The 115343-nt window shown below is 34.2% G+C and carries 98 protein-coding genes, 1 pseudogene and 1 riboswitch (2 of these 100 cut by a window edge); of the genes and pseudogenes, 48 read left to right on the top strand and 51 right to left on the bottom strand.

Annotation, left to right across the window (positions count from 1 at the left end; all coding sequences use genetic code 11):
• From M0M44_RS07805 to M0M44_RS07815, 3 genes are all read left to right on the top strand, one after another.
• Positions 1-176 carry the end of an outer membrane beta-barrel protein gene (locus M0M44_RS07805; protein WP_248729256.1) on the top strand. It extends 412 nt beyond the left edge of the window, so the window shows 176 of its 588 coding nt (coding positions 413-588); the start codon falls outside the window, past its left edge; it ends in the stop codon at positions 174-176.
• Between the two features lie 247 nt (positions 177-423).
• Entirely contained in the window at positions 424-591 is a 168-nt protein-coding gene (locus M0M44_RS07810; RefSeq protein ID WP_420842778.1) for an Lrp/AsnC ligand binding domain-containing protein, read from the top strand.
• A 98-nt stretch (positions 592-689) separates the two neighbouring features.
• Positions 690-2036, top strand: a complete 1347-nt coding sequence (locus M0M44_RS07815; RefSeq protein ID WP_248729993.1) for a deoxyguanosinetriphosphate triphosphohydrolase — start codon at positions 690-692, stop codon at positions 2034-2036.
• Between the two features lie 69 nt (positions 2037-2105).
• Here the strand turns inward: M0M44_RS07815 and M0M44_RS07820 are convergent, their stop codons facing one another.
• The 5 genes from M0M44_RS07820 to M0M44_RS07840 all read right to left on the bottom strand — a co-directional run bounded on the left by M0M44_RS07820 (position 2106) and on the right by M0M44_RS07840 (position 7482).
• Entirely contained in the window at positions 2106-3107 is a 1002-nt protein-coding gene (locus M0M44_RS07820; protein ID WP_248729258.1) for a DUF3078 domain-containing protein, read from the bottom strand.
• Positions 3108-3141: 34 nt separating this feature from the next.
• Positions 3142-4929, bottom strand: a complete 1788-nt coding sequence (locus tag M0M44_RS07825; protein ID WP_248729259.1) for a 1-deoxy-D-xylulose-5-phosphate synthase — start codon at positions 4927-4929, stop codon at positions 3142-3144.
• A gap of 51 nt (positions 4930-4980) precedes the next feature.
• Positions 4981-5619 (bottom strand): hypothetical protein, encoded by a 639-nt coding sequence (locus M0M44_RS07830; RefSeq protein ID WP_248729260.1) that lies wholly within the window; start codon positions 5617-5619, stop codon positions 4981-4983.
• Positions 5619-6437: an energy transducer TonB gene (locus tag M0M44_RS07835; RefSeq protein ID WP_248729261.1), complete on the bottom strand. Its 819-nt coding sequence runs from the start codon at positions 6435-6437 to the stop codon at positions 5619-5621. Before M0M44_RS07835 ends, M0M44_RS07830 begins: the two co-directional genes overlap by 1 nt.
• Positions 6438-6516: 79 nt before the next feature.
• A complete protein-coding gene (locus M0M44_RS07840; protein ID WP_248729262.1) occupies positions 6517-7482 on the bottom strand; it encodes an energy transducer TonB in 966 nt (321 codons plus the stop codon).
• Between the two features lie 60 nt (positions 7483-7542).
• Here M0M44_RS07840 and M0M44_RS07845 point away from each other — a divergent pair, with 60 nt between their 5' ends.
• From M0M44_RS07845 to pbpC, 4 genes are all read left to right on the top strand, one after another.
• The gene (locus tag M0M44_RS07845; RefSeq protein WP_057117555.1) at positions 7543-7986 is read left to right on the top strand and encodes a nucleoside deaminase; all 444 of its coding nucleotides are present in this window, start codon (positions 7543-7545) and stop codon (positions 7984-7986) included.
• An 11-nt stretch (positions 7987-7997) separates the two neighbouring features.
• Positions 7998-8630 (top strand): hypothetical protein, encoded by a 633-nt coding sequence (locus M0M44_RS07850; protein WP_248729263.1) that lies wholly within the window; start codon positions 7998-8000, stop codon positions 8628-8630.
• A 175-nt stretch (positions 8631-8805) separates the two neighbouring features.
• Positions 8806-14493 carry an alpha-2-macroglobulin family protein gene (locus M0M44_RS07855; RefSeq protein WP_248729264.1) on the top strand — a complete coding sequence of 1896 codons (5688 nt, stop codon included), beginning with the start codon at positions 8806-8808 and terminating at the stop codon, positions 14491-14493.
• A 237-nt stretch (positions 14494-14730) separates the two neighbouring features.
• Entirely contained in the window at positions 14731-17106 is a 2376-nt protein-coding gene (pbpC, locus tag M0M44_RS07860; protein ID WP_248729265.1) for a penicillin-binding protein 1C, read from the top strand.
• A gap of 1 nt (position 17107) precedes the next feature.
• Here pbpC and M0M44_RS07865 read toward each other — a convergent pair whose 3' ends face one another.
• The 4 genes from M0M44_RS07865 to M0M44_RS07880 all read right to left on the bottom strand — a co-directional run bounded on the left by M0M44_RS07865 (position 17108) and on the right by M0M44_RS07880 (position 19991).
• Positions 17108-17617, bottom strand: coding sequence for a hypothetical protein (locus M0M44_RS07865; protein ID WP_248729266.1), 510 nt, complete (start codon positions 17615-17617; stop codon positions 17108-17110).
• 148 nt (positions 17618-17765) lie between these two features.
• Positions 17766-19310: an Rne/Rng family ribonuclease gene (locus M0M44_RS07870; protein WP_248729267.1), complete on the bottom strand. Its 1545-nt coding sequence runs from the start codon at positions 19308-19310 to the stop codon at positions 17766-17768.
• Positions 19303-19533: a hypothetical protein gene (locus M0M44_RS07875; RefSeq protein ID WP_248729268.1), complete on the bottom strand. Its 231-nt coding sequence runs from the start codon at positions 19531-19533 to the stop codon at positions 19303-19305. The genes M0M44_RS07870 and M0M44_RS07875 overlap by 8 nt, the downstream gene beginning before the upstream one ends.
• Before the next feature lie 167 nt (positions 19534-19700).
• On the bottom strand, positions 19701-19991 hold the full coding sequence (locus M0M44_RS07880; RefSeq protein WP_007805026.1) for an HU family DNA-binding protein: 291 nt from the start codon (positions 19989-19991) through the stop codon (positions 19701-19703).
• A gap of 140 nt (positions 19992-20131) precedes the next feature.
• Here M0M44_RS07880 and mutY point away from each other — a divergent pair, with 140 nt between their 5' ends.
• Genes mutY through gldD form a run of 4 tightly spaced genes read left to right on the top strand, consistent with a single transcriptional unit; the run spans position 20132 to position 23535 of the window.
• Positions 20132-21178, top strand: a complete 1047-nt coding sequence (gene mutY, locus M0M44_RS07885; protein ID WP_248729269.1) for an A/G-specific adenine glycosylase — start codon at positions 20132-20134, stop codon at positions 21176-21178.
• A 35-nt stretch (positions 21179-21213) separates the two neighbouring features.
• Positions 21214-21651 (top strand): single-stranded DNA-binding protein, encoded by a 438-nt coding sequence (locus tag M0M44_RS07890; RefSeq protein WP_095928033.1) that lies wholly within the window; start codon positions 21214-21216, stop codon positions 21649-21651.
• A gap of 26 nt (positions 21652-21677) precedes the next feature.
• A complete protein-coding gene (locus M0M44_RS07895) occupies positions 21678-22982 on the top strand; it encodes a gliding motility-associated protein GldE (protein WP_248729270.1) in 1305 nt (434 codons plus the stop codon).
• Positions 22975-23535, top strand: coding sequence for a gliding motility lipoprotein GldD (gene gldD, locus M0M44_RS07900; protein ID WP_248729271.1), 561 nt, complete (start codon positions 22975-22977; stop codon positions 23533-23535). The genes M0M44_RS07895 and gldD overlap by 8 nt, the downstream gene beginning before the upstream one ends.
• A 57-nt stretch (positions 23536-23592) precedes the next feature.
• Here the strand turns inward: gldD and M0M44_RS07905 are convergent, their stop codons facing one another.
• Positions 23593-23988: a heavy-metal-associated domain-containing protein gene (locus M0M44_RS07905; protein ID WP_248729272.1), complete on the bottom strand. Its 396-nt coding sequence runs from the start codon at positions 23986-23988 to the stop codon at positions 23593-23595.
• A 100-nt stretch (positions 23989-24088) separates the two neighbouring features.
• On the opposite strand from M0M44_RS07905, the gene M0M44_RS07910 reads away from it, so the two are divergent.
• Positions 24089-24955: a DMT family transporter gene (locus M0M44_RS07910; protein WP_248729273.1), complete on the top strand. Its 867-nt coding sequence runs from the start codon at positions 24089-24091 to the stop codon at positions 24953-24955.
• A 117-nt stretch (positions 24956-25072) separates the two neighbouring features.
• Here M0M44_RS07910 and M0M44_RS07915 read toward each other — a convergent pair whose 3' ends face one another.
• The gene (locus M0M44_RS07915; protein WP_248729274.1) at positions 25073-27121 is read right to left on the bottom strand and encodes a M16 family metallopeptidase; all 2049 of its coding nucleotides are present in this window, start codon (positions 27119-27121) and stop codon (positions 25073-25075) included.
• Between the two features lie 12 nt (positions 27122-27133).
• A complete protein-coding gene (locus M0M44_RS07920; protein ID WP_248729275.1) occupies positions 27134-28456 on the bottom strand; it encodes a M16 family metallopeptidase in 1323 nt (440 codons plus the stop codon).
• A gap of 274 nt (positions 28457-28730) precedes the next feature.
• On the opposite strand from M0M44_RS07920, the gene rplU reads away from it, so the two are divergent.
• From rplU to M0M44_RS07935, 3 genes are all read left to right on the top strand, one after another.
• Entirely contained in the window at positions 28731-29168 is a 438-nt protein-coding gene (gene rplU, locus M0M44_RS07925; RefSeq protein WP_073412831.1) for a 50S ribosomal protein L21, read from the top strand.
• A gap of 24 nt (positions 29169-29192) precedes the next feature.
• On the top strand, positions 29193-29453 hold the full coding sequence (rpmA, locus tag M0M44_RS07930; protein ID WP_012023622.1) for a 50S ribosomal protein L27: 261 nt from the start codon (positions 29193-29195) through the stop codon (positions 29451-29453).
• A 121-nt stretch (positions 29454-29574) separates the two neighbouring features.
• Positions 29575-30870: a hypothetical protein gene (locus tag M0M44_RS07935; RefSeq protein WP_248729276.1), complete on the top strand. Its 1296-nt coding sequence runs from the start codon at positions 29575-29577 to the stop codon at positions 30868-30870.
• Positions 30871-30970: 100 nt separating this feature from the next.
• Here M0M44_RS07935 and M0M44_RS07940 read toward each other — a convergent pair whose 3' ends face one another.
• Complete coding sequence (locus M0M44_RS07940; protein WP_248729277.1) at positions 30971-33733, bottom strand: AsmA family protein; 2763 nt, start codon at positions 33731-33733, stop codon at positions 30971-30973.
• Positions 33734-33785: 52 nt separating this feature from the next.
• A complete protein-coding gene (locus M0M44_RS07945) occupies positions 33786-34367 on the bottom strand; it encodes a MiaE family protein (protein ID WP_248729278.1) in 582 nt (193 codons plus the stop codon).
• A gap of 113 nt (positions 34368-34480) precedes the next feature.
• On the opposite strand from M0M44_RS07945, the gene M0M44_RS07950 reads away from it, so the two are divergent.
• Positions 34481-35722: a glycosyltransferase gene (locus M0M44_RS07950; protein ID WP_248729279.1), complete on the top strand. Its 1242-nt coding sequence runs from the start codon at positions 34481-34483 to the stop codon at positions 35720-35722.
• 59 nt (positions 35723-35781) lie between these two features.
• On the opposite strand, the gene M0M44_RS07955 is transcribed toward M0M44_RS07950, so the two are convergent.
• The 9 genes from M0M44_RS07955 to porU form a co-directional block, all read right to left on the bottom strand.
• Complete coding sequence (locus M0M44_RS07955; protein WP_248729280.1) at positions 35782-36369, bottom strand: helix-turn-helix domain-containing protein; 588 nt, start codon at positions 36367-36369, stop codon at positions 35782-35784.
• A 16-nt stretch (positions 36370-36385) separates the two neighbouring features.
• The gene (locus M0M44_RS07960) at positions 36386-36661 is read right to left on the bottom strand and encodes a hypothetical protein (RefSeq protein WP_248729281.1); all 276 of its coding nucleotides are present in this window, start codon (positions 36659-36661) and stop codon (positions 36386-36388) included.
• A 97-nt stretch (positions 36662-36758) separates the two neighbouring features.
• Entirely contained in the window at positions 36759-37289 is a 531-nt protein-coding gene (locus tag M0M44_RS07965; protein WP_248729282.1) for a carboxymuconolactone decarboxylase family protein, read from the bottom strand.
• A gap of 235 nt (positions 37290-37524) precedes the next feature.
• A complete protein-coding gene (locus M0M44_RS07970) occupies positions 37525-39372 on the bottom strand; it encodes a hydrolase/aminopeptidase (protein ID WP_248729283.1) in 1848 nt (615 codons plus the stop codon).
• Between the two features lie 91 nt (positions 39373-39463).
• Entirely contained in the window at positions 39464-41104 is a 1641-nt protein-coding gene (locus M0M44_RS07975; RefSeq protein ID WP_248729284.1) for a pyruvate dehydrogenase complex dihydrolipoamide acetyltransferase, read from the bottom strand.
• A gap of 4 nt (positions 41105-41108) precedes the next feature.
• Complete coding sequence (pdhA, locus tag M0M44_RS07980; protein ID WP_012023629.1) at positions 41109-42107, bottom strand: pyruvate dehydrogenase (acetyl-transferring) E1 component subunit alpha; 999 nt, start codon at positions 42105-42107, stop codon at positions 41109-41111.
• A gap of 158 nt (positions 42108-42265) precedes the next feature.
• Positions 42266-42748, bottom strand: a complete 483-nt coding sequence (gene cdd, locus M0M44_RS07985; RefSeq protein WP_095928017.1) for a cytidine deaminase — start codon at positions 42746-42748, stop codon at positions 42266-42268.
• 79 nt (positions 42749-42827) lie between these two features.
• A complete protein-coding gene (porV, locus tag M0M44_RS07990) occupies positions 42828-44033 on the bottom strand; it encodes a type IX secretion system outer membrane channel protein PorV (protein ID WP_248729285.1) in 1206 nt (401 codons plus the stop codon).
• A gap of 41 nt (positions 44034-44074) precedes the next feature.
• The gene (gene porU / locus M0M44_RS07995) at positions 44075-47911 is read right to left on the bottom strand and encodes a type IX secretion system sortase PorU (RefSeq protein ID WP_248729286.1); all 3837 of its coding nucleotides are present in this window, start codon (positions 47909-47911) and stop codon (positions 44075-44077) included.
• A 212-nt stretch (positions 47912-48123) separates the two neighbouring features.
• Here porU and gldJ point away from each other — a divergent pair, with 212 nt between their 5' ends.
• Together gldJ and M0M44_RS08005 are read left to right on the top strand one after the other, a co-directional pair.
• On the top strand, positions 48124-49809 hold the full coding sequence (gene gldJ / locus M0M44_RS08000; RefSeq protein WP_248729287.1) for a gliding motility lipoprotein GldJ: 1686 nt from the start codon (positions 48124-48126) through the stop codon (positions 49807-49809).
• 117 nt (positions 49810-49926) lie between these two features.
• Positions 49927-51210: a UDP-N-acetylmuramoyl-tripeptide--D-alanyl-D-alanine ligase gene (locus M0M44_RS08005; RefSeq protein WP_248729288.1), complete on the top strand. Its 1284-nt coding sequence runs from the start codon at positions 49927-49929 to the stop codon at positions 51208-51210.
• Positions 51211-51248: 38 nt separating this feature from the next.
• On the opposite strand, the gene M0M44_RS08010 is transcribed toward M0M44_RS08005, so the two are convergent.
• Positions 51249-54128: a helix-turn-helix and ligand-binding sensor domain-containing protein gene (locus M0M44_RS08010; protein WP_248729289.1), complete on the bottom strand. Its 2880-nt coding sequence runs from the start codon at positions 54126-54128 to the stop codon at positions 51249-51251.
• Between the two features lie 344 nt (positions 54129-54472).
• Between M0M44_RS08010 and M0M44_RS08015 the strand changes: the two genes are divergently transcribed.
• The 15 genes and pseudogenes from M0M44_RS08015 (at position 54473) to bglX (ending at position 78932) form a co-directional block, all read left to right on the top strand.
• Complete coding sequence (locus tag M0M44_RS08015) at positions 54473-57703, top strand: SusC/RagA family TonB-linked outer membrane protein (RefSeq protein WP_248729290.1); 3231 nt, start codon at positions 54473-54475, stop codon at positions 57701-57703.
• Between the two features lie 16 nt (positions 57704-57719).
• Positions 57720-58853, top strand: coding sequence for a RagB/SusD family nutrient uptake outer membrane protein (locus M0M44_RS08020; RefSeq protein WP_248729291.1), 1134 nt, complete (start codon positions 57720-57722; stop codon positions 58851-58853).
• A 15-nt stretch (positions 58854-58868) separates the two neighbouring features.
• Positions 58869-59429 (top strand): annotated as a pseudogene (locus tag M0M44_RS08025) (RagB/SusD family nutrient uptake outer membrane protein); the annotation flags it as partial.
• Between the two features lie 28 nt (positions 59430-59457).
• Positions 59458-60261: a lipocalin family protein gene (locus M0M44_RS08030; protein ID WP_248729293.1), complete on the top strand. Its 804-nt coding sequence runs from the start codon at positions 59458-59460 to the stop codon at positions 60259-60261.
• A gap of 1013 nt (positions 60262-61274) precedes the next feature.
• Positions 61275-64385 (top strand): SusC/RagA family TonB-linked outer membrane protein, encoded by a 3111-nt coding sequence (locus M0M44_RS08035; RefSeq protein WP_248729294.1) that lies wholly within the window; start codon positions 61275-61277, stop codon positions 64383-64385.
• Positions 64386-64398: 13 nt separating this feature from the next.
• Positions 64399-65907 carry a RagB/SusD family nutrient uptake outer membrane protein gene (locus tag M0M44_RS08040; RefSeq protein WP_248729295.1) on the top strand — a complete coding sequence of 503 codons (1509 nt, stop codon included), beginning with the start codon at positions 64399-64401 and terminating at the stop codon, positions 65905-65907.
• Between the two features lie 28 nt (positions 65908-65935).
• Entirely contained in the window at positions 65936-66811 is an 876-nt protein-coding gene (locus M0M44_RS08045; RefSeq protein ID WP_248729296.1) for a hypothetical protein, read from the top strand.
• Positions 66812-66957: 146 nt separating this feature from the next.
• Entirely contained in the window at positions 66958-68412 is a 1455-nt protein-coding gene (locus M0M44_RS08050) for a glycoside hydrolase family 30 protein (protein WP_248729297.1), read from the top strand.
• 91 nt (positions 68413-68503) lie between these two features.
• Positions 68504-69955: a glycoside hydrolase family 30 protein gene (locus tag M0M44_RS08055; protein WP_248729298.1), complete on the top strand. Its 1452-nt coding sequence runs from the start codon at positions 68504-68506 to the stop codon at positions 69953-69955.
• Between the two features lie 28 nt (positions 69956-69983).
• Entirely contained in the window at positions 69984-71456 is a 1473-nt protein-coding gene (locus tag M0M44_RS08060; RefSeq protein ID WP_248729299.1) for a glycoside hydrolase family 30 protein, read from the top strand.
• 18 nt (positions 71457-71474) lie between these two features.
• The gene (locus M0M44_RS08065) at positions 71475-73217 is read left to right on the top strand and encodes a cellulase family glycosylhydrolase (protein ID WP_248729300.1); all 1743 of its coding nucleotides are present in this window, start codon (positions 71475-71477) and stop codon (positions 73215-73217) included.
• 66 nt (positions 73218-73283) lie between these two features.
• Positions 73284-74351, top strand: a complete 1068-nt coding sequence (locus M0M44_RS08070) for a glycoside hydrolase family 16 protein (protein ID WP_248729301.1) — start codon at positions 73284-73286, stop codon at positions 74349-74351.
• A gap of 72 nt (positions 74352-74423) precedes the next feature.
• Positions 74424-75263 (top strand): endonuclease/exonuclease/phosphatase family protein, encoded by an 840-nt coding sequence (locus M0M44_RS08075; RefSeq protein ID WP_248729302.1) that lies wholly within the window; start codon positions 74424-74426, stop codon positions 75261-75263.
• A gap of 2 nt (positions 75264-75265) precedes the next feature.
• Positions 75266-76690, top strand: a complete 1425-nt coding sequence (locus tag M0M44_RS08080; protein WP_248729303.1) for a glycoside hydrolase family 30 protein — start codon at positions 75266-75268, stop codon at positions 76688-76690.
• A 13-nt stretch (positions 76691-76703) separates the two neighbouring features.
• The gene (gene bglX / locus M0M44_RS08085) at positions 76704-78932 is read left to right on the top strand and encodes a beta-glucosidase BglX (protein WP_248729304.1); all 2229 of its coding nucleotides are present in this window, start codon (positions 76704-76706) and stop codon (positions 78930-78932) included.
• 47 nt (positions 78933-78979) lie between these two features.
• Here the strand turns inward: bglX and M0M44_RS08090 are convergent, their stop codons facing one another.
• Both M0M44_RS08090 and M0M44_RS08095 read right to left on the bottom strand, forming a co-directional pair.
• Positions 78980-81001 (bottom strand): hypothetical protein, encoded by a 2022-nt coding sequence (locus tag M0M44_RS08090; protein WP_248729305.1) that lies wholly within the window; start codon positions 80999-81001, stop codon positions 78980-78982.
• Between the two features lie 148 nt (positions 81002-81149).
• Positions 81150-81407 (bottom strand): hypothetical protein, encoded by a 258-nt coding sequence (locus tag M0M44_RS08095; protein WP_095927997.1) that lies wholly within the window; start codon positions 81405-81407, stop codon positions 81150-81152.
• Positions 81408-81691: 284 nt separating this feature from the next.
• On the opposite strand from M0M44_RS08095, the gene M0M44_RS08100 reads away from it, so the two are divergent.
• From M0M44_RS08100 to M0M44_RS08110, 3 genes are read left to right on the top strand one after another with little or no spacing between them, the layout of a single operon-like run.
• A complete protein-coding gene (locus M0M44_RS08100) occupies positions 81692-82447 on the top strand; it encodes an NUDIX hydrolase (protein WP_248729306.1) in 756 nt (251 codons plus the stop codon).
• A gap of 31 nt (positions 82448-82478) precedes the next feature.
• Positions 82479-82799, top strand: coding sequence for an MmcQ/YjbR family DNA-binding protein (locus M0M44_RS08105; protein ID WP_248729307.1), 321 nt, complete (start codon positions 82479-82481; stop codon positions 82797-82799).
• Positions 82800-82854: 55 nt separating this feature from the next.
• Positions 82855-83379, top strand: a complete 525-nt coding sequence (locus M0M44_RS08110) for a GrpB family protein (RefSeq protein ID WP_248729308.1) — start codon at positions 82855-82857, stop codon at positions 83377-83379.
• 6 nt (positions 83380-83385) lie between these two features.
• On the opposite strand, the gene M0M44_RS08115 is transcribed toward M0M44_RS08110, so the two are convergent.
• From M0M44_RS08115 to ahcY, 9 genes are all read right to left on the bottom strand, one after another.
• On the bottom strand, positions 83386-83994 hold the full coding sequence (locus tag M0M44_RS08115; protein WP_248729309.1) for an alpha-ketoglutarate-dependent dioxygenase AlkB family protein: 609 nt from the start codon (positions 83992-83994) through the stop codon (positions 83386-83388).
• Complete coding sequence (locus M0M44_RS08120; RefSeq protein ID WP_248729310.1) at positions 83981-84226, bottom strand: Ada metal-binding domain-containing protein; 246 nt, start codon at positions 84224-84226, stop codon at positions 83981-83983. The genes M0M44_RS08115 and M0M44_RS08120 overlap by 14 nt, the downstream gene beginning before the upstream one ends.
• Positions 84227-84289: 63 nt before the next feature.
• Positions 84290-85003 (bottom strand): 2OG-Fe(II) oxygenase, encoded by a 714-nt coding sequence (locus M0M44_RS08125; RefSeq protein ID WP_248729311.1) that lies wholly within the window; start codon positions 85001-85003, stop codon positions 84290-84292.
• A gap of 82 nt (positions 85004-85085) precedes the next feature.
• Positions 85086-85928 (bottom strand): bifunctional helix-turn-helix domain-containing protein/methylated-DNA--[protein]-cysteine S-methyltransferase, encoded by an 843-nt coding sequence (locus tag M0M44_RS08130; protein WP_248729312.1) that lies wholly within the window; start codon positions 85926-85928, stop codon positions 85086-85088.
• A 131-nt stretch (positions 85929-86059) separates the two neighbouring features.
• A complete protein-coding gene (locus M0M44_RS08135; protein ID WP_248729313.1) occupies positions 86060-86392 on the bottom strand; it encodes a DMT family transporter in 333 nt (110 codons plus the stop codon).
• Between the two features lie 39 nt (positions 86393-86431).
• A complete protein-coding gene (locus tag M0M44_RS08140; RefSeq protein ID WP_248729314.1) occupies positions 86432-87511 on the bottom strand; it encodes a WG repeat-containing protein in 1080 nt (359 codons plus the stop codon).
• A 10-nt stretch (positions 87512-87521) separates the two neighbouring features.
• Positions 87522-87806: a hypothetical protein gene (locus M0M44_RS08145; RefSeq protein WP_248729315.1), complete on the bottom strand. Its 285-nt coding sequence runs from the start codon at positions 87804-87806 to the stop codon at positions 87522-87524.
• 234 nt (positions 87807-88040) lie between these two features.
• Positions 88041-90359: a patatin-like phospholipase family protein gene (locus M0M44_RS08150; RefSeq protein WP_248729316.1), complete on the bottom strand. Its 2319-nt coding sequence runs from the start codon at positions 90357-90359 to the stop codon at positions 88041-88043.
• Between the two features lie 199 nt (positions 90360-90558).
• Entirely contained in the window at positions 90559-91875 is a 1317-nt protein-coding gene (ahcY, locus tag M0M44_RS08155; RefSeq protein WP_248729317.1) for an adenosylhomocysteinase, read from the bottom strand.
• Positions 91876-92188: 313 nt separating this feature from the next.
• Between ahcY and M0M44_RS08160 the strand changes: the two genes are divergently transcribed.
• On the top strand, positions 92189-92839 hold the full coding sequence (locus M0M44_RS08160; protein WP_248729318.1) for a 4'-phosphopantetheinyl transferase family protein: 651 nt from the start codon (positions 92189-92191) through the stop codon (positions 92837-92839).
• Between the two features lie 28 nt (positions 92840-92867).
• Here the strand turns inward: M0M44_RS08160 and M0M44_RS08165 are convergent, their stop codons facing one another.
• From M0M44_RS08165 to M0M44_RS08175, 3 genes are all read right to left on the bottom strand, one after another.
• On the bottom strand, positions 92868-93266 hold the full coding sequence (locus tag M0M44_RS08165; protein WP_248729319.1) for a group III truncated hemoglobin: 399 nt from the start codon (positions 93264-93266) through the stop codon (positions 92868-92870).
• Entirely contained in the window at positions 93263-93550 is a 288-nt protein-coding gene (locus tag M0M44_RS08170) for a hypothetical protein (RefSeq protein WP_248729320.1), read from the bottom strand. The genes M0M44_RS08165 and M0M44_RS08170 overlap by 4 nt, the downstream gene beginning before the upstream one ends.
• Before the next feature lie 82 nt (positions 93551-93632).
• Positions 93633-94229 (bottom strand): Crp/Fnr family transcriptional regulator, encoded by a 597-nt coding sequence (locus M0M44_RS08175; protein ID WP_248729321.1) that lies wholly within the window; start codon positions 94227-94229, stop codon positions 93633-93635.
• Positions 94230-94323: 94 nt separating this feature from the next.
• On the opposite strand from M0M44_RS08175, the gene M0M44_RS08180 reads away from it, so the two are divergent.
• The 5 genes from M0M44_RS08180 to M0M44_RS08200 all read left to right on the top strand — a co-directional run bounded on the left by M0M44_RS08180 (position 94324) and on the right by M0M44_RS08200 (position 100628).
• Positions 94324-95052: a phosphoglycerol geranylgeranyltransferase gene (locus tag M0M44_RS08180; RefSeq protein ID WP_248729322.1), complete on the top strand. Its 729-nt coding sequence runs from the start codon at positions 94324-94326 to the stop codon at positions 95050-95052.
• A gap of 21 nt (positions 95053-95073) precedes the next feature.
• Positions 95074-95697 (top strand): nicotinamide riboside transporter PnuC, encoded by a 624-nt coding sequence (pnuC, locus tag M0M44_RS08185; protein ID WP_248729323.1) that lies wholly within the window; start codon positions 95074-95076, stop codon positions 95695-95697.
• Positions 95658-97772, top strand: a complete 2115-nt coding sequence (locus tag M0M44_RS08190) for a DUF4301 family protein (RefSeq protein WP_248729324.1) — start codon at positions 95658-95660, stop codon at positions 97770-97772. The genes pnuC and M0M44_RS08190 overlap by 40 nt, the downstream gene beginning before the upstream one ends.
• A 1-nt stretch (position 97773) precedes the next feature.
• Entirely contained in the window at positions 97774-98178 is a 405-nt protein-coding gene (gene arfB, locus M0M44_RS08195; RefSeq protein WP_248729325.1) for an alternative ribosome rescue aminoacyl-tRNA hydrolase ArfB, read from the top strand.
• Positions 98179-98465: 287 nt separating this feature from the next.
• Entirely contained in the window at positions 98466-100628 is a 2163-nt protein-coding gene (locus M0M44_RS08200) for a TonB-dependent receptor (RefSeq protein WP_248729326.1), read from the top strand.
• A 51-nt stretch (positions 100629-100679) separates the two neighbouring features.
• Here M0M44_RS08200 and M0M44_RS08205 read toward each other — a convergent pair whose 3' ends face one another.
• Positions 100680-101096, bottom strand: coding sequence for a Rieske (2Fe-2S) protein (locus M0M44_RS08205; RefSeq protein WP_095927976.1), 417 nt, complete (start codon positions 101094-101096; stop codon positions 100680-100682).
• 157 nt (positions 101097-101253) lie between these two features.
• Here M0M44_RS08205 and greA point away from each other — a divergent pair, with 157 nt between their 5' ends.
• Both greA and M0M44_RS08215 read left to right on the top strand, forming a co-directional pair.
• Positions 101254-101730, top strand: coding sequence for a transcription elongation factor GreA (greA, locus tag M0M44_RS08210; RefSeq protein WP_111288069.1), 477 nt, complete (start codon positions 101254-101256; stop codon positions 101728-101730).
• 100 nt (positions 101731-101830) lie between these two features.
• The gene (locus M0M44_RS08215) at positions 101831-102220 is read left to right on the top strand and encodes an HIT family protein (RefSeq protein ID WP_160780920.1); all 390 of its coding nucleotides are present in this window, start codon (positions 101831-101833) and stop codon (positions 102218-102220) included.
• Between the two features lie 55 nt (positions 102221-102275).
• Here M0M44_RS08215 and M0M44_RS08220 read toward each other — a convergent pair whose 3' ends face one another.
• Complete coding sequence (locus M0M44_RS08220; protein WP_248729327.1) at positions 102276-103427, bottom strand: sensor histidine kinase; 1152 nt, start codon at positions 103425-103427, stop codon at positions 102276-102278.
• A 160-nt stretch (positions 103428-103587) separates the two neighbouring features.
• Here M0M44_RS08220 and M0M44_RS08225 point away from each other — a divergent pair, with 160 nt between their 5' ends.
• The 4 genes from M0M44_RS08225 to M0M44_RS08240 all read left to right on the top strand — a co-directional run bounded on the left by M0M44_RS08225 (position 103588) and on the right by M0M44_RS08240 (position 106516).
• Positions 103588-104463 (top strand): flavin reductase family protein, encoded by an 876-nt coding sequence (locus tag M0M44_RS08225; RefSeq protein ID WP_248729328.1) that lies wholly within the window; start codon positions 103588-103590, stop codon positions 104461-104463.
• Between the two features lie 33 nt (positions 104464-104496).
• Positions 104497-104868: a DUF3127 domain-containing protein gene (locus M0M44_RS08230; protein WP_095927972.1), complete on the top strand. Its 372-nt coding sequence runs from the start codon at positions 104497-104499 to the stop codon at positions 104866-104868.
• A gap of 210 nt (positions 104869-105078) precedes the next feature.
• Positions 105079-105717, top strand: coding sequence for a leucyl/phenylalanyl-tRNA--protein transferase (gene aat, locus M0M44_RS08235; RefSeq protein WP_248729329.1), 639 nt, complete (start codon positions 105079-105081; stop codon positions 105715-105717).
• Positions 105718-105721: 4 nt separating this feature from the next.
• Positions 105722-106516: an MOSC domain-containing protein gene (locus tag M0M44_RS08240; RefSeq protein WP_248729330.1), complete on the top strand. Its 795-nt coding sequence runs from the start codon at positions 105722-105724 to the stop codon at positions 106514-106516.
• Here M0M44_RS08240 and M0M44_RS08245 read toward each other — a convergent pair.
• From M0M44_RS08245 to M0M44_RS08295, 11 genes are all read right to left on the bottom strand, one after another.
• Positions 106513-107223, bottom strand: a complete 711-nt coding sequence (locus tag M0M44_RS08245; protein WP_248729331.1) for a HesA/MoeB/ThiF family protein — start codon at positions 107221-107223, stop codon at positions 106513-106515. The genes M0M44_RS08240 and M0M44_RS08245 overlap by 4 nt on opposite strands.
• An 81-nt stretch (positions 107224-107304) precedes the next feature.
• The gene (gene thiH, locus M0M44_RS08250; protein ID WP_248729332.1) at positions 107305-108441 is read right to left on the bottom strand and encodes a 2-iminoacetate synthase ThiH; all 1137 of its coding nucleotides are present in this window, start codon (positions 108439-108441) and stop codon (positions 107305-107307) included.
• 153 nt (positions 108442-108594) lie between these two features.
• Positions 108595-109371: a thiazole synthase gene (locus M0M44_RS08255; protein ID WP_275981822.1), complete on the bottom strand. Its 777-nt coding sequence runs from the start codon at positions 109369-109371 to the stop codon at positions 108595-108597.
• A complete protein-coding gene (locus tag M0M44_RS08260) occupies positions 109352-109990 on the bottom strand; it encodes a thiamine phosphate synthase (protein ID WP_248729333.1) in 639 nt (212 codons plus the stop codon). Before M0M44_RS08260 ends, M0M44_RS08255 begins: the two co-directional genes overlap by 20 nt.
• Positions 109983-110723, bottom strand: a complete 741-nt coding sequence (locus M0M44_RS08265) for a hydroxymethylpyrimidine/phosphomethylpyrimidine kinase (RefSeq protein ID WP_248729334.1) — start codon at positions 110721-110723, stop codon at positions 109983-109985. The genes M0M44_RS08260 and M0M44_RS08265 overlap by 8 nt, the downstream gene beginning before the upstream one ends.
• Positions 110696-111289, bottom strand: a complete 594-nt coding sequence (locus M0M44_RS08270; protein WP_248729335.1) for a thiamine phosphate synthase — start codon at positions 111287-111289, stop codon at positions 110696-110698. Before M0M44_RS08270 ends, M0M44_RS08265 begins: the two co-directional genes overlap by 28 nt.
• A 72-nt stretch (positions 111290-111361) precedes the next feature.
• The gene (thiC, locus tag M0M44_RS08275; protein WP_248729336.1) at positions 111362-113185 is read right to left on the bottom strand and encodes a phosphomethylpyrimidine synthase ThiC; all 1824 of its coding nucleotides are present in this window, start codon (positions 113183-113185) and stop codon (positions 111362-111364) included.
• 141 nt (positions 113186-113326) lie between these two features.
• Positions 113327-113533: a sulfur carrier protein ThiS gene (gene thiS / locus M0M44_RS08280; RefSeq protein ID WP_248729337.1), complete on the bottom strand. Its 207-nt coding sequence runs from the start codon at positions 113531-113533 to the stop codon at positions 113327-113329.
• Positions 113534-113599: 66 nt separating this feature from the next.
• Positions 113600-113697: riboswitch (TPP riboswitch) on the bottom strand.
• An 85-nt stretch (positions 113698-113782) separates the two neighbouring features.
• Positions 113783-114346 carry a DNA-3-methyladenine glycosylase I gene (locus M0M44_RS08285; protein ID WP_248729338.1) on the bottom strand — a complete coding sequence of 188 codons (564 nt, stop codon included), beginning with the start codon at positions 114344-114346 and terminating at the stop codon, positions 113783-113785.
• A 72-nt stretch (positions 114347-114418) separates the two neighbouring features.
• On the bottom strand, positions 114419-114844 hold the full coding sequence (locus tag M0M44_RS08290) for a lipocalin-like domain-containing protein (protein ID WP_248729339.1): 426 nt from the start codon (positions 114842-114844) through the stop codon (positions 114419-114421).
• Between the two features lie 166 nt (positions 114845-115010).
• Positions 115011-115343 carry the end of a hypothetical protein gene (locus tag M0M44_RS08295; protein ID WP_248729340.1) on the bottom strand. The gene runs 348 nt beyond the window's last position, so 333 of the gene's 681 nt are visible here — the last part of the coding sequence; its start codon lies off the right edge, out of view; it ends in the stop codon at positions 115011-115013.

Below are 115343 nucleotides of genomic sequence, written 5' to 3' on the forward strand. Positions count from 1 at the left end.
GCATCACTCCGGCTCTTTTTATTAATATGAAAAAAGGTTTTGGTTTAAACTTTAGTATTGGCGGATTAGGATATGAAACCTTAAACTATGATATAAGTGGCAGTGATGTTGATTACAGTAAATTTTTCGTCAATTTTGGTCAAACATTTAACATTGGAATTTCTAAAAACTTTTAGTTTTGACTTTTATGTAAATAGAAAAGCGCTTCAATTTGGAGCGCTTTTTTTATTAAAAGTTGTGATAAAAATCTTCTGCTTCTAAAAAACAATGCCAGTAGGTGAAGTCGAAACAAATCATAACTTCAAGATTTTCGACTTCACCTACTGGCATTGAAACAAAAATATAATCTAAATAAATAGTATTAACTCACTAGGTTTTCAACTGAGGCTCTCATTTCTTGAGCAGCGGAAACCATTTCGATTAATCGCTGTAAATAGCGATTACGACTTTATGCTTAAAATTTTGGTTCAGGATATGACTATTTATCAGGGTTTTGTAATGAATAAGCTGTCAACGATTGAAAACATTGGAAACACTAACAGTATTTTTGTAATGGGAGAAATCAAACACAGCACCGCTTTAGAATTTTAAAGCAGAAGAAAATCCTAAAATAAAACGTATTTTTGAAATCTAAAATCAGCAATTTAGATCAAAAATCTAAAATCGTTAATCTACAATCTAAAATTAAAATGAACTGGGAACAACTTTTATCATTAAAACGTCAGGGAGATACAAGCAAAAGATTACGTGTAGAACAAGATGATACTCGTTTAGGATTTGAAGTCGATTATGACCGAATTATATTCTCTGCCGCTTTTAGAAGTTTGCAAGATAAGACACAAGTTATTCCGCTTTCTAAAACCGATTTCGTGCACACGCGTTTAACGCATAGTTTGGAAGTTTCTGTTGTAGGGCGTTCGCTTGGGCGTTTGGTTGGAAAGAAAATCATTGAAAAATACCCTTATTTAAAAGAAGTTCATGGTTATCATATGAATGATTTTGGAGCTATTGTGGCAGCAGCTTCATTAGCGCACGATATCGGGAACCCGCCTTTTGGGCATTCTGGAGAAAAAGCGATTGGAGAGTATTTCTCTATCGGAAATGGTCTGAAATATAGAAATCAGCTAACAGATAAACAATGGCAAGATTTAATTGATTTTGAAGGAAATGCCAATGGTTTTTCGGTTCTTACGGCAAGCCGTCCAGGAATTGAAGGCGGACTTCGTATTTCGTATGCTACTTTGGGAGCTTTTATGAAATATCCGAAAGAGAGTCTTCCGAAAAAGCCAACCCATAATATCGCCGATAAGAAATACGGTTTCTTTCAAACAGATAAATTATTCTTTGAAGAAGTTGCCAAAGATATGGGAATGATTGCCAATAAATCTGGAGATGATATTGGTTTTGAAAGACATCCTTTGGCGTATTTAGTTGAAGCTGCAGATGATATTTGTTATACGATTATTGATTTTGAAGACGGAATCAATTTAGGTTTGGTTTCTGAAGATTTTGCTTTAGAATATTTAATTAATTTGGTAAAAGACAATATAGGAGTTTCTAAATACAAATCATTAACTACAAAAGAAGACCGTATTAGTTATTTAAGAGCTTTGGCAATCGGAACTTTAATTAATGATGCTGTAAATGTTTTTGTTGAAAATGAAGAAGCAATTCTTGCTGGAAACTTTCCGTATGCTTTAACAGATAAAAGCAAATACAAAGCACAGATGAATGATATTATCAAACTGAGTGTCGAAAAAATCTACCAGAGCAGAGAAGTAATTGAAAAAGAAATTGTAGGTTATCAAATTATTCAAACGCTGTTGGATAAATTTATTACAGCGTTTAATAATAAATACGATGGAACTGCCTCAAACTACGATAAGTTGATTTTGAAAATGCTTCCAGAAAAACATCATTTGGAGAAAACCAATTTATATGAGCGTCTATTGCATATCTGCCATTATGTTTCGCTCTTAACAGACGGAAATGCACTTGAACTCTATGAAATGATTCAAGGACAAAAAAAGCGTTAACTAAAAAAAGCTTCTTTTAGAAATATTCTAGAAGAAGCTTTTTTTAGTTGTATTGATTTCTTTATTTCTTTATTTGAAAGCATAAACGAGACCAACACCAAGAACTTGTCTTAACTGCATTTTTGGTCCTTCAGTAACTTGACTTTTTGTTCCTGTGGCTGGATCGACAACTTCTATTTTGTTTTTAATATCATCATCGTAAATTAAATGAACGCCAATGTTTGCTTTGACATAAGCATTTACAACCAAATCGAGACGTGTATCATAATCAATGTCCACATTTCCGAATCGGTTTAAATAGTCAGTATATAAAGAAAGTCTGTTTTCGTAAAAAACATTTTTATAGATTTCGTTTTTCATGTAGGCAGTAAAAAGGATACCAAATTCGGCTTTTACCTTTTGGCCTTCTTCAATTAAAATTTGTTGTGTCGGATCTAAAGGATCTGGTGCATAAACGGCTTTTTTAACACCAAAAGAACCTTGGTTTGCCAAATTTTGATCTAATACCAATGTGGTCTTTAAAGTAATGGGTGAGAAATAAAATGTTCTGTTTTTCTCTTTATTTGAATTCTCTGCTCCGGCTCCTAAAAAGACATATGCCGGTGCAAAAGGTCTAGATATAGGAACGTCTCGATTAGGATAATTATAACCGTTGGTGAACTGCGTATTGAAGTTGAACTTTGCCGAATAGTACCAATTTGAAGCGGTGTCTTTTCTAAAACCATAAGTAGAGTTAAATTGAATCGCATCATCTGTTTTTCTCGTTTCAATATCTTCTTGTTTGTTTAGACCATATTTCATAATAAGTTCGTTGAACCATTTATGATTTCCTTTCAAATAAGTTCGAGAGAATTCTCCTTTAAATAATCCAGAGATAGAACTTGTTCCCCCCGCGCTCCAGTTTACAAAAGCTATTTGTGAAAGGTCAAAACCAAGTTGGTTTTTTTCTGTCCAGTTTGAAGGCGGTTTAGGTGCTTGATTGGGGCTTAGAGTGGTTTGTATAATCTGGGCAAAGTTATTAGAAGTACACAAAAGCAATAATAGCAAAAGGGTAGAACGCAATAATTTCATTATAGGTAATTTTTGTTTTGGTTTCGCAAAATAATTATTTTGAACCGTTAGAAAAAAGATTTATTAAATTTTTAACGTCAATTTTACACAATTGTTGTAACTGATTTACTGTTCCGTGCTCCATAAATTGGTCTGGAACACCCAAAATTTCAATCGAATTTTTAAAATTATTTGCTGCTGCAAATTCTAAAACAGCACTTCCAAAACCACCATTTTTAACCCCATCTTCGATTGTAATAATGTTTTTAAAAGTTTTGAATATAGTTGTTAATGTATTGATGTCTAGTGGCTTAATGAAGCTAAAGTTATAATGGGCAGTCTCATCAGAATGAGCGCACTCTTTGAGAGCTTCAATAACATTATTTCCAATTGTTCCGGTCGACAGTACCGCAACTTCTGTACCATCTTTTAAACATTTTGCTTCGCCTAAATTAATTTTTTTGTAATGTCCGAAATTTTCTACTTCCCAATTTGGCAGTACGCCTCGACCTCTTGGATATCGAATTGCAATGGGATGATCTAATCCTAATTGTGCAGTATACAAAATGTTTTGAAGTTCAATTTCGTTTAAAGGCGCATAGATAATCATATTTGGAATAGAACGCAGATATGCGATGTCAAAAACACCATGATGCGTTGCGCCATCTTCGCCAACTAAACCTGCTCTGTCCAAACAAAAAATAACAGGAAGGTTTTGCAGCGCCACATCATGAATCACTTGATCGTAGGCGCGCTGTAAAAAAGTCGAATAAATATTGCAGTAAACAATCATTCCTTGAGTTGCCATACCAGCTGCTAATGTAACGGCATGCTGTTCGGCAATTCCAACGTCAAAGGCGCGATCTGGCAATTCGTCCATCATAAACTTTAATGAACTTCCAGATGGCATCGCAGGAGTAATTCCTATTATTTTTTCATTCTTTTTGGCTAAATCTAAAATGGTTAAGCCAAAAACATCTTGGTATTTTGGAGGGAGATTTTCTTCCGATTTTAAATGAATTTCGCCAGTTGAAGCATCAAACTTTCCAGGCGCGTGATATTTTACCTGATTTTCTTCAGCCTGAAGCAAGCCTTTCCCTTTTGTAGTTACGATATGAAGGAATTTAGGTCCCTTAATCTTTTTTAAACGTTTTAATTCTTTAATTAATTTCGGAAGATCGTGACCGTCTATTGGTCCCGAATAATCAAAATTTAAAGACTTTATGATATTATTTTGTCTTGGATTTTTCCCGTTTTTAACAGAAGTCAGATATTGTTTTAAAGCGCCAACACTAGGGTCAATTCCGATCGCATTATCATTTAGAATAACTAAAACATTAGCATCCGTAACTCCCGCATGATTAAGTCCTTCAAATGCCATTCCGCTTGCAATAGAAGCATCTCCAATTACCGCAATATGTTCTTTGTCAAAATCACCTTTTAACTTAGAGGCAATCGCCATTCCTAAAGCGGCAGAAATCGAAGTAGAAGAATGCCCAACGCCAAAAGTATCGTATATGCTTTCGCTTCTTTTTGGGAAACCAGAAATGCCGTCGATTTGCCTGTTGGTATGAAAAATTTCTCTTCTTTCGGTCAAGATTTTATGTCCATACGCCTGATGTCCAACATCCCAAACCAATAAATCATCTGGAGTATTAAAAACATAATGCAAGGCAATTGTCAATTCAATTACGCCCAAACTCGCGCCTAAATGACCTTCTTTTACAGAAACCACATCGATAATAAATTGACGCAGTTCTTGAGCAACCTGAGCAAGCTGTTCTTCTTTTAAAAGACGTAAATCGGTCGGATTGTATATGTTGGAAAGTAAATCGCTTTTCATTGTATTGTAAAAAGCAAATTTACGGTTTTAAATTTAATTTTTCTGTGCGTATTATTTTAGAAGAATAGGCACAGAATATTGCATTCTTACTTTTTTTCCATTTGATTCGCCGGGCATCCATTTAGGACATAAACTTAAAACCCTTATAATTTCTTTTTCCAAAGGTTCTTCAACAGGCGGCGAGCATTCAAGAAATGAAACGCTTCCATTTTTTTCTACTGCAAAGGCGAGGGTAAAATTGAGTTTCCAATAGTTTACGTTTTCAGGCTTTTTGTATTCTTTCATGAAAAAGTTATGAAATTGTTCGATACCACCTGGAAATTCGGCATTTGTATTCGAAAGGGGTTTTAGAGCTGAAGAAGCATCTTCTTTTTTTACTTTATCAGATTTTGAAGATTTGCTCTCATCCACTTCTCTAGATGCTATTGTCGTTGTTTTTTTTATTTTAAGTTGCTCAATTTTTGATAAATCTGACGGTGCTTGATCTGATTTTTTTGGACTAATTGCAGTTGCATCTAAAACTTCTGGTTTTGCTGTCAAAGTATCTTTGGTAACTTCAATATTCTTAATTTCTTGCTGTTTGTTTTCTTTGTTTTGGCAACCGAAAAAAACGACAGCTATAACTACATACAACGTTGGCAAAAACGATTTGCGGTTTATATAAGTAGTTAATTTATGTTTTATTTTCATTATTTAAATGTAATTGGCAAAATAAAAGTTGACCGTACAATTCGATTGTTTACTTTTCCAGGAATCCATTTTGGACCAGATTCTAATACTTTAATAACTTCTGTTCCATTTTCTGCCGACTTGTTTTTAGTTACTCTAAAATTGCTCAAAGTTCCATCTCTTTCTACAACAAATAGAACTGACATTTCTCCTTCTTTTGAAGCAGTATAATTTTTTGCAAAATAAGAATAGAATTTATTCATTCCGTTTTTTGGAGCAGGTAAAATATCCAAATCAACGGCATTATATATAATACTATATTTAAAATTTAATCTGTCATTTTCAATAGCTATGGGAGGAGTTACCATTCCCATTGTGACTCTTTCTATTGGCGCTTTTGTTTTTCCTTTTTTAGATTCAATCTGATGGCCATAGCAGAAGGAAACATCTTCATTTTGATTTTGTGTCGGATTGCCGACGATTTCAATCTGATCAATTTTTTTCTTGTTCCCTTCTTTATTTACACAGCTAAACAAAGTCGTTCCCATGGCAATAAACAAGGCAAGAAGAAACATTTTATGATAGTTTGTCTGTGAATATAAAACGCGATTCGGAATTTGAATCGTAATGGTATCTAACTGTGATTGCTTAAATCTACCGCAAATTTTCTCATTTTGATTTTGAATGAAATAGTGCTGAATTTCTTCTGGAAGCATAGAACTAAAATCAACAACAGTTTTAGAGCAACTCATGCAGAAACGGCCATTTTCATTTGGCGTCATTTCGTTCCAGTCTTCATAGCATGGTTCAGGAATGCTGATTTTATAATTTCTTTCCATATTCAGATATCAAAGATTAAATGTAATAAATAATAAGCACAAGCAATTTTTTTATAGAAAATCTATTAAAATTAGTCATTTATGGTTGTAGACTTAATTGTGTTTGTTCCTGACTTTCACCAGTTTTAACAATTTGCATGGTCGTAATTTTTGAAAATTTTCTCTTTCTTTTTTTTGGATTTAAAGTGTCGAGTTCAAGTGTGATAGGTAGATTGTAAAAAGTTCTAACTTTCCTTCCCGCGATTTCGCCCGGAGTCCATTTTATAGATTTTTCCAAAACTCGAATAGCTTCTTCCCCAGTTCCAAAACCAAGATCTTCAATAGTTTTTATTTCATTTAGTTTTCCGTCTTTTTCAATAACAAAAGACATTTTGATAACTCCGGTAGACTTTTTTAACTCTTTGGGTATTTTAAATTCAGATTTAAAAGCTTCGTAAAATACATTTATTCCTCCAGGGTAATCAGGTATGACATCAATTGACACACTTCCATAGACGGTATTGTCTTTATAAATATCATTATTGGCTATCGTTTCTCCGCATTCTGTTTTTACGAAAGAAAAGGATTTTTTGCTTTTTAAAGGAGAGCCATTTTTAGATTTTGTTTTGCTAACGGTTGTTGGTTTAGTAGTGATTACTTCCTGCTTTTCGTTAGATTGAGTTTTTAGAGAAGGAGAATTTTCAATTATTTCAATTTTCTCGATTTTTTGTTTGTTCCCTTCTTTGTTCTGACAGCTAAATAAAGTGCTTCCCATTGCAATAAATAAAGCCAGTAAAAACATTTTATGAAAATGCGTTTGTGTATAAAGCACCTTACTGGGAATTTGGATTGTTATCGAATCAAGTTGAGATTTTTTAAATTTTCCACATATTTTATTGCCTTGATTGCTAACAATGTATTGCTGAATTTCTTCTGGAAGCATAGAACTAAAATCAACAACAGTTTTAGAGCAGCTCATGCAGAAACGGCCATTTTCATTTGGCGTCATTTCGTTCCAGTCTTCAGAGCATGGTTCAGGAATGCTGATTTTGTAATTTCTTTCCATATTCAGATATCAGAGATTAAATGTAATAAAAATAAGTTCTAAAATCCTATTTTTGCAATTATGATAAATCCTTTTACAGACGAATATTTTATGAAAAAAGCTTTGCAGGAAGCTGAAATGGCTTTTGAAAAAGGCGAAATTCCTGTTGGCGCTGTAATTGTTGTTGCCGATAAAGTAATTGCAAGCAGTCATAATTTGACCGAATTATTAAATGATGTTACAGCTCATGCTGAAATGCAATCTATCACAGCGGCAGCAAACTTTCTAGGCGGAAAATACTTAAAAGACTGTACGCTTTATGTAACTCTTGAACCCTGCCAAATGTGCGCCGGGGCTTTGTATTGGAGTCAGATTTCTAAAATTGTTTTTGGCGCACGTGACGAACAACGCGGATTTTTGAATATGGGAACAAAACTGCATCCTAAAACAACTGTTGTTTCTGGCGTAATGGCAAACGAAGCTGCCGATTTAATGAAACGCTTTTTCTTGGAAAGACGCAAATAATTTCAAATAGCATGACAGATTTTTCCACAATAAAAAAGCTATTTGGTATTACAGAACTAAATGGTTTTACAAATGATGAAATTCAGGTTGTAAAAGATGTCTTCGGACAGCTTCCAAAAGTTTTTATTGATTATTATATTGAATTAGGTAAAATCCAAAACTTAAATCAAACGCAAGATTCTCTTGTAATTCATGAAAGATTTCAATTCTACAATCACAATGATTATCTGATATTTTATACCGAAAACCAGCACGCTTGTGTTTGGGGAATTCATAAGGATAATTTGTCAAATCCCAATCCGCCCGTTTATATGAGTTATGACGAAAAAGAATGGAATTTGGAAACCGAGACTTTGACAGACTTTTTTACTGCAATGGCTTTTCTTCAGGCTAGTTTTGCATTAAAATTTACTGCTGAATGTTTTTATGAAATAGACAATGAAGGGCTAAACTTTATTGTTGAGAATTATAAAAATAAAGGTGTTTCTTTTAAAAATTGGGAAGATGGAATAAATTTCTATGGAAATTATGATGATGATGTTATTGTTGTAATGAGTAATAATCAGCTTTTTTATTCCTCAAAGACAGAAGAAGATTTTCTAGCCATGGATAAAGTGCTTTCAACTATAGGCGAAGAGCTTTAAGATAGCTTCAAAACTTCAACAAAAGTTAAATAGTTATTACTGCGGAATTTTCTTCTTAAATAAAATGAAAAATAGTTTACTTTTATCTTAAATTAATTCTGGTTTTTGCTTTGTGAATCTTAATAAAGTAAAAAGAATTGATTCTCCATTTGTTAACCATTAACTGTAGATAAAAGTGAAAGTAAAAGGTTTCAGTCTCGTATTTTTTGTGTTTTTTATTTTTCAATCCTGTGGCAGAAAATCGGCTGCAGATTTCAATTCCGATTTTTCATTATTCAAAGATTACATTACCAGTTTTACGGGCGGAATCGTTTCTTCTGATTCTGACATTCGTGTGGTTTTAGCTTTTGATAAAAACGATTGGAAACCAAATCAGGAATTAGACGATGATTTGTTTGATATTTCGCCAAGTGTCCACGGAAAAGTCATAGCGCTTTCAACCAATACGTTAGCTTTTATTCCGGAGAAAAAACTCAAAATGGGAACAGAATATCAGGTAACTTTAAACTTAGATAAACTGACTGCCATTCCAAAAGAGAAAGAAAAAGAACTTTCTAAATTTAACTTTACGGTTAAGACGGTTAAACAAGATTTTACTATCAATACTGGCGATATTCAATCGTACAGTAAAGAATACCAATATTTAAACTGCGTTTTAAAAACAGCCGATAATATTGACCTTGAAACTGCTCAAAAATTGGTTGAAGCGAAGCAGAAAGGAAATAATCTTAAAATTAAATTTGAGAAAGTAGCGGGTCCTGCTAAAGAATTTCGTTTTATAATTGATAGTATTCAACGTCAATCAGAAGCTTCTACTTTAGAAATTATCTATGATGGAAATGATGTTGATATTGATCAAAAAGGGCAAATCGATTTCCCGATTACGAGCATCAACGAATTTAAAGTTATAAAAGTTGAAGTTCCAGACGGAAACAATCAGCAGGTTTTAATTAATTTCTCTGAGCCTTTAGAAAAAGGTCAGGATTTTGCGGGATTGGTTTCGATTCAAAACACCAATAATCTGAAATTTTCTACCCAAGGAAATTTACTTAAAGTATATTTTACAAACCAAAATGCTTCTAAAAAACAAGAACCTGTAGCAGTAGCAGTGCAAGAGCCAGTTGCAGTTGCAGTAGATTCGGCTGCGGTTATGGTTGACTCAGCAGCGGTTGCCGTAGATTCCGCCGCGGCAGTAGTAGAAGAAGCTGTTGAATATGTGCCAGACGAAGAACCAGAACAAGTCGTTACTGGCGAACTATTATTGGAAGTTTTTCAGGGAATCGAAAGCCAATATGGTAAAAAACTGGAAAACAACTACAGCGAGAAGATTTCTTTTGATCAGATAAAACCAAACATTCGTTTTGTTAAAAATGGTACAATTCTGCCAAGTTCCAACAATTTAAAACTGAATTTTGAAGCTGTAAATCTAAGTGCGGTAGATGTAAAAGTATACAAGATTTACAAAAATAATATTCTGCAATTCCTTCAATACAATGAATTAAACGGCGGACAAAATCTCAAGAAAGTAGCACAGCCAATTGCTAAGACCGCTTTAAATTTAAGGGAAAGCACACTTGTAAATCTGGCCAAATGGAATACGTATGCCTTAGATTTATCTAAAATTATCAAACCCGAACCAGGAGCGATTTATAGAGTTGAATTTGTTTATAAAAAGAAATATTCGCTTTACAAATGTGAAACATCAGAAGGAAATGACGATGAAGCTGAGGAAGAAGAAGTGGATGAAAACGACGTAAACTACAGTGGAAACTCCTACGACGATTATTACTATTATGATGATTATGATTGGAGAGAAAGCCAAGATCCTTGTACAGGTTCTTATTATTACAATGCTCGAATTGCAACCAATATTCTAGCATCAGATTTGGGAGTTATTGCCAAAAGAGGAGAAAATAAATCGTATTTGTTTGCTGTAAATAATATTGTTACAACCGAACCTGTTTCAAATGCAAGAGTGGATTTATACAATTTTCAACAGCAAAAAATAGCAACAGAAGCTACAAGCAGTGAAGGTATTGCATCTTTCCAATTGGATAAATTCGCATACTTTGCCATTGTTACTTTAGGCGATCAGTCGACTTATGTGAAGTTGGATGACGGACTTTCGTTATCGGTAAGTAATTTTGATGTTGCGGGTGAGACTTTACAAAAAGGATTAAAAGGATTTATTTACGGAGAAAGAGGCGTTTGGCGTCCTGGAGATAATTTGTATTTGTCATTTATTTTGAATGATGCTGCGAATAAATTGCCGAAATCGCATCCAATTAAATTCAGATTAAATGATCCGAATGGTAAAACGGTTTATCAAACGGTTCAAAAAACGAACGATTTAAATCATTATGCTTTTACAGTTCCAACAAATCAAGATGCACCAACAGGAAATTGGGAAGCAATGGTAAGCGTTGGAGGAGCTAAATTCTATAAGAGCATTAAGATTGAGACGATCAAACCAAATCGTTTAAAAATCAAGAATACTTTTAGCAGAAAAACACTTTCGGCTTCTTATCCAAACACGGACAATCTTGAGGTAACATGGCTTCACGGTGCAATTGCTAAGAATTTGAATGTAGAAATGCAGGCTAAATTCTCTCAGCAAGCAACCACTTTTAAAGGCTATGAAAAATATACTTTTGATGATTTAGCTCGCCAATTCAGTACAGAAGAAATTAATGTTTTCTCTGGAAAATTAAATGAAAACGGAAAAGCATCGGTAAATATTCAGCCAAGATTGCAAGGTCAGGCACCAGGAATGTTACGCGCTTCATTCATTACAAAAGTATATGAAGAAGGAGGAGATTTTAGTACAGATGTGATGTCGACAACTTATTCTCCGTACAAAACTTATGTAGGGTTGAAAACGCCTGAACTAAACAAGTACAGCATGCTGGAAACGAGAACAAATAATCGTTTTGAAGTGGTGACGGTCGATGAAAACGGAAGACCAAAATCGGTTCGCAATCTCGAAGTAAGAGTTTACAAAGTAGATTGGAGATGGTGGTGGGATTCTTCGAGTGATAATTTATCAAATTATAATTCTTCGAATGCAACGACTTCATATAAAACCTTTGTAATCAATACGGATTCTAGCGGAAAAGGAAGTTTCCAATTTGCTTTGACAGATGAAGAATGGGGGCGCTACTTAATTCGTGTTGCCGATCAGCAAGATGGTCATGCAACTTCTTTGACCGTAAATATCGATTGGCCAATCTGGTCTGGAAAAACACGTAATAGAGATGCTTCAACAGCTAATATGTTAGTATTTTCTACCGATAAAAAAAACTATGCAGTTGGAGAAAAAGCACAGATTTCTTTCCCGTCAAGCGAAGGCGGACGTGCTTTAATTTCGATCGAAAACGGATCAAGAGTTGTACAGACTATTTGGGCTGAAACTAAAAACGGAGAAACAAAAGTTGAGGTTCCGATTACGGGAGCAATGGCGCCAAATGTATATTTTAATATTACCTTATTACAGCCTCATGCTTCGACCAAAAACGATTCGCCAATTCGTATGTACGGAATTGTTCCGATTGAAGTGGTAGATAAAAATACCATTTTGGCACCAACCCTAAATATGCCTGATGTTTTGAGGCCGGAACAGCCGTTTACAGTAAAGGTAGGCGAGAAATCAGGTAAAGAAATGACGTATACAATCGCAGTTGTCGATGAAGGGCTTCTGGATTTAACTCGTTTTAAAACACCAAATGCCTGGGATAGTTTCTATGTTCGTGAAGCATTAGGAGTAAAAACATGGGATGTTTATGATGATGTAATAGGGGCTTATGGCGGAAAAATAAACCAGATTTTCAGTATCGGTGGTGACCAGGATTTAGGAGGCGGAAAAGCTAAAAAGGCTAACCGTTTTAAACCAGTTGTACTGTATTACGGACCATTTAAATTAGGAAAAGGGGAAACAAAATCACATCAGTTAAAACTGCCAAAATATATTGGTTCGGTTCGAACAATGGTTGTCGCGGGAGATGCGAATACCAGCGCTTATGGTAGTGTAGAAAAAGCAACACAGGTCAAAAGTCCGTTGATGGTTTTGGCTTCGTTGCCGAGGAAAATTTCGCCATCAGAAAAAGTAACGCTGCCTGTAACAGTTTTTGCAACTGAAAACAAAATCAAAAATGTTTCGATTCAGGTAAAAACCAGCAACGGACTGAAAGTAATGGGAAGTGCGGTTCAGAGACTAAATTTTGCACAGCCAGATGAAAAAATGGCGTATTTTAATTTGGTTGTAGGCGCGGCTACTGGAATTGCAAAAGTTCAAGTAATCGCAACATCTGGAAGTGAGAAATCAACTTATGATGTTGAAATCGACATGACGAATCCAAATCCGGTTACGAGTACTTTTACAGATGTTGTTTTAACGCCAAATAGTACAAAGACAATTTCATGGAAAACTTTTGGTATTGCTGGAAGTAACAAAGCCAGACTCGAAGTTTCGTCTATGCCGTCAATGAACTTGAACGGAAGATTGCAATTCTTGATTCAGTATCCTCATGGATGCGTAGAGCAGACGACTTCGTCAGTTTTCCCACAATTATATTTAGGGGATGTGGCAGATATTGATGCGAAACGCAAAGATCTGATTCAGAAAAATATTGCGGCCGGAATTGCAAGATTGGGTAATTTCCAATTGTCAAATGGCGGAATGCCTTACTGGCAAGGAAATGCAATTGCTGACGACTGGGGAACTTCTTATGCTGGACATTTCTTAATTGAAGCAGAGAAAAAAGGATATGTATTGCCAATTAATTTCAAATCAAAATGGCTGTCTTATCAGCAGAAAGAAGCGAAACAATGGCGTTTTGAACCGAAATACGGAAATGATTTAGCTCAGGCGTATCGTTTATACACTTTAGCTTTAGCAGGAAATGCCGATTTATCTTCAATGAACAGATTGCGAGAAACAAAAGGAATTTCAAATGAAAGCATGCTTCGTTTAGCTGCAGCTTATGTTTTAGCAGGACAAAAATCGGCGGGGCAAAGTTTGTTTTTAAGAACAAGCATTGATGGAAGCTCAGATGAGTACAGTTATTACTATTATGGTTCAAGCGAAAGAAACAGAGCAATGGCTTTAGAAACAATGCTTCTTTTAGATCAGAAACAAAAGGCGTTTGTTACAGCGACAAAATTAGCTAAAGAAATGTCGGCTAATCAGTGGATGAGTACACAGACAACCGCTTATTGCTTGTATGCAATGTCGAAATTTGCCGTGAGCAATGGTCCAAAAGGAATCAATATTCAGTTTAGTAAAAACGGAAAAGGAGAGACAATAAACACAAGCAAATCGGTTGCAGACCGCAGTTTGTCTGTAGCTTCTGGCACCAACAGCATTACGTTGAAAAACAATAAAGCCAATACGGTGTATGTTCGTGTATTGAACACAGGAATATTACCTATCGGACAAGAAAATGCAATTCAAAGTGATGTTACCGCTTCTATTGTTTTCAAAAACAGAAAAGGAAGCGTAATCAATGTTTCAAGAATCAATCAGGGAACTGAATTTGTTGCCGAGGTTACCATTAAAAACCAAAGAGGAGAAAGTGTTCAAAACGTAGCATTATCGCAAATTCTGCCTTCAGGATTCGAAATTGTAAATACTCGTTTTACCGATTATGGAGATGCTGTAAATAATATTGCAGATTATATTGATATTAGAGATGATAGGACTAATTTCTATTTCGGAATGAAAGCAAGAGAAACTAAAGTTTTCCGTATTTTGCTAAATGCATCGTATTTAGGAAATTATTACCTGCCAGGATTACAATGCGAAGCAATGTACGATAATACATTCTTAGCTAGAACAAAAGGATTCTGGGTTGAGGTTGTGAAGTAAAATTTATTAGTTACAGATTTCACAGATTAAAATGATTTTTGAAAAGCAGATAAAAGAATCTGTGCTAATCTGCGAAATCTGTGGCTAAAAAAAACTTAGCAAACTTTGAATCAAAATAAGTTTCTCGCAGATCAAGCAGATAAAATAAATCTGCCAAATCTGCTGAATCTGCGAGAAAAAAAACTTAGCGAACTTCGCGTATACTTAGCGACTTTGCGGTTAAAAAAAAAACAAGTATTGAAAAATAAATTAAAAGCGTTCTTTCAGCGCATTATCAATTGGATAAAAAAGAATAAGATAAAATCAGCAATTGCATTTCTGCTCTTGCTGATTTACTATTTTTCGATACCCCGAACTTTATTCAAAGAACCTTATTCAACAGTTATAGAAAGCAAAGAAGGAGAGTTGCTTGGAGCAAAAATTGCCCGTGACGGACAATGGCGTTTTCCTGCACAGGATAGTGTTCCAGATAAATTCAAAAAGTGTATTGTGTATTTTGAAGATGAGTATTTCTATAAACATCCCGGCTTCAATCCCGGTGCAATGATCAATGCTTTTAAGCAAAACCGAAAAGCAGGAAAAGTGGTGAGAGGAGGAAGTACTTTAACACAACAAGTAATCAGACTTTCTCGAAAAGGAAAAAACAGAACCTATTTCGAAAAACTAATCGAAATTATTCTAGCGACAAGGTTAGAATTAGGTTATTCCAAAAATGAAATTCTCGAAATGTATGCTGCACACGCACCATTTGGAGGAAATGTTGTGGGATTGGAAATGGCTTCCTGGCGTTATTTTGGTGTACAGTCCAATCAATTATCATGGGCTGAAAATGCTGTTTTAGCCGTTTTGCCAAATGCACCAAGTTTAATTTATCCAGGAAAAAATCAGATCAAACTTTTAAATAAACGTAACCGTCTTTTATTAAAATTACATCAGGAAGGCATAATCGATAAGCAGACGTACGAACTTTCGATAGAAGAGCCTTTGCCTCAAAAACCATATGATCTGCCTCAAATTGCACCTCATTTATTGCAAAGAGTAGCCAAAAACGAAGAAGGAACAAGAGTAAAAACTACAATTGACTATGCATTGCAAAATCGGGTTAATCAAATTGCGAGATATTATTACAATCAGTACAAGCAGAATGAAGTGCATAATCTTGCCATTTTGGTAGTAGATGTCCAGAATAGAAATGTAATAAGTTATGTGGGAAATTCTCCAGCTGATGCAGATCATCAGAAAGATGTTGATATCATTGATGCGCCAAGAAGCACAGGAAGTATTTTGAAACCGCTTTTGTATGGCGCAATGTTGGACGATGGCGAATTACTGCCAAATACTTTAGTAGCAGATATTCCAACGCAGATTTCAGGATACACTCCTCAAAATTTCAATTTAACATTTGACGGTGCGGTTCCAGCGCATCGTGCCTTATCACGTTCCTTGAATATTCCTGCAGTTTTAATGCTTCAGGAATTTACGGTAAACAAGTTTTATGAAGAACTGCAAAAATTTAAATTGAAGAACATTAATAAAACACCCGACCATTATGGTTTGTCATTGATTTTAGGCGGTGCTGAAAGTAATTTATGGGATTTATGCAGAACTTATGCAAACTTATCATCAACATTAAATTATTATACTAAAAATCAGGGAAAATATAGAACCAACGAGTTCTCGGAATTAAATTATAAAAACGATTTTAAACCCGATTTTGGCTCAGAAACCAATCAAAAGAATATTCTAGGTGCAGGATCAATCTGGTTGACCTATAATGCGATGGAAGAGGTTAACAGACCCGAAGGAGATGAAGCGTGGAAGTTTTATGACAGTTCTCTTAAAATTGCCTGGAAAACAGGAACGAGTTTCGGGAATCGTGATGCGTGGGCAATTGGAACAAATTCGAGATACGTAGTTGGAGTTTGGGTTGGAAACGCAACAGGCGAAGGAAGGCCAACTTTAACCGGAGTTACTAGCGCCGCACCAATTTTATTTGACGTTTTTAATTTACTGCCAAGACAAAGATGGTTTGATACTCCTTATAATGATTTGGCTGAAGTTGAGGTTTGTCGTTTAAGCGGTTATTTGGCAAAAGAAAATTGTCCCAAAATCAAACAATGGGTTTCTAAAAAAGGAAAATCGACAAAGGTCTGTCCTTATCATAGAACAATTCATTTAGATAAAACAGAGCAATTTCAGGTTAATAGCAGTTGTGAGAGTATCGAAAATATAGTAACTAAAAACTGGTTTGTACTGCCTCCCGTTATGGCTTGGTATTACAAAAGCCAGCATATTGAATATTTGCCGTTACCACCATTCAAGGAAGGATGCGAGGGAACGCAAACCACAACAATGGATTTTATTTATCCAAAAGCAAACAGTAAAATTTACTTAACCAAAGATTTTAACAGCAACGTACAGCCTGTAATTTTAAAAGTGGCCTATTCTGAAAGAGATAAAGAATTGTTTTGGTATGTAGATGATGTTTATAAAGCAACAACCAAAACATTTCACGAATTGCCTATTACGCCTACAACAGGAACACATTATATTACAGTTGTAGATGCTTCTGGCAATGAAATTAGAAGAAGGATTGAGATTGTTAGGGAATAAGTTATTGAATGATATTAAGTTTCGTATAAACATCTTTATTTTTAGTAATTCGAAACGAGATTGAAGCTGTGAATCCTTCAAAAGTTGGGATCTTTTCTTTGTTGTATGGAAATGAATATCCGAAACCTAAATCGATCATATTAAATACAGTCAAACCGCCTACTGCATAGGCATTTTTAGAAGAACTACCTGTTTTTAAGAAAAGAAGATTTTTTGTGTTGTAAGATAAGTGCATGTCTGGAAGTCCATAATAGTTGCCATCATAACTATTTGTGATTCCATATCCTGCACCTAAAAAGAATTTATTTTTGTTTTTACATTCTAAACAAAACTCTAGTCCGCCAGTTAGAAGACTTTTATTGGTAATAGAATAATTAACATATAAAATAGGCCATTGCGGGCTTGTAGCTTCGGATTTGATGTTTTGAGAATTCGTTCTAGTACAAAATAGTATAAGTGCTAAGGAGTAAATAATTAATTTTCCTGATAATTTGTAAGGATTGAAGGTCATATCAAAGTTTTAAATTGTCCTATTTTAAATATAAATAATTTAACTGCTTATCTGAAATATATTTCGTTATTATAACCAATAACTAAAATTAGTGGCTAGAAAAAAGCACAAAAAAACCGCCAGTCTTTCGAAAGGCGGTCTTTGTTTTTTATTCTGAAATAACATTTCCTTTTTTATCATAGAAATGGTATTCTAAGTACGTGTAAGCGTCACGAGGTATGATTTTCACCCATTTCTTATGTTCAAAAAACCATTTTGAACGTAATGATGGAAAACCTTTGCTGAGGTATGCAGCCACAAACGGATGTGTATTAAGCACAACCTTGTTGTGGGTTTTTAAAAGTCTTTCTAAATCAGCGGTGATCTTATCAATGATTAAAATTGGAGCTTCAATTTCACCATTATGTTTGTTAGGATCTTCCTCTCTGGTTTTGATATTCACTTCTGGTCTTACGCGCTGTCTTGTAATCTGGACCAAACCAAATTTACTCGGCGGTAATATTTTATGTTTTGCTTTATCGTCGCTCATTTCTTCTCGCAAGAAGTCGAACAAAACTTTCCTGTTTTCGGGATTAGACATATCGATAAAATCTACTACGATTATTCCGCCCATATCACGCAGACGTAATTGTCTGGCAATTTCTGCAGCGGCAATCATATTCACTTCCATGGCTGTGTCTTCTTGGTTGGTCGCTTTATTAGAACGGTTTCCGCTGTTTACGTCTATAACGTGAAGAGCTTCGGTGTGTTCTATAATAAGATAAGCACCTTTACTCATAGAAACAGTTCGGCCAAACGAAGTTTTGATTTGTCTCTCTATATTGTATTTCTCGAAAATTGGGGTGTCATTTGATTGATAAAACTTAACAATCGATTGTTTTGAAGGAGCAATTTCTTGCAGATATTCCTTCGTTTGATGGTACAACTCTTCATCATCTATTTGAATACCGCTAAAGGTATCATTAAATACATCTCTTAATATTGAAGAAGCTCTATTAAGCTCTCCTAATACTTTTGATGGATGATGAGCAGTTGGTAATTTTTTACACATTGCAGACCATCTGCCTAGCAGGTTCTGCAAATCTTTTTCTAATTCGGCTACGTTTTTGCCTTCGGCTACTGTACGAACAATAACACCAAATCCTTTAGGTTTGATCGATAGAACAAGTTTTTTTAGACGATCCTTTTCTTTTTTGTCTTCTATTTTTTGAGAAATAGAAACGCGATCAGAGAAAGGAACTAGAACAATAAATCTTCCGGCAAGAGAAAGCTCAGCACTTATTCTTGGACCTTTGGTTGATATAGGTTCTTTAACTACTTGGACTAAGACAGATTGATTGGCACTTAAAATATCAGTAATGATGCCATCTTTGTCAATCTCTTTTTCAAACTGAAAGGTTTTTAGGGAGAAATCTTTTAATTTACCTGCGCTTACAAGTTTTATGAATTTCAGCTGAGAAGCTAGATTTGGACCCAAATCGTGATAATGTAAAAAGGCATCTTTTTCGAAACCTACATTTACAAAAGCGGCGTTAAGTCCAGCAACTGGTTTTCTGATTTTGGCAATAAAAATATCACCAACCTGAAAGTTGCTTTTTTCTTCTTCTTTGTGTAATTCAATTAGTTTTCCATCTTTTAATAAGGCAAAATCTACTGCTTCAGAACTAGATCTAATGATTAATTCTTTATTCACACTGTAAATTTTTATCTGTTTTTTCAGAAAATAGAAAAAGAGAGAAGAGTATAGATTTGGAAAAATCTAAAATCTTAAGTCTAAAATCTAAAATCTTATCTACAGATGGATTAAACAATATTTTAACAGGTATTGAACCCGGGGAAAAGAAGATTAGTAGAGAATAGGGTAACAGAGAATAGGCTTCTTGTCGCCTATCTTCTATTTTTTTTTTCTCTTTCATCTTTTTTCAATTTCAATGAACGTTAAAAAGAAAAAAGTAGTTTAAAACTACTTTTTCTTTTTGTGGCGGTTAGCTCTCGCTCTTTTCTTACGTTTGTGAGTAGCTACCTTATGTCTCTTTCTTTTTTTACCACTTGGCATATTGTGTCAGATTTATGTTAATTAATATTATTTTGCTTCGTTGTTAGTTTTAACTCCTTCTACAAAAACTTTTGCAGGTTTGAAAGCAGGAATGTTGTGTGCTGGAATTTTAATAGTAGTGTTTTTAGAAATGTTTCTTCCAGTTTTTTCAGCTCTAGTTTTAACGATAAAACTACCAAAACCTCTAAGGTATACATTGTCTCCAGTCTCTAAAGAAGTTTTAACTTCTTCCATAAAAGTTTCTACTGTTGCTTGAACGTCTCCTTTTTCAAGACCTAGCTTCTCTGAAATCTTCGCTACGATATCTGCTTTCGTCATTTTCTTTCCTATTTTATTTTATAAATGGTGTACTATTTTTTTGAGTTTGCAAATATAGGAATTAAAAAAATAATTAATCAAGCTAATTCGTTAAATTTTAATTACATAAACATTTACTTTTGTAATCTAAGTATTTTGCAATGGATTTTCATAACATATTGATAAAATGGTATTTACAGCACCAGCGTGATTTACCGTGGCGAAAAACGGTCGATCCGTACCAGATTTGGCTCTCAGAAATCATGCTTCAGCAGACGCGAGTTGCGCAAGGAATGCCTTATTTTTTTTCATTTACTCAGGAATTTCCTACTGTTAAACATTTGGCATATGCTTCAGAAGAGAAAGTTTTGAAACTTTGGCAAGGTCTGGGGTATTATTCTCGAGCTCGTAATCTTCATAAAACGGCTCAATATATATCTAATGACTTAAATGGAGTTTTTCCTGATTCTTATAAAGAGCTTTTAAAACTTAAAGGTGTTGGCGAATATACAGCTGCTGCGATAGCTTCTTTTTCTTATAATGAAGCGGTTCCTGTTGTAGATGGAAATGTGTTTAGGGTATTGGCTCGTTATTTTGATATTGAGTCTGATATTGCACTTCCAGCAACCAAAAAAGAGTTTGCGGCTTTGGCACAGCAATTAATGCCTAAAGATAATCCAGCGATATTTAATCAGGCCATAATGGAGTTTGGTGCGCTGCAATGTGTTCCTAAAAGTCCTAATTGTACGATTTGCGTTTTTAAGGAAAGCTGTGCTGCTTTGCAGAAAGGAAAAGTAAATATGCTTCCTGTTAAGTCAAAAAAGATTAAAGTAACCAATCGTTACTTTAATTATTTGATTTTAGAAGATGCTTCAGGAAACACATTAGTTCAAAAAAGAACTGCAAAAGGAATTTGGCATAATTTATATGAGTTTCCGTTATTGGAAACGCAATCAATTGTTGATTTTGACGAGATTTCTCAAACCGTCAAAAATGAAATTTTCGCCAAGTATACTATTATAAGTATAGAAGATTGCAACGAATCGACTCTTATACACAAGCTTTCACACCAACATTTGCATATTCAATTTTGGAAAATTAAAGTGAAAGAGGAAGTTGAAAATGGAGTAGATGCTCAAAAATTGAAAACTTTTCCTTTTCCTATTGTGTTGTATAATTTTATAGAAAAGCAAGAAATAAATTGCTAAAAAAATGTATCTTTGGGAGAAATACCACCAAAACTATGAACGGAACATTAAATAAAGTGATGCTTATTGGCCATTTAGGCGATGATGTAAAGATGCATTATTTTGATGGAGGAAACTGCATCGGACGTTTTCAGCTGGCTACCAATGAGGTATATATCAATAAAACGACTAATGAAAAAATAACCTCTACAGAATGGCATAATTTGGTTGTGCGTAATAAAGCTGCAGAGATTTGCGAAAAATATCTTTCTAAAGGAGACAAAATTTATGTCGAAGGAAGGATAAAATCTCGTCAGTGGCAAACAGAAGATGGAACGACAAAATATACGACCGAAATTCAAGTAACGGAGTTTACTTTCCTGACAACTAAAAAAGAAACTGCGTATACTAAACAAAACCAGGATACAGAGTCGGCAAAAAATACTAACTTTGATGCTCCTGAAGGGCTTCCGATTAACGATCTGCCCTTTTAAGCGATGTTTAACTAATTTTATTCAGTTTGGACCCAGAGCCCAGTTTACTTTTTTCTACAAATCTTGACGCCAATTTAATTATTGGTTTCGTCGGAATTTTTATTTTATTATTTCTTTCAGCAATTGTTTCTGGTGCTGAAGTAGCTCTTTTTTCTTTATCGCAGCAAGACATCGATGATTCTTTAAATGATAATCCTGCAAAAGGTAAAATTATTTCGAATCTACTAGAAAAGCCCAAAAAGCTTTTGGCGACTTTATTGGTCGCAAATAACTTTTTTAATATTGGTGTCGTAATCCTATTTGCTTATATAGGGCAAAATATTTTTGCCAATATAAGTTCGCCAGCCTTTAAATTTACTCTAGAGGTAATTTTAGTCACTTTTTTAATTTTATTATTTGGCGAAGTTCTTCCTAAAGTTTATGCTAGCAGAAACAGTATTCGTTTTGCTAAGCGAGTTGCATATCCGCTGGCATTTTTAGATAAATTGCTTTCTCCTATTAGTTTGCCAATGCGTGCGGTTACCATATATTTTCAAAATAAATTAGGAAAGCAAAAAAGTAATTTTTCTGTCAATCAACTTTCTCAGGCATTGGAGCTTACAGATTCGGAAGGGACATCGACAGAGGAACAGAAAATTCTGGAAGGAATTGTTTCTTTTGGAAATACGGATACAAAACAGGTAATGAGCCCGAGAATTGATATTTTTGCATTGGAAATATCAGAAACATTTGCAGAGATTTATCCTAAAATAATAAAAACTGGTTTTTCGAGAATTCCTGTTTATCGAGATAATATCGATCAGATTGAAGGTGTGCTTTTCGTAAAAGATTTACTGCCTCATATTGATAAAGAAGAATTTGACTGGGCCTCTTTGATTAGAGAAGCGTTTTTTGTTCCTGAGAATAAAAAACTAGATAATCTACTAAAGGATTTTCAGAGCTTAAAAAGCCACTTAGCCATTGTGGTTGATGAGTATGGAGGTACTTCTGGATTAGTTTCTTTAGAAGATGTTATCGAGGAAATTGTCGGAGATATTAGTGACGAGTTTGACGATGAAAATCTAAATTTCTCACAGATTGATGAAAATAATTTTCTTTTTGAAGGAAAAATAAACCTGAAAGATTTCTACAGAATTGTAGATGTCGACGAAGATGTTTTTGAAGCTCGTAAAGGAGAAGCTGAAACATTGGCCGGATTCATTCTGGAAATTTTAGGTAATTTTCCGAAAAAAGATCAAAAAGTGATTTTTGAAAACTGTATTTTCACTGTCGAAACAGTTGATAAAAAGCGTATAAAACAAATAAAAGTAACAATAAATAAAAATGCTTAATAGAATACTTTCAATAACAGCAATTTTGCTTGCTCTAACGGTTTTAAGCTGTAAAAATGATGTTTTGCCAAAACCAGCGAGCTACCTGCGATTAGATTATCCGGAAGCAAAATATGTGAATTTTGAAAACAATTGCCCATTTGCTTTTGAAATGAATGAAGATGCAATCATCAAAGGAGAGAAAGAATGCGGATTTGCAATCACTTATCCAAAGATGAAAGCGACTATTTATTTGACTTATAAGCCTGTAAATGGCAATATTGATAAATTGCTACGCGACGCTCAAAAACTAACTTACGAACACGTTATTAAAGCCGATGATATTTTGGAACAGCCGTATTTAAATCCGGAGAAAAAGGTTTACGGAATGTTTTACCAAGTTGATGGAAATGCCGCGACAAACTCTCAGTTTTACGTTACAGATAGTACAAAACATTTTTTAATAGGTTCTGTTTATTTTTACGCAAAACCAAATTTTGATTCGATTATGCCTGCCGCGAGTTACGTTAAAAACGATATGCAGCGTTTGATGGAAACATTGAAATGGAAATAAAAAAAAGGAATCCAAATGAACTGCCCCCAAAAAGTTAGACACTATTTGGGGGCATTTTTATTGTAATTGATCTGTTAACGATTTAAAATTCGAAACCTTATACGTTTTTCCATCTCCAGTTTCTTGAACCACTTTTGTTAAAGATTCTGAGTTTTGGATTGTTTTGTCAAAACTTACTGTTGCTGTTTTTTTGTCAAAATCAACTGTTGCTTTATCAACTCCATCAAGATTAGCTAATTCTTCTTCAATAGTTTTTGCGCATCCCATAGCACAAGTCATTCCGTCAATTGTGAAGCTTGCTGTTTGAAGATTTTCAGCTGCAATAGGTTTGTGTTCTTTTGGAGTACTTTTTTCTGCATTTACAACTTGAAGGCTTTTGTCTTCTGCTTTTTTACAGCTAACGAATGCTAAACCAGCAATTGCTGCAGCAAATAAGATTTTTGAAATTTTCATTATATATAAATTTAAAATTGCGATTTCTTTCTTGCAAAATTAATAAAAAGTGAGAGGTAGGTTCGTAAAATAATTACAAATTTGCAGTAAAATACAATTTATGGAAACAAAACAGTTAAAGTGGATTTACTTGACTATTCTTTCTCTTATCTGGGGAAGCTCTTTTATTCTGATAAAAAAAGGATTGGTTGGTTTAACTGCTGTTCAAGTAGGATCGTTCCGAATTATTTTTGCTGCTTTGTTTTTATTGATTGTAGGTTTTAATAGTCTGAAAAAGATTTCGCGCCGACAATGGAAATTTGTTGCTATAACTTCACTTTTCGGGACTTTTATGCCGGCTTATCTTTTTGCTATTGCAGAAACTCAAGTTAATAGTTCGATAGTTGCGATTTTAAATTCGCTAACGCCATTAAATACTTTGATTTTGGGAATTATAGCATTTGGGATTCAGTTTCAAAAACGACAGGTTTTAGGTGTTTTTGTCGGACTTGTAGGCTGTCTGCTTTTGGTTTTAAGTGGAGACTCAGCAAGCGGAACTCAAAATTACCTTTATGTTTTATTGGTAGTTATTGCAACACTTAGTTATGCGATCAACGTAAACCTGATTAAAAAATATCTTCATGATTTAAATTCTGTAAGTATCACAACAGGAAATTTTGCGGTTTTGCTTTTGCCTGCATTAATAATTTTAAGTACAACAGATATAAGTCAGAAAATACATTTTGCAGAAACGCAGCATTCTATACTTTTTATAGTCATTTTAGGTGTTCTTGGAACAGGAATCGCAAACATTCTTTTCTTTAAACTAATTCAGATGTCATCGCCAGTTTTTGCAACCTCTGTCACATATTTAATTCCGATAGTTGCTTTTTTCTGGGGATTGTTAGATAACGAATTCCTGACGCCAATTCAATCTGTGGGTGCTTTTATAATTTTGATAGGAGTTTATTTGTCGGCTAAAAAGTGATTTTGAGTTATGGTTAAGGGTTTCGACTTCCTTAAAATAAAAAGCTTTGTCAAAGTTTTAAACTTTGACAAAGCCATTAAAAATCTTAGGATCTTAGTAACTTAGAACCTTAGTATCTTAAAGAAAATCTTTCTCAGAAACCCCTTCGTTAATCTTAATATCAGACATTTTAATATCCAATTCAAAGCCAACATTCTGAATTAAGTTAAAAGGAACTTTAACACCTTTTACTTCTCTATAATCATTGAAATTAGTGATTTGTTCAACTGATTTTCCGCCTTGTTCGCGAACTTTAGATTCGGCTGTTTTTAATCCAGATTTAACGTCGTAATAATACTTTGTTTTGCCGTCTTTAATTACGTAAGCATCATTCCCATTAATTGGTTCAATTCCTTCTACTTTAAGGTCCGTTCTTTTTACAAGCTGTAATTCTTCAAACGGAGCTGCATTAGCTTTCATTTCGGCTAAATCTTCACCTTCAAGGTTTTTTCTCTGGCCTTGCTGTTCAACGTAAGCGCCTTTTTCGTTAACTACCTGTTTCATTAAATTCATAGTTCCCATAGAAAGCGAAACCATCATTTTTCCTTTCGAATCTAATTTAGAGGTAAAAGTTAATGGGTTAGGAGCCTGCGGAACCGTTGTTGTGCCATTCATGTATAATGTTTTTACTGCAGTAACGGCTTTTTCTCCGCCAATTGCATTAATGTAGTTTTCAAAAACCGTCTTTGCGCTAATATCTTTAGGCGCCTCTTTTTTTGTAGCAGGTTTTTCAACTGGATTTCCGTATTTGTCGAAATAATGAATCGGAATTTGTAATTTTTCTAAACCAGAGATCACATCAGATCCTTTACCAACAATTACGATACGCATATTATCTAACAAGAAGTACTTGTTGGCAACACGATAAATATCATCGGCAGTAACATTATTAATGGTTTGAATGTATTTTTCGTAGAAATCAGCAGGAAGTTTTTCTGTTTCAATGTTCAAAGCATAACGCGCAACAGCTTGTGGTTTTTCGACTTGCATTACAAATCTTCCAATATAACCCGCTTTTACATTTCTTAAAACTTCTGGATCTACTCTTTCTGTTCTGATTCGTTTGATTTCTTTAACAAATTGAACAACAGCGCTATCGGTTACTGTATTTCTAACAGCAGATGAAGCCTTAAATTTAGTAACATATTTCCCGCTTCCAATACTAGAACTTGCTCCATAAGTCCAAGCATGCTGTTCGCGTAAATTCATGTTTAAGTAGCTATTGAAATCGCCTCCAAGAATTTGATTGGCAATAACAGCAGGGAAAAAATCTGGATCGTTCATTCTTAAATTTACAGTATTTACTAATGAAATTTCAGATTGAACCGCATTTGGAACATCAACAAAATCGATTTGTAAGCTCGAAACATTTACTGGAGTTGGGTAAGTGTTTTTTGGTGCAGCCTGCTTTTTCCACCCGCTGAATAATTTCTCAACAGCAGTTTTTGCTTCTTTAAATTTGACGTCTCCAATAATAACTAAATAAGCATTTTCTGGAACAAAATAAGTATTGTAATTGTTTTGAACATCTGCAAGAGTTACATTTTTCACAGTCTCTTCAGAAAGGTATTCTCCTACCGGATGATTTTTTCCAAAAGCCAAAACGTCAACCACTCGGTTTGAAATGGCAGGAACACTTTTTTCGTCGGCTTTAAGGCCTTCCAAAAGTTTTGCTTTTTCTTTATCAAATTCAGTTTGAGTGAAATTGGGTTGTAAAGCACCTTCTGCTAAAAGCTCTAAAACGCGGCCAGAATACTTTGACAACGAACTTGCATAAGCACCTTGAGAAGTAAAATTGATATTAGCTCCATAAAAATCAATTTCTTCGTTAAAAGCTTCTTTGGTTGTTTTTTTAGTTCCGTTTCCAATTAAGCTGCTGGTCAATTCGTCAACCCCTTTTTTGTTGCCTTCAGTAAACGGAGCATTATCTAAAGTAAGTGTATAGCTCACTCTAGGCAATTTGTGGTTTTCAACAACTAAAACTTTCATTCCGTTTGCTAAAACAAAGGTCTGCGGTTTTTTGATGTTGACTACTGGGGCATTTCCTGGTTTGGGTTGTGGACGATCTTGTGCTTGCATAATTCCAGTTAGGAAAATAAGGATTAAAAAAGGATATATTTTTTTCATGATTCGATATTCTTAGTTTTGAGATTTGGCTGTAGGAACATAATCTAAAATCAAGCGCTGATTTGGATTTAAGTATTTCTTGGCAACTTCTCTAATTTCTTCTCTCGTGATAGAATGGTAAATGTCGATTTCAGTGTTGATTAAATTAACGTCGCCATAAAGAAGATAATAAGACGCCAGATTTTCTGCAATTCCTTCTACGCTTGCATTGGCATTTACATAATTGTTATCGAATTTATTCTGTAATTTTTCATAATCTTTTTCAGAAATAAGATCGGTTTGGATTTTTACAATCTCTTCATCCATTTCCTTTAGAATGTCATTAATTGTGTACGGAGCCATTGGAAGTCCGTAAAGAATATACATTCCGTAATCTTCTTGGCTGAATCCTACTGCGCCAATCTGCAGCGCCATTTTCTTGTCGTCAACTATTTTTTTGTAGAGTTTAGAGCTTTTTCCATCACTTAAATAAGAGGAAATCAAATCTAAAACTCTTGCATCTCTAGTTTTCATTGATGGCGTTCTATACGAAGCAACAATCATTGGAATCTGTATGTTTGGATCTTCGTAAGTTGCTTTAATTGGCTGCGTAATCGGATCTTCAATATAGGTCTGTTTCTTAACTTCTTCGCCTTTTGGAATTGGTCCAAAATATTTTTGAATCCACTCTTTTGTTTTTGTTTTTTCAAAATCTCCAGCAACAACCAAAACGGCATTATTTGGGGTATAGAATTTTTTATTAAAAGCTTGGAATTCTTCTAATGTAGCTGCATCCAAATCTTTCATAGAACCAATAGTGGTCCATCTATAAGGATGTTTTTTAAACATATTCTTTTTAACCTCAGGAAGAATATTTCCGTACGGCTGATTGTCGTAACGCATTCTTTTTTCTTCTTTTACGACTTCATTCTGCGTGTCAACTCCAATCTTATTAATAATTGGATGCATTAATCTTTCAGATTCCATCCATAAGCCAAGTTCTAAACTATTCGAAGGAAAAACTTCATAATAATAAGTTCGGTCATCAGATGTGTTGGCATTGTTTACACCTCCATTTGCAGTAACAATTTTCATCCATTCCCCACGTTTTATATTTTGGGTTCCCTCAAATAATAGATGTTCAAAAAAGTGAGCAAATCCAGTTCTATCAGGACGTTCGTCTTTTGATCCAACATGATACATTACCGAAGTGATAACGACAGGAGCAGAAGGGTCATTGTGTAAAATGACATGTAGGCCATTGTCTAAGTCGTATTCTTCGAAAGCTACTTTTTGGGCATGAGCCACTCCGCCAAGCATTAATGCAGCACTTAACATCATTACTGATTTTTTCATAAAGATTAATAATTTTAAAATATCAACATATAGTAGGTAGACAAGAGTTGATTTTGGTTACACCAAAAATAGTTTTTTTTAATTACGTATCGTAGATTTGTTTTTAAATAAATACGATTTTAACAATCTTTTACTTTAAATTAATTTTGTTTTATGTGCAGAACTACTTGAAAAACAAGGTTTTTTTGGGTAAAAATATTTTTGCTTCTATAGGTTGCATAGTAAATTATTAGTTGTATATTTGCAACCTTAAAATTCAATAAATCAATTTGATATGTATGCAATCGTAGAGATAGCAGGGCAACAATTTAAAGTAAGCAAAGACTTAAAGGTTTATGTTCACCGTTTGGCTAATGAAGAAGGTTCAAAAGTTTCTTTTGACAAAGTTCTTTTATTAGATGATAATGGAAATGTAACTTTAGGCGCCCCAGCTATAGAAGGTGCTTCAGTAGAAGCTAAAGTGTTACAACACTTAAAAGGTGATAAAGTTATCGTTTTCAAAAAGAAAAGAAGAAAAGGATACAAAAAAAGAAATGGTCACAGACAATATCTTACACAAATTGTAATTGAAGGTATTACTGCAGCAGGAGGAACTAAAAAAGCAGCGGCTAAAAAAGCGGTTGTAGCAGAAGAAGCAGCTACTGAAGAAGTAGAAGCTCCAAAAGCTAAAAAAGCAGCTCCAAAAGCTAAAAAAGAAGCTACTAAAGAATAATAACAATATTTAAACTCATACGTCATGGCTCACAAGAAAGGTGTCGGTAGTTCGAAGAATGGTAGAGAATCAGAATCAAAACGTCTAGGCGTTAAGATTTATGGTGGACAAGCTGCTATTGCTGGGAACATCATCGTTAGACAAAGAGGTTCAAAACACAATCCAGGTGAAAATGTTTACATTAGTAAAGATCACACTCTTCACGCAAGAGTTGCTGGAGTTGTTAAGTTCCAAAAGAAAAGAGATAACAAATCTTATGTATCTATTATTCCTTTCGAGGCTTAATAATCATAGATTACTTTTTATAAAAAACCCGTTCAGAAATGATCGGGTTTTTTTATTTCTATGACTTTTTTAGAAAGACTTTAAGGCTTACATTTGTTTAGCCTCTTTAAATAAAAAAAGTTTGAAAAAGATTCTATTATTGTTTTTGTTGTGCTGTCTTGGTACTTATGCAAATGCTTATTCGGAAAATATCGTAAGTCATTTAAGTTCTTTAAATGAAAAACAAAAAAAGACTTTATATGAATTGGAAGTTCTAAAAAGGAACGGCTGTAAAACAGATCAATTTTGGGAGGAAAACAAAAATTTGTTTTCAGGGTTTGATTCTAAAACGAGAGATGAATTAGCACAGCAGATTTTTGAAAATTCCAAAGTAATCTACGAACCTCAAAAAAACTCGAGAGTTCAAATTTGGATGCAGACTCAATTGTTCACGAACTGGATGTTTTATTTGTCGGCATTTATAGCTATCTGTGCGGTTATTGCACTCTTTAAAAAATATTGGAGTTTATGGATTGGATTTCTTCTTAAACATTTAGAACCCGTTGTAAGATATTTATTTTCTCCTTTATTGCTGACTTTTGAATTGCTGGCAGTTGGAGTCGCTTGTGTAATTTATGCCGTTTCTGTTGAGGATTTTGTAGTGCGAACAGTAATTATTCATCTAGGATTATTTTTATTATGGAGTCAGTCAACTGCTTTGTTTACTAAAGAATATTGGGTTAAAAAATACGTTTTTGAGATCGGAAGTAATTTCTGGGGAAAAGATCCGTGGGAAACCATAAAAACAATATGTCTGCCAGCTGTTTTGGTTGCATTAGCTATTTGGTATGTATTGTATAAAGTTCCTTCAGATGTTTTTTACAACTACGAAATTGTAGTTTCGGGAATTGCTGCAATTTATGCTTTACCGTTTTGGCGTACATTGGAAAAATTTATATATCCAATCTTATTTCCTTTTAAGAATGAAGGATATAGAGACAGAAGTATCAATTCTCTAGGCGCATGTACTGTTGTAGCGGTTGTTTTGACTCTTGTTCTTATTTTGCAATGGAATGCTATTTTTTACAATGTTATTGCGGCATTTATAAGTTTGGAGATTTGTTCATTTTTAATACTGTCATTGAAAATGAATCATAAGTACAGTTTTGGAAATTATTATTTTATACAATTTGTAACGTTCCTTTTTCTTAGTGCAGTTTTTCTATACGGTTTTTATTTTGGTTTAAACGAAGTTATCTGGTTTGTAATTACAGGATCAACCTTATTTATAATAATAAAGTATATGGAAGTTTTTTCTTTTTTCTCCAATTGGAAAAGAGGAAAAGGTTGGGCTTGGAAATTATTGGGACTTGCAGCTGTGTTTTGGCTTTTAGGAAAGGGAATTTTATTTCTTTCAAAACAAATATTTACAGTCTAATTATCTGGAAAAGAAAAACCGTTGTCAAAGCTTTGAACTTTGACAACGGTCTATAATAAAAAATGGAATTTGGAATTTTATTTATTGGAATTTAAAACAGTTATTCCTCAGTATCCTTTGTTTCTTCCAAGTCTTCAGTTTTTCTTCCCACTTTTACTTTTGGGTTATCCTGTGTTCCTGTTACAGTTAACGGAATTCCGAAAATACCAAAAGGAGGCAATCCTAAACGCATTTTTAGGTTCAGTCTTCCGTCTAAGCTTGATGTTCCTTCTATTCTTGGTCTAAAGCCAGCAAACTTAAATTTAAAGCGTTCTACAGTTATAATATTGTTTTTAACGGTTGTTTTAATGTCTACTTTCGAAAGATCTGGATTTTTCATAGATTCTGAATTTGTTTGTTTGCTTACGGCATTAAACATTTTCAAACCTCTTACTTTTACATCTTTTACAGAAAGTGTGCCGCCTCCTACCAGAGAAGGATAGACAGGATCCATATTTCCGTTTAAGCGACCTTTTAATTGATAATCTAAAGAAACAATCCCTTGTGCTTTTTCTGCGGCACTAGCCATTTTTCTGAAGACTTCGATTTCGTTATAGGCTCTTTTAATGTCAAAATCTGTGGCTTTTATCGTGTAATCAAAATTTGCTTTTTGAGGAGTTACAGCTTGATAATTGGCATTCATAGAAACGTTGCATCCAATTAGATTGAAACCGGTATTTTGCATTGTCAATTTACCATTTTTCAGGGTTAAATTTCCAGTTGCATTTTGCAGATTTAGTTTGTCGAAATTTACTTTTTGAGCATTTGCGATTAACTGTAAATTCAAATTGCTCGGAATGATAATAACGCCAGTTTGTGTGTTGTCTGATTGTTTTGCTTCTGTTTTTGGAGCTGAATTTTGTGTTACGGGTGTATTAGGGTCTACACTCGACATAAATTCGTCAATATTGATGTATCGGGAAGAAACTTTAAAAGAGCCTCTTAAAACGCCTGTATTAGTCATTGCATAATTGAAGACATTTTGCAAATAACCATTCATTTTAAAATCTGACTGTCCGTAAGCGGCCAAGAAATTATTGAACGACATTTTATCCTGATTGATTTTGAAAATTCCTTCTTTGATAATGAATCTTTTTGGGAGATATTCAGAAGCAATTCCGATGTTTCTTAATTCAAGAGTTCCTTTGTTATTTAGTTTGCTGTAATTTCCTTTTTCGGCATCGCTTTGTTTTCCTTTCAAAGATAAATCTGCTTTTACGAAACCGTCGAGATCAAGACCTTTTTGCGAGAAAACTTTATAGATTCTGCTCACATCCAATTCTCCTTTTGCTTTTATATCATAATTTAAATCGTCAAAATTGCTTAAATCAGCTTGTACAAAAACAGGTTTTCCTTCAAAAGTAAACTGAGTTGGGGTTAGGTTTATTTTTAAATCCTCAAAAGTTCCTTTTTGGTTTTCGATTTTAGATTTAATTGTAATGTTTGTAATCGGATTAGGGTAATACGGTGTTTTCAAATATCCATTATCCAAATTAATGATTCCGTTTGTAACAGGAAAACGCTTGTTTTTTTGATCAAATATTCCGTTTGCTTTTACATCTCCAGCCAAAGCTCCTTTTAGTTCAATATCAGGAATTCCGAGTGCTTTGGTTAGTTTTTCAAGATCAATTTTAGCTTTAAAATCGGCGTTAATTTCGGGTGTATTTACTCCTTTAAGCAAAAACTTAGATTTTAAATAATCCTGATTAATGTTCAAGGAAAGGTTTTTTGCATCGACAATAACCAAATCCGGATTTAAAGACGGAACTTTTGTTTTAATGTCTAAATTTAAATTTGAAACGGGAAATGCGCTTTTGTTATAATTTACAAAACCGTCGTTTATCTTTACATCTAAATTCAAATCTGGAGCAATATTTTCCGAAGCAATATATTTTCCTTTTAAAGTCAGTAAAAGATTAGTATTTCCTTTCAATTCGGTTTTAGAAAGCCAAGTAATGTATTTTGGGGGAAAAGCTGTAAAAACATCGTATAGATTGCTATTGTCGGATTTAATAACAAAATCCATGTTATAACCATCTTTTAAAATGTCAAATTTTCCTTTAAAGTCAACCAGAAGCTGATTGATTTTAAGGTTGTTTTGTTGAAAAAAGAAAGAAAGTGAGTTGATGTTGACTTTTGTAATCAAATCAGCATCAATTTTTTTGTTCATTAAATAAGGTTCGTCTTCATAAACGATATTCAATTTTTCGATTTTAGCTTTCGAATACAAATCAAAAACGGCTTGATTCAAATCTCCTTTCCCTAAATAATTAAATCCGTAAGCATCAAAATGGACTTTTGTCGATTTATCATCGTAAATAATTTTACTATTTAAAATCTCAATTCGCTCTAATTTTAAGGCAGTGTCTGAGCTGTCTTTTGTTTGCGAAGCCTGTTCCTGAGATTTATAAATGTTGTAATTGGCTTCTCCATTTGGATTCACTTTTACATTTATAAAAGAATCGGATAGATAGATCTGGTCAATTTTTACCGATTTGCTGAAAATAAGACTCGCTACATTGATTCCGAAAGAAACCTCTTTTGCAGTGATAAATTTTTCGTTTGTATATGGAGCTGAACCATTTAAACTTAAATTATCTAAAGTTAAAGTAAGAGAAGGAAAATGGCGGAAGAATGAGACAGAAACGTCAGAATAATTCAGTTCTGCGCTTAATCTTTCGTTAGCTGTTTTCTTTATTTGCTCTTTAATTTGATCCTCAAAGACGATAGGCGTTAAAAATAATAATCCTATAATAACCGCGAAAGTTATTCCGAAATACTTCGCAATTTTAAAAACGATTGATCTGGATTTACTTTTCTGCATAGCGAATAGTGGTATTTAAATATGAAAATAGAGTAAAAAAAAAGAGCGTAATTTATCCGTGAACGGTTTCGTTTTTACCATAATTAGTAATAATCGAACCTTCATATTCAATCCATTCTTTCCAGCGTTTATCAACATCAATATTATCTTGATATTTTCTGGCAAATCCTAAAAATGTAGTGTAATGTCCAGCTTCAGAGATCATTAAATCGCGGTAGAATTTTGCTAATTCTTCATCTTTGATGTTTTCAGAAAGCACTTTAAAACGCTCGCAACTTCTAGCTTCGATCATTGCAGAAAATAATAATCGGTCGCAAAGTGCATCTCTACGGCTACCATCTTTTTTCATGAATTTAAAAAGTACATTGACGTAATGATCTTTTCTTTCGCGGCCCAAAGTAAGTCCGCGTTGCTTTATAATGTTATGAACCATCTGAAAATGTTCCAGTTCTTCTCTCGCAATTTCAAGCATTTCGGTTACCAATTCTTCGATTTCAGAGTTGTAAGTAACGATACTAATCGCGTTTGAAGCCGCTTTTTGTTCGCACCAGGCGTGATCCGTTAGAATTTCTTCGATGTTTGACTCAACAATATTTACCCAGCGAGGGTCTGTAGCTAATTTTAATCCCAACATAATTTCCCACCATTTAGATTTTGCAAAATTAGTGATTTTTTATGACCGAATATCTGGAAATTGGGTGCAAATCCGCGGAAAATAGTATTATTTTGTAATATGAAACAAAGATTATGAATCAAATCAAAAAACTTTTAATTATTGGGTTCGTCTGGCCCGAGCCAAAGTCTTCAGCAGCAGGTGGAAGAATGATGCAATTGATTTCTATTTTCAAAGAAAATGGATTCGAAATTACTTTTGCAAGTGCTGCTCAGGATAGTAATTTTATGGTTGATTTATCTGAATTTGGAGTAATAAAAAAAAGCATTGAACTTAATTCTTCAAGTTTTGATGATTTTGTAGCCGACTTAGATCCAGATGTAGTCTTGTTTGATCGTTTTATGGTCGAAGAACAGTTTGGCTGGAGAGTGATTGAAAAGTGTCCCAAAGCGATTAGAATTTTAGATACTGAAGATGTGCATTGTCTTCGTACTGCAAGGCAAAAAGCTTTTAAAGAAAACCGCATTTTCGAATTGAAAGATTTATTGTCTGAAGAAGTGGCAAAAAGAGAAATTGCCAGTATTTTACGTTGCGATTTATCTTTGATTATTTCTGAATTCGAAATGAATATTTTAACAGATGTTTTCAAAATTAATGAAGACTTACTTTTTTACCTTCCGTTTTTGGTTGATGAAATGAAAGAGGAAGAACTTTTGAAGCTGCCTTCTTTTGATGAGCGGAAAAATTTTATTTTCATTGGAAACTTTCTTCATGAACCGAATTGGAATACCGTTCAATATTTGAAAGAAGCAATTTGGCCTTCTATAAAAAGAGATTTTCCAGAAGCCATTTTGGAAGTTTACGGAGCATATCCTTCGCAAAAAGTACTGCAATTGCATCTGCCAAAAAATGGTTTTTATATAATGGGAAGGGCAGAGGATGCCAATGAAATTGTGAAAAAATCTAGAGTTGTTCTAGCGCCAATTCGTTTTGGTGCGGGGTTGAAAGGTAAACTTTTAGAAGCGATGCAATGTGGAACACCCAGTGTGACAACTTCAATTGGTTCTGAAGCAATGCATGGAAACTTGCCTTGGAATGGTTTTATTGAAGGTGATCCGGTTGAGTTTGCAAAAAAAGCGATTGCGCTTTATCAAGATGAAACTCTTTGGAAACAATCTCAAAAAAACGGAATTAAAATTATTAATAAGTGTTATCAGAAGAGTGATTATTCAGAGAAACTACTTTCGTTGATAAAATCACTTTTAGTAGACTCTGAAAGTCACCGACTCCATAATTTTATGGGAAATTTGCTACAGCATCATGCTTTTAAAAGTACCATGTACATGTCAAAATGGATTGAAGCAAAGAATAAATAAATTAGCTTTTTAGTCGAAGTTTCAGCCACAGTTCCTAATTGCTTAACTGCAACTTTAAACTAAGCTTCCATTTTTCCAAAGCCTACCGTTTCGCGATAAATTTGTGGGGAAACATCTGCATTGGTTTTAAAGAAACGACTGAAATAATGTTCGTCATCATAACCTAATTCGTATGCAATTTCTTTGACCGTTTTGTTGGTTAAGTACAATTCTCTTTTGGCTTCGATAATGATTCGTTCCGAAATTAAATCGGTTAAAGTTTTGTTGAAATAATTCTTAGATAATTTTGCTAAGGCTTTTGAAGAAATATTTAATAATTCAGCATAATTTCCAGCTGAATGTTTGGTTTTAAAATTCAGTTCAATGGCATCTTTTAAGTTTTGCAGAATTATAGGTTCTTTAGAATCTGGAACCGATTTCATCTCCTCCAATTGCTCTCTTTTTAATCTTGAAGCGGTAATTAGAAATATTTTTAAATACGAAATCAATAATTCATACTGTGCCAATTCTGCATTTTGAATCTCGGCTTTCATTTGATCAATGACCAAATTAAAAGTTTGTGAAGCGTGCTCTGTAACCTGAACATAAGGGGGCTGATAAATATTGTTGAATAAAACACCATTGCAGGAAACCTGTTTTTGATGCATGTGAATGCAATAAAAATCAGAATGGAATATGGATAGCGATTCCTTCAATTGGTTCGTTTACGCAAAGCATAAAAGGCTGATAGGGTGAAAAAGCAAGAAGTGAGTTTTCTTCAAATTGATGTTCTGCAAAATCGGCTTTTACTTTCCCTTTTCCTTTAGTTATCCAAATTAAAGAATAATAATTATTTCGCTGTAAATGATCAAAATAGCTGTTGTCTTCAAAGGGAAGGATTTTAAAAGCCAAATTTCCATTTTGCGGATTTATTAAAGTAAAAACATTTTGAGCGCTCATATTCGGTTTCATTTTGAAAATATAAAGATAGTTATGAAATAAATTCACAACTATCTTTAGAAATTGTTTTTTGTTATAGTGATTGCGTAAATCTTGATTAAACTGCAGGGAAGTCTATTTCAGTATTTGCAACATTGTTAAAGTAGTTTGTCAATACATTCAAAGCTACATGCCCAATAGTTTCTGCAATTTCAGCATCAGAAACTCCTGCGTTTTTGGCTTTGTTGATATCTTCATCATTTACTAATCCGCCTTTACTGATTAATGTTTTAGCTAATTGTAAAATAGCTTCTGTTTTAGCATCATCAGAATTTCCTGTTCTCGCTGCCTTTAAAATTGCAGGATCTGCTTTTACTAGTTTTTCTCCAATAAAAGTGTGAGCTGCTAAACAGTAATCGCAAGAATTACTTTCTGAAACTGCCAAGGCAATTAATTCTCCGGTTTTTGCGCTTAGTTTTCCGTGGCTCAATGCACCGCTCAAATTCAAATATCCTTCTAGAACTGCTGGAGAATTTCCCATTGTTCTCATCATGTTTGGAACAACGCCTAATTTTGCCTGAACTGCGTTGAATAAATCTTTAGTTTTTCCTGTTACTTCTTCTGGGTTTAAAGCTGTTAATCGTGTCATTTTATTTAATATTTAATTGTTATTATTTGTTGTTGTCTTTTGACATTACAAAGTTGCAACGATTACAGATTTTAAAACATGGAGAATGTACGCTATGTGATGGACAATTTTCCCTGCTAGTTTTTTAAAGCAAAAAATCCCGATTATGAAACGTAATCGGGATTTTTTTAGTCAAAGTCTCGGTTTTTAGTCAAAGTCTCGGTTTTTAGTCGAAGTTTTCATCTGTGAATGAAAACTATTTCAAAACACCTTCGGCATCCTGAATTGTAGTTGCGTGATAGCCAGATTTGGCTTTGTCAAATACTTGTTTAGCCCAAACTTTTCCTTCTGGAGTTTTAGCCATTTCTTTATAAAGCATCATAATAGAGCCAGTTCTGCTGCTTCCAATTAGAAATTGTTCAATTGCAGGATTTGCTGCTTTATATTGATGGCGAATTGCCTGAACAAACCATTGGCGTTTAATAATGAAATTACCGCCTTTGGTAAAGTTGAATTCTTTGTCAATTGCTTCCATTTCCTTTACGGTAATATCAGCGGGAAGATGATCAATAAAATGCTGTTTTTCTGCAGTAGTCGTGATTTTTTTGCTCAAACCTGCAACGCCAGTTTCTCTCCAGCTTTTTTGAATAGCATCAATGGCATCGAAATCTGCAGAACTTACAGGAAGAATGTTTGAAGGAATTCCTGGTTTGTATATCCAATTGTCTAATTGGATTTTATCTGCCAAAGCTTTGTCTCCCTTAATAAGATTTTCATTGATGTATTTAACGAAATCTTCTGTTGTAATAGATTGAAAAGCATGAGAATCAAAATAATTTTTAATAAACGGATCGAATTTTTCACGTCCGACAGCATTTTCAATAACTCTTAAAAAAGCATATCCTTTTACATAAGGAATCATACTGATACCATCATCAGGATTTCTTCCTGTAAGGCTTACTTTTAATCTTGTATCAGGATTCGTATCTCCATATTCAGCAACATTGTCAACCAATTCTTTGTTGGTGATAACGTTCTGCATGTCAAACTCTTTTTTGCCAAAAATAGCTTCTCCAATTCTGTGTTCAACATAAGTGGTAAATCCTTCGTTTAACCAAATATCATCCCAAGTAGCATTTGTAACTAAGTTTCCGCTCCAGCTGTGTCCTAATTCGTGCGCTAGCAAACTCGTAAGCGAACGGTCTCCGGCAATAACTCCAGGAGTTAGGAAAGTCAAGTTTGGATTCTCCATTCCGCCGTAAGGGAAACTTGGAGGTAAAACCAAAACATCGTAACGTCCCCAACGGTATGGGCCATATAATTTCTCAGCAGCATTTACCATTTTTCCAAGTTCAGCAAACTCATAAGCGGCACTTTTTAAAACAGATGGTTCTGCATAAACTCCAGTTCTTTTATCAATTGCTTGAAATTCGATATCTCCAACGGCAATTGCCATTAAGTAAGACGGAATTGCTTTGTCTTGTTTGAAAGTATAAATTCCAGTAGCATTCTTCTTCTGCGGATTTACAGCGCTCATTACTGCTAATAAATCTTTAGGAACCGTAACTTTAGCATCATAAGTAAAACGAATTCCAGGCGAATCTTGGCATGGAATCCAAGTACGTGACCAGACACTTTCGCCTTGAGAGAAAACAAAAGGTTTCTTTTTATCTGCAGTTTGTTCTGGTTTTAACCATTGCAAAGCTACAGCATCTTTAGTAGTGTTGTAGTAAATATTTACTTTAGTTGTGTTTGGTTCGATTGTAATATGAAGCGGTTTTCCGCGAAATTCAGTAGTTGTCCCAAGCTTGAATTTGGTTTCTTTTTCGTCATCACCTAGAGTTACTTTTGTAATGTTTAAAGTGTTTTCGTCGAAAATAATTTCATCTCCTTTACTGATGTTATCAATTGTCCAAGATGCTTTTCCTGAAATAGTTTGAGTGTCAAAATCTACTTTGATGTCAAGGTCAAGATGTTTTACAACAGCAAGTTCTGGTTTGGAATAACTGTGTTCGTCTGTAACAGCAGTTGCTTTTTCTGTTGGCTCTTTTTTCTGGCAGGCCATTGCTGTCAGAAATAAAGTAACAAGAATTAGTTTCTTCATTTTGTGAGGTTTTGAATTTGAGCTTGAAAATTAAATAAAAAATCCCGTTTTGAATAAACAAAACGGGATTTAATTATAAAATTAACAACGATTATGCCAACATTGTAACTGGGCTTTCGATGTATTGTTTTAATGTTTGTAAGAACTGAGCACCGGTTGCACCGTCGATTGTTCTGTGGTCGCAAGCTAATGATAGCATCATTGTGTTTCCAACTACAATTTGACCGTTTTTAACTACTGGTTTCTCAACAATTGCACCTACAGAAAGGATAGCAGAGTTTGGTTGGTTGATGATCGAATTGAATTCAGTAATACCAAACATACCAAGGTTAGATACTGTAAAAGTACTTCCTTCCATTTCTTGTGGTCCTAATTTTTTGTTTTTAGCTCTTCCGGCAAGATCTCTTACTGAACCACCGATTTGAGATAAACTCATAGCGTCTGTAAATTTCAATACAGGAACTACTAATCCGTCTTCAACAGCTACAGCAACACCAATATTTACGTGGTGGTTGATGATGATAGCATCTTCTTTCCACTGAGAGTTGATTTTTGGGTGTTTTTTCAGTGCTAAAGCACAAGCTTTGATTACCATATCGTTGAAAGATACTTTTGTATCAGGAACGCTATTGATAGCAGCTCTTGCTTGCATTGCTTCGTCCATGCTTACTTCGATCACTAAGTTGTAGTGAGGTGCAGTAAATAAAGATTCTGCCAAACGTTTTGCAATGATTTTACGCATTTGAGAATTTTTGATCTCTTCTGTGTAAACTTCTCCAGCAGGAACAAAAACTTTTGGTGCAGCAGGAGCAGACGCTTCTTGTTTTGCAGCTGGTGCAGAAGCAGCAGTTTGTGCTTGGGCAGATGGAGTAAAGTTCTCGATATCGCTTTTTACGATACGTCCGTTTTCTCCAGAACCTTTAACTTGAGATAATTGGATTCCTTTGTCAGAAGCAATTTTCTTAGCTAATGGTGAAGCTAAAATTCTTCCTCCGTTTGAAGTTTCAGCAACAGCTTCAGTTGTTTTTTCAGCAGCAGGAGCAGCTTTTTCTTCTGCGGCAGGAGCACTTGCAGTTGCAGCGCCTCCAGCAGTAAAGTTATCCGCAACTCCAGAAATATCAGTTCCTGCAGGTCCAATGATCGCTAATAAGCTGTCAACTGGCGCAGTGTTTCCTTCTTGAATTCCGATGTATAATAATGTACCAGCATTGAAAGACTCAAACTCCATAGTAGCTTTGTCTGTTTCAATTTCTGCTAAAATATCTCCTTCAGCTACAGTGTCGCCAACTTTTTTCAACCAAGTTGCAACAGTACCTTCAGTCATTGTATCACTCAAACGTGGCATAGTTACAACTATAACACCTTTTGGTAATTCAGCTGCAGCTTTTGCAGGAGCAGCAGTTTCAGTTTTTGTTTCAGCAGCAGGAGCATCCGCTTTTGGAGCTTCGGCAGCAGGAGTATCACCACCAGCTAAAAGAGCAGAAATATCTTCTCCTTCTTTACCAATGATAGCTAATAATGAATCAACAGGAGCAGTTTCTCCAGCTTGAATTCCGATATGTAAAAGAGTTCCTTCGTTAAAAGATTCGAACTCCATTGTTGCTTTGTCTGTTTCAATTTCAGCTAAGATATCACCTTCGCTTACTTTGTCGCCTACTTTTTTAAGCCAAGTTGCTACCGTTCCTTCAGTCATAGTATCGCTCAAACGAGGCATTGTTACTTTAATCGCCATGATATTATAATTTATGAGGTGTAAATGGATAGTCTTCTTGTGCGTATACTACATCGTATAATTGTTGTAAGTCTGGGTATGGAGATTCTTCAGCGAATTTCGCACACTCTTCAACTAAGTCTTTAACTCTTTGGTCAATTACTTCAATTTCTTCAGCGGTAGCATATTTTTGATCCAAGATTACGTCAAGAACTTGAGTAATTGGGTCGATTTTTTTGTACTCTTCAACCTCTTCTTTAGAACGGTATAATTGTGCATCAGACATAGAGTGTCCTCTGTAACGGTACGTTTTCATTTCAAGGAAAGTTGGTCCATCTCCGCGACGTGCTCTTTCGATAGCTTCGTGCATTGCTTCAGCCACTTTTACTGGATTCATTCCGTCAACAGGTCCGCAAGGCATTTCATAACCTAAACCTAATTTCCAGATGTCAGTGTGGTTTGCAGTTCTTTCTACAGAAGTTCCCATTGCATAACCGTTGTTTTCAACGATAAATACAACTGGAAGTTTCCATAACATAGCCATGTTGAAAGCTTCATGAAGAGAGCCTTGTCTAGCAGCACCATCACCGAAGTAAGTCATAGTAACACCGCCAGTATTAAAATATTTATCTGCGAAAGCTATACCAGCTCCCACAGGAATTTGAGCACCTACGATTCCGTGTCCTCCGTAAAAACCATGTTCTTTAGAGAAAATGTGCATAGAACCTCCCATACCTTTTGAAGTTCCTGTTGCTTTTCCTAAAAGTTCTGCCATTACGTTTCTAGGATCAACTCCCATACCAATTGGTTGAACGTGGTTTCTGTAAGCAGTAATCATTTTATCTTTGGTCAAATCCATAGCGTGCAGTGCACCTGCTAATACAGCTTCCTGACCATTATATAAGTGTAGAAAACCTCTAACTTTTTGTTGGATGTATAACGCTGCAAGTTTGTCTTCAAACTTTCTCCAAAGTAGCATGTCTTCGTACCACTTTAAATATACCTCTTTTGTAACTTCTTTCATCTGAATTCTTTCTTTTGCTAAAGTTGTTTGTGTTATCGATTATTGTGCCTGTAACGCAAAATAGTTTCCTCCCACAAATTTGCGCCCGAAAGGTCGGGATGCAAAAATAAGACATTACATTTAAGAACTAAAATTAAAACGATACTTTTTGGCTTTTTTTACAAGAACTTTTTGTCGAACATCAATGGGAGTAAATTTTTTAGGGATGATGATTTGTAAATTTCACCAATTTCTCCCATAAAATAGATTTCAATAGGGGTGTCTTGTTTTATTTCGTATTCTGCTATTGATTGGCGGCAGGAACCACAAGGCGGAATAGGTGCAGTGGTCTGATTGATATCTGAAGCTGCTGTAATTGCCATTTTTAAGATTTTTGCTTCTGGATACGTGCTTCCTGCGTAAAAAATTGCAGTTCTCTCTGCACAAAGTCCAGACGGATAAGCAGCATTTTCTTGGTTAGAACCTAAAATAACTTTTCCGTTATCTAAAAGTAAAGCGGCTCCAACTTTAAATTTTGAATACGGTGCGTAAGCTTTTTTTCTAACCTCGATAGCTTGATGCATTAGATCCTGAATTTCAGTTGGAAGTTCGTTTAGGGTGTCAAATATTGTAAAGGATGTTGTTATATTGATTTCTTTCATCTGTTTTTAAGGGAAAAAAAATCCAAATTCCTAAAATGCCGGAATTTGGATTGAATTATTTTTATTTTAAACTTTCTCTTTAATACGTTTCGTATTTGTCTCCAAAGTTAAACGTTAAAGAGAAACGAAGCGTGTTTTCTAAAGGATTTTTTATTTTAGATGCTGAGAATAAGTATGAAACATCAATTTTCATAATGTTGTATTTGAATCCTGCACCTAAAGAGAAAAACTGTTTAGCTCCTTTTTCTGGGCTTTCATGATAATATCCTAAACGCATTGCAAAAGCATCTTGATACATATATTCTGCAGCTACGCTATAAGTTACTTCTTTTATTTCTTCTTTAAATCCGCCTGGCGCATCTCCGAAAGATTTAAATATTCCTTGAAACCAGCCAATGTCGTTATAATTTCTATAGCCAATGTCTGTTGCTTCTTGTTGAGAAATATCTTCTGGATCATCAAAATCGCCATCGCCGTTTACGTCTACAGGTGTTCCAATTCCTGGAGGTGTCGGAACTAAAAGTTTAGTAAGCTCAGCGCTTAAAGTAAGTTTGTTGTAATCATCAAAGATAAAATCAAAACCTCCTCCTAATCTTAAATTGGCAGGTAAGAAGTTTGTGCTTACGTCGTCATTATCATAGCTGATTTTTGGTCCCATGTTTTGGAAGTTAACACCGGCTCTCCATCTACCATTGAAATCTTGGTAAGCAATTTCTTCAGATTGGTAAAAAGCAGCCACATCAACAGCAAAAGATCTTGCAGATGTAGCATCAACTTCTTCTGAAGCAACTTTTAAGTTTGAACTGATGAAACGTCCGGCAACAGCCATGGAGAATTTCTCGCTTAATTTTAAAGAATAAGATCCGTCTAAGGCAAATTCGTTTGGATTTACTTCTCTTACGGCCTCATTTGGATCTCCAGTGTATCTTAATTCAATTCCTCCAAAACCAAAATAGCGAAAACTTCCTGCAAAGGCACTTTTTTCATTGATTTTGTTGTAGTACGTAATCTGGCCTAATGAGATATCATTGGCAAGATCCGTTAAATAAGGGGTGTAACTGATAGAAAGCCCTTGTGCATCTTCAGAGAATGCATACTTAGCAGGGTTCCATTGTTGAGAGAAAACGTCTGCAGAAGTGGCGACGCCTTGGTCTGCCAAACCTGCTGCTCTAGCATCAGCAGCGACTAATAAAAAAGGTACTCCAGTAACAATTGGCCTTGATTCCTGTGCCTTTGAGTTGTAAATGCTAAAAATACAAATTAATAAAAGTGATAGTTTTTTCATTTATGGGACTAATGTTTTTGGTGGTGCAAATATATATAATATTATAGGATGACAAGCTTTTCGTATTTTTCTGCTTTTTTATTTGTTAAATTAGATTTTACAGTCAGTTTGTAAATATACACTCCTTTTCCGATTTTGTCGCCAAAATCATCTCTTCCGTCCCATGTTATTTCTCTAGATAAAAAACCTTCTGTTGTAATGGTTTGATTTTTTGTCCAAACTACTTTTCCAGTAATAGTCATTACCTGTACTTGTACATCTAATGGTTCGTATGGCCTGTTGTGCGAAAACCAGAATTGGGTGTAAGTTGAAAATGGATTTGGATAATTAAGAACGTGTGATAGTGTCAAAGAATCGTCTCCTACAACTGTAAATTGGATTTCACTAGTAACAGGATTATTGTAAACATCCCAAGCAGTAAAGCTTATAGTGTGCAGTCCAGGAGCTAGATTTCGGAATGGAAAACGTAAATTTCCGTTAGTGTAATCGTCTAATTTTGTTTGGTAATAATCATTCAAAATATAAGGATTACTTACGTCTCCGTCTAAAATAGCGACAATATCGTGTCCGATTCCACTTGCTGTATTAATTCCGTTTTCATCTTCTAAAAAAGCCAAAAGAAAAGGCGATTCATTCGTTATTCCACCAGATACAAAAGTTTCGTCGTTCATATATAACTTCACTTTTGGACTTATATTGTCTTGAGGTGCATTTTCGTTAATTCCTCCAATTTTGATCGTATTGTTGTATCCTGTTTGGTTTTCTAGCGATTCGTTTTTCTTCGAATAGAAACTGATTCTGCCGTTGTCAACAGGAATTCTAATATCTCTAGGAACAACAAAACTAAATTCGAATTGCCCGTTGGTAACAGATGCATTTCCTCTAAAAATGGTTTCTCCCAAAGTTTTAAATTGCATTGGAGGGCTAAATCCGTCGTTGTTTAAAGTAGTGTTTGTGATTAATTTATCGAAAATGGCAGTTGCCAATTCTCCGTTATAATTGCTTAAAAGCGTATTGTTTTCGTCTGTGATTTCTCCTGAAATTTTAATTTTTGACAATGATTTTAAATCAGGAATTGCTTGCGAAATCACAATATCGTTTACTTTAGTTAAATTAATTCGTGGTTTTGCAATGGCAAGCATTAAAGCTGGGTCTCCTAAATAAAAGACAACATTGCTAGAAGAGCTTGGGTTTTCGTTTTTGGATATTCTTAAAGACTCTGCAATAGTGTTGTATTGATTTGAGCCATAAGAAAGAAGGTTTTTGCTGAGTGTTTTGTTGAATTCTTCTGCGTTTGCCTGTCCGATTTCGCGAATGGTTGTTAGCATTGAAATAGCACCTCCTTTTGGATTCCAGAAAACATATTCGCCAGCAGTTGGTCTTGTTGGATCGTCAAAACGAGAAAATTCGCAGGTAATGGTAATAAATAAAGGATATTTGTATTGATTGGTTAAGTTTTGCCCATCCGATTTTTCCCAAATTCTTTCGCTTGCTAATCCGTCCTCTCCACCATGACCTAAATAGTTAAATATCAATGCGCCTTTTTCAAAAGCATTAAAAAAATCGGTTCTTGCTTTAGGGTATCTCGATCCGCCTGCAGAAGCTTCTTGCGTGTAAGCGTCTAAAAATATTTTATCGATATTGAAAAAAGGCTTTTCTGTTGCAATTTGATCTGCAAGTGCATTTTGGTTTGCTTGTAGGGTCTGGTCGCCAGCTTTGTCTGAATCGTCGCTAATTAAAACAACATTATTTCTCCAATTTCCGTATGATTTTGTGTCATAATATTCAAAGACTTTGTTCACCATTTCCTGTGCTTGGGCATTATCTGAAACTAACATTCTTCCTACGGCTATGTCTATTCCTGCAAGAGACGGAATAATAATCCCTTCGTTAGAATCCATTAATCCGTAAAAATCATCAGAAGCAAATGAAGATTCTCCCACTGTATTGCTTGTTAGAGATTGATATATAGGTACAATGTTGGTGTTGTTTGAGATACGATCTTTATAATCAAACGAAGCATCTCCAAATAAGTTTACATAACGCACTCTTTTTTCTGGAGAAGAAGCATTGTTGTAAATATATCTGATACAATTTCGAATAGCGGCAATGTCTTGTTTGCCAGAAGAAAATTCTTGATAGATGTTTTCTAAGGCAATCACTTTTACATTTAAATTAGAATTGGTTCTGTGAAAACTCGCCAATCTTTCGGCCTGTGAGGATAATGCCTTTGGAGTTATAATTACGTAGTCAATATCTTGAAAAGAGCTCTGATTGTTTCTGAAAATTGTTCCTTTTAAATTCTGATTGGCAACTTTTGACTGATTTTCTTTTAATGGAGTATAATAATCAGAAGCATCTATTGCGATATATTTTCTAACTTCTCCCAAATTGGCCTTAAAGCTAAAAGAAGCTTGATTGGTGTTTTCGATTTTATATACATTATATAGGTCAGTAATGTCCCAGATTTGTGTTATTCCAGATGCGTTTCCAATTGTGTAGTTGGCAATTCCTGCAATAGAGCCTGCGTCGTTGTATTGAAAATGAAATTGTTTGCCTGTTCCTAAAAGTTTTCGTTTGGCAGTAAGATTGATATAATCTAAATAGCCTTTAGATCCCGGAACACCATTATTATTATAGGTAAGTTTTATTTTGATATTGTCTGTTCCGGTGAATTCAGTATTTGCTGGAAGTTTTCCTGTCCTATATTTATTGTCAGAGTTTGCAATTATAGATGGAAAGCTTATAGATCCCACATTTTGTGTGTTTGCGGCTATTGAAAAAGAAGTGCTGGTTAAAGAGGCAGATGCGGCACTTACTTCTATTTTTACAGGAACAGTAGTGTCCAGGTTTGGAAAATTAAATGAAAATTCCTGTTCTTGATTGATATCAAACGATTCTCCAAGCCATTGGCGGCCTAGATGGACAATGTTGGTTTGGTCAATTTCGTGATATTGATAGTCATCAAACGTGTTTAATTCTAAGGTGCTATTTCCTGCGGGCTGATTTAAGTTTTGAATTCTCTTTCCGTCTCCGCCAGAAGCCGTAATATAATAATAGGACTTAGTGTCGTATAGATTTAAGTTAGTTTGGTTTTCAGAACTCCAATTGTCTGGCCCTTCGGCATAAAAAAGAATGTAATCTTCATTGTTGAAAACGCCATCATTTTCACCTATTATCTGTATAGTGTTTTCTGTTAAATCATCGGGATAGTAATTGTCATTAGGGAGAGGTAGCATTCTTCCGCCATTTCCATAGATTTTGATTTTTCTAGGATCAGCTTTAGAAGGGTCAAATCCTAAACTTTGCAAAAAAGACCTGTTTATTCTGTAGACACCAGATTTCTGAATGTAAAAGCGATACCAATCTCCAGAGGCTAAGACAGAATTTGAAATTGCTGCCGATTTTTGAAATGAAGAAGTTGATGTAGTTCGTCTGGTCGTGTTGCTAATAAAGTAAGAAAATGATTTGATGCGTTTGTAGCTGTTTCCTTCCTTAATTATAGGAGATAAAGACAGGAAAGTATATTTTAGATCTCTTGCATTGGTAACTATTAATGATTCATTTGGTTTTTCAGGTATGTTTTCAAGTGTTAAATCCCCTAAATCTGCTCTTGAAACCGACTCATAAATGACGTTGCTTATTTGTGCCGAACTACTGCCTGAAGCGTTTGGTTGATTCAGATTTTGGAGGAACATTATGTTTTTTTTTGTAGTGTCGAAGCGAAAACTACTTCCTGAGAAGAATGGAATTGTAATTTTATTTTCGCCATAATTTACCTCTTTTTTGTTTTGCCAATCTATCGTTATGTTCCCATTTATCTGGGAAAACGAAAGAATTGGGATCAGTAAAAGAGAGATAAGAATTGCTTGTTTCATGAGTTAAAAAACCGAAATTTAATTAAAAAATAATTAGTAAGTAAAAATATAGTATTTCATGTTACAGTAAATAATAAAAAGTATATTTTTGCGTTCGTAACTAAAGGTTATTTTCTGGAAAAAACAGCTAAATAAAATTATTAGAACAGATGTTGCCAATTAAATGTTAATTATTATATTGCAGCACCTAAATTTATCACCTAAGAATGAGTATGAAAGTAAACAAAATTGTAGTCTTGCAGTTAATGATGTCAATGGTATTGATGTTGGGCACGGCTAGTTGTAGCAAAAAATCGAGTTCGAGCCATGCTTCTAGAGCTACAGGCTGGGATGTAGATAGTCAGAATGGAACTGCTGCCAGAAATGCAGGTAAAAAACAACAGGCTGGTCCTGGTTTGGTTTTTGTTGAAGGAGGTACGTTTACTATGGGTAAAGTACAGGATGATGTTATGCATGATTGGAATAACACGCCAACTCAACAACACGTTCAATCATTCTATATGGATGAAACCGAAGTTACGAACGGTATGTACTTAGAATACCTAGAGTGGTTAAAGAAAGTTTTCCCGCCAACAGAAGAAAATTACAAAAATATTTACGAAGGAGCATCACCAGATACCTTAGTATGGAGAAATCGTTTAGGATACAACGAAACGATGACTAATAACTATTTAAGACACCCATCTTATGCTAACTATCCTGTAGTTGGTGTTAACTGGATTCAAGCAGTTGAGTTTAGTAAATGGAGAACAGACCGTGTAAATGAGGCTGTTTTAGAGAAAAACGGATATCTTAAAAAAGGAGCCAAAACAAATGATGTTAATGCTGAAAATGCATTTAATACTGAAGGTTATTTAATGTCTCCTAGTACATCACGTGGTGCCAGTGAAGAAATCGTATTAAAGAAAAGTCCTGATGGGAGAAGGCCAAAAGCTGGAAAAGATGGTGTAGTACCTGAGCAGGCGAATGTATACGCACAACGTTCTTCTGGAATTATATTACCAGAATACAGGCTTCCTACTGAAGCAGAATGGGAATATGCTGCTGCTGCTGATGTTGGACAAAGAGAATATAACATTTACAAAGGACAAAAGAAATATCCTTGGTCTGGAGATTATACACGTTCTAATAAACGTAAAAACAAAGGTGACCAATTGGCTAACTTTAAACAAGGAAACGGTGATTACGGTGGAATTGCAGGTTGGTCAGATGATGGAGCTGATATTACTAATGAAGTAAAAAGTTATGCACCAAACGATTTCGGTCTTTATGATATGGCAGGAAACGTTGCAGAATGGGTAGCCGATGTTTACAGACCTATTATTGATAACGAAGCAAATGATTTCAACTATTATAGAGGAAACCAATACGCTAAGAATAAAATTGGTAAAGACGGTAAAATTGAAATCGTTACAACTTCTACTATTAAGTATGATACTTTAAGTAACGGTAAAGTTATTGCAAGAAATCTTCCTGGAGAAATCGCTCAAGTTCCTGTTGATGAGCAAGAAACTTACTTGAGAACAAATTTCAGTACAAGTGACAATATCAACTACAGAGATGGTGATAAACAATCTTCAAGATATTTTGACTTTGGTGATTCTGAATCAGGTTCAAAAGCAGATCAAACAATGTACAACTCTCCTAAGCACAATGTAACAACTGACAGTTTAGGAAAAATGATCAGAAAATATGATAACTCTAGTAAACGTACTACTTTGATCGATGATAAAGTAAGAGTTTACAAAGGAGGATCTTGGAGAGATAGAGCTTATTGGTTAGATCCAGCTCAAAGAAGATACTTCCCACAAGATATGGCAACTGATTACATTGGTTTCAGATGTGCGATGTCTAGAGTAGGTTCTAAAGCTGAAAAAAGAAAATCTCCTAGAAACTAAAATTTAGGAATTATAATATCAAAAATTCCAAATTCCAAAAGCTGAATATTCAGTCTGGAATTTGGAATTTTTTTATTGTTTTTTTTCTACTTTTATGACATATTAAAAAAATTATAAATGAATATTCAAGACATTCATAACTTATTTTTGCAGTGCAGTTCTCTGTCTATCGACACAAGAAAAATCGAAAAAAATTCGATGTTTTTTGCTATTAAAGGAGAGAATTTTGATGCTAATACATTTGCTAAAGAAGCATTAGATTTAGGAGCTTTATTTGTTGTTATTGACAATGAATCTTATTTTATAGACGATAGGACTATTTTGGTAAAAAATAGCATAGAAACGCTTCAGGAACTGGCAAAGTTTCATCGTGCTTATTTGGCGCTCCCAATTGTTGCTTTAACAGGTAGTAACGGAAAAACGACGACAAAAGAATTAATCAATGTTGTTTTGTCAAAAAAGTTTAAGACAAAAGCAACTGTTGGTAATTTAAATAACCATATTGGCGTTCCTCTGACACTGCTTTCTTTTACAAAGGAAACAGAAATCGGTATTGTAGAAATGGGAGCCAACCATCAAAAAGAAATTGAATTTTTGTGTCAGATTGCACAGCCTGATTTTGGTTATATAACCAATTTTGGAAAAGCGCACTTGGAAGGTTTTGGCGGAGTGGAAGGTGTAATCGCGGGTAAAAGTGAAATGTACCAATATCTTTCTGCAAACCAGAAAACTGTTTTTGTAAATTTAGAAGATCCAATTCAGATTGAGAAATCAACAGGCATAAAGTCTTTTACTTTTGGAATAAAAAAAGAAAAGGCAGACTTAAATATCCAAAATATTACCGCAAATCCTTTCGTTGCTAGTGAATACAATGATTTTTCAATAGAATCTCATTTAATTGGTCTTTACAATGCCAACAACATAAATGCGGCTACGGCTATCGGAAAATATTTTGAGGTAAAAGAAAGTGATATCAAGAGTGCTATTGAGAATTATATTCCAGCTAATAATAGATCTCAAATGATGCAAAAAGGCTCAAATGAGATTATCTTAGATGCTTATAATGCTAATCCGAGTAGTATGGCGGTGGCTATTACCAATTTCTTACAATTGGACAAGAAAGATAAGATTATGGTTCTTGGAGATATGTTCGAATTGGGAGATGAAAGCCTTCACGAGCATAAAGTTATAATTGATTCTTTAGCAGATCAAAAACAGGCTTTATGTCTTTTAATAGGAAAATCTTTTTTTGCTAATAAGATTCCGAGTGAAAACATTCATTTTTTTGAAACATTCGATGCTTTTGCCGAATTTTTAAAAACCTTTAGCTTTGAGTCTAATATGATATTGATAAAAGGTTCACGAGGTATGGCCTTAGAGCGAACTTTAGAATATATTTAATTAAAAGAAAAGCCATTCAAATTTGAATGGCTTTTCTTTTATATACTCATTAAAAATCCGATTAAGTTTTCCTTTTTATTTAAGCCTAATTTCTTTCTTAAACGATAACGAGCTAATTCGACTCCGCCTGTAGAAATGTTCATAATTTCAGCGATTTCTTTTGTAGACATATTCATTAATAAATATGTAGATAAATCTAATTCTCTTGGAGAAATGGTCGGATATTGTCCTTTTAATCTCTTTAAAAACTCAAAATGAACGTTTTTAATATGCTTTTCGAGGTCTTTCCAGCTCTTGTCAGTATTCACCTCTTTTACAATGCTTTTATGTAATTTGCTAAACTCTGATTTGGTGTTTTCGTCTAAAATTCCAGTGTCAATATCTTTCAGTTTATGAATGATTCCGTTTAAAACTTTGTTCTTTTTTACAACTTGTAAAGAGTTGTTTACTAGCTCTTTATCTTTTGCTAAGATTTTGATTTGAAGCTTGTCGTTTTTCAGCTTTTCAATTTCTTTTTCCAAATCATGTTGTTCATGTCTGATTTTAGACTCTTTTTCAAGATATAGTCTTCTTTGTTCAATAGTTTCATAATATCTATTTTTTCTAATCTTCAATTTAATTCTAACTGAGATTAAATATGCGCCAAGTAAAATGAGCACGAGATAAAATAAATAAGCCAAAAAGTGTCTGTACCATGGCGGAGATACTGTAAATTCTACTTCTGTGATATTAGATTCTATACCGTAGCTATTTCTGGCTTTTAATTTCATTACATAATTGCCTTCTCTCAGATTGGTATATTCTTTTATTGCTGTTGATGACCAGCCGCGCCAATTTTCTTCAAAAGGTTCTAATTTGTACGAATACATTACGTTTTCCTGATTTTCATAGGTTGGCGACGCAAAAGTAAATTTGACGCGATTGTGCTTGTATGGTATGCTGTATGATTCTAGTTTATTGGCCAAATTACCGGTTAAAATAGTGTCTCCAGGATTAGTAAAGCTTTCAATAAAAGCTTTTGGTTTTGTCATAAAAGTGTTTGGAATAGTTGAGTTATAATGTGCCAAACGATCTGTTAATCCTATAAAAACATTCTGAGGATCTATTGCGTTTACAGATATGTAGTTGTTAACCAAATTACCTGTTAAATTTGAAAAAATAGCTTGTTTTTTCGCAAAAGTTCCGTTCTTGTTTTTGACTAATACGCCAAGAGATTCGTTAAAAGCGTACCAAAGGTTTCCAGCAGAATCTTCAATTAAGGTATTAATAGTAGGAATTCCGTTGAATAGGTTTGTTATTTTTTTATCTTCAAAAAAAGCTTCTTGCTCAACAGAATATCTGAAAAAATGATTTTTTACTTGAAAATAGACTTTGCCGTTTATATTTTGCAGACTGTTTATTCCTTTATACTTTTCAGATATGTTGACATGCTTTTTTATGAAATCAAAGCGTTGTAAATCTTCAGATAATTTTACTTGGTACAAGAAAGGATTTTTCTTTAGCCAAAGATAGTTCGCATCAATTTCTACAGAAAAATTATTAGTCGTTTCATCAAATCCTTTTACCTGATGTAAATAATCGTATCCAGTTGCTGATCGTTTAAAGACTGAAAACCCATTGTAGCTTTCGCCTATTATGTAGTTATCATGATCAGGTATTTTTTTGAAGCCAAAATATCCTTTATTGTCTAGTATTTTTGAAACCCTGTTGTTTTCAATAATTAATGCTCCGCTATTACTGGCGCATATTAGTACATTATTTAAAACCTGAATGTTCCAAACTTGCGAAATTGTTCCTTCGACTCTTGTAAAAGGACTGTCTTTAAAAGAGCCTCCCCAAGGATGGTAAAATAATCCCTGATTGGTTGCCACATAAAGATTCCCGTTATACATCGTAGAGGCGTATACAGTACCTATGTTATAACTGTAGTCAAAATAGGAGAAAGGAGAATTTTCATTTATGAAAGTGATACCATTATCGAGTCCGAGCCAGATATTACTTTTGTTGTCAACAAATGAAGCTAGAATTGTATTGTTCTGAATTCCTTTTTGGCGGTTTAAATGCTGGATTATTTTTCCGTTTAGATCGCAGATAATGGCTCCATCTAATACTGAATTAAGTATTATAAATTTATTTTTAATGATAGATCCACCAAGCGAAGTGTTTTTCTTTATAAATTCATTGGCTTCAGTTGCCCAAGGTTTAATAACGCCATTTTCGGACACAAAAAGCCCCTTCTCTAAAGTGGCGTACAATAATTTATTGTTAGACAATGGGAAAAGAGACCATATCTCTTTGTCATTAAACACGGTAGTGCCTTTTATTGCAGTAAGCTTTCTGTTTTTGTATTCGAGTACACCTAATGTTTTATCTTGAAAATAAAGTCGATTGTTTACTAAAAATGAAAATTGAAATTTATGAGGAGCTGTAAGTGTTGTGACTTTTTCATTTTTCAGAAAAAACACTTTACTGAAAGACTGAAAGATAACTTCTCCATTAAATATATGAATTCTCCATATTAGGTTGATGTTTTCTTTGTCTATTGGACTCAATAGATTATAAAGAGAATGGTATTTTAAAATTCCTTTTTCGTCATTTTTGAAATAACCAAATTCGTTATTTCCTCCAACAAATATCCTTCCTAAAGCATCAATTTTTAAACTTCTAATCTCAGATTTGTTCGGTAAAGAATATTTATGCCAGTTTGAACCGTCAAATTGAATTAAACCGCTGTTGTTTGCAAAATAAATATTTCCATTTTTATCCTGATCGATACTCCAGTTTTGAGTCCCTCCTTTATATTCTGATCTTTTATAATTTTTTATGTCTGGAATTCCAATATTTTTTACCTGCGAAAAACCTTTAAACTGTAAGAATAATAGTAAAATTAGTGTAAAAATTCTAACTATAGATTTCATAAAATTTTAAATATATTTTTATTATAAATGCTTTATTTTGGTTTTAAATTGTTGATTTATCAATGATGATCAATCTAGTTTTTTGATTTTTTTGTAAATTATAACGTAATAGTTGCTGTTCTGCAAATGTAATATACGTTTTTTTTAATTAACATTTTTATAACATTTTTTTTTAAAAGTTAAGATTAAGTAAATCAAATATTTAAAAGATAAATGTTGTGTTTTTGTAGTGTGTTAAGATTTAGTTTGAAGTGTTTTTGTAAAGAATTTTAATCTCAGTTTATTTAAATTTAACATTATCATTGCATTAAATTACTAATTAATTAACCAAAATTTTTAGAAAAATGAAATTGACAAAATTATTTATTTTTTGTGTTTCGTCTTTACTGTTTTCTGTTGTCGCATTAGCTCAGGATGTGACAATAAATGGAATCATTAATGATGAAAGTGGATTACCCGTCCCAGGTGCGACGGTTTTAGTAAAGGGGACCAATAAAGCAACTGCATCTGACTTTGATGGGAAATTTCAGATTAGTGCTCCCTCTAACGGAACTTTGACTATTAGTTTCGTTGGTTTTGAAACTGTAAATGAAGCAATAGGAGGAAAAACCAAACTTACTATTGTTCTTAAAGCAGTATCTCAAAGTTTAAATGAAGTTGTGGTTATCGGATACGGTACACAAAAGAAAGCTTTGATTACTGGTGCTTCTACAAACTTAAAAGGAGAAACACTAAAGGAATTGAATACAGGATCGGCTATGGAAGCTCTTCAAGGTATTGCGCCAGGTATTAGCATTACTAGAAATAGTGGGGCACCAGGGGCTGGTACTAAAGTTGTTATCCGTGGTATTGGTACAATTGGGTCTTCAAATCCGTTGTATATCGTAGATGGAGTTGCTGTTGGAGATATTGATTATCTAAGTCCTTCAGATATCGAATCTATAGATGTTCTTAAAGACGCGGCTTCTGCGGCAATCTATGGTTCTAGAGCAGCAAATGGAGTTGTTTTGGTAACTACAGTTAAAGGACGTAAAGGAAGACCTGCTAAAATTTCTTATGACACTTATTTTGGAATTCAGAACATCTACAAAAATCTGGATCCTTTAAATGCACAAGAATACATGTACATCATGGATGAAGGAAGAGTAAATGATGGTCTTGCTCCAAATGACTGGAAAACAATGTTAACTACTAACGATTGGTTAGAGAGAAATTATCCTGGAGCTGGAACACAGCTTGGAGAAGAGATCTGGAATAAACTGCAAAATGGTTGGACAGGAACTAATTGGATTAATGAAATGTCTAAAAAGAATGCTCCTGTAGTGAACCATTCGATTAATATTACTGGAGGAACTGAAGATATTACGTATTCATTTGGGGTTTCCTATTTTGATCAAGATGGTATACTAGGTGGGAATATCGTAGATGCGGGATTTAAAAGATTAACCGCAAGGATGAATACGCAAATGGTTCTGAAAAAAAATGATAGCCATAACATTATTACTATTGGAGAGAATTTAACTTATACCAATATTCAAAAGAGAGATGTTTCAAATGGTAACATTTATGGGAACGATTTGCATAATGCTCTTACACAAAACCCGTTACAGCCTGCTTACTGGCAGACAGCGATTGATAGAAATATCAACGAATACGGATTTACTCCTACATTGGATGGGTTAAATACAAATCAAACCAATCCTTTAGCGGTAATGTATTACAGAAGTAATTACAATTATCCAAAAGATCATAAAATTATTGGAAATGTATTTGTAGAGATTGAGCCAGTTTCTAACCTGAGATTTAAATCAGTTTATGGTATAGATTCATGGTTTGGATACAATAGAACAATGAACCCAACCTATCATTTGGGCGTACTTTACAATGATGCTATCGATGGCGCAACACAATCTCAGTATTTTGGTGCTAACTCAACATGGACTAATACAGTGGCGTATCAGAAACAAATTGGTAATCATAATATTAACGCAGTAATTGGTACAGAGTTATGGCAAAGAATTGTTGAAAATAATGTTTATGGTTCAAGAAACGGTTTATTGTTTCCTAATGATCCAAAATATGCTTATTTAGACAACACTAAGAGCCCGGGAACTGTTGCAGATATTAATACAACAGGTTTTGATAAAGCAGCAGGAGGTGGTGCTATTATGTCTTATTTTGCACGTGCTCAGTACGATTATAAAGAGAAATATCTTCTTTCTGCTGTTATACGTCGTGACGGATCTTCAAATTTTGGCGATGGTAATAAGTATGGTAATTTTCCTTCAGTATCTGCAGGATGGGTGGTTACAAAAGAAGATTTTATGGCCAATACTTCAAAATATCTTAATTTCTTGAAGTTAAGAGCAAGCTGGGGGCAAAACGGTAATCAATATACTGATTATGCTTTCTATTACTCATCAAGTATTAAATATGCTTTCCCTGGTTACTTCTTTGGAGACACAAAACCAGTTTCTGGACAGACTGCATATCCTTCAACAGTGCCAAATCCAGATGTTAGCTGGGAAACGTCAGAACAGTTAGATTTCGGATTTGATTCCAGTTTTTTCGATTCAAGATTAGGTATAACATTTGACTGGTACAAGAAAACAACAAAAGACTGGTTGGTTAAAGCACAATATCCTGGAACTGCTGGTGCTGATGATCCTTATATTAATGGAGGAGATATTGAAAATAAAGGTTATGAGCTTTCTGTTAGTTGGAAAGATAAAATAGGTGGTTTTAAATATGGTGCTACTGTAAGTGGGGCTTTTAATAAAAATAGAGTTACAAGAATTGCAAACGGTAATGGTATAATTAACGGTTTATCGCACGTATTATCTCAAGGAACTTCAGAGATTTCAAGAGCACAAGTAGGTTACGCGATCGGTTCTTTCTATGGATTTAAAACAGCAGGAATTTTGCAAAACCAACAAGAGGTTGAGGCTTATGTAGGTCCTACAGGCCAGCCATATTTTAATGATCAGCGTCCTGGTGATGTTCGTTTTGTCGACCTAAATAATGATGGTGTTATAGATGAAAAGGATAAAACAATGTTAGGAGATCCAAACCCTGATTTCCAATTAGGTATTCAGTTAAACTTTGAATATAAAAATGTTTATTTAAACACGACAATGGCAGGGAAATACGGAATGCAGGTAATGCAATCTTACAGATCGTTTGCTGATAGTCCAAAACAAAATTATACTTCAGATGTTTTTGATCGTTGGCACGGAGAAGGAACTTCAAACAAAATGCCACGTTTAAGTTCTGTGTCAAACAGAAACACAAATTATATTTCTGATATATACATGCACAATGCTGATTATTTGAGAATTAATAATTTAACTGTAGGTTATAACTTTAATGAAATACTGAAAGATTTTAAATTTATCTCGAATCTTAAATTTTATGTTGCTGTAAATAACTTATACACATTTACAAAATATGATGGTATGGATCCAGAGGTTCGCTGGGGAGGAGATAATACAAACTATTCATGGGCTTCTGGAGTAGATTTAGGTCTATATCCACAATCGAGAACAGTAATGTTTGGATTAAGTGCAGATTTCTAATATTAAAACATTGACAATGAAAAAACTAAGATATATAATAGCAATTTCAGCAATTTTTGCAGTATCGAGCTGTGATGATTATCTGGATACCGAGAACCTTTCAGAAAAGAGTTTAAATAGTTTTTATAAGAGCCCTACTGATATAGACGAAGCAATGGCAGGTGTTTATAATGCCATCTATACAGCAAATGTTCATAGTGAAGAACAAGTTGCTGCCAATTTAATGGATAATATGATGTTTGGCGGTGGAGGTCCTGATGATAAATCTGCAAAGTGGGTAGATAATTTTGAAGATCCTGCTGAAGATACGTATCGCGACATGTGGAAACAATCATACAATGGAATTTCTAGAGCAAATGCCATTATAGAAAAAGTTCCAACAGCAGATTTTTCTAAGTATTTTAATACACCGCAAGAAGCAGAAGATTTTAAAAAACAAGCGCTTGGGGAGGCTTTATTTATGAGAGCTTTCTTTTACTTCAGATTAGCTAAATTCTTTGGAGGGGTTCCATTGATTGTAACATATGATGCTGATAGATTAGTGCCGAGAGCAACGTATGAGGAGACCTTTGCACAAATTGCATCTGACTTGAAATTGTCTATTGAAACCTTGCCTTCTACACCATTTACCAGTATTCCGACTTCTAGATATGGTCACGCAAACAAATGGGTAGCAGAAGCATATATGGGACGTGTATTTTTGTTTTATACTGGATACATGAGCAATATCGAAAAGAAAGCAACCGCAGATTTACCTCTAGTAGGAGGGGGTTCTTTAACAGGAACGCAGGTTGCATCTTATTTAGACGATTGTATCAATAATAGTGGTCATAAGCTAGCATCTGATTTCAGAAACCTTTGGCCATATTCTTATGTAAATAAAAGTGCAAAGAGCGATACCGTACTGCCTTGGGCTGCTGCAGAAGGATTGTCATGGGTTGGTCAAGATGGTGTCACTCCAACATTTGGAACAGGAAATTTAGAGACTATGTTTGTACAAAGATATTCTTTTGGTAACTGGGATTGGACAAATGGTCAGAGCTATACTAATAGACTTGCTCTGTTTAATTCTTTGCGCGGTAACTCACTGGCGCCTTTTGGAGAAGGCTGGGGATGGTGTACTGTAAACCCAAGATTATATAGTGGCTAGGATGATGCCGACCCAAGAAAAAGAGGTTCAATACTTGAAGTGGGTAAAGCAGATCAAGGTACAGACGGCTATGCAGCAGATAAAGGGGATCATGAAACAGGATATTTCAATAAAAAATATGTTTCATTACAGCACGACAATGGCAAAGGATCATATGTGGGTATGTTTGTTCAAATGTATGCTTGGTCAATTACAGATATGCAGTTAATGCATGCTCAAGATTTTATTTTCATGCGTTTTGCAGATGTATTATTAATGCATTCTGAAATTACTAAAACAGCTGACGGTATGAATGCAGTAAGAGCAAGAGCTCACCTCGGACCAGTTGGATATTCTCTTGATAATATTAAAACAGAACGCTTGCATGAATTGGCTTTTGAAGGTTTACACTGGTTTGACTTAGTTCGTTGGGGAGATGTTGAAACTGCTTTTAATGATGTAACTCAAGTTAGAAACTCTGGTGTTGATGCTAATTATAGTGTAAAATACAGACCTGAAATTAAAGGTTTAGTTCCGATTCCTGAAACAGAAATGAGACTATTAAATGGAGTTTACAATCAAAATCCAGGTTGGTAATATTTAATAACTATTAATAATTAGAAAGATGAAAATTCATAATATAAAATATTTACTAATTGCTGTCTTTATGCTGATCTTTTCGGCGTGTGACCCAATTGTAGACGAACAACATTTGTCAGACTCAACCGATGTTGCTGGAGTTCAATTAGTAGCTACACAAACACCTCCTGGGGGTAATAAAATTACGCTTAGTATGAATACGCCTGGAGTTACAGGCTATTGGGACTATGGTTTAGACAAAGCATTAACAAATGAAGTAACCATTGTTTATCCAATTCCAGGTAAATCAACTTTTACTTTTGTTGGAACTTTGGGAGCAACGTTTTTTACAAAAACAATTGATGTACAAGTTGATAGGATCGATACGCGTCTAGATCAAGATTGGTATGATTTGGTAAGTGAAGATACAGCTGCTGGTAAAACATGGGTTTTTGATGGTGTTGGAGGAGATGGCAGAAATTGGTGGTACATGTCACCAGATGAAGCTAATGGAGGTAAAGACAAATGGGATGTAGTTTGGTGGAACGCTGGAGGTTCAGGAGATGTTGTTCCAGTTGATGCTAGTGGTAAAATGCATTTTGATTTGAATGGCGCTGCAAACTATAATCATTATACGACAAAAACAGCCACGCCAACAAAAGGCTCTTTTAAGCTAGATATTAAAAATAAGCTATTAACGATTTCTAATTCTAAAATGTTAGGATATGAAGCTGGTAATGCTGATGGTATATATGAAGTGATTGAACTGACTGAAACTAGACTGGTGCTTCATTTAACAAAAAGCGATACATACGGTACTGGTTGGACATTTATCTTCAAACCTGAATAAAATATTTTGTGTTAGTTATTTCGAAAAAGGAAGACTAAAAGATTCCTTTTTCGAATTTCAAACCTTTTATGCTTCATTCTACGATGAAAGCGTATTTAAGATTTAAACTATGGTTAGTTTAAGTTAAGTTTATTGCCTGAGTAGCCCATAATTTCGATTATGGGCTATTTTTTTTGCTTATTACTTTCCTAGAGTGTAGTGCTGTTTGGAACCGATATGTTATCTAATACCTCAAAAGGGCCGTTTGTATCCAATTTTTTGACCGTATTTTAATAAAGCCCTTTTTTGTTTTCATTTAAGCCAATATAGAACGGTTTAAAGTGTAGAATAAAGGTGTTTTGAAGCTTTTTTAGGCTTTATTGATGAGTCTTCTCTTCTGCATTTTCCTTTCTTTAAAGCAAAATTATAATAGCCTAAAAGGCATTTTAAAATAAGGAGAAATTACAAGATTTAATTTCAATGAAAAACCAACCTTCTTCTCATTTTCACTAAAAAAAGATGTTTTTTCGATTTTTTAAAGTGCTATTTCCTATTTTTTTAACCTAGAAAACTCTTTAAAAGAAAGTAATTTCTTGTAAAATTATGCAAAATAAGTTTTTTCTTATAATAAAAATAATTGCTAATAATGTAAAAAAAGTAGGGTAAAAAAATGATATTCTCTATTTTTTAGGTTTTAGTAAAAATGAACGTTTTATTCTCCTAATTGTTTATTTAATAGCTATTTACAACGTAATAGTAGGTACTATCACGTTGTAGTTTTGATGATTTTTAATAAGTTATTCTACTAAAAACTTCTTGTAGTGTTATTTTTTAATATTAACTTTTTTTTAGTACTATTTTTTGTTTTTTTAAAATTCTTATAATCAATTATTTATAGTTTTTTTGATGTGTTTTTATAATATTATTTTTTTGTTTTTGATGTGTTTTTGTAATGACTTTTAGATGTGAAAAGTAAAAATTTAGTTTTAGTATTGCATCAAATTACTAATTAATTAACCAAAATTTTTAGAAAAATGAAATTAACAAAATTACTTGTTTTTTGTATTTCATCTTTGTTATTCTCGGTTATCGCTGTGGCTCAGGATGTCACAGTAAATGGAATGATTAAAGATGAAACTGGTATGCCTGTTCCAGGTGCAACAATTTTATTAAAAGGTACTACTAAATCTACTGCGTCAGACTTTGACGGAAAATTCCAGATGCAGGTACCTTCAAACGGATCACTAACAATTACGTTTATTGGTTACGCTACAGTAACAGAAGCCGTAAACGGAAGAACAAAAATTACTGTTCAATTAAAACCAGAATCACAATCTTTAAATGAAGTTGTTGTTGTTGGATATGGTACTCAAAAGAAATCTGTTGTAACTGGAGCTATTTCTAGCGTAAAAGCAGCTGATCTTGAAAAAGTGCCAAACGGACGAGTTGAACAATCTTTACAAGGTAGAGTGGCAGGGGTTTCTGTTGCAGCTACTTCTGGAAGTCCTGGTGCAGCGTCTAAAGTTCGTGTAAGAGGTATTACTACCTTTAGAGAAGGCGGAAATGATCCATTATGGGTTGTTGACGGAATTGCTGTTGATGCAGGTGCAGTTGGTTTTATCAATCAGTCTGATATTGAGTCTATTGAGGTGCTTAAAGATGCCGCTTCTGCTGCAATCTATGGTACTCGTGCTGCAACTGGGGTTATTTTAGTTACTACTAAAAAAGGAAAATCAGGAAAAATTTCTGTAAACTATAATGGTTTTGCAGGTATTTCTGCTCCAGCTAAAAGATTAGATATGTTGAATGCGACTCAGTATGCAACTATTATGAATGAAAAGTCTATAAACGATGGTGGCGCTATTAAATATGCAAATCCAGCAGCTTTCGGAAAAGGTACAGATTGGCAGGATGCCATTTTTAACGATTCTGCTTTCAGATACACACATGAATTAAGTATTAGCGGTGGTGGCGAAAAATCTACTTTCTATGCTTCATTTGGAATTCAAGATCAGCAAGGTATTGTTGTTACAGATATTTCTAACTATACAAAGAAAAACTTCCGATTAAACTCAACACACAAAATTTCTAATTATTTTACTTTCGGACAGACTTTTGGATACACACACCAAAAAACAAAAGGAATTGGTAACGTAAATAATGAGTTTGGTGGGCCTTTAAGCTCTGCAATTAACTTAGATCCGCTTACTCCACTTGTAGTTACTGATCCTGCTGTTGCAAACTCGGGTTACTACACAAACCCAAATGTTGTTAGAGATGCAAATGGAAATCCTTACGGAATTTCTTCTTTAGTACAACAAGAGATGACAAACCCTCTAGCTTACACTCAAACTAGATTGGGAGGATTTGACTGGTCAGACGATTTTGTTGGTAATGCTTATTTAGAGGCTAACATTACTAGTCATTTAAAATTTAGAACAACACTTGGCGGTAAGTTAGCTTACTGGGGGAATGAAATGTTTACTCCGGTTAACTTCTTAAATCCAAACATGAAAGCTGACAGAAATAACTACAACCAAAACAACGAAAAAGCACTTTCTTGGACTTTAGAAAATACGTTGTCTTATGCTAACAAATTTGGAGATCATAATGTAAGTGTTTTAGCAGGACAAGGTGCTTATGTGGAAAATATTGGTAGCACTATCGGAACAACAATGTTTGGTCTTCCAATTACAAGCTATAAAGATGCTTCTTGGAATTTTGATATTCCTCAAGCTGATAGAACAACAAGAACAAGCGATAAAGTAGAGCACAAATTAGCTTCATTGTTTTTACGTGCCAACTACGATTACATGGAGAAATATCTTTTTACTGGAATCGTTCGTCGTGATGGATCAACTCGTTTTGGTGAAAACAATAAATTTGGAGTCTTCCCTTCATTCTCTTTAGGATGGGTAGTTTCTAAAGAAGGTTTTTGGAAAGAAAACAATGTCGTAAACACTTTGAAATTCCGTGGAGGTTACGGAGTTGTAGGTAATGATAACATTGAAGATTTTAAATATAGAGCTACGGTTGTAGGAGGTTACAATTATACTATTGGAAATTCTGGAAGTATTACAACTGGATACGGAAACTCTACTTTACCAAATGCAAACTTAGGATGGGAAGAAACGTCTCAGACTACTGTAGGTCTTGATGCAAAATTATTTAATGATTTTTCTCTTACACTTGATTATTTCAAAAAATCAACAAAAGGAATCTTAAGAAACGTTGTAATTCCTGGATATGTTGGAGCAACTGATGCTCCTTCTGCTAACATTGCAGATATGGACAATACTGGTTTGGAGGTTGAATTAGGTTACAAGAAAAGACTTGGAGATTTTAATTTGGGAGTTAATGCCAACTTTGCTTACTTGAAAAACGAAATTACTTATGTAGGATCATCTACTAATTTTATTGTTGGAGATGCTACGTTCCAATCTATGGGACCTGTAACGAGAACACAAGTTGGACATTCATTTAACGAATTCTACGGATTTAAAACAGCTGGAATTTTCCAAAATGAAGCTGAAGTTGCAGCTTACAAAAATGCAAATGGAGGTTTAATTCAGCCAAATGCTAGACCTGGAGATTTCCGTTGGGTAGATACAAATGGTGATGGAAATATTACAGAGGACGATAAACAATTCTTAGGAACAAATATTCCTAAATATACTTTTGGATTCACAGTAAACTTAGACTACAAAAACTTCGATTTTATGGCATTTACTCAAGGATCTGCGGGAAGCAAAATTTTCCAAGGTTTAAGAAGATTAGATGTCCTTAATGCAAACTACCAAACTAAAGCTTTAGAGCGTTGGGTTGGAGAAGGAACTTCTAATGATTACCCAAGATTGACAAATAATGACCCAAATAAAAACTACACTAACATGTCTGATTTTTACTTGGAAAATGGAAACTACTTACGTTTAAAAGTGGTAACTCTTGGATACACAATGCCAGCTAGTTTATCATCTAAAATTGGAGCAGATAAATTACGTTTTTACCTAACAGGAGAGAACTTAATCACTTTTACAAAATATACTGGATTTGATCCAGAAATTGGAGGCCAAGTTTTTGGTATAGACAAGGGAGTTTACCCACAAGCAAGATCTATTTTGTTTGGAGCTAACGTTCAATTTTAAAAAATAAAGAATCATGAAAACGATAAAATTTAAATATATATATGTGGCTGTGGCAATGGCTGTTTTAGGGTCTTGCTCTGAAGATTTTGTGACCACTAATCCTGAAGGGAAATTTGATACAAGTACTTATTTTTCTAATGAACAGCAATGTTATGCTGCTTTAGTAGGGGTTTACGATCCATTGAGAAAAAACACAGGTGGTTTCGAAAACTTAGTAGCAATGCTAAATGCTGGTTCTGATGATTTTTATGCTGGTGGAGGTAGTTCAACAGATGGAACTGGGATTCAAAATTTCTCTACACACTCACTTTCTTCAATTACTATTCCAGCAAGTTACTGGAACGATCATTACCAAGGTATTTCTAGAGCAAATCTTTTGTTATTTAAATTGCCTGCGGCTAATATGAATGATGGAGTTAGAAAGAGATTTGCTGCAGAAGCTAAGACATTACGTGCGTTTTACTATTTTAATTTAGTAAGAATGTTCAAAAACCTTGCTTTAGTTTTAGAGCCATTAACTACAGAAACGATCTATAATCCTGAACAAGTTGCACCAGAAGTAATTTATGCTCAAATCGAAAAAGATTTAACTGAAGCTATCGCAGATTTGCCAAATACTGTGGTAGCAGATACTGAAGCAGGAAGGTTTAACAAAGGAGCAGCTCAGGCACTTTTAGGTAAAGTATTTTTATTTGAAGGTAAAAAACCTCAAGCAGCAGCAGTTTTGGCTGAAGTAAATGGTACTCCAGGAGCAGCAAACCAATACGGTAATAAATTATTGGATAAATTTAGTGACCTATGGGTAACATCAAACAAATTTAACGCAGAATCATTAATTGAAGTATCTCACAGTAGTGCAGGTAACTCTGATTGGACATTCTGGGGACAAGGTAAAGATGAAGGAAACTCTTTAAACATCATGGTTGGACCAAGAGGATACTCTAGACCAAAAGGCTCTGATGCACCAGATCTTCCAGCAGGATGGGCTTTCAACGTTGCAACTCAAAAATTATATGATGCAATGCAAGGTGATCCTCGTAAGGATGCTACAATTCTTGACTTAAAAGCATTAAAAGCAGCAGGTAAAGCAGATTATATTCCAGCTTACCAAGATACTGGATATTTCTTGAACAAATATCTTCCAAGACAGTCAGATGTTAGTACTGGTGGAGGTAACTCAGAGTTGAACTACAAACAAAACTCTTATGTAATCAGACTTGCAGATACTTACTTAATGGAAGCAGAAGCTTTAGGTTCTGGTCCAAGAGCACAAGCTTTACTTGATGCAGTTAGAGCTAGAGTTGGACTGGGTTCTATTCCTGTAACATTAGATGCTATCAAACATGAAAGAAGAATGGAATTAGCAGGTGAAGGACATAGATTCTTTGATTTAGTAAGATGGGGGGATGCAGCAGCAGCTTTATCTGATAGAGGTTTCGATGCTGGAACAGATGAGATTTTGCCAATTCCGTACACAGAGCTTAATGGTACTAAATTGAAACAAAATCCTAATTACCAATAGTATTTACTAATAACCAAAACAAAAAGGAATGAACCTAAATATATATCTTAGAAAAAGTGTATACCTAATGCTAGTTTTAGCATTAGGAACACTAAACAGCTGCAGCGAAGAAGTTAATGAGAATCCTCTTGTAGCTACAAATGTTGACGCTGCGTTTACTATCACACCAGTTGTGGGCGCAATGAATACTTATCTTCTAACGGCACAGCCTAAAGGAGTTATTGTTTCTCATTGGGATACGGGTGACGGCGCAAGTCCAGGAAAAATGAACCAAGTGATCTCTTTGCCTGATGCAGGAACTTACACAGTTACGCATACAGCTTATGGAGCTGGCGCTGCTACTGGAACTTCTTCTCAACAGATTGTAGTAGCACAAACAGATCCTGCAAAAGGAAACTTAGTGCAGGGTGGAAATTTTGCTACAGCTGCAGATCAAGCTAAATGGACTAGTGCACAATTAAGCCCTTCAGGTGCTGCTTTTTGGTCTTACGGTACTAATGGTGCTACAATTCATTTGCCAGGCGGAGGAGCTCAAGAAGGTATTTATCAAGCAATCGAAGTTGTAAAAGACAGAGAATATACTATCGATATGACAATTTCTTGCCCTAGTGGTTTAGACGAGACTTGGTTTGAAGTATATGCTGGCACATCAGTACCAAAACCAGGTGTAGAATATAATGATAACGTTGTAATGGGAATAAGTACTTGGGATGGTTGCGGAACATCGAAATTTTCGGGAAAATTGTCTGGAATCGGTTGTAAGAAAAATAAAGTAACAGGGACAGTTTCCAATGTTGTTAAATTCTCTGAAAGCGGAACAATATATCTTGTAATTAGATCTGGAAGTAATAAAACAGGTAATGAACCAATTACGATTAAAAAGGTTGAATTCAGAGGAAAATAAAAAGTTAAGTTAAGTTTAAGTTTAAGTTTGGTTGTAAATAGCCCATAATCATTATGAGTATGGGCTATTTTTTAAATCCGTCAATGGTAGAACTCGATTTTGATTTCTTCTAAACTTCAATTTAAAATCATAATAATTGGAAGCGAATGAAAAAAAATAGTTTAAAAATTTTATGCCTTTTGTTTTCTGTTGCAGCATTTGCACAACAGCCAAAAACAAAAAAAGAGTTTACAACCAGCGGCAAAAAGATAACCGTTTATACTACCGCAGAAAACTCTAAGTTACGATTAACCACCACAGATAACTTGACTTTTTCTAACGCAAAGCAACCATTAGAAACAGAGACCTCTGTTTTTGTACAGCCAGCTAAAAAATTTCAGACTTTTATGGGAATCGGAGGTGCTATTACAGATGCTAGTGCCGAAATATTTGCTAAACTTTCAAAAGAAAAACAGGCAGAATTCTTAGATGCTTACTACGATCAGCAAAAAGGTATTGGCTATTCTTTGCTAAGAACAACAATTCAAAGTTCTGATTTTAGCAGTGGAAGCTATTCTTATATCGAAGAAGGAGATAAAGATCTGAAGACTTTTTCTATTGATCATGACAAGCAATATCGTATTCCTTTAATCAAACAAGCCATTCAAAAAGCGGGAGGAAAATTGACAACATACGCTGCACCTTGGTCTCCAAATGCTTTTATGAAAAGCAATAAAAATGTATTGAAAGGCGGTACTTTACTTCCTGAATACTATCAGACTTGGGCAAACTTTTATGTAAAATTTATTAAAGCTTATGAAAAAGAAGGTATTCCGATTTGGGGAACTTCTACACAAAATGAGCCAATGGCGGTGCAGACTTGGGAATCTTGTATTTACACAGCTGAAGCTGAAAGAGACTTTATCAAAAATTACCTTGGGCCAACTTTGAAGAAAGAGAATCTTGGCAGTAAAAAAATCATTGTTTGGGATCATAACCGCGATTTAATGAATTATCGTGCCAACGTAATTTATTCTGATCCTGAAGCATCAAAATATGTTTGGGGAATGGGATTTCACTGGTACGAAACTTGGTCGGGCGGTGCGCCGATGTTTGATAATGTTGGGAAAGTAAATGAAGCTTATCCGGATAAAAAATTGATGTTTACAGAAGGATGCATTGAAAAATTTGATGCATCGAAATATCAATTTTGGGGCAATGCAGAACGTTACGGAATTAATATGATTCATGACTTTAATAACGGGACAGTTGCTTGGACAGACTGGAATATTCTTTTGGATCAAAATGGAGGGCCTAATCATGTTGGTAACTTCTGTTTTGCACCAATCCACGCCGATACTACAACAGGAGAATTAATCTACACACCATCTTATTATTACATTGGACACTTTTCAAAGTTCATACGCCTAGATGCTGTGCGAGTAAGTACTGCAGTAAGCAAAAGCGCTTTATTGAGTACCTCTTTTTTAAATGCTGACGGAACCATGGCAACTATTGTCATGAACCAATCAGCAAATGACCTTACCTACAATTTAATTATTGGAGATAAAAAGGCAGAAGTAAAAATTCCGCCACACGCTATACAAACACTTGTTTATTAATATTTTGTAGTAAAGTAATGAAGAGGACTAATTTGAATCATCCTAATTAGTCTTCTCTTGCTTTTAATTTTAAAACGATTATTTAAGCAACATGAAAGTTACCTCTCAAATATTTTTATCAGCCTTTGTCTTAATGCAATTAAGCTGTTTTAGCTCAAAAATAACAGCTCAAAAAAACAGTAAAATAAAGGTCTATACTACTGCCGAAAACACCAATTTGAAATTGACTTTATCAAATGATTTAATTTCAAAAAACAATACTACACAACAAAAAACATCAACAGTATCTATTCGAGTAAATACTGAAAAAACAGACCAGACCTTCCTCGGAATCGGAGGAGCAATTACAGATGCAAGCGCAGAAGTTTTCGCAAAATTATCGCCCAAAAAACAGCAGGAATTCCTAACTGCTTATTACGATAAAAACAAAGGTATTGGTTACACTTTGGCAAGAACAAATATTCACAGCTGTGATTTCAGCAGTGACAGCTATACTTATATTTCTGAAGGAGACAAAGAATTAAAGACTTTTAATATAAACCACGATCGCAAATATAGAATTCCATTAATTAAAAAAGCAATTGAAACAGCCGGCGGGAAACTAACCTTATTTGTCAGTCCTTGGAGTCCCCCAGCTTTCATGAAAGACAATAATGATATTTTGCACGGCGGCGTTTTATTGCCAGAATTTGCTCCAGCTTGGGCATTGTATTACACCAAATTCATAAAAGAATACGAAAAAGAAGGAATTCCAATCTGGGGCTTAACGGTTCAGAACGAGCCAATGGCGAGACAAAGTTGGGAATCTTGTATTTACACTCCAGAAGCAGAAAGAGATTTTCTTAAAAATCATCTAGGTCCAACTTTAGAAAAAGAAGGGCTAGGTTCTAAAAACGTTATTATTTGGGATCATAATCGTGGGGATATGTTAACCAAAAGAGCCAATCTTGTTTTTTCAGATCCTGAAGTTTCTAAATATGCTTGGGGAATTGGATTTCACTGGTATGAAACTTGGAACGGAGGACCGCCTCAATTTGAATCTGTAGCAAAAGTTCATGAAGCATTTCCAAATAAAAATCTTCTTTTTACTGAAGGATGCATTGAGAAATTTGATGCTTCAAAATATCAGTTTTGGGGAAATGCAGAACGTTACGGAATCAATATGATTCATGATTTTAATAATGGTACTGTAGGTTGGACAGACTGGAATATCCTTTTAGACCAGAACGGAGGGCCTAACCATGTTGGTAATTTCTGTTTTGCGCCAATCCATGCCGACACCACAAAAGATGAATTAATCTATACTCCAATGTATTATTATATTGGACATTTCTCAAAATTCATTAGACCAAATGCAAAAAGAGTACTTGAAACCGTAAACGACAAATCGTTGTTAAGTACTTCTTTTAAAAATTCTGACGGGAAATTGATAACTATTGTAATGAATCAATCTGAAAAAGAGATTGTTTATTCTTTAGAAAATCAAAAAGAAAAAACAACAATTACAATTCCGGCACACGCTATACAGACAGTTGTATATTAATTGTCAGCTAACTAAATAACCACGAAATATGAAATTTAATTTAAAGAACACTATAAAAGTATTTTTCTTTATTACAGCCGTATTAGCTCAAGTAAAATGCTCTTCTTCAAGCGATCCGGTAGAAAATCCACCAGTAGATCCGCCAGTTGTAAACCCTCCAGTAGTAGTAACAAATGATGTTGATTTTTGGCTTACAAAAGGCAATCAAAGTGTTTTATTGGCAAAACAATCTGGAACATTAGGATTTGGTACAACAGCCAATGCTTATGCTAATATTGAAGTGAATGCTGCTCAGAAATATCAGACCATTGATGGTTTTGGATATACCTTGACAGGAGGAAGCGTAGATGTTATAAACCAATTAAATGCGGCTAAAAGAACTGCTCTTTTACAAGAATTATTCGGGAATGGAGAAAACTCAATTGGAGTGAGTTATATCAGGATAAGTATCGGAGCTTCAGATTTAAATGCAACACCATTTACTTATAACGATCTTGCAGCTGGAGAAACAGATTTAAATCTAGAGAAATTCAGTTTAGAAAAAGACAAAAATCTAATTGCCATGCTGAAAGAAATCCTGGCAATTAACCCTAAAATATTAATCTTAGCAACACCTTGGTCTGCACCTATTTGGATGAAAGATGTAGCAAGTTTTAAAGGCGGAAAACTGAAAACAGAATATTATGATGTTTACGCAAAATATTTTGTGAAATACATTCAACAGATGAAAGCAGAAGGAATTACAATCGATGCTGTAACTCCTCAAAATGAACCTTTGCATGATGGGAATAACCCAAGTATGTATATGTCTGCTGCTGATCAGGGGAGCTTTATTAAAAATAGTTTAGGGCCTGCATTTAAAGCCGCAAATCTAAATGTAAAAGTTATTGCTTACGATCACAATTGCGATAATCCAAATTATCCAAAAGCAATTTTGGCAGATGCAGATGCCTTTCCTTTTGTAGACGGATCGGCTTTCCATTTATACGCAGGAGATATTAGTGCGCTAACCAATGTGTACAATTCTTATCCTACCAAAAACGTATATTTTACAGAACAATGGACTTCTTCTGAAGGTAGTTTTGATGGTGATTTAAAATGGCATCTTAGAAATGTAATTATCGGATCAATGAGAAATTACAGTAAAAATGCTTTAGAATGGAACGTTGCCAACAATCAAAATTTTGGCCCGCACACTGATGGTGGATGTACAATGTGTAAAGGAGCTATCACGATCACCTCAGGCGATAGTTTTCAGCGTAATGTGGCGTATTACATTATTGCACATGCTTCAAAATTTGTTCCAATGGGATCTACAAGAATCGAGAGCAATTCTGGAGGAAGCTTGCAGAATGTTGCCTTTATCACACCTTCAGGTTCTAAAGTATTGATTGTTGAAAATGATGGATCTGCAACAGAAACTTTCAATATTAAATTCAATGGAAAATGGGTAACCACTTCACTTGAAGGAGGATCTGTCGGGACTTATACTTGGAAATAATTGGAAAAACTATTTTATATGAAAAAAATACTTTTAACATCGCTGCTTTTTGTTTCGATAACCTCTTTTGGACAAGGTTTTTTGCATAGAGACGGACAAAAAATAGTAGACGGAAATGGTAAAAATGTTCTTTTAAGAGGTTTAGGCCTTGGCGGTTGGATGGTGCAAGAAGGTTACATGTTAAAGACACAGCCATTTGCTAGTCCGCAATATCAGATAAAACAAAAAATAGAAGAGGTGATTGGCGCAGAGGAAACAAAAGAATTCTACGCGGCCTATAAAGCAAACGGGATTACAAAACGAGATATCGATTCTTTGGCAAAATGGGGATTCAATTCGATTCGTCTTCCAATGCATTACAATCTCTACACACCGCCAATCGAACAGGAAAAAAATGGAGAGATCACTTGGATAGAAGAAGGTTTTACCATGACCGATAATCTACTGAAATGGTGTGCAGAGAATAAAATATATCTGATTTTGGATTTGCACGCAGCTCCAGGAGGACAAGGGAACGATGCTGCGATTTCAGATTTTGATACTACAAAACCAGCACTTTGGCAGAGCGAAGCCAATCAGAAAAAAATGATTGCTTTATGGAAGAAATTGGCTTCTCGTTACCGAGATAATCCTTGGATTGGAGCGTATGATATTATCAACGAACCCAACTGGAATTTTACAGGATCAAACAAGAATGGTTGTGACGAAAATTCAAACGGACCTTTAAGAGATTTAATGGTCGCAGTTACAAAAGCCATTCGCGAAGTCGATACCAATCATTTAATTTTTATTGAAGGAAACTGCTGGGGAAATAACTACAACGGAATTTTTCCATTATGGGATGATAATCTGGCTTTAAGTTTTCATAAATATTGGAACTATAACGACAAAGCTTCCATCGAAAAGATGCTAGAGTACAGAGAAAAATATAATGTGCCAATCTGGATGGGAGAAAGTGGTGAAAATTCGAATGTCTGGTTTAAAGATGTCTTAACTTTAGTAGAAAGCCATAATGTTGGATGGGCATTCTGGCCAATGAAAAAAATAGACAATATTGCTGGAGTAGCTTCAGTTACAAAAATTCCAGAATATGATATTTTATTGAAATATTGGAGAGACGGCGGTCTTAAACCATCTCCAGAATTTGCAAAAAAGACTCTGATGAAAATGGCTGACAATTACAAAATGGAAAATGTAACCGTTAAGCCAGATGTTGTAGATGCCATGTTTAGACAAGTGCAGACAGACGACACAAAACCATACAAAAAGAATGCTGTTCCAGGAAAAATTGCCGCAACGCATTACGATTTAGGAACCAACGGAAAAGCCTATTCTGATACTGATTTTGTAAATTATAGAAGCGTTACCGGAAAAGACGATCAATGGAATCGCGGTAATAGTATGAGAAATGATGGAGTAGATATTTTACCATGTAAAGAAAAAGATTCAAACGGTTATCAAGTTTCTTTTATTGAAGATGGAGAATGGATTCAATATACGATTGATGCAAAAGAAGGAACTTACAACGTTGCCATTCGTTATTCTAGCGAAAAAGCTGAAGGGAAATTGTACTTAGAAATTGATGGAGCAAAATCTAATGAAATTACGCTTCCTGCAACAGCTGGAGATAACAAATGGAAGACTGTAGTTTTATCTAAGGTAGCATTAAAATCGGGTTCAAATAAAGTAAAAGTTGTATTTGAAAAAGGAGGTTTTAATTTAAACTATTTTGACTTTGTTATAAACAAAAATAAAAAGTAGAAGAAATAATATTTATCTTGATATTCAATTTATTAACTAAACCATTTAAATAATAAAAAGATGAAAATGATTAATCTCGCAAATAGAGCTGGAGTTCTTACTTTAATCCTGTTGTTTGTATTCCAATCTTGCAGCAGTAACAACGATACGACAGATACTCCTGTCGTTGTAGCTCCCGATAAAATTTCTGTACAAGTTGATGTAGTGGGCAAAACTGCCGAAATGCCAAATGGAGACGGAAGCGGAAAAATTAATTTAAAAATTGATGCTCCTAATGCAAAGTCATATAAGGTAGTGGTAAACAATGAAACAAAAGAGTTTACAACTAGCAGTTTTACATATGAATTTACTCAACCAGGAACCAAAACCTATACGATTGATGTTACAGCATTTAACGGAATAAAGTATACGAATACTTCTACAACAGTTAATATTTTCGTAGCCAGAAAATTAATCTGGTCTGACGAGTTTAATACAGATGGAGCGCCAGATAGTTCAAAATGGGGTTATGATTTAGGAACAGGAAATGGCTGGGGAAATAACGAATTGGAATATTACACCAATCGTTCTGAAAATGTAAAAATCGAAGGAGGTCTTTTGAAAATTACGGCAATCAAAGAAAATTACCAAGGAAGCCAATACACTTCTACAAGAATGCTGACCAAAGGAAAGTTTTCTTTTAAATACGGAAGAGCAGAGATTCGTGCAAAATTACCAGCTGGTGGCGGTACTTGGCCTGCTTTCTGGTTGCTTGGAGATAATATAGATACGGCAGGATGGCCGTTATGCGGAGAAATAGATATTTTAGAATCGGTTGGGAATAATCCAAATGTAATCCATTCTTCCTTGCATTCTCCAGGACGCTCAGGAAATACACCAGATACCAAAACCACAACAGCTCCAAATTCGACAACTGAGTTTCATATTTATGCTGCCGAATGGAGTGCAGAAAACATCAATTTTTATGTAGATGATAATTTATTTTATAGCTACAAAAACTCTAGTACAACTCCATTTAATGACAAATTCTTTGTGATCATAAACTTTGCAATGGGAGGAAATTTTGGAGGGGCTGTCGATCCAAACTTTCAAAGAGCAACCTACGAAATTGATTATGTAAGAGTATATAATTAACATAATTTTTAAACAGATTTTTTTCTTTAAAGCCTCGTAAACACTAGCTTTACAAGATTAAAATTTTTTAACATGAAAAAGATAAACAAACTTGTTTTTGCAGTAATCCTGCTTTTAAGCGTAAACTCATTTTATGGTCAGAATTTAAAAATTATGACTTACAATATCCGTTTGGATGTTGCCTCAGATGGAGAAAATGCGTGGCCAAACCGAAAAGATTATTTTACATCTCAAATTGGTTTTTACAGCCCAGACGTTTTTGGAGTTCAGGAAGCAACGCCAAACCAAGTGTTAGATATTGCATCGGCTTTGCCAAATTATAGCAAATTCGGAGTTGGAAGAGAAGAAGGAGGTTTAGGTGAAGCGTGTACGATTTATTACAAAAAAGACCGTTTTAAAGTAGAGCAATCTAATACTTTCTGGTTGTCTGAAACTCCAAATGTAGTTTCAAGAGGCTGGGATGCTGCTTGCAATAGAGTTTGTACATATGGGCTTTTTAAAGATCTAAAAACTAAAAAAATATTTTGGGTTTTCAATTTGCATTTAGATCACATGGGCGAAGAAGCGAGAGTAAAAGGCGTGCAACTTGCTCTTTCTAAAATAAAAGAATTAAACACAAAAAATTATCCAGCTTTTTTAATGGGTGATTTCAATTCTGAACCAAACACAACGCAAATTGGAGAAATCAAAAAAGTAATGGATGATACCAAAGATGTTTCAATAGAAAAACCTTTCGGTCCTTCAGGAACTTTCAACGATTTCAAACACAATGAACCCGTAACATTATTATTAGACTACATTTTTATTTCAAAAAATAGTGGTCTAAAAGTTCAAAAACACGCAGTGTTAAGTGATTCTAAAGATTTAAAATATCCGTCAGATCATTTGCCTGTCTTAATAGAAATAGATTAAAAATGAAAAACATCAACAAAAAACTTCAAATCCTAGTTTTGCTGCCATTAATTGCAATGCAGTTTAACTGTGGATCTTCAACAAATGCTGTAAAAAATACTGGAAAAGTTTCTTCTTGGATTACCACAACAGATGAAACTTCAAAACTTAAAAAACAACCTGAGTTAGTTTTCACTTCAGAAACAAATTCAAATCAAACTATTGAAGTAAATCCTTCCGAGAAATTCCAAACTATTGAAGGTTTCGGATTTTCATTAACTGGAGGAAGTGCGCAAGCCATTAAAAAACTAGACAAATCAAAAAGAGAAGCTTTGCTTCAGGAATTGTTTTCTAGAAAAGAAGATGCCATTGGTTTGAGTTATTTAAGAATAAGTATTGGTGCATCAGATTTGAATGAAAAAGTTTTTTCGTATGATGATATGCCAGAAGGCCAAACCGATTTAAAATTGGAACATTTCAATCTTGGTCCAGATTTAGACGATGTAATTCCGGTCTTAAAAGAAATTTTAGCCATAAATCCTAAAATAAAAATAATGGGTTCTCCGTGGTCGCCTCCAGTTTGGATGAAAGATAACGGAAGTTCAAAAGGCGGTAGTTTGCAGCCAAAATACTATCAAGTTTATGCAGAATATTTTGTGAAATATATTCAAGCAATGAAATCGCACGGAATTGTAATTGATGCGATTACGCCTCAAAATGAACCTTTACACCCAGGAAACAACCCAAGTTTGTTAATGTTGGCAGAACAGCAAGCAGATTTTGTTGGGAATAATTTGGGGCCCGCTTTCGCGAGAGCAGGAATCAAAACCAAAATTATTGTTTACGATCACAACTGTAATAAACCAGAATATCCTTTGACGATTTTAAGAGATCCAAAAGCAAATCCGTTTGTAGCAGGATCAGCTTTTCACTTGTACGAAGGAGATATTAGTGCTTTATCAACTGTTCATAATGAATTTCCAAATAAGGATTTGTATTTTACAGAACAATATACAGGGAGCGGAACTAATTTCGAAACCGACTTGAAATGGAGTGTAAAAAATGTAGTAATCGGATCAATGAGAAACTGGAGTAAAAATGCACTTTCATGGGGATTAGCAAATGATGAGTTTTACAAACCTTTTACGCCAGGAGGATGTTCAACTTGTAAAGGAGCTTTGATGATTGACCAAAATCAAAATATCAAAAGAGAAGTTGGATATTATATTATCGGACATGCTTCTAAATTTGTTCCGGAAGGTTCAGTAAGAATTGGAAGTAATATTGCAGGAGATTTATACAATGTTGCTTTCAAAACTCCATCAGGACAAACCGTTTTAATTGTAGAAAATGACGGAGCTTCGGCAGCAACATTTAATATCAAATACAACCAAAAACAAACCACAACCACTCTAAACGCAGGTGCTGTAGCAACTTACGTTTGGTAAACAACTTAAACATATGAAGAAGACAACAACAATTATGCTGTTTATGCTTTCGCTTTTTGCGTCGGCACAGCAGCAGTCGATAGATCAGAAAGTCAATGATCTATTGAAGAAAATGACAATTGAAGAAAAAATTGGCCAGTTAAATCAATACACTGGAGACAATCAGGCAACGGGACCAATTACAATTAATCCGAACAAGCAAAATGAAATCAAACAAGGTTTAATTGGTTCGATGCTAAATGTGATCGGAACAAAATATACCAGAGGATATCAGGAATTGGCAATGCAGTCAAGACTTAAAATTCCGTTGTTGTTTGGACAAGACGTTATTCACGGTTACAAAATGACTTTTCCTCTTCCTTTAGCAGAAGCGGCAAGTTGGGATTTAGCAGCAATCGAATTAGGCGCAAGAGTTGCTGCAACAGAAGCAGCAGCAAGCGGAATTCATTGGACATTTGCTCCAATGGTAGATATTGGTCGTGATCCTCGATGGGGACGCGTAATGGAAGGCGCGGGAGAAGATACTTACCTTGGTTCTAAAATTGCATATGCGAGAGTAAAAGGTTTTCAAGGAAATAAACTGGGAGATTTAAATTCTGTTATGGCCTGCGTAAAACACTTTGCGGCTTATGGAGCCGGAGTTGGAGGAAGAGATTACAACTCTGTAGACATGAGCGAAAGAATGTTATGGGAAACCTATTTACCGCCATTTAAAGCAGCTTTAGACGCTGGAGCGGCTACATTTATGAATTCATTCAATGATATTAACGGAATTCCAGCAACTGGAAATGCACATTTGCAGAGAGATATCTTAAAAGAAAAATGGAACTTTCAAGGTTTCGTAGTTTCAGACTGGGGATCAATTGGAGAAATGGTGGCTCACGGTTATTCTAAAGATCTTAAAGAAGCTGCTTATTCTGCCATTACTGCAGGAAGCGACATGGATATGGAAAGTAATGCATACCGTAAGCATTTAGCAGAGTTAGTAAAAGAAGGTAGAGTTTCTATTGATTTAATTGATGATGCTGTAAAACGTATTCTTCGTAAGAAATTCGAATTAGGATTATTTGATGATCCTTACAGATACTCAGACGAAAAACGTGCTGAAAAAGCATTAAACAATCCAGAACACAGAAAAGCAGCTAGAGAAATGGCTGAAAAAAGTATCGTTTTATTAAAGAACGAAAACCAAACTTTGCCAATTTCAAAAAATGCTAAAACCATTGCGTTTATTGGCCCAATGGTAAAAGAATATAAAGAAAACATGGGATTCTGGTCTGTAGAACTTCCAGAAGTTGATTACAATAAATGGATCGTTTCGCAATGGGATGGATTGCAAAATAAAGTGGGCAAAAACACCAAATTATTATATGCAAAAGGTTGTGAAATAGAAGGAACAAACAAAGATGGTTTTGCAGAAGCAGTTGAAACTGCCAAACAAGCCGATGTTGTAATTTTGAGTATTGGTGAAAGACGCGACATGAGCGGTGAAGCCAAAAGTAGAAGCGACTTGCATTTGCCAGGAGTTCAAGAAGATTTAGTAAAAGCAGTTATGGCAACAGGAAAACCGGTTGTAGTTTTAATAAATGCTGGAAGACCTTTGGTTTTCAACTGGACTGCAGATAATGTTCCGGCAATTTTATACACTTGGTGGTTAGGGACTGAAGCTGGAAATGCTATTGCAAATGTATTGTTTGGAGATTACAATCCGTCTGGAAAATTGCCAATGACTTTCCCAAGAGAAGTAGGGCAGATTCCAATTTACTACAATCACTTCAGCACAGGAAGACCTGCTAAAGACGAAAACGCAACAAATTATGTTTCGGCTTATATCGATTTGAAAAACTCTCCAAAATATCCTTTTGGATATGGTTTGAGCTATACAACATTTGATTATTCAGGGTTGAAATTATCTTCAACAAAAATAAAAAGCAATGAAACAATCAAAGTTTCTTTCCAATTAAAAAATACGGGAAAAGTAGCAGGAGAAGAAGTAGCTCAATTGTATTTGAAAGATAAATTTGGATCTGTTGTAAGACCAGTATTAGAATTAAGAGATTTCCAAAAAGTGAAATTAAATGCAGGAGAATCTAAAACAATCGAATTTACAATTGATAAGGAAAAGCTTTCTTTTTATAATGATAAAGTAGAATGGGTTGCTGAACCAGGAGATTTTGAAGTTATGATCGGAACTTCATCAGCAGATATTAAATTAAAATCTGATTTTGAATTAGTAAATTAAATAAAAAACGGGGCTTCTTTTGGAGCCCCCGTTTTTTTATATCGAAATTATTTTAGTCGTTTTTTAAAACGATACTTTAGCATATTCATTAGACCTTGTTCGATAATGTCAATTCCTACTCCATAATTACTATCGGCAATTTCATGATGTGCATTTCTAAAATCTTCAAAATCTTCACTTGGAATTTCCAAGTTGATCAACGGTTTATAATCAACAATTATAGAAGCACCATTTTTGGTTACTTTTTTACGGCTTGTAAAATCAAAATAAGGATTTGTGATCGTACTTTCCTGAATTGTATATTTTTCTTGAGTATCTATTTTTTGATCTGTCGTTAAATTGATTTCGTATTTCTCGTTATCAAAATTATGCCAAAACGAAAGATCCGTGTGCATAAAGTCGCGTGCAGTATTTTTAACCACATTGCGATCAAAATACATTAAAAAGCGATTCTTTTCGGCATCTATAAAATACGGATTTTCGATTGTCGCATTATACTGAATCGTAAATTCATTCAGCTTTTTATCATCGCTTACAATTTCAATCGCCGCATCTTTAAAAATGGTTCTGATATCCGTTCCATTTCTATCATTAGAATAATTTAAAGTGTAAAACAAGAAATTATTCCAGCTGTCAATAATCTCTCTTTTGTTTGTGTTTTTGAAATATTTACGCATATAATTGGCACGATTTCCTTTGTAAGTCGAAACCAATTTTAGTATTCCTATATTATTTTGAGCACTAAAATCTGCTTTTTCATTTATCCCGTAATAAGGAAATTTGTAAGGCTCCTTAATCTGCAATTCTTGATTTGTTTTTACTTCCAAATAATGCATAAAATAGATGTAGCCGCGATTTTCAATTAACCCGAATTCGTCTCTAGAAGTAGCATCAACAAAATAAGTTCCGCCTTTGTAATTGATTTTTACAATAACATGATTAAAAGTCAATAATGAAGGAAGGTAATATTTAATGTAATGATCTGAATTGAAATTAACCAAAACTACAGAAGCATCCACATTAATATAATCTAAAACCACTTTCAGTAAAACCGATTTTGCCTTGCAGTCTCCCTGCTTATTTTCATAAGTTACTGATGGTTCTTGCGGTTTGTGGCCATTCATTTCATCAGCATTATAAATATAGTAGACATGGTTCTGCACGTAATCAATAGCAAATTGTAGCTTCTCATCCTGATCAGGAATAGCGTCTAGTTTTTCTACGAGTTTTGGAGCAAATTCGGTTAAAGAAGCTTTGCTGTATATTTCTTCGTAAAGTGGAGAAATGTAATTTGATAAGTCAACCCAGTTACGATCTGTTGCAAAATCAATAAAAGGTGCAATTTCTCTGTTTGCATCAAAAGAATTGATGTAATTTTCTTTATCGATTACAAATCGTTCTCCTTTTTTGAGGTAATTAATTTCTGGTTCCAAAACATTTCCTTCTTCATCTCTAAAGAATGTTTTTTTGTATGCAATTGTCTCTTTTCTATCGTTGATAAAAGAGAACTTATATTTTCCGTAAGCCCAGTAAGTACTTGGTGTTACGTATACATACTTAAGAAATTCTTTTCGCATAAAATCACGATCAGTAAAAACCTTTGTACGCGAATCTTCTGTAATTAAAATATCATAAAGACGTAAATCTTTAATCGTAATATTTACTTTTTTGTTACTGCTTAAAATGCCGCCTTCACTCTGATTTTCACTATCTAAAACTTTAATTTTAGTATCAGGAATTTTATCAATCAAAACACCATCTCTCAACACACTAATTCTGTGTATCAAGTAAGTTTCATTTTCTTCTACAACAACATCTTTTGCCGAAGCGCTTTCAAGATTTGCAGGCTCGTTAAGAGTATACGCAACGCAAGCATATTCGCTGTTTTCAGTATCGCTTGTATAGTAGATTTTATCTAAGAAGTAGCAGAAATCTCTACCTTCTTCAACTTGTTTATTGGAGAAATCGGATTCTTTTATATAGTCAATAAGCTGATCATCATTAATTGTAGGAGCCCAGTTTTCTGGTTTTTGAATTTTGTAACTTTCTGATTCAATGATATTTTCCATGTATTTTTCTGTAGGGGTATATTCTTACTTTTAAAACGGCTAAAATAACTAATAAATAACCATTTTCTTTCATTCTAGTGTAAAATTTATAATAAAAAACCTCACCGAGGTGAGGCCAGCATTATAAATTATAAAAATGTGTAGGTATTTATTTTAAAACGGTATTTATAAAATCCATTGCGCCAATTCCTTTATAAGATGCATACAAAGCTTTTTCATAAGCTTCTCTTTTTGCTTTTTTATCTTTTGCATCAGTTTCGACAATCATTTCATTGAAAATTCTCTCCTGTTCTTCACTATATTTTAAAGATTCTTCCAGAAGATATGTTTTCGAAACAAATCCGAATGAAGACCAGATTCTGGTTCTAATTTTTTTATTGATGTCTTTTAAAGGATTGGTAATCATAACTTCTGTGTTTAAATTTCTACGCTCACTTGAAGAAAAATGGAAACAGCTTGTATTATTTTTCTTTGAATTTGATTCTAATCTTAACAATTAAAATCATTAATGTGTTATTATGACGCAATGTACTTATTTTTTTTAAATTTGATTTTAAATTTTCGTTAAAATTGTAGTTTCAACACTTCTGTTTTAATGAAAGTCAGCGCTTTGTTTTTATAATATATTTCAGTTTTATAAAAATGAAGTAAATTGCAGAGTTATTAAAAGAAAGAATTTATACAAATCTGATGTTAAAAGACATTATAGATAATAACGAAAATTACCAACCAGGACTTTCTATAGACTGTGTCATTTTTGGTTTTCATGATAATCAGTTAAAAGTGTTATTGATTAAAGTGGAACGTGCCAATAAATGGTCTTTGCCCGGCGGTTTTATTCCTGTAGATCAGGATATTGATACAGCTGCAATCACAGTGCTGAATGGTAGAACAGGTGTTGATGGGGTATTTTTAAGACAATTTGCGACCTTTGGAAAAGTAAATCGTAACCATCAGCATTTTGATAAAAAAACCTTGGAATATCTCCAAATTGAAGAAGAAAAAGGAAAATGGCTAACGCGCCGTTTTGTTACAATTGGATACTATGCTTTGGTGGATTTTTCTAAAATTCTTCCTAACCCAACAGGCAGATATGAAGTAGTGGAATGGATTGATCATAAAGAAGTTCCTGAGCTTATTTTAGATCATAAGGAAATTTTGGATAAAGCCTTAGACACTTTACGTACAGAATTAAATTTAATGCCAATTGGTTACAATTTATTGCCGGAGAAATTTACCATTCCAGAACTGCAAAAATTGTACGAAACAATTTTGGACAAAAAATTAGACCGTCGAAATTTTTTGCGTAAAATCACCAATATAGGAATTCTTAATAAGCTTGACGAAAAGAAAAGTAACGTAGCGCACAAAGCTCCAAACTTGTATTCTTTCGATAAAGAAAAATACGATGAGGTTCTTAAAAACGGACTGAATCAAGGCTGGTAAAAGGTAAACTTTAATCTTTAAAAATGATATTATGGTTTCAATTGAAGAATTTAGAAAATTAGCAATGTCATTTCCAGATGCGACCGAAGAGCCTCATTTTGAGAAGACTTCCTTTCGAATCAAAAAGAAGATTTTTGCCACTTTTGACCAAAAAAATAATCATGCCGTTTTAAAACTAAACGAAATAGATCAATCGGTTTTTTGCGCGTCAAGCGGAAAGATTTTCTATGAAGTTCCAAACAAATGGGGAAAACAAGGCTGGACAATTGTCGAACTTTCAAGAGTAAGGCCCGAAATGTTTGAAAATGCTTTAATTCGTTCGTATGAAAATGTTGCTACAAAAAAGAAGTAATTAAAATTGTAATACGAGAAAAGTTAATCAATTATTATAGGTACAAATAAAGGGTATGATTGGTAGTGAAAATTGGAATATAGTAGTCGTAGCATACGATCCTAATTGGACAGGAGAGTTTAAAAAAATTGAAAAAGAATTGCTCGCAGTAATAAATGACTCGGTATTGTCAATTGAACACGTTGGGAGTACATCTGTGGAAGGATTACATGCGAAGCCTATTATTGATATTGATGTTGTAGTGGGAGATAATATGTTTTTATTAGTAAAAGAAAAGCTGAAAACGATAGGTTACGAGCACGTTGGTGATATTGGTATAGAGGGTCGCGAAGCTTTTAGCTATAAAAATAAAGAACATCTTATGGAACATCATTTATATGTATGTCATAAAGATGCGAATGAATTAAAAAGACATATTACTTTTAGGAATTACCTTCGTGCGCATGAGGATGACAGAAATAGATATAGCCAGATTAAAATTGAAATGGCAGAAAAATTTCCTCACGATATCGATAATTATCTTTTAGGAAAGCAATCTGTAATTTTAGATATTTATAAAAAATGTGGATTGATAAACTAATTCCTTTTATCTCACAATAGTTCTAAAAGTCAAATTTACTCGAGGTTTTTGAGTTGTTTTTGTTGGAGGTAACCGATGCAGCCAATGTGTTTGTGTTTCATCTTTCATAACCAATAAACTTCCGTGTTCCAGAATTAGAGAAACGGTTTCTTTAGATTCTTTATGTTTGAAAGCAAATTTACGTTCGGCACCAAAACTTACAGATCCGATTGCGCCATTTTTCTTTAAATCTTTCTCAGCATCGCTGTGCCACGCCATTCCTTCTTCGCCAGTATGATATAAATTCAGCAGACAGGAATTGAAAGTTTCTCCTGTTTTTTCTTCAATGATTTTCTTTAACCTTAAAAGTTCAGGAGTCCAGGGCAAAGCTTTTTTAGTGGTATTCGAATACGTATATTCAAATTCCTGATCGCCGTACCAAGCTACTTTTCGTTTGGTTAAGATTAGTTTTCCAAAGATAATGGCTTCGTCATTTTTCCATTCTATTGTATTTAATAAAATATCGCGATAGAAATCGGCTTCCTGTCTGGAGAAGCATTTTCCATAATAATTCACTGTTCCATCTTTTGGAAGAAGATTGGTTGTTTCGTCTATTTGGGGATTAAATAAGTCCATTTTTCCATTTTAAGTATTCCGGTTTCATGCAATGACCGCAAGGCCTGAAACCATTTTCTTTGGCTTCATTTTCAGACAAAAAGAAAACTCGATTTTCGCGTTTCATTCTTTTACCCGAAGAACATTTGAGCGTTCCGTAGATTTTTAGTTTTTGGTTGCCGCCAAAGCAAATTTCGCCTTTTTTAATTTTACGGAGCAATTCAGAATCGGTTATTTTTTGATGATTAATCATGAAGTTGTAAGTTTTGTATTGTAGAGACGCACAGCTGTGCGTCTCTACAGATATATTGTGTGTTTATGACAACGCATCATGAAAAATAATCCCCAACGTATAACGTTCGCCAGAATGGACTTCGCTTACGCCATGTTTCATATTCACGCGATAATATCCTTTTGTGCCCTTTACAGGTTTAAAATTGGTTGTAAAAACAAGAATATCTCCCTTTTTAGGTTTTAAGACAATTGCTTTCGATTGCGCTCTTGGTGTTTGCTGTGTTAAAACAAATTCGCCGCCTGTAAAATCTTCATCAGGATCAGAAAGAAAAAGTACGATTTGAATGGGAAAATAAACATCTCCATACAAATCCTGATGCAATGTATTAAAACCGCTTTTACCGTATTTTAGAATTAAAATCGTCGCTTTCAGCTGATCATTTTCGTGACATTGTTTTAATAAATCTGCATGTTTTTCAGGAAAAGTAGTGTCGATATTAAGGACTTTCATCCATGCATTTGCAATTGGAGCCAGCTTCGGATAAATAGAAGTACGTATGTTTTGAATCAAATCGGGCAGGGGGTAATTGAAATATTTATATTCGCCTAAGCCAAATCGATAACGTTCCATGACAACTGTTTTTCTGTATAAATTTGGATTATCATAATCGAATTTTAAATCTTCGCATTGTTCGTTATTAAGTACTTCTGGAATGATTGCGAATCCATTTTCGTGCATAGATTCAGTGATGCTTTCCCAGTTTTGAGAAGCAATTTTGGATTGTATATTTTGCATAGCAATTAGATTTTATCAAATTTTCAATGAAGGTTAATCATTGAAATTCGGAATTTGGGATTCGAAATTTGGAGTTTTATTTTTATGGATTTACTTGTGCGCCTTCCCAGCCAATTATCGCCATTTTTCTCGTATTTCCCCACATATAACCGCCAAATATTCCAGAGGATTGGATTACACGGTGACAAGGAATTAGGAACGCAACAGGATTACTGCCAATTGCAGTTCCAACGGCTCTCGATGCATTTGGTTTTTGAATTTGCTGCGCAATAGAACCGTAAGAAGAAAGCTGTCCCATTGGGATTTTTAATAAAGTTTCCCAAACTTTCAGTTGAAAATCGGTTCCTTTTAAGTGCAGTTTTATTTCAGATAATTTGCTCCAATCGTTTTGGAAAATAAATAGTGCATTTTGCTGTACCAAATCTAGTTTTTGGGTAAAAGATGCATTTGGGAACTTATCTTTCAATGCAATAAGTCCAGCGATTTCATTTTCGGCGAAAGCCATAAAACAAACGCCTTTTGAAGTAGATGCAACAACAATATTCCCAAAAGGGCTTTCGGCAAAACTGTAATTGATGGCTAGGTTTTTTCCGCCGTTTTTATATTCTGCAGGAGTCATTCCTTCGATATTGACAAATAGATCATGTAGTCGGCTAGTTCCAGAAAGTCCAGTTTCGAAAGCTGTTTCAGAAATAGTTGCGTGATTTTCTTTAAGCAGTTTTTTGGCGTGTTCAATGCTTGTATATTGCAAAAATTTCTTCGGACTTGTGCCTGCCCATTCACTAAAAAGTCTCTGAAAGTGAAACGGACTTAAGTGTACTTTTTCCGCAACCTCATCCAGATTGGGCTGATCTTTAAAATTTGCTTTGATATAATCGATAGCTTCAGCAATACGATTATAATTAATGGTTTCTTGTGTGTTCATTTTTCTTCCATTTTATAAGGCAAAGATCGATTGGTTTTGGCAGGTATAAAATCCGAAACTTGCGGAAATAGTTTTTTGCTTTTTTTGTTTCAAGTTTCAGGTTTCAAGTTCCAGCATAAATTGAAACCAATTTAATGCGCTGTAGTTTTAGAAAATACATTAATAACAATCACGCCAATTACAATCAATGCAAGTCCAATAATAGCAGGCAAATCTGGAATTTCTTTAAAGAAAATAGCCCCGATTGCAGTAATTAAAACAATTCCAACGCCAGACCAAATGGCATATGCAAATCCCACAGGAATGGTTCTGATAGCAAAACTTAAAAAATAAAATGCACCGCAATAGCCAATAACTGTAATAATGCTCGGAATTAGTTTGGTGAATTCTTCAGACTTTTTTAATGCTGAAGTTGCAATGATTTCGAAGATTATGGCAACACCTAAAAATAGAAAATTCTTCATAGTTCACTTTTTTACAAAGGTAAACCTTAAAGCTGAAAATTATTTAAGATTATCTGTTCTAGAAGAAACACTTATCAACTTATATCCGTTTTCTGTTCTTAGAAATTCGAAATGATCTTGCCCTCGGTCGGTTTGCTTTTTTGGATTGATTACAATATCCATTGTTGGATAAATCCAATCTTTAGATTCATTACAATTGTTAAAATAAATGTCGTATTCGCTTGATTCAAAAATAAACTGATTTAATCCGCCAGAAGAAATAAAGTAATCTGCTTTTGGATTTTTAAGCTCCTGAAGTTTTAGTTTTAAATAGGTATAATTTTGATTAATGAATTTGGTTTTCGAAGCATTTATCCAACCGTCTGGTTCTTTCCAATAGGTGATTTTATCTAAGGTGTGTTTTTCTAAATTGGCTTTAGATAAATCCTTAAGGATAGTATTTTCTAACCAATATTTAAATTCTTTATCAAAATTTATGAAAGAATAATATTGTCCATCAACTCCAAGAAAACTGTCTCTTGTTGGATCTTTGCTAGGTTCTTTTGACTTTTCTAAAGAATAAAAATTCAAATCATCATTATAAGAGAAGTTTTCAATCAGGACTTTGTTGTTGATATCGATTAAAAACTCTTTTCCTCCTTGCCAGAAAAAGTGTTCTCCATCTTGTTGTTTTTTGGCGTCTTTCAAAACCGTAATCATTCCGTTTCTTACTTTGGTTAAGGCGCTGTATTCTGCTGGAATTGCCATTTTTCCTTCGGCATTAAATACTCCCATTTTATCAGTTTTACGATCTGTAAATCTTATAAAACCTTCGTTTTCGCAGTCTGGACCATTATCAAATACGTATAGGCTATCTTGCCCGACAATCTTTCCTTGTTTGGTTAAGTAATAGTTTTTCCAATTGCCATTTTCTTCTTCGGTAACGGCAATTATGTTTTCGAATTTGCGTGCAGTGGTAAAACCAGTAAATTTTGGTTCTATTTTGATTATTCCGTTTTTGTCTTTAAAACCTGTTAATGTGGTATCCTTGTTGGGAAATGCAGTCCAGATATCATTGCTTTGAGCAAATACGAAAGAATTAAAAAGAAAGAATATAAAGAGGATAAGGATCTTTTTCATGAAAATGCATTTATCGAATATGAACTTCTGTTTCGTTGTTTTTTGCTTCTTCAAAACAATCAGAACATAACATTTTAAAATCGGCAAGAGATTGAAAAGTTTCTGTCCATTCTTCTTCATTATCCAAAAGATATTGTTCGCAAGAACCACACCAAGCAATTTGTGGAAGATCTTCCTCGGCTTCTGAATAGAAAAATCCAACTTGATTTCTTGAATCTATTGCAGTTGCGATATGAATGCAGGTAAAAGACATTTCTTTTGAGCCGTGTATGTCGCAGGAAATTTTTTCGATCATTTTTTGAGTTTTAAAAAGCTTTAAGTTCAAATTTAAAGCTATAAATTAAAAACCTTGCAAAGGTCTTGTTAAATTAAATTGTTCTTAATCTACGTGAGCGTGAGGGATAGGAGCAGGCTACCAAAGTAGCGCGGATAGCCCGACATAATTTAAGAAAAGGCCTCATGTACGCAAAGCATATTTAGGCCTTTTCTTAAATTATGGCACGCCCTAATTATTTTGATTTTATTTCTTCTAAGGGTTGAATGATAATCCTACGCTGAAAAACAACCGTACTTTATCGATGTTATTTATCCATGAAGTATCGAAATGTATAGGGCCCAAAATAGACTGATAGGAAATTGCGGCGCCTCCAGATATTACTAGACTCGTCTCGATGTTATTGTCCCAATTTCCTTTTGGATTAAATACATGGTCTACATACTCGTTAAAGCTATCAAAACCGACAGTGGCAAGATTGAAATGTGGGGTAAGATAAATTTTCCCCATTAGATTGATTTGAGAAGCAAGTCTGATACCCATATATTGTGTAACATTCAGTTCGTCTTCATGGAGTCCGGCAAAGGAGAAGCGATTGCTGCCAGAACTTGGTATAATACCGCCTATGAAATATTTTGCAGCATAACCAAATCCTGAAAATGGAATGTCGTCATGTTTGAGTTTATCCTGAAAAATAAAATAAGAATCAAACCCTACGATTCCTGTAATTTTCTTTTTGATGGGCAATCTTTTTTCATAAGTTAAACCAAACTTGGTATAGCCATTTGTTGAGCCAGAAACATGTATTAAATCTGGATCAGAAAATGCGGCATTGAGATCGGTAAGAAATGACCGTGTCAGGTTTGATTTTATAATGGTTCCGTTTGTGGCAAAGAAAACTCTATCCATGTCATTATAAGAATAATGCAAGTTGAATTCGATGTTGTTAAAATTATAGTTGTTAATGCTTACAGAGTTAGGGTTGTATTCTCGGTCGTACTTTGGTTTTAGATTCGTGTAGGTATATTTTAGTCCAAAGCCTAAATAGCTTTTTAGAGAATTTATATTTCTGTTTACCTCATTGTTGAGTTCAAAAGTATTGTAGAGTATATTGTCTGATGCTTTGCCATTTATATAAATTTCTTGGCGCAGGAAAGCTCCATAAGCTTCAGTTGCCCACCACCATTCTCTATGGCCTCCGAAATTTTTCTGATAATTGATTCTGGCTTTTGGCTGTTCGGCAATATCGGCAGTTATTAAAAGACGGGAAGCATCAGCCAAGATGTTTCTTCCTGTGTAGTTAAAAATTATTCCAACACCTCTATAAGTATCATAATGCACTGATGTATTTAGCTGGTTTTTGGCGCGTTCAAAACCAAACAATGTAATGCCCAATTTATCACTGTCTTTGATGAAATAACTGTATGTAATCTCATCAAAAAGATTGGTTCCCATTGCTCTGTTAATGCCTGCTATTAAATCTTTGGTTGTGTATTTTACATGGGTTTTAAGATTGGCTCTTCCTACCACAAGGGGAAGATTTTCGGGGCTTATTTTTTTATAAACAATCGTATCTAGAACAAACTCATTGGGCATATCGGGCAATTTATGCGTTCGCTGTTGGAATCCTTTTAATTTTTCTGAAAGAGCAATTAAAGCAGGAAGATTTTGATTTGTTGCTATTTTTCCATCTTTGTGGATTTCGTTACTATCGGCAAAATCAGCTGTTGAGAAACGGAGATTGGGTAGGTGATCAATCAATATGTTGCATAAATCACGATTTGCAGGATTTTTAATGTTACTCGGAAACATACTGGTCTGCATTAATATGGTCATAAGATTATTTAGCTTATCTACAGGTTCCATTCCGCCTCCGACGTCACTTCCAATAATAATGTCTGCGCCCATTTGTTTGGCAACATCCGTTGGGAAATTATTCAATACGCCACCGTCTACCAAAACGGTCTTTCCGTAAGGCATTGGCTTGAAGATAGCTGGTAGCGACATACTGGCGCGCATAGCGTAGGATAAACTTCCTTTGCTTAAAATAACTTCTTTTCCTTCTACCAAGTCTGTAGCCATGGCTCTAAAAGGAATTGAGAGACTGTCAAAATCTTTAACATTGTATACAGGGAAAGTTAATTCAGAAAGGTATTCTCTTAGATTTTGATCATTTAGCAGAGAACCAATGCTGTTAAGTTTTCCGTCTTTAACACCTATTCCGACCAAATACCGTTGAAATTCTCTTTTTTCTTCTGCACTTACAGATCTCAATGATTGGCCACCGCCTAAGAGTTTATCCCAATAAATATCTTTGGTAATTTTTTCTATACTGTCACCAGAATATCCCATTGCATATAAGCCACCTATAATGCTTCCCATACTGTTTCCGACAATAAGGTCTGGAACGATGTGAAGAGAGTCCAATTTCTGTAAAAGAGGAATGTGTGCAATTCCTTTTGCGCCGCCACCGCTTAATACTAATACAACTTTAGGTTTTTTTTGCTGAGAAAAAATAATTTGTGGGAGACTTAGTAAAAATAAGAAGACGAATAAATAAGTTGATTTTTTCAAGTGTTTACTATTTAAGTATTTGATAAATAGATTCTTATTTTGGTTATTAAAAGTAATCAGATATTTATAAAAGTACAATTTTTTGATAAAAATGTTTTGCCTGAAACATAAAAACAGAAAACCCGATAGGCTTTTAAAACCTATCGGGTTTGAAATATGTATTAAAAATCTAAGATCTACAATCTTAAATCTAAATTTATTAATATCTGTAGTATTCTGGTTTGAATGGACCTTGAACCTCAACACCAATATAAGCAGCTTGATCTTCTCTTAAAACTTCAAGTTCAACGCCTAATTTAGCTAAGTGTAAAGCCGCAACTTTTTCATCTAAATGTTTTGGTAACATGTAAACTTCATTTTTGTAAGCTGCGCTGTTGTTCCATAATTCGATTTGAGCTAAAGTCTGGTTTGTAAATGAGTTACTCATTACAAAACTTGGGTGACCAGTAGCACAACCTAAGTTAACTAAACGACCTTCAGCCAAGATGATGATATCTTTTCCGTTGATGTTGTATTTGTCAACCTGAGGTTTGATTTCGATTTTAGACGCACCGTGGTTTTTGTTTAACCAAGCCATGTCGATTTCGTTATCGAAGTGACCGATGTTACAAACAACCGTTTTATCTTTCATTTGTTCGAAGTGCTCTCCAAGAACGATATCTTTATTTCCTGTAGTTGTAATGATGATATCAGCGTTAGCAATTACAGTGTTTAATTTTTTAACTTCATAACCGTCCATTGCAGCTTGTAAAGCACAAATTGGATCGATTTCAGTAACTGTTACAATAGAACCAGCACCTCTAAAAGAAGCAGCAGTTCCTTTTCCAACATCACCGTATCCACAAACGATTACTCTTTTTCCAGCTAACATTAAGTCAGTTGCACGACGTACAGCATCTACAGCAGATTCTTTACATCCGTATTTGTTATCAAATTTAGATTTAGTAACAGAATCATTAATGTTGATTGCAGGCATTGGTAAAGTTCCAGCTTTTACTCTTTCATAAAGTCTGTGAACACCAGTTGTAGTTTCTTCAGAAAGACCTTTAATTCCAGGAACTAATTCTGGGTAACGATCAATAACCATATTAGTTAAATCTCCACCATCATCCAAAATCATGTTCAATGGTTTTCTGTCTTCACCAAAGAATAAAGTTTGCTCAATACACCAGTCAAATGACTCTTCGTCAAGACCTTTCCAAGCGTAAACTGAAATTCCAGCAGCGGCAATAGCTGCAGCAGCTTGATCTTGAGTAGAGAAAATGTTACAAGAAGACCAAGTAACCTCTGCACCAAGCGCAATTAAAGTTTCGATCAAAACAGCAGTTTGAATCGTCATGTGCAAGCATCCAGCAATACGAGCACCTTTTAATGGTTGTTCGTCTTTGTATTCAGCGCGAAGTGCCATTAAACCTGGCATTTCAGCTTCAGCTAGTTCAATTTCTTTTCTTCCCCAAGCCGCTAGAGAAATGTCTTTTACTTTATAAGCCACGTAAGGCGTAGTTGTAGTACTCATTTATATTATATTTGTATAATTGTAAATTTTTTGCAAATTTACGGAATAGGTTTTTAATTTTAGTAATTTCTATAAGATTTGTGAAATCTTTAATTTCTTAATCTTTAGAACATTAGTTTCTGAATCGATTTAAACTATATAAGTGATACAAGTTCATTTAAAAAAATCTTAAACGATTACCTTTGCTGTTAATTGCTTATATTTACTAATACATTTTTAACCCAGCATTTATATCTTCTTAAATGACTTATAGGGTTTAGTAATCAAGAAAATAATTTATCATTCACCATTCATAATTTACAACTAAAAAGTAATGCCTTTATTTCAGACCATACAATTCAATGAAACGACTAAAATTTTAATCTGGGAAATCACAGAACCTCTCGAAGAATTGTTGAGTAAAGTGGTGTTAAAAGAAAAAACACAAAAGAGATTGGACGGAATGAAATCTCAAATGCATCAGCGTGCTTTTTTGAGTGTTCGTATGTTGATTCAGGAAATGGGTTTTACCGATAAAGATCTGCATTATGATGAGTTTGGAAAACCTTATTTCGATTGTCATAATCATATTTCAATTACGCATTCGTACCATTTTGCAGCAATTATTATAAGCCACGAAAAGGTTGGAATCGACATGGAATTGCAGCGAGAAAAAATCCAGAGAATTGCAGATAAATTCACAGACTTTGAAACTAATTATTTAGATTCTTCATCTATAGAAGAATACATAAAAAAACTTACCGTAATCTGGGGTGCCAAAGAGGCGATCTTTAAAATCAGAAATGAAAAAGGGATCAGTTTTAAAGATCATATTAATGTGAGCAACTTTTCTTTAGGAGAAACCCAAACGCAGGCAAGTCTTCATTTTGATAATTTGATTAAGGATTTTGATGTTCATTACGAAGAAATCAAATCGGATAATTTTGAGGGTAAGTTTACTTTGGTTTATGCTTTTGAAAAATAGATTCTAATCTCAGTTGACAGTTTTCAGTTTAAACTTCACTTTCCTTTTGTCGGTGCTGAAACATACTCATGTATAAAAAAGTGCTCATTTTTCGAGCGCGTCTTTTAAGTGTTTCGGCATTTTCACCTTCAAAATGTTCATCAATAGTTTGAAACCAATGATTCAACCAGATTCCGAATTCGTTTGTTGTGATTTTTTCATCAAAATGACCATCAACTTCATTATGAACCGCATGAGGGTTTCCTTTGTATTTGCGAACGCCAAATAAATTGGTTTCCCAAAAATCAGTTAGTTTTTCGAGATGCGCGTCCCAATCAGAAATCATTTCATTAAAATAAAAGCCGATTTCTTTATCGGCTCTTATTTTAGCATAAAACTGATGCACTAAAAAAGATACATCGGTTCTATTTTCTATTTGTTTTTTCATAGTATAAAACTATTCAAAAGTATAAAAAACAAGCTCAAAACTGCGCTTGCAATAATAAAGTTAAAAACTGTTTTATGCTTCATCTGTGCTAATATAGAAGTGTTTGCGAAAACACAAGCTAAAACGATAATAGCAAGCTGAATCATTTGCGGGATAGAAGTTCCGTTTGCTAAAACGTACATAGCTGCAGCGCCTCCTAAACAGCTTTGTCCAATTACTGCCATTGCAGCAGAACCCATATAATTTCTATTGAAAATGTCGAATGTTGTTTGGTATAGTGTCATGATATTCAGTTTTTTATATCAACAAAATTACGGCTACAATAGTAATTCATTTTATGACTTTAATCATAAAAAGGAAATTTTTTTATCTGTATACTTTTCGGTTAATAATCTTCAATTCGCCTTTTTTCTCCAATGCCTTTATAGTTCTAATGACAGTTTCTACACGTAAACCAGTTAAATCTCCAATCTGCTGTCGTGTAAAATTAATGAGATAGCCATTTTTGTCTTTTTGAAAATTGAAATAAGCAATTCCGTGATCTATTAATTTTAAGACACGATGTTCAGGCTCATGTGTAGATATTTCAGCTGCCATAACTGATTTATAATACAAACGCTGCGCTAGATTTTCAATTACTTTAATGCTAATTTTAGGATTTTCTTCCAATAATTTCATGAAGCTTTCCTTCGAAAGAACAAAAATCTCAGCATTTTCGACAGCAATTGCATTTGCTGGATATTTTTGGTTTAAGAATAAAGGAGGTTCACCGAAAGATTGCCCGTTATAAAAAATCCCTTGAATAAATTCACGTCCGTCATCATTATAATTGCTCATTTTTACTTCACCAGAAAGAATTTGGTAGTAGTGTAAAGGCAGATTTCCTTCTTCGAAAATAATATCATTTTTAACAAATGATTTCTTTGCAACACCATACTTTTCTAGTAATTCGACTGTAATCATAATGTATTATTTACGTTATCAAAAGGAATTGAACAAATATAATTCATTCAAAATAGTTCTTCTGCATTAAAAATCTTTTACTTTTACACCCCGTATGCAAGAACAGATACTCACTATTAGACAACAGATTTTAGAAGCTAAAAGCAATGGCCAAAAATTACTGGCAGTGCTTTTGGATCCTGATAAAATTGTATTGGAAAATATAGATCATTTAATCGATAAAATTAATCAATCGCCTGCAACTCATGTTTTTGTTGGAGGAAGTATTGTTCAGAATACTATTTTAGAAGAATTAATTTCTGAATTAAAACAAAAAACAAGTCTTCCGGTTATTTTGTTTCCAGGAGATCCCTCACAGATTTCGCCACAAGCCGATGCAATTTTGTTTCTATCGTTATTGTCTGGTCGAAATCCTGATTATTTAATTGAATATCAGGTTCAGGCAGCGCCAATTCTAAAAAAAACGAATTTAGAAGTTATTTCTACTGGATATATTTTGATAGAAAGCGGTAATGAAACCGCTGTTGCCCGTGTAAGTAAAACAAAGCCTTTAAGCCGTGAAAATCTTGATTTAGTTTTAGCGACAGCGCAAGCAGGAGAAATGTTAGGAAATCAGCTTATTTATCTAGAAGCTGGAAGTGGCGCAAAACAGTCTGTTCCGACAGAAATGATTGAAATGGTTTCTCAAAATATTGAAATTCCTGTTATTGTTGGGGGAGGAATTGTAGATTTGCACGGAATTCAGAAAGCATATAAAGCTGGTGCAGATTTGGTTGTTATTGGAACTGCTTTTGAAAACAACAGTCACTTTTTTGAACAATAAACGCCAAATACCACATTTCCGATGATAGATTTTTTTTTAGACAGTTATAAAAATGCACCTCTATGGCATATTGCGTTAGAGTTTTTAGTATTTGTTTGCGGAATTTTAAGTGTTTGGTTTGCTAAAAAGGAGAATATCTGGGTATATCCAACAGGGCTAATTGCTACCGTAATATCGGTTTATCTGCTTTATGTTGCGGGTTATATAGGAGACATGATTATAAATGCTTATTTTTCGATTATGAGTATTTATGGCTGGTATGTCTGGGCAAAAGGAGGAACGACTGAAGACAATCTGCCAATTACCCGTACAACTTTTAATGAAAAAATAATCGGAATCTTACTGTTTATTGTAACTGTTTTTGTAGTTTTCGGCATTTATAAATATTTTGATTATGAAATCCATAAAGACAATTATGTCGATATGATTTCGTCTGGGATATTTTTTGCTGGAATGTGGTATATGGCCAGAAAAAAAATAGAAAACTGGACACTTTGGATTATTGGTGATATTATTGTTGTGCCTCTTTATGCTTATCGTGGCTTAGGGATGCTGTCACTTCAGTATATAATTTTTACAATTTTGGCTATTTCAGCTTATTTAGAATGGAGAAAGATCTTAGACAGCAAAAAACAAATATCATAAAAATTGCTTTGTTTGGACCTGAAAGTACAGGTAAAACAACCTTAGCAAAACAGCTTGCAGATTACTATGAAACAGAATGGGTTCCTGAGTTTGCACGTGACTATTTGCAAGAAAAATGGGAAGAAAATCAGCATATCTGCGTAGCAGATGATATGTTGCCAATAGCTTATGGGCAGACTGCATTAGAAAACGAAAAATTGGCCAATGCAAACAAATATTTGTTCTGCGATACCAACTTAATGGTAACTAAAGTATTCTCTGAAATGTATTATGGTTTTTGCGACCCGCTTTTGAATGAAGCGGCATTAAAGCATGAATACGATTTGTTTTTCCTGACCGATATTGATGTTCCTTGGGAAAAAGACGATATTCGTGATACTCCTGAAGGAAGAGAAACTGTATTTTCTGTTTTTAAGCAAACTTTAATAGATACAAAAAAGCCTTTCATAACCTTGTCTGGAGATAAAGAAACGCGTTTGGCAAAAGCAATAGCTATTATTGATGAGTTAACTCTAGCCAAAGAAAATGATTTTTCGTCTAATGATTTTGTGCAGATATATAATAGAGGTATTTCTTTTGAAACTATTTTAAAACAATTAAAAAGTTTCAAAAAAGGAATTGCAAAAAGTGATTTAATTAGACCTGCTACAATTAATGATGGGATTTTAAATTTATCAGATATCGAATTTCAGCAGAAAGCTTTATTTTTTGATGAGCAAAAAGATAAATTTAAAATTAAAAAATTTGTTCCAGCATCGGGTGCGGCTACAAGAATGTACAAATTTTTAATAGCATTTCTGAATGATTTTGATATTACCAAAGAAACAATAAATGCCTACATTAATAGAAAAAACGATAAAGAACTTGCTATTTTTATTGTGGGTATGGAGAAGTTTCCCTTCTTTGAAACGGTAGATAAAAAATTAAGAGAAATTTATCCCGAATTTGAGACTTTAGAAAGAGATTATAAAAATTATTATTTTATAAAATTACTATTGTCGCCAGACTATTTTAATTCAGCAAATAAGCCCAAAGCTGTTTTGCCATTTCATCAATATGATACATATATTGCCAATCCGATTGAAGAACATTTAAATGAATGCATACATTATGCATCATCAAAAAATGTATCTAATTTGCATTTTACAGTCTCAGAAATACATCAGCATTTATTTGAGCAAGCGGTTGATGAAATTAAAGAGAAAATCGAAAAACCTTCAGGTGTTAAGATTGATATTGGATATTCCTATCAGAGTAAGAGCACAGATTCGATTACGCTAGATGGTAAAAATAAGCTGGTAAAAGATAAAAATGATAATTTAATTTTCAGACCTGGCGGACATGGTGCTTTGATCGAAAATTTAAATAATCTGGATGCAGATGTAATTTTTATTAAAAATATAGACAATGTAATCCAGAATCATATTGATCAAATTACCTTATATAAGAAAGCTTTGGCAGGTGTTTTAGTTGAGATGCAGCAAAAAGTTTTTGAATATTTAAGATTGATTGATCAAGAGAAAATTAAAGAGCATAATATTGAAGAAATACTTCTTTTTTTAGAAAAGAGTTTTAGTATTGAAATGATTGCAGATTTCAATAAATTTACCTTTGAAAATAAAATAAGCAAGCTGAAAGAGCTTTTGGATAGACCAATTCGTGTTTGCGGAATGGTAAAAAATGAAGGAGAGCCAGGTGGCGGCCCTTTTTGGGTTATGAACAAAAAAGGAATAAAATCGCTTCAAATTGTAGAGACTTCTCAAGTTGATTTGGAAGATAAAAAGCAAGAGAAAATTTTAGCCGAGGCAACACATTTTAATCCAGTAGATTTGGTTTGCGGTATAAAAAACTACAGAAACGAAAAATTTAATCTCCTTCAATATGTAGATCAGAAAGCTGGATTTATTGTAGAAAAAAGTGTTGATGGAAAATCGGTTAAAAATTACGAATTACCTGGGTTATGGAACGGATCAATGGCTAATTGGCTTACTATTTTTGTTGCTGTTCCCTTGATTACTTTTAATCCGGTAAAAACGGTAAATGATTTATTGAAAGCGGCACATCAGCCACAATAATATGGATGCAGAAAAAATCATATCAGAGTTAAATTTCAAGGCCGTTAGAAGCAGTGGTTCTGGCGGGCAAAATGTGAATAAAGTCTCGTCAAAAGTAGTGCTCAATTTTGATTTGAATTCGTCTCAAGCTTTGTCCGAAGAAGAAAAATTACTTTTGCAGGAAAACATAGCGGCAAGATTAACTTCTGAAAATATTTTGATTTTAAATTGCGATGAAGATCGTAGTCAGCTTAAAAATAAAGAAATTGTAACCAAACGATTTCTGGAAATCATCAAAAAGGGATTGTATGTTCCGAAGGTCAGAAAAGCTACAAAAGTTCCGAAAGCGGTAATTAAAAAAAGAATTAAAGACAAAAAAAATGTTTCTGATTTGAAACAATCGCGTAGAAAACCGAACCTTGAATAAGAAATTCCAAAAAATGAAAGTACCAAATTCTAATAGAAAATAACTTTAAAGTAAGTTTTGGAATTTGGAATTTAAAAATTGGAATTTAATTTTTAAGCTTTACATTTGCACTGTCTCAAAGGGGTGCTCTAAATAACGAGCTGAGATCATACCCAAAGAACCTGAGCGAGTAATGTTGCTAAGGGAAAAACGACACTATCGAGCGTACACGCTTTATTTTGTCGGGAAACACATTTATTAATTTAACAAAAGAATAATTCCCCCTTTTATTTGTAATTTTTTTACAGATGAAAACTATCTTTAAAGGTACTGAGGTACTAAGTTGCAAAGGTTCTAAGATCCAAAAAATGAGCAGAACGAAATCTATTTTATTTCTTCTATTCTCTTTTTTCTATTCTCTTTTTTCTTTTGCGCAACAGCAAGATTCTACAAAGGTCAATCAGCTTGACGATGTTCTAGTTTCTGCAGTTCGTGTTACTTCTAAGACTCCAGTGAGTTTTAGTAATATGGATAAAAAAGAAATTAAGTACAGAAATTTAGGTCAGGACATTCCTGTTCTGATGAATTATCTTCCTTCGGTTGTAACGACATCAGATGCAGGTAACGGTGTTGGTTATACCGGAATTCGTGTGCGTGGAAGTGATGCTACTCGTGTAAATGTAACCATAAACGGAATTCCGTACAATGATGCTGAGAGTCAAGGAACTTTCTGGGTAAATATGCCCGATTTTGCTTCTTCTGTAGAAAGCCTTCAATTACAGCGCGGAGTTGGGACGTCTACAAATGGAGCAGGTGCTTTTGGAGCTAGTTTAAATTTACTGACAGATAATTATGCTAATAAAGCAACTGGCGAAATTTCTAGTTCTGCTGGATCTTTCAATACGTTTAAAAACACAGTGAAATTTAGTACTGGTTTGATGAATGATCATTTTGAAATTGCTGGACGTTTATCTACAATAAAAACAGATGGCTATATTGACCGTGGAAGCGCAGACTTAAAATCATATTTCCTTCAAGGGACTTATGTTGGCAAAACGACCTTGATTAAAGCTTTGGTTTTTGGTGGAACTCAAAAAACATATCAATCTTGGAACGGAATTGATGCAGAAACGCTAAATACAAATCGTACTTTTAATTCTGCTGGAATGTATACAGACGATGCAGGAAATGTTCATTTTTATAATAACGAAACCGATAATTATAACCAAGATCATTATCAATTACACTGGAGTGAGTCACTTTCTGATAAATGGAGTACAAATCTTGCATTTCATTATACAAAAGGAAAAGGGTATTACGAAAATTATAAAGAAGATGCAGACATGGCCGATTATAGTTTAAATCCTGTTGGAACAGTAACAACGACAGATTTGATTCGCCAAAAATGGTTGGATAATGATTTCTACGGAACTACTTTTTCTGCTAAATATGTAACAGATGACTTGAATGTGATTTTAGGCGGAGGCTGGAACAAATATGAAGGAGATCATTTTGGAAAAGTAATCTGGGCGAGATATGCTTCTCAGTCTGAATTAGGAGATCACTACTACGATGATTATTCATCAAAAACAGACGGTAATATTTTCGCGAAAGCAAATTATCAATTCACAGAAAAATTAAGCTTCTATGGAGATTTACAATATAGAAATGTAAAGTACAAAGCTAATAGTGCAGAAACTGGTTTGGTTGATGATAATTTCAATTTCTTTAATCCTAAAGCAGGTTTAAATTATGCCTTTACTCAAAATAGCATTTTATACTTTTCTTATGCAAGAGCGAATCGTGAGCCCAATAGAACCGATTACGAAGGCGGAAATGTAAAACCGGAAAAATTAAATGATTACGAGTTAGGATGGAGATTCAATACAGAGAAATTCCAACTGAATTCGAACGTGTATTACATGGCTTACAAAGATCAATTAATCTTAACAGGAAGATTAGACGATGTTGGAAACCCAATTCGCGCCAACACAGAGAAAAGTTACCGATTAGGTTTTGAATTTGATGCCACAATTGCGCTTTCTGAGAAGTTTACTTTAAGACCAAACTTTACTTTGAGTAGCAACAAAAATGTAGATTTGGCTGTTGATGGCGAATACTATGGAACAACTAAAATTGCCTATTCTCCAGAGGTTATTGCAGGAAACGTAGTGGTATATAAACCAATTAAAGGATTGTATCTTTCATTATTGCAGAAATATGTTGGAGAACAATATATGAATAACATTGAACTTCCTGCGGCAAAATTGGCAGATTACTTCGTGAACGATTTTAATGCTTCTTACGAAATAATCCCTAATAAGATTTTTAAATCGATAACCATAACGGCTTTGGTTAATAATATTTTCGACAAAAAGTATGTTTCAAACGGGTACATGTACGATGTTTATCCATACTATTATCCTCAAGCCGGAACAAATTTCTTAATTGGTTTAAATTTGAAATTCTAATTAAGTCAAATGCAAAAAAAGCCTGAAATTTATTTTCAGGCTTTTTTGTTTTTAGTTGTATACATGAATAACAGTTCCAGAAGATTCTACTCGATATTGTTTCATTGGATATTCTTTGTCTCCAAGTCCCGTGTATAAATTATATTGAGTTTTATCGCACGAACAAACAGCATAAATTCCGTCAATTGTCATTGCCGTGCAAGAAGTTAAGGCTTGGTTTGGACACGCAGCATCAAAAGCGGTGTAGGTTCCTTCGCCAGTCTTCATAACAATAATTCCTTTTGCACCGTAATTGGCAACATAAACAGGGTTGCTCGGATACATTAACTTGTTATAAGTTGGCAAATTGGTATCAAGATATGCGTTTACAGAATAATTAGGGATATAAGGATTGTTGTTGCTCTTGCTATTGTCGCTACAGGAGAATAAAATAGCGGTAAATGCGATAAAAAACCAGATTTTTTTCATTATTTGAATAAGAATTAGTTAAAACAAAAATAATTTATTTAGATTTGAAATCTATATGATTAACATATAATTATGTACTATTAAAAATTATAGTATATTTGTGGTAAGAAAATCCCGTCGCGATGGGATTTTTTGTATTTATATAAACGATGAAGTTATGAGTAAAGTATCTTATTATACAGCTGAAGGATTAAAAAAATTAAAAGATGAATTGGAGCACCTGAAAAGTGTAATGCGTCCAAAAGCATCTCAAGATATTGCAGACGCAAGAGATAAAGGAGATTTGTCTGAAAATGCAGAATATGATGCCGCAAAAGAAGCACAAGGCTTGTTAGAAATGAGAATTTCTAAACTAGAAGAAGTATATGCAAACGCAAGATTAATTGACGAATCTCAATTGGATGTTTCTAAAGTTTTGGTTTTATCGAATGTAAAAATCAAAAATCAAAGCAACGGAATGGAGATGAAATATACGCTTGTTGCTGAAAGTGAAGCAGATTTAAAGACTGGTAAAATCTCTGTAACTTCTCCTATCGGGAAAGGTTTATTGGGAAAATCTGTTGGAGAAGTGGCTGAAATTACAGTTCCAAATGGAGTTTTGAAATTTGAAATTCTAGAAATTTCGAGAGACTAAGTTATTGCGACGAACGAGCAATCACACTATTAAGATTTTTGAAGTTTAACTATTTAATCAGTTAAACGAATAAACAGTTAAACGATTAACCCAATAAAACATGAGTTCAATATTCACTAAAATAGTTAACGGAGAAATTCCGGCATACAAAATCGCTGAAGACGAGAACTATTTAGCATTTTTAGATGTAAATCCAAATGCAAAAGGACACACGCTTTGTATTCCGAAACAAGAAATCGATAAGATTTTTGATATGGACGAAGAACTGTATTTAGGGCTGATGAAGTTTTCTAAAAAAGTTGCGGCGGCTCTAGAAAAGACAGTTCCATGCAAAAGAATCGGAATTGCCGTTGTTGGACTTGAAGTGCCTCATGCACACGTACATTTGATTCCGTTAAACCACATGGATGAAATGCGTTTTATCGATAAAGTTTCTCTTTCAAAAGAAGAATTTGAAGCTTTAGCAAAAGATATTCAATCGAATTTATAAGGATTTCGACTTCGGTCAGTCTAAGAAAACAGATAACTAAAGTGCAGTAAATTGATTACTGCACTTTTTTATTTAATGAGATCTGGAAAGTAGTTCCTTTTCCAATTTCAGAATTCAGGACTTTTATTTTTCCATTGTGATATTCCTCTACAATTCTTTTAGTTAAAGAAAGACCAAGACCCCAGCCACGTTTTTTAGTCGTAAAACCAGTTTCAAAAATAGTTTTAAATTGTTTTTTAGGAATTCCGCTTCCAGAATCTTTAATATTGATTTTTACATGATTTGCATCTTGTTCAAGATAAAGATCTAGTGTTCCTTTTCCTTTCATAGCATCAATAGCATTTTTGACCAAATTTTCTATCGTCCAGCTATGCAATGTTGGATTTATCATAACTAAAACAGGTTCGTCTGGAGCTTGAAATGAAAATGCGACCTGTTTAGAAAAACGAGATTGTAGATATTCATAAGCAGTTTTAGTTTCTTCTATAATATCGTGAAGTTCTAAAACAGGTACCGAACCAATTTTGGAAAAACGATCTGTAATAGTCTGCAGACGTTCAATATCTTTTTCGATTTCAGTGCTAATAGACGGATCAATATCTTCTGTCTTCAATATCTCGACCCAGCCAATTAATGAAGAAAGAGGCGTTCCAATCTGATGTGCTGTTTCTTTTGCCATTCCTGCCCAAAGTTTGTTTTGGGTAGCCATTTTTGTGCTTTTGTAAAAATTGTAAATTAAAGCAATACATAAAAATATAATCAGAAGCAGAGCAATCGGATAATATTTGAGTTTATTTAGCAATGAAGAGTTGCCATAATATAAGGTCTGGTATTTTCCTGGAGCATATTCGAAAGTGATTGGTTCATTTTCATTTTTTAGCTTATTCAAGAAAGCGATCCTTTTTTTCTTATCATTCAGAATTTCGTCAGGAACATTTACTGCACTCACCACTTTATCGTACAGCATTATTATACCTGGAATTGAAGTGTTATTGTTGAAAATCTGAAGAGGAAGCTCTACATCGGTATTTTCATCGGCATTCACTATTGAAATTTGTGCTTTTACAAAAAGGTTCATTTTTAGGCGTTCTTCATTTTTAAAAATTTGGAAGAAAGTATAAGTATTCCAAAGAATTAGAGAAATGATTATAAAACAGACCGAAATAATAATCCAGCGGGTTGTATTTGTTCTTTCAGAAAAAGACATATCAGTTTTTTTGAGGTATAAATATAACGAAATATACACATTTTATATTTTGCCAATGTGGAAAGATTTTTCGTTTTTATCTGCAAAACTATTTCTTCGAATTAAACCATTTCAATACTTTTGTAGCTACTAAAATGAGATTCTGTCTAAATTTTAAAGTATGATCAGTGTTAACCCAAAAGAGATTCCAACGGCCAAATTGCAAGGCTATCTGCAGAGTTCAATCGGACCGAGGCCTATTGCTTTTGCAAGTACAATTAGCGAAACAGGGATTCCAAATTTATCTCCCTTTAGTTTCTTTAATGTATTTAGTGCAAATCCGCCCATATTGGTTTTTTCGCCATCAAGACGTGTTCGCGATAATACGATTAAGCATACTTTAATTAATGCCGAAGCAACTCGAGAAGTAGTGATAAATGTTGTAAATTACGATATTGTACAGCAGACTTCTTTAGCAAGCACAGAATATGGAGATGGAGTAAATGAATTTATTAAAGCTGGATTAACCCAAATTCCTTCAGATTTAGTAAAACCATATCGTGTAAAAGAGTCTCCCGTTCAGTTTGAATGTAAGATTACACAGATTATTCCGTTAGGAACAGAAGGAGGAGCAGGGAATCTGATTTTATGCGAAGTGGTGAAAATTCATATCGACGAATCGATTCTAGATGAAAACGGAGCAATCGACCAGCATAAAATTGACTTGGTTTCTAGACTTGGAAATAATTGGTATTCAAGATCTAATCAAGGACTTTTTGAAGTTGCAAAACCCTTGACAACACTAGGAGTTGGAGTAGATGCAATACCAGATTTTGTAAAAGAAAGCCCTGTTTTTGATGGGAATGATTTAGGCAAATTAGGCAATATTGAATCCTTGCCTACAAAAGAAGAAGTTAGTATATTTGTGAAAGAAAATTTCGCAGTCAAAGGAGTTTTAAGCTCAGATGACCAGAAAAAAGTACACTTAGAAGCCAAAAAATACTTGGATAATGGCGATGTAGAATCGGCTTGGAAAGTACTTTTAGCTAAAAAATAAAAAGAAATAGAAACAATAATTAAATAGACGAAGATGGAAGTTACAGGAAAAGTAAAAGTGGTTAACCCAGAGCAGCAAGTTAGTGCCTCATTCAAAAAAAGAGAGTTAGTTGTTACTACTGAGGAGCAGTATCCACAACATATTTTAATCGAATTTACACAAGATAAATGCGATTTATTGAGTAGCTATAAACAAGGAGATGCAGTAAAAGTTTCTATCAATTTAAGAGGAAGAGAATGGGTTAACCCACAAGGAGAAACTAGATATTTCAATAGTATTCAAGGTTGGAGAATCGAAAGATTAGCTCCAGAAGGACCTGCACAAGGAGCACCAATGCCAGCTGCAGAAACTTTCGCACCAGCAACAAGTATAAACGAAGACGAACCAGACGATTTACCGTTCTAAAAAAGGTTTAAATTCCAAATTATAAATTCCAAATTCCAATTCATAACTATGTTTTGGGATTTGGAATTTTAGTTTTTGATTCTTTTTGTTTAAAGAAGCAAAAATATTACTCATAGTTTTGTCATTTCTACGAAGGAAAAATAATAAGATGGTGAAACATTGGAATTTGGAATTTTATTATTGGAATTTAAAAATTGATTATTTTTAAGAATGTACTATTTATTCAACGATTTGTTTTTTCCGCCCGTTACAGAAGCTGATGAAGAAGGGGTTTTGGCCATTGGGGGTGATCTAAGTTCAGAACGTTTGCTATTGGCTTACAAAAGCGGTATTTTTCCTTGGTTTAACGAAGGAGAACCGATTCTTTGGTGGGCACCAAACCCAAGGATGGTCTTGTTTTTTGATGAATTGGTGATATCCAAAAGCATGAAAAAGATCCTCAACAAGAAAATGTTTAAGGTCACTTATAACAAGAATTTCAAAGAAGTAATTTCAAATTGCCAGCAGATAAAACGTGAAGGCCAAAATGGAACTTGGATTTCTGATGAAATGATAGAAGCGTACTGTAAATTGAATGAAAAGGGAATAGCTAAATCTGTAGAGGTTTGGCAAGATGATATTTTGGTTGGAGGTTTGTACGGAATTGATTTAGGAGATATTTTTTGCGGAGAAAGTATGTTTTCTAAAGTTTCAAATGCTTCAAAAACAGCTTTTATTGCTTTAGCCTTATATTTGAAGAAAGAAAATTATAAACTATTGGATTGTCAGGTTTACAATCCGCATTTGGAGAGTTTAGGCTGCAGAGAAATTGAGCGCGAAGAGTTTATGTCCATTTTAAAAAGTAAATAGAAAAATGAATGCAATTTACAGCGTAAAAGAAATTTATATTTATCCGATAAAAAGTTTGGCAGGAATCAGTCTTAAGTCTGCAAAAGCTGAAGAAATGGGATTTGAAAACGATCGACGTTGGATGCTCATTGATGCAGAAAATCAAATGCTGACACAGAGAGAGCATCGCATTATGAGTCAGTTTTATCCCCAGATTTCAAATGGGAAAATCAGTATTACTTTTCAGGATCAAAAACATGAATTTTCTACAGATGAACATTTAGAAAACGCAATAGCAGTAAATGTCTGGGATGATAAAAGTGAAGTTGTTGAGGTAAATCATGAAACTTCAAAATGGTTTAGCCAGCATTTAGGCTTTGAATGCAAATTGGTTAAAATAATAAAAAACGGAGATCGTAAACACGAAAGCTCCAGATTAAAAGAAACATTCAATGTGAGTTTGGCAGACGGTTATCCATATTTATTGATTGGATCCAAAAGCTTGGATTTTTTGAATGAGAAGCTCGATGAAAAAATTACCATAAAAAGATTTCGTCCCAATATTGTAATAAGTACTGAAAATCCTCATGAAGAAGATGATTTTAAGACTTTTACAATAGGTGAAGTTCAATTTAAAAACATAAAACCCTGCGGAAGATGTGTCATGGTAAACAATGATCCAGAAAATGGACGTTTGAAAAAAGAACCTTTGAAAACTTTAAGTAAATACAGAAATGTAGATAACTCGGTTTTATTTGGCACTAATATCGTGAGTTTGAATTCTGGGATTATCAGCGTGGGAGATGAGGTTGTTTTCTAGAAATTCAGTTTTATAAAGTTCCAGTTTAAAGTATTAAAAATTACCAATTCATTTTTTAAAGTTGGTAATTCTAAAATCAATTTTAAGGTTTCGTGCGCCATCATGTTGCCTATAATTCCAGGCAATGTTCCTAGAACGCCGTTTAAATTGCAGTTCGGAACATCTTTTGGATCGGGCATTTCAGGAAATAAATCTCTAAGATTTTTACTTCCGTTATGATTGAAAACAGCAATCTGACCTTCAAATTTTAAAATACTTCCGTAAACCAAAGGTTTGTTAAGCTGAACGCAAGTATCATTGACTAAATAACGAGTCGAAAAATTATCAGAACCATCGACAACAAGATCATATTGCTGAATGATTTTTGACGCATTTTCAGCAGTTAATTTTTCATTAATCGCCATAGCTTCAATCAACGGATTTAGTTTTGAAACGACATCTTTTGCGACAACTGCTTTGTATTGACCAATTTCATTTTCAGTATATAAAATTTGTCGATGAAGATTGTGAATTTCAATGGTGTCAAAATCCATGATTCCAATAAAACCAACTCCTGCAGTTGCAATGTATTGTAAAATCGGGCAGCCCAAACCGCCTGCGCCAATTACTAAAACTTTAGCTTTTTTTAATTTTTCTTGTCCCTCATCGCCAATTTCAGGCAGAATAGTTTGTCTATTGTAACGAAGAAATTCTTGTATTATACTCATTTTAATTTAGTCTTAAAGTTGGAAAGTCAAAAGTCAAAAGTCAAAAGTCGAAATTTAAAGATTAAAGTCAAGTTTTGGACTTTATGACTTTTGACTTTCAAACTTTCGACTATATGCCTCGTGCCAATCCTTCCAAACAGGTTCATAGCCAGCATTTTTTATGATTTTTGAAATTTCTTCTGCTGAGCGTTCATCGCTGATTTCGAACTGTTCCAAAGATTGCGGGTCTACAACATAACCACCTGGATTTGTTTTAGAACCTGCACTCATGCTCGTAACGCCAATTGGAATAATATTGTTTCTAAATTTCTCATTTTCGCGAGTTGAAATCGAAATTTCTAAATCTTCATTCCATAATCTATAAGCGCAGATTAATTGCGTCAAATCCTTATCATCCATAATAAAATTGGGTTCGATAATTCCTTCGGCTGGACGGAGACGAGGAAACGAAACCGAATATTTAGTCTGCCAATATTTCTTTTGAAGATAATCTAAATGCAGAGCGTTAAAAAAACTATCAGTTCGCCAGTCTTCCAAACCTAATAAAACGCCCAAACCAATTTTATGAATTCCTGCAGAACCAATTCTGTCCGGAGTTTCCAATCGATAATCGAAGTTTGATTTTTTACCTTTGGTATGATACTTTTTGTAAACTTCCTGATGATAAGTTTCCTGATAAACCAAAACCGAATATACTCCAGCGTTATGCAAACGCTCATAATCTTCTGTCGAAAGCGGTTGTACTTCTACTGAAATAATCGAAAAATCTTCTTTAATTAAATTAATCGCATTGAGGAAATAATTGATGTTTACCGTGTAATTCGCCTCTCCCGTAACCAATAAAACATGATCGAAACCCGTTTTTTTTAAGGCTTCAACTTCAAGTTTTATCTCAGCATCAGTCAGCGTTTTTCTTTTGATTTTATTGTCTAAGCTAAATCCACAGTAGGTACAAATGTTCTGGCATTCATTGCTCAGATATAACGGGGCATACATTTGGATGGTTTTTCCAAAACGCTTTTTGGTGATTTCATGGCATTTTTGTGCCATTTGCTCTAAATAATTTTGAGCAATAGGAGAGATTAAAATCAAAAAATCATCGAGATTGTATTTGGTTTTAGCCAATGTTCTTTCGACATCTTTTGATGTGGTTTTGTATATTTTGGATTGAATTGTGTACCAATTATATTGCTCAAAAATAGATTTAAAAGTATTCATGTGAGTTTAGTTTTACTGCAAAAGTTTTTTAACGCAAAGCGCGCTAAGAATACGCAAAGATCGCTAAGCTTTGAGTTCTTGTCTTTGACAAAAAGTCCGCAAAGCTTTGCGAACTTTGCGAAAAAACCTTGCGGACTTTGCGTTAGAAAAAAATTACTCATAAAGAAAAGAAGTCAAAGGACTAGAAGCAGAAGCATAATTTTGTTGATTGGCAACTTTAGCTTCAAAAGCTTTTCTTCCGGCAATTACCGCTTCCTTAAAAGCCTCAGCCATTAGGCTTGGATTTCCAGCAACAGCAATTGCGGTATTCACCAAAACAGCATCGGCACCAATTTCCATTGCTTTTGCAGCGTGAGACGGTGCTCCAATTCCAGCATCAATGATAACAGGAACAGTACTTTGTTCGATAATAATTTCTAGGAAATCAATCGTTTTTAATCCTTTATTGCTTCCAATTGGCGAACCCAAAGGCATAACGGCAGAAGTTCCAGCACTCTCCAAATGTTTACATAAAACGGGGTCTGCATGAATGTAAGGAAGCACGATGAAGCCGAGTTTTGCCAATTCCTCAGTTGCTTTTAAAGTTTCAATAGGATCAGGCATTAAATATTTTGGATCGGGATGAATTTCTAGTTTTACCCAATTGGTTTCCAGAGCTTCACGAGCCAATTGCGCAGCAAAAACAGCTTCTTTTGCATTTCTAGCTCCCGAAGTGTTGGGCAATAAATTAATATTTGGATGATTTAAATGCGATAAAATAGCATCTGTATCAGTCTCAAGATCAATACGTTTTAAAGCAACAGTAACCAATTCACTTTCCGAAGCCAAAATAGCAGCTTCCATCTCTTTATTTGAACCAAATTTTCCCGTTCCCAGAAACAAGCGGGATCGAAAGGTTTTATCTCCTATATTAAACAATGATGTTTGCATGTAATTTTTCGTTTAATTGTTGAATTAATTTTTCTTTCTCATCACTTTCGGTAATGATTCCAGAAACGGCAATTCCGTGAATTCCAGTCTCTATTAACGGACTCACATCTCTTAATGTGATTCCTCCAATGGCATAAACAGGAATTTCGATGTTATTTTTTTTCAGTTTTTGAAGAATTTCGTAATAGCCAGATAGTCCCAAAATAGGACTCAGCTTTTCTTTTGTATTCGTAAATCTAAAAGGCCCCAAACCAATATAATCACATCCATTTTTGACATGATTTTCGATATCTTCAAAAGTGTTAGCAGTTCCTCCAATAACTTTGGTAGGGCCTAAAATTGCTCTTGCTTCATCGATTTTGGTATCGGTTAATCCTAAATGAACTCCGCAAGCATCTATTTCTTTCGTAAGATGTAAATCGTCATTTACAATAAAATTGGCGGTGTACTTTTCGCATAAATATTTTACCTCTTCCGCTAAAGTGAAAGTATCTTTTTGAGTTTGGTTTTTAAATCTCATTTGAACCCAATTACAGCCAGCATCAAGTGCCTTATGAATGTTGTACAATTGTTTTTCGATGGTTTCGCCTTGCGAGATGTATTGCAATTTGTTATACATAATGATATCCAATTAAAGTTGTCGTTGAACTTAAGTAGTTTTCAATATAGTTTTTAGCGTTTTTACAGGCTTCAGGTATGGTTTGATTTAGAGCTAAATTTGATGTAATTGCAGCAGAAAGCACACAGCCTGAACCATGTTTTTCAAAGCATTTCTGGTTTGACGGAAGCAATTCTAAAACTTCATCTTTTAGAAATAAAAGATCTGTCCCTAAACCTTTTTCGTTATGTCCACCTTTTAATAAAATGTTCCTTGAGAATTTATTTTCTTTAAAGCCAAAATCAGGAAAGAGAATTTTGGCTTCATTATAATTTGGCGTAATCAAATCGATTTTTGAAAGTATTGTATTTAAGCTTAAATGATCTTCAATATTCATAAATTCAAATTTTGTGGTCGATTTTAAGACTGGATCCCAAACGATTTTTGTCAAAGGAGAAAGCAGTTTTACAGTCACAAGAATTTCGTTTAAATCCTGTAAAGAAGAAACAATTCCGATTTTCACCGCACTGATTTTATAGTTTAAAAACAATGTTTCCATAGATCGAAGTACAAAACTTAGATCAGTCCACTGAATTTCATAAAACTGATTTTCGGTTTGAATCGTATTTGCTGTCGAAATAGCAAAACCAGTAACTTTATGCTGTTCAAATGTTTTGATGTCAGCCAAAATTCCAGCACCTCCAGAAGGATCTAAACCTGCGATTGTTAATACGAAAGGGCGATCTGTTGACATAATTTAAATTGTTTTATAGGATTCTCGTTGTTCCAAATACTTCCCAAAAGCGCAAAATCATCAAAACCATTTTCAAGTGTTTTTTGAATGTTTTTAGCATCAATTCCGCCTAAGGCAATCATTTTTGTTCTATAATTTGTTCTCGATTTTATTTCTTTGAAGAGATCTGTTTTGGGCTTATAGTTTTCTTTTGAAATACTTTTAAACACAGGGCTTAGAAATGCGAAATCAAAATCATTTTCTAGAGAATTAAAATCTTCAATTGAATGTGTTGATGTTGAATAGCTACAAGGTTTTGAAAACCTTGCAGGAGAATCTGTCGCATTTTTTCTTTCTTTTTCTGAAAAATGAAATCGGTTAATTCCAAAATCATGTGCCAATGCATGATGATGGTGCAAAACAATTCGATCTCTAAATTCTAGTTTTATTTGATGAATGAATTCTGCCATTTCCAATTCCGAAAAATCCGGCTTTCTGATATGAAGCAAAGGCAATCCTTCCTCAAAAAGTTGATGAATGATTTTAATTTCATTTTCAATATAAACAGGATTTGATATTGCAATCATATCTTTTCTCTTTCTTCTTTGTTCTTTGTTCTTTCTTCTTTCTTCTTTCTTCTTTCTTCTTTCTTCTTTCTTCTAGATGTAAATCTCTTTCCCTTGCTCAATAAACTCCTCCGATTTCTCCTGCATTCCTTTTTCTGCTGCGGCAACATCTCTAATTTCCTGAGATATTTTCATCGAACAGAATTTTGGCCCGCACATCGAGCAGAAGTGGGCTACTTTTGCACCATCAGCAGGAAGTGTTTCATCATGGAATTCTCTTGCTGTATCTGGATCTAAAGCCAAATTAAATTGATCTTCCCAACGGAATTCAAATCTTGCTTTACTCAAGGCGTTATCGCGATACTGTGCACCCGGATGGCCTTTCGCTAAGTCGGCAGCATGAGCAGAAATTTTATAAGTAATTACACCATCTTTAACGTCTTTTTTATTCGGTAAACCTAAATGTTCTTTCGGTGTAACATAGCACAACATCGCACATCCATACCAGCCAATCATAGCAGCGCCAATTGCCGATGTGATATGGTCGTAACCTGGCGCGATATCCGTAGTTAAAGGGCCTAAAGTGTAAAATGGAGCTTCATGGCAATGTTCCAACTGTTTGTCCATGTTTTCTTTAATCATATGCATTGGTACGTGTCCTGGGCCTTCAATAAAAACCTGTACATCGTGTTTCCAAGCAATCTTGGTCAATTCTCCTAAAGTTTCTAATTCAGCAAATTGAGCTGCATCATTCGCATCGGCGATTGAACCGGGACGTAAACCATCTCCCAAAGAAAAGGCCACATCATATTGTTTCATGATTTCGCAGATTTCTTCGAAATGTGTGTAAAGGAAGTTTTCTTTATGATGAAACAAACACCACTTTGCCATTATAGATCCGCCACGCGAAACAATTCCAGTAACACGATTGGCTGTTAAATGAATGTAACGAAGTAATACTCCAGCATGAATAGTGAAATAAGAGACTCCTTGTTCTGCCTGTTCTATTAAAGTATCACGGAAAATTTCCCAAGTTAAATCTTCGGCGATTCCTTTTACTTTTTCTAATGCCTGATAAATAGGAACGGTTCCGATTGGAACAGGAGAATTACGGATAATCCATTCTCTGGTTTCGTGAATGTTTTTTCCTGTCGATAAATCCATTATGGTGTCAGCTCCCCAGCGGCAAGCCCAAACTGCTTTTTCAACTTCTTCTTCTATGCTCGAGGTTACGGCACTGTTTCCAATATTGGCATTGATTTTTACCAAGAAATTGCGTCCTACAATCATAGGTTCGCTTTCTGGATGGTTGATGTTGTTTGGAATAATAGCTCTTCCGCAAGCCACTTCAGAACGAACAAATTCAGCTGTAATTTTGCTTTTTGGAGTATTCGCACCAAAACTATTTCCGCTGTGCTGGCATTGCATAGCTTTGGTTTGTTCATTTAAAAGTTCAATACGCTGGTTTTCACGAATGGCGATATATTCCATTTCGGGAGTAATGATTCCTTGTTTGGCGTAATACAATTGTGTTACGTTTGCACCTTTTTTAGCACGTTTTGGCTGATGCAGGTATTCAAAACGAAGATGATTTAAGCTCTCATCTTTTAATCGGCTTTGACCATAATCTGACGTGATTTCATCGAGTATTTCAACATCATTTCGGTCTAAAATCCATTGTTCTCTTAAACGAGGAAGTCCTTTTCGGATATTGATTTCGATATTCGGATCAGTGTATGCACCTGAGGTGTCGTAAACAGTTACGGGTGGGTTTTTCTCAATTCCGCCATTTGAAAGTTTGGTGTCGCTCAAAGCAATTTCTCGCATGGCAACTTTTATCGGATGAATTTCTCCATCGATATATACTTTTTTAGAATTTGGAAACGGGGTTCTAGATATTTGTTCTTCGTTTGTCATGATATTTTTGTTTCAGGTTTGAAGTTGAAAGTTGATTCTGATTGTGTTTAATTGCAACGTTTTTCTGTAGAGACGCGCCGCAGTGCGTCTACGTGTGATTGATAACTTGGAATTTGGAATTTGGAATTTCTTTTTTGTAATTTATCCACCTTGGGTGGCAGAAATAATTAAAATTTCGTCAGTTTCTTGTACGAAGAATTCGCTCCATTTGGTTTTTGGAACAACAGTATTGTTGACGGCAATAGCGATTCCGTTTTGTTTTTGCGGAATTTCGAGATCGAGCAATGATTGAACGCTTAGCGATTCAGCATTGAATTTTTTAGTTTGTTGATTGATTTTTAGTTCCATTCCTTATTAGTTTAGTGTATAGATACACCTTAGGAATGGCTACAATAACGCACAGAAATGCGTTTAAGAAGTCATCTTACTTTTCCCTACGCTAGTATGAACTAGATCAGGTTCAGAGGGTAAAATCTCAGCCTACAAGTTTGTAGACACCCCTAAAGTGTGAAGCAAATATATGTAATTTTTGTTTAAAAGTTTCAGGTTTCAAGTTTCAGGTTCAAAAAAACCGAAAACTGTGACTGAAAACTGATGCTATTTTCCCTTTCGGGTAAAGCAATTTTCCACATGATCATTGACCATTCCGGTTGCCTGCATGTGTGCATAAATAACCGTAGAACCGACAAATTTAAACCCACGTTTTTTTAAATCTTTACTGATTTCATCTGAAAGTGGAGTAGTAGCCGGAGCATCTTTTGAATTTTTGAGATGGTTTACAATCGGTTTTCCATCAGTGTATTTCCAAATATAATCAGAAAAAGAACCAAATTCTTCCTGTACTTTTATAAAAGCCAGAGCATTAGAAACCGCTGCTTTAATTTTTAGTTTGTTCCTAACAATTCCTGTATTCTGCATTAACTCTTCAATTTTATCTTCAGAGTAAAGGGCTATTTTTTTATAATCGAAATAATCAAAAGCAGCTCTGAAATTTTCTCTTTTGTTTAAAATAGTAATCCAACTTAAACCAGCCTGAAAAGTTTCTAAAATTAAAAATTCAAATAAAGTCGGATCATCATAAACAGGAACTCCCCATTCTTCATCATGATATTTTTTATACAAATCGCTTGCAGAGCACCAGCTGCATCTTATTGGTTCCATCTTTTTTATTTTAAATGTATAAAAAAACCTCAAACTTAAAGGCTTGAGGTTTTAAAAAAGTTTCAAAAAAAATTATATGCGTTTAAATTCAACTACATATGTTTCAGATACACCGTATGTATATTTAATTTTTAAAGTCGTTTTATTTAATACTAAGATTTCTCCATTATCTCCAGAAGTATCACCTTCATATAGAACAGTTATCTTATTGTCTTTTCTAGTCCAAGTTCCATTCTCAGTATAATCATTACATTTTGAATTGCTGTATTGAGAATAATGATCAATGAATTTTCCTCCTGCTTGAATTTCAAAAACATCTTTGTTACAACCTCCTTCGTAAACTACTGGAGTTAGTTTTTCTTTTCCATCAACAATGGTTCCGTCTTGATATACTTCCCATTTACCTTCAAGAGACGCGTTATCATCGTCATTACTGCTGCAAGATACTGATAATCCTAGTGCCAATACAGACACAAAAAAAATACTTAGTTTTTTCATTTTGGTAGATTTGTTTGTTAAAATTTTTAACAAAAGTAAAATCTTTTTTAAGAAAAACTAGGTTTTTAAATCAGTTTTTTCGTATTTATTTAACATTTTTTTATAATTTGTTGGTTTTCAAGTAAATCTGATTTTTTTTGCTTTTTAATAGATTTTTTTTTCATTTCTATCTTCCTATTTGCCAGCTATATCCTTTTACACTCGGAATATACGCAGAACGTCCTACAATGACTAAATTAGTGTAGATTTTTCGATTGTATTTAATGCCAATTGCATTTCCAGAAGTGTACATTTTATTGGCTTTAAAGATTACTTTCATTTTGCCGTCTTCAAGTTCTGCGTCAGATACTCTTTCAACAAGCCAGGTAGATTGCCATTTTACAGCCAATTCATTTTCTGCCGTTTTAGTTACGCTTTTTACTAGTTTGACAGCTTCTTCGGGAATTTCAAAGTGTTCTGTTAACTGTTTTTGAGTTATCGTCTGACCCATTTTACATTT

Origin of the sequence: Flavobacterium humidisoli, assembly GCF_023272795.1 — a bacterium.
Classification (GTDB): Bacteria; Bacteroidota; Bacteroidia; order Flavobacteriales; family Flavobacteriaceae; genus Flavobacterium; species Flavobacterium humidisoli.

Excerpts from the sequence above, each read along its gene's own strand:
- M0M44_RS07845 (WP_057117555.1), top strand. The coding sequence starts at position 7,543 with ATGATAAATCCTTTTACAGACGAATATTTTATGAAAAAAGCTTTGCAG.
- M0M44_RS08265 (WP_248729334.1), bottom strand. The coding sequence starts at position 110,723 with ATGTCAACAGATCGCCCTTTCGTATTAACAATCGCAGGTTTAGATCCT.
- M0M44_RS08050 (WP_248729297.1), top strand. The coding sequence starts at position 66,958 with ATGAAAAAAAATAGTTTAAAAATTTTATGCCTTTTGTTTTCTGTTGCA.
- M0M44_RS07910 (WP_248729273.1), top strand. The coding sequence starts at position 24,089 with ATGGAAACAAAACAGTTAAAGTGGATTTACTTGACTATTCTTTCTCTT.
- M0M44_RS07880 (WP_007805026.1), bottom strand. The coding sequence starts at position 19,991 with ATGACGAAAGCAGATATCGTAGCGAAGATTTCAGAGAAGCTAGGTCTT.
- M0M44_RS08145 (WP_248729315.1), bottom strand. The coding sequence starts at position 87,806 with ATGATCGAAAAAATTTCCTGCGACATACACGGCTCAAAAGAAATGTCT.
- M0M44_RS08240 (WP_248729330.1), top strand. The coding sequence starts at position 105,722 with ATGAATGCAATTTACAGCGTAAAAGAAATTTATATTTATCCGATAAAA.
- M0M44_RS08190 (WP_248729324.1), top strand. The coding sequence starts at position 95,658 with ATGGAGAAAGATCTTAGACAGCAAAAAACAAATATCATAAAAATTGCT.
- M0M44_RS08170 (WP_248729320.1), bottom strand. The coding sequence starts at position 93,550 with ATGACACTATACCAAACAACATTCGACATTTTCAATAGAAATTATATG.
- M0M44_RS07850 (WP_248729263.1), top strand. The coding sequence starts at position 7,998 with ATGACAGATTTTTCCACAATAAAAAAGCTATTTGGTATTACAGAACTA.
- M0M44_RS08035 (WP_248729294.1), top strand. The coding sequence starts at position 61,275 with ATGAAATTAACAAAATTACTTGTTTTTTGTATTTCATCTTTGTTATTC.
- M0M44_RS07965 (WP_248729282.1), bottom strand. The coding sequence starts at position 37,289 with ATGACACGATTAACAGCTTTAAACCCAGAAGAAGTAACAGGAAAAACT.
- M0M44_RS08245 (WP_248729331.1), bottom strand. The coding sequence starts at position 107,223 with ATGAGTATAATACAAGAATTTCTTCGTTACAATAGACAAACTATTCTG.
- M0M44_RS08105 (WP_248729307.1), top strand. The coding sequence starts at position 82,479 with ATGGTTTCAATTGAAGAATTTAGAAAATTAGCAATGTCATTTCCAGAT.
- M0M44_RS07830 (WP_248729260.1), bottom strand. The coding sequence starts at position 5,619 with ATGAAAATAAAACATAAATTAACTACTTATATAAACCGCAAATCGTTT.
- M0M44_RS08065 (WP_248729300.1), top strand. The coding sequence starts at position 71,475 with ATGAAAAAAATACTTTTAACATCGCTGCTTTTTGTTTCGATAACCTCT.
- M0M44_RS07815 (WP_248729993.1), top strand. The coding sequence starts at position 690 with ATGAACTGGGAACAACTTTTATCATTAAAACGTCAGGGAGATACAAGC.
- gldD (WP_248729271.1), top strand. The coding sequence starts at position 22,975 with ATGCTTAATAGAATACTTTCAATAACAGCAATTTTGCTTGCTCTAACG.
- M0M44_RS08140 (WP_248729314.1), bottom strand. The coding sequence starts at position 87,511 with ATGAAAAAGATCCTTATCCTCTTTATATTCTTTCTTTTTAATTCTTTC.
- M0M44_RS08120 (WP_248729310.1), bottom strand. The coding sequence starts at position 84,226 with ATGATTAATCATCAAAAAATAACCGATTCTGAATTGCTCCGTAAAATT.
- M0M44_RS08135 (WP_248729313.1), bottom strand. The coding sequence starts at position 86,392 with ATGAAGAATTTTCTATTTTTAGGTGTTGCCATAATCTTCGAAATCATT.
- M0M44_RS08095 (WP_095927997.1), bottom strand. The coding sequence starts at position 81,407 with ATGATTACCAATCCTTTAAAAGACATCAATAAAAAAATTAGAACCAGA.
- gldJ (WP_248729287.1), top strand. The coding sequence starts at position 48,124 with ATGAAAGTAAACAAAATTGTAGTCTTGCAGTTAATGATGTCAATGGTA.
- mutY (WP_248729269.1), top strand. The coding sequence starts at position 20,132 with ATGGATTTTCATAACATATTGATAAAATGGTATTTACAGCACCAGCGT.
- M0M44_RS07820 (WP_248729258.1), bottom strand. The coding sequence starts at position 3,107 with ATGAAATTATTGCGTTCTACCCTTTTGCTATTATTGCTTTTGTGTACT.
- M0M44_RS07875 (WP_248729268.1), bottom strand. The coding sequence starts at position 19,533 with ATGAAAGAGAAAAAAAAAATAGAAGATAGGCGACAAGAAGCCTATTCT.
- M0M44_RS08110 (WP_248729308.1), top strand. The coding sequence starts at position 82,855 with ATGATTGGTAGTGAAAATTGGAATATAGTAGTCGTAGCATACGATCCT.
- thiC (WP_248729336.1), bottom strand. The coding sequence starts at position 113,185 with ATGACAAACGAAGAACAAATATCTAGAACCCCGTTTCCAAATTCTAAA.
- M0M44_RS08215 (WP_160780920.1), top strand. The coding sequence starts at position 101,831 with ATGAGTTCAATATTCACTAAAATAGTTAACGGAGAAATTCCGGCATAC.
- M0M44_RS07920 (WP_248729275.1), bottom strand. The coding sequence starts at position 28,456 with ATGAAAAAATCAGTAATGATGTTAAGTGCTGCATTAATGCTTGGCGGA.
- rpmA (WP_012023622.1), top strand. The coding sequence starts at position 29,193 with ATGGCTCACAAGAAAGGTGTCGGTAGTTCGAAGAATGGTAGAGAATCA.
- M0M44_RS08030 (WP_248729293.1), top strand. The coding sequence starts at position 59,458 with ATGAAAATTCATAATATAAAATATTTACTAATTGCTGTCTTTATGCTG.
- M0M44_RS07905 (WP_248729272.1), bottom strand. The coding sequence starts at position 23,988 with ATGAAAATTTCAAAAATCTTATTTGCTGCAGCAATTGCTGGTTTAGCA.
- aat (WP_248729329.1), top strand. The coding sequence starts at position 105,079 with ATGTACTATTTATTCAACGATTTGTTTTTTCCGCCCGTTACAGAAGCT.
- M0M44_RS08260 (WP_248729333.1), bottom strand. The coding sequence starts at position 109,990 with ATGTATAACAAATTGCAATACATCTCGCAAGGCGAAACCATCGAAAAA.
- thiH (WP_248729332.1), bottom strand. The coding sequence starts at position 108,441 with ATGAATACTTTTAAATCTATTTTTGAGCAATATAATTGGTACACAATT.
- M0M44_RS07840 (WP_248729262.1), bottom strand. The coding sequence starts at position 7,482 with ATGGAAAGAAATTACAAAATCAGCATTCCTGAACCATGCTCTGAAGAC.
- M0M44_RS08205 (WP_095927976.1), bottom strand. The coding sequence starts at position 101,096 with ATGAAAAAAATCTGGTTTTTTATCGCATTTACCGCTATTTTATTCTCC.
- greA (WP_111288069.1), top strand. The coding sequence starts at position 101,254 with ATGAGTAAAGTATCTTATTATACAGCTGAAGGATTAAAAAAATTAAAA.
- M0M44_RS07945 (WP_248729278.1), bottom strand. The coding sequence starts at position 34,367 with ATGTTGGGATTAAAATTAGCTACAGACCCTCGCTGGGTAAATATTGTT.
- M0M44_RS08160 (WP_248729318.1), top strand. The coding sequence starts at position 92,189 with ATGCCTTTATTTCAGACCATACAATTCAATGAAACGACTAAAATTTTA.
- M0M44_RS08010 (WP_248729289.1), bottom strand. The coding sequence starts at position 54,128 with ATGAAATCTATAGTTAGAATTTTTACACTAATTTTACTATTATTCTTA.
- M0M44_RS07865 (WP_248729266.1), bottom strand. The coding sequence starts at position 17,617 with ATGACCTTCAATCCTTACAAATTATCAGGAAAATTAATTATTTACTCC.
- cdd (WP_095928017.1), bottom strand. The coding sequence starts at position 42,748 with ATGAAAGAAATCAATATAACAACATCCTTTACAATATTTGACACCCTA.
- M0M44_RS08070 (WP_248729301.1), top strand. The coding sequence starts at position 73,284 with ATGATTAATCTCGCAAATAGAGCTGGAGTTCTTACTTTAATCCTGTTG.
- M0M44_RS08090 (WP_248729305.1), bottom strand. The coding sequence starts at position 81,001 with ATGGAAAATATCATTGAATCAGAAAGTTACAAAATTCAAAAACCAGAA.
- bglX (WP_248729304.1), top strand. The coding sequence starts at position 76,704 with ATGAAGAAGACAACAACAATTATGCTGTTTATGCTTTCGCTTTTTGCG.
- M0M44_RS07955 (WP_248729280.1), bottom strand. The coding sequence starts at position 36,369 with ATGCATCAAAAACAGGTTTCCTGCAATGGTGTTTTATTCAACAATATT.
- thiS (WP_248729337.1), bottom strand. The coding sequence starts at position 113,533 with ATGGAACTAAAAATCAATCAACAAACTAAAAAATTCAATGCTGAATCG.
- ahcY (WP_248729317.1), bottom strand. The coding sequence starts at position 91,875 with ATGAGTACTACAACTACGCCTTACGTGGCTTATAAAGTAAAAGACATT.
- M0M44_RS08255 (WP_275981822.1), bottom strand. The coding sequence starts at position 109,371 with ATGCAAACATCATTGTTTAATATAGGAGATAAAACCTTTCGATCCCGC.
- M0M44_RS08020 (WP_248729291.1), top strand. The coding sequence starts at position 57,720 with ATGAAAAAACTAAGATATATAATAGCAATTTCAGCAATTTTTGCAGTA.
- M0M44_RS08180 (WP_248729322.1), top strand. The coding sequence starts at position 94,324 with ATGCAAGAACAGATACTCACTATTAGACAACAGATTTTAGAAGCTAAA.
- M0M44_RS07975 (WP_248729284.1), bottom strand. The coding sequence starts at position 41,104 with ATGGCGATTAAAGTAACAATGCCTCGTTTGAGCGATACTATGACTGAA.
- M0M44_RS08270 (WP_248729335.1), bottom strand. The coding sequence starts at position 111,289 with ATGATTGCAATATCAAATCCTGTTTATATTGAAAATGAAATTAAAATC.
- M0M44_RS07825 (WP_248729259.1), bottom strand. The coding sequence starts at position 4,929 with ATGAAAAGCGATTTACTTTCCAACATATACAATCCGACCGATTTACGT.
- M0M44_RS08055 (WP_248729298.1), top strand. The coding sequence starts at position 68,504 with ATGAAAGTTACCTCTCAAATATTTTTATCAGCCTTTGTCTTAATGCAA.
- M0M44_RS08075 (WP_248729302.1), top strand. The coding sequence starts at position 74,424 with ATGAAAAAGATAAACAAACTTGTTTTTGCAGTAATCCTGCTTTTAAGC.
- M0M44_RS08285 (WP_248729338.1), bottom strand. The coding sequence starts at position 114,346 with ATGGAACCAATAAGATGCAGCTGGTGCTCTGCAAGCGATTTGTATAAA.
- M0M44_RS08045 (WP_248729296.1), top strand. The coding sequence starts at position 65,936 with ATGAACCTAAATATATATCTTAGAAAAAGTGTATACCTAATGCTAGTT.
- M0M44_RS08165 (WP_248729319.1), bottom strand. The coding sequence starts at position 93,266 with ATGAAAAAACAAATAGAAAATAGAACCGATGTATCTTTTTTAGTGCAT.
- M0M44_RS07890 (WP_095928033.1), top strand. The coding sequence starts at position 21,214 with ATGAACGGAACATTAAATAAAGTGATGCTTATTGGCCATTTAGGCGAT.
- M0M44_RS08080 (WP_248729303.1), top strand. The coding sequence starts at position 75,266 with ATGAAAAACATCAACAAAAAACTTCAAATCCTAGTTTTGCTGCCATTA.
- M0M44_RS08015 (WP_248729290.1), top strand. The coding sequence starts at position 54,473 with ATGAAATTGACAAAATTATTTATTTTTTGTGTTTCGTCTTTACTGTTT.
- M0M44_RS07915 (WP_248729274.1), bottom strand. The coding sequence starts at position 27,121 with ATGAAAAAAATATATCCTTTTTTAATCCTTATTTTCCTAACTGGAATT.
- M0M44_RS08130 (WP_248729312.1), bottom strand. The coding sequence starts at position 85,928 with ATGAACACACAAGAAACCATTAATTATAATCGTATTGCTGAAGCTATC.
- M0M44_RS07950 (WP_248729279.1), top strand. The coding sequence starts at position 34,481 with ATGAATCAAATCAAAAAACTTTTAATTATTGGGTTCGTCTGGCCCGAG.
- M0M44_RS08220 (WP_248729327.1), bottom strand. The coding sequence starts at position 103,427 with ATGTCTTTTTCTGAAAGAACAAATACAACCCGCTGGATTATTATTTCG.
- M0M44_RS08040 (WP_248729295.1), top strand. The coding sequence starts at position 64,399 with ATGAAAACGATAAAATTTAAATATATATATGTGGCTGTGGCAATGGCT.
- M0M44_RS08200 (WP_248729326.1), top strand. The coding sequence starts at position 98,466 with ATGAAAACTATCTTTAAAGGTACTGAGGTACTAAGTTGCAAAGGTTCT.
- porU (WP_248729286.1), bottom strand. The coding sequence starts at position 47,911 with ATGAAACAAGCAATTCTTATCTCTCTTTTACTGATCCCAATTCTTTCG.
- arfB (WP_248729325.1), top strand. The coding sequence starts at position 97,774 with ATGGATGCAGAAAAAATCATATCAGAGTTAAATTTCAAGGCCGTTAGA.
- M0M44_RS07835 (WP_248729261.1), bottom strand. The coding sequence starts at position 6,437 with ATGGAAAGAAATTATAAAATCAGCATTCCTGAACCATGCTATGAAGAC.
- M0M44_RS07960 (WP_248729281.1), bottom strand. The coding sequence starts at position 36,661 with ATGAGCGCTCAAAATGTTTTTACTTTAATAAATCCGCAAAATGGAAAT.
- M0M44_RS08290 (WP_248729339.1), bottom strand. The coding sequence starts at position 114,844 with ATGAAAAAACTAAGTATTTTTTTTGTGTCTGTATTGGCACTAGGATTA.
- M0M44_RS08175 (WP_248729321.1), bottom strand. The coding sequence starts at position 94,229 with ATGATTACAGTCGAATTACTAGAAAAGTATGGTGTTGCAAAGAAATCA.
- M0M44_RS08225 (WP_248729328.1), top strand. The coding sequence starts at position 103,588 with ATGATCAGTGTTAACCCAAAAGAGATTCCAACGGCCAAATTGCAAGGC.
- pnuC (WP_248729323.1), top strand. The coding sequence starts at position 95,074 with ATGATAGATTTTTTTTTAGACAGTTATAAAAATGCACCTCTATGGCAT.
- rplU (WP_073412831.1), top strand. The coding sequence starts at position 28,731 with ATGTATGCAATCGTAGAGATAGCAGGGCAACAATTTAAAGTAAGCAAA.
- pdhA (WP_012023629.1), bottom strand. The coding sequence starts at position 42,107 with ATGAAAGAAGTTACAAAAGAGGTATATTTAAAGTGGTACGAAGACATG.
- M0M44_RS08060 (WP_248729299.1), top strand. The coding sequence starts at position 69,984 with ATGAAATTTAATTTAAAGAACACTATAAAAGTATTTTTCTTTATTACA.
- M0M44_RS08005 (WP_248729288.1), top strand. The coding sequence starts at position 49,927 with ATGAATATTCAAGACATTCATAACTTATTTTTGCAGTGCAGTTCTCTG.
- M0M44_RS07940 (WP_248729277.1), bottom strand. The coding sequence starts at position 33,733 with ATGCAGAAAAGTAAATCCAGATCAATCGTTTTTAAAATTGCGAAGTAT.
- M0M44_RS07970 (WP_248729283.1), bottom strand. The coding sequence starts at position 39,372 with ATGAAGAAACTAATTCTTGTTACTTTATTTCTGACAGCAATGGCCTGC.
- M0M44_RS08230 (WP_095927972.1), top strand. The coding sequence starts at position 104,497 with ATGGAAGTTACAGGAAAAGTAAAAGTGGTTAACCCAGAGCAGCAAGTT.
- M0M44_RS08115 (WP_248729309.1), bottom strand. The coding sequence starts at position 83,994 with ATGGACTTATTTAATCCCCAAATAGACGAAACAACCAATCTTCTTCCA.
- M0M44_RS08125 (WP_248729311.1), bottom strand. The coding sequence starts at position 85,003 with ATGCAAAATATACAATCCAAAATTGCTTCTCAAAACTGGGAAAGCATC.
- porV (WP_248729285.1), bottom strand. The coding sequence starts at position 44,033 with ATGAAAAAACTATCACTTTTATTAATTTGTATTTTTAGCATTTACAAC.
- M0M44_RS08100 (WP_248729306.1), top strand. The coding sequence starts at position 81,692 with ATGTTAAAAGACATTATAGATAATAACGAAAATTACCAACCAGGACTT.